This is a genomic window from Clostridium sp. Marseille-P3244, assembly GCF_900120155.1.
Classification (GTDB): Bacteria; Bacillota; Clostridia; order Lachnospirales; family Lachnospiraceae; genus Mediterraneibacter.
The window spans coordinates 115,344-230,686 of record NZ_LT635548.1 but is presented as its reverse complement, the minus strand read 5'-3'; the positions used below and the strand labels follow the sequence as shown (position 1 = coordinate 230,686).

Sequence of the window (115,343 nt, the reverse complement as noted above, 5' to 3'; positions counted from 1 at the left end):
TGAATATCCCGGTGGCGGACTATGTCAGGACAGCGATCCCGGCAATACCGCTGGCCCATGCATTTGGAAGGATCGGCTGTGCTTTTGTGGGGTGCTGCTACGGGATTCCTTATGACGGGCCGGGGGCAGTGGTATATACGGAGTCTCCGTTCGCTCCTCTGGATACACCTCTTTTTCCGGTACAGGCCGTGGAAGCGGCGGCCGAAATGATCATTGCTGTCGGGCTGACGATCTGGATCTGCAGGAAGAAAAGCCGGAAGGTAAAAAGTATTGAAGTTTACCTGTTCCTCTATGCTGCCGTCCGTTTTATTCTTGAGTTTTTCCGGTATGACGACAGTGAGCGGGGGATCCTGCTGGGACTGTACACTTCCCAGTGGATCAGTATTGCCATCATGATCGGGACAGCAATCTATCTTGTCGGGAGTTCCCGGAAGAAACGTCCAGAGCCGGTCTGAGTTTTATGCAAGCATAACTCATCCCGACTCTGGGAAGAGGGAAACAGGGTACAGTTCCCCGCGCCATTCGCAAAGACGCACCTGCGTGCTTACTGCGGCTGCGCCGCGGCTTTGCTCATGCCCAGGCGCTCCCTTCGTCCGGTCAGAGCCGGTCTGAGTCTTATGCAAGCATAACTCATCCCGACTCTGACGGACGAGGGAACTGTACCCCAAAATATACAAAAAAACCGACTACGCTCTATGGACTTTTGCGATTTTTGGCGATATAATGAAACTACATGTGGATTGGGTGCCTGGCAGTGTTCTGACAGAGCATCTGATTCTTTGCGGCATCTGCCGGATACGTGTGCGCGGTGTCTGGCCCTTTGCCCGCACACATTATTTTTTCAATGTAAAATTTCAAGGAGGAACAACAAATGGCAAGAAAAATGAAGACCATGGACGGTAATCAGGCCGCTGCTCACGTCTCCTATGCATACACAGAAGTAGCAGCAATCTATCCGATCACACCGTCATCTGTTATGCCGGAGCATGTTGACGAATGGGCAACAGAAGGAAGAGAGAATATCTTCGGGCAGACGGTACATGTAGTGGAGATGCAGTCCGAGGCCGGCGCTGCGGGTGCTGTACACGGCTCTCTGTCAGCAGGAGCTCTGACAACTACATTTACGGCTTCCCAGGGACTTCTTCTCATGATCCCGAACTTATATAAAGTGGCAGGAGAGCAGCTGCCGGGCGTATTCAACGTATCCGCGCGTGCACTTGCAAGCCACGCTCTTTCTATCTTTGGTGATCACTCTGATGTTTATGCCTGCCGTCAGACTGGTGCTGCTATGCTCTGTGAGTCCAGCGTCCAGGAAGTCATGGACCTGACACCGGTCGCACATTGCGCCGCACTGGAAGGAAAACTTCCTTTCATCAATTTCTTTGACGGATTCCGTACATCCCACGAGATCCAGAAGATCGAGACATGGGATTACGATGATTTAAAAGATCTTGTAAATATGGATGCAATCGACGCGTTCCGCGCTCATGCTCTGAACCCGAACCATCCGTGCCAGAGAGGTTCTGCTCAGAATCCGGATATCTTCTTCCAGGCAAGAGAGGCATGTAATCCGTATTATGATGCTCTTCCGGGTATTGTTCAGAATTATATGGACAAGGTAAATGCCAAGATCGGTACAGATTACAAGCTGTTTAACTACTATGGAGCTGAGGATGCAGAGCATGTGATCGTTGCCATGGGATCTGTCTGTGACACGATTGAAGAGACGATTGACCATATGCTCAAGGCAGGCGAGAAAGTCGGCGTTGTGAAAGTACGTCTGTACAGACCGTTCTGCGCGCAGGCTCTGATCGATGCCATCCCGGATACAGTGAAGAGGATCTCTGTCCTTGACAGGACGAAAGAGCCGGGAGCTCTTGGCGAGCCGCTGTATCTTGATGTTGTGGCAGCTCTCAAGGGAACAAAATTCGATGCGGTTCCGGTCTACACAGGACGTTACGGACTTGGGTCCAAGGATACGACACCTGCGCAGATCGTTGCTGTATTCCACAATGATGAGAAACAGAAATTTACGATCGGTATCGTAGACGACGTTACAAATCTGTCCCTGAAAGCGGACGAGCCGCTGATCACCACTCCGGAAGGAACGATCAACTGTAAGTTCTGGGGTCTGGGGGCCGACGGTACAGTCGGAGCCAACAAGAACTCCATCAAGATCATCGGCGACAATACAGATATGTACGCTCAGGCATACTTTGATTATGATTCCAAGAAGTCAGGCGGTGTCACAATGTCCCATCTGCGCTTTGGTAAATCACCGATTAAATCAACATATCTGATCCATCAGGCGAATTTCGTGGCATGCCACAATCCGTCCTACATTGACAAATACAATATGGTACAGGAACTTGTGGACGGCGGAACATTCCTTCTGAACTGTCCATGGGACATGGAAGGTCTTGAGAAGCACCTGCCGGGACAGGTGAAAGCATATATCGCCAACCACAACATCAAGTTCTACACCATTGACGGTATCAAGATCGGTAAGGAGATCGGACTTGGCGGACGTATCAATACCGTACTCCAGTCTGCATTCTTCAAACTTGCTGCCATCATTCCGGAGAACGAGGCGATCGATCTGATGAAGGCTGCTGCGAAGGCTACTTACGGAAGAAAGGGCGACAAGATCGTTCAGATGAACTATGACGCTATCGACGCAGGCGCGAAACAGGTTGTGGAAGTAACGGTTCCGGAAAGCTGGAAGAGCGCTGCAGACGAAGGACTTACAACTCCTCATGTAGACGAGAACGGAAGAAAAGACGTTGTCGATTTCGTTAAGAATATCCAGGCCAAGGTAAATGCTCAGGAAGGAAATACACTTCCGGTATCTGCGTTCAATGATTATGTAGACGGCTCTACACCGTCCGGTTCCTCTGCATATGAGAAGCGCGGCATCGCGGTAGATATCCCGGTATGGAAACCGGAGAACTGTATCCAGTGTAACCGCTGCGCGTATGTATGTCCGCATGCGGTTATCCGTCCGGTAGCTCTGACAGAGGAAGAGCTTGCGAAAGCACCGGAAGGAATGGAAGCAATCGATATGATCGGTATGCCGGGAATGAAATTCTCCATCACGGTATCTGCTTACGATTGTACAGGCTGTGGTTCATGTGCGAATGTCTGCCCGGGCAAGAAGGGCGAGAAGGCTCTCGTTATGGAGAATATGGAAGCAAATGCCGGCAAGCAGGACTTCTTCAATTATGGAAGAGAGATTCCGGTAAAACCGGAAGTTGTCACAAAATTCAAAGAGACGACTGTAAAGGGAAGCCAGTTCAAACAGCCGCTGCTTGAGTTCTCAGGCGCATGTGCGGGCTGTGGTGAGACACCATACGCAAAACTGATCACTCAGCTGTTTGGTGACAGGATGTATATTGCCAACGCAACAGGATGTTCCTCTATCTGGGGTAACTCTTCACCGTCTACACCTTACACAGTAACACCGGAAGGCAAAGGACCGGCATGGAGCAATTCCCTGTTCGAAGATAACGCAGAGTTTGGTTACGGTATGCTGCTGGCGCAGAATACGATCCGTGAGAGAATGAAAGGCTATGTTGAGAAACTGGCTGAGGATGCACAGGACGTTGATGTAAAGGCTGCCGCTCAGGAGTACCTTGATACATTCGCGTGCGGCGCTACAAACGGAACAGCGACAGACAAGCTGGTGGCCGCTCTTGAGAAGTGCGGATGCGACCGTATGGAGAAGACAGAACTTCTGAAACACAAAGACTTCCTTTCCAAGAAATCCCAGTGGGTATTCGGTGGAGACGGATGGGCTTACGACATTGGATACGGCGGTGTTGACCACGTTCTCGCAAGCGGCAAGGACATCAACATTATGGTATTCGATACAGAAGTCTACTCCAATACAGGCGGACAGTCCTCAAAGGCTACAAAGACAGGTGCTACCGCACAGTTTGCGGCAGGCGGTAAAGAGACGAAGAAGAAGGACCTGGCGGGAATGGCTATGACATACGGATATGTATATGTGGCACAGATCGCTATGGGCGCTGACTTTAACCAGACAGTCAAAGCGATCACAGAGGCTGAGGCTTATCCGGGACCGTCACTGATCATCGCTTACGCTCCGTGTATCAACCATGGTATCAAGAAAGGTATGAGCAAGGCTCAGACCGAGGAGCAGCTGGCAGTAGAGTGCGGATATTGGAACAACTTCCGTTATAATCCGGCTGCAGAGGGCAACAAGTTCTTCCTTGACAGCAAGGCTCCGAAGGAAGAGGATTATCAGGCATTCCTTGACGGTGAGGTACGTTACAATGCCCTGAAGAGATCCAATCCGGAAAAGGCAGCGAAGCTGTTTGCTCAGAATGAGAAGGAAGCTATGGAAAGATACGATTACCTGAAAAAGATGGTAGACGTATATGCTGAAGATAAGGCAGAGTAAGAAATCTGACCGGATATCTGAAATTCAAAGCATAAAGATTACAGTTTAAAACAGGAGTCCCCTGGAGGACTCCTGTTTTTGAGTTTTATAATTTGTATATATTTTTGTGGCCAAGCGGAGATAATTTTGTTATAATAAACAAAAAAGATCTGGGGGATTTGATCATGCCAAAAAGAAAGAGGATATGTCAGTTTTTGAGCTTTTTGATGCTGTTCTGCCTGTGCGCGGTTCAGCAGCCTTTGCCCGCAAAGGCTGCTGAAGGAGATACCGTGGCGCTTATCGATGTAAGTCAGGGCACAGTGAGGATATACCCGGACGGCTACACGATAGGCAGTCAGAATAAAATCCCACATACGGGCAGCTACATCCTGACAGGAAGCGGAAGCGATGAAGTCTATTTTGAAGGCGCGGCAGAAGGGGAGGTCACTTATGATGTGATCCTGAAAGATCTGACAATGGATTCCGGCCTGTATCAGAGCGCTCTGGATGTAGGAACTGCGGTCACGCTGAATCTGACGGCGGAGGGCGTGAACAGTGTTACCGGTTACAATCATCCGGGAATACAGGCAAACGGAGATTCAGGGGCAGTCAATATCAGCCTGTCACCTGCCAGCAGCCTGGAATTGAGCAGCCATGAAGGACCGATAAGATCGATCGCGGAAGCAATATCGGCACAGATCATAAACGACAGTGACGATGTTGTAGGAGGAGATACACTGGAAGACAGAACTCAGCCCCTCCGTCTTTCACGGGGGACAGCCAGTGCTCATACCTGGACGTGGGAATCGCTGGATGACACTGCGCACCAGATATCGTGCGATGTCTGCGGTGGAAGCAGAGGTGTTTTTGCGCATGTTATGACGGATTTTTCTTATACAGCGGAAGGGCATACCCAAAGCTGCGCTTACTGTGATTATATGTCTGATGAGATAACGCCTCATACGATGTCGGAATGGGAGTCACGGGACAGGCAGTACCATGAAAGATATTGCGTCGGTAACTGCGGGTATACGGAGCAGGAGGAGCATCAGTGGGATGAAGGAACATTGCTGCCTGATGTGCCGGAAGAAGGTATGGAGACGTACAGATATACGTGTCAGGTATGCGGGGAGGTAAAAGATGAGGCGCAGGCTGCCATAACCATAGAGATGGAAGAGGATTTCGGAGACAGCTGGAACGGCGCCGGGATCCAGGTCTACCGCGACGGGGAGCTGTGGCAGACGATTGGGATTAACGAGGAGGATGTCCATTCTCAGACAATATGGCTTACGTATGACAGTGACATATTTTATGAATTTGCATGGCAGAAAGGCGAGTATGATGAGGAGTGCGCGTTCACAGTATATCTGCCGGGGCAGAGCGAGCCTGTTTTTACACAGACTGATTTGAGTTATGTCAGGACAGGAGAATTCCTCTTTTCCATTAACGGGGCGGATTACAGCGGATTAAACGAGGTCATCGAAAGAGTACCCTCTGATCTGCAGAACTATACAAAAGAGAGTGTGCAGCGGCTTCTGGAGCAGATCCGGGCGACAAACTGGCGTCTGCCTAAGAACGGGCAGCCGGAAGTGGACGCTCAGACCGCAGCCATCGAGGAAGCGTTAGCAGGACTTGTGCCGCAGGAAGCACAGCCCGGGGCACTGAATGTGGCAGACGGCGATATCTATATTACGGAGACCGGATACCGTCGGAGCGCAGATGGGGAAGAAATCCCATATACCGGAGATTACTGGCTCACAGGCACGACAGAAGATTACAATGTGATCGTGGAAAGCGGAGATCATGTATTGGAACTGTGCGCAGTGTCGATTACTTCATATGAAGAAGAGGAGGATGAATCAGGCTGGTATTGGAACGATGTTCCTCCAATGGATATCTGGTCAGGCGCTTCTGTTTCTCTGCGTCTGGAAGCAGACAATGAGTTTATTTATCACGGATATAGTGTTGCCGGGCTCCGGGTAAGTGAAGGCGCTTCTTTACATATCCTGGAAAGCGCAGGAAGCCTTACGGTGCAGGGTGGCTACGACGCTGCCGGCATCGGCGGCGATATAGGAGAAACGGCGGGGACAATCCTGATCGACGGCGGCGATATTACTGCTTTGAGCACTTCCGACGGAGCCGGGATCGGCGGTGGTTATGAGGGCGGTGCAGGTACGATCATTGTCAATGGCGGCACTGTGACCGGACTGTGTCTTCAGGAAGATGGAGCCGGGATCGGATGCGGCGATGACGGCGTGGGCGGTACTGTAGAGATCAATGGCGGCATTGTGACGGGCCGGTGTATGGAGGACGACGGCTCAGGGATCGGAGGCGCCGATAATGGAGCCATTGATTCAGTTGTCATCAATGGAGGAACGATCACGGCCAGCAGTATTGACGGGGCGGCGATCGGCGGCGGAGACGACAGCGCTGGCGGCCGGATCACGATCAACGACGGCCTGATCATTATCGATTCCTCGCATCTCGGGTATCATATTATCGGTAATGGAGACGACGATGAGAGCGGAGAAAGCGATACGAATTATGTACAGATCAACGGCGGAAATATTATTTCTGACGCGCCGGACAGTATTGTTCCCGCCCCGCGCAATGCGGCCGGACAGCTTTTGAAACCGGTGGAATTAACTGTGGGAGAGGAACTGGCGGACGAGCTGGTGCTGATCACGCTGCCGGATGACAGCCGGATGCTGGTTACCGCATACGGAACCCGGATCATCGTCTATGTGCCGGAGGAAGTCAATGAAGAAGAACTTGTCATTGCAAGCGGATATGCCGATTACAGCGCTGTAAATGCGGCCCTGGAGAAGATACCGGCGGATCTGAGCCTGTATACTGCGGAGAGCGTGGCGAAACTGCAGGCCGCCCGTGACGCGGTAGTGGAAGGGTTGGACTATACCCACCAGGAAGAGGTGGATCAGATGGCCAGAGATATTGAACAGGCCATCAGTGAACTGGAATTACTGGACGAGACGGAGCCGACAGATCCCCCCACAGAGGATAAGACAGACGGGACAGGCAATACTGCGGATGACGGATCCAGGGCAGTTGATACAGGGGATCACGGTCAGGATATATACATGATCCTCTTGATTCTGGGAATGAGCGGGGCAGTGATACTGGCTTTTGGAAATGCTCTAAAGAAGAAAAACAGGTAAGAATAACGGTTTTTTAAAAATAAATTATCAGGATGGGACTCAGGACGATCTTATTGTCAGAGATTGTCCTGAGTTCGTTTTTCCTGAAAAGTTAGAGTGTCAATAACTTTTGAAAATGTCACTTTTTTATATTAAGTTTCACTTGAGATAATGTCACTTTCGTAAAAGGGCATTTGCCCTTTTACGAAGCAGACTGTTGTTTCTCAAAAAACAGTTCGTATAAAAATTTTAGGGACAGATTATAGTCCTCCATCCACCAAATGGCTTTCCATTCCTTGCTGCTATGACGCAGCTGCAGATGTGGTTCCACAATGGTCTTTACTTTTTTAGGGACTTTCATGTTTGCATTCTTGTTTTGGGGCTTAAGATAACGGATCGTATCATAAACCTGCCCGTTGTATTTTACACGTATTCCAAAACGCGGACTGATCAGTACGGTGATCTCACGCCGTGCATTGATGATAGGAAAGCCATTGTCCAGGATCTGGAAGCACCTGTTCTTAAAAGNAGAATGTACCGGCTGCATCTGTTTTCCTTGTGTGTTTTACACAAAGGATGGAGTCGATATCTGTCTGCGCTGGAAGAGGGACAAAGATCGAAGCTGCTTCGGGCTCTACTGCAAACTTCTGGTTAAAGAGGGTACGGTATTCTTTTTCTAAAAAAAGATTTGCCTCTGTCAGAGTGCGGATCCCCCGTTTTGCAAGTTCAACGGGAAGACGGCTTTGAAGGGTGTTCCACAGGCGCTCAATGCGTCCTTTTGCCTGGGGTGTTTTGGCAAAGATCATATCGACCCCCAATTCATGCATCGAGCGCCCGAATTGGGTCAAGTGTACGGTTTTTCCGGCAATCAGTTCATCCGTCGTCATCTTCCCGGTCTTAGGGGAGCGGAAGATGGTATGGTTGTCTGAATAAACAGTCTGAGGAATTCCAAAATCGGTACAGCATTGCCGCAGGGTTTCCAGGTAGCCATAAAGGCATTCGTTTTGTGTGAGGAACAGGCCGACAACCTGTCCGGAAGCATCATCGATAGCCCCGTGGAGGGTGTATTTCACAGGACCTCCGAACCATTCATACGGGGAGGCGTCAATCTGGACCAGCTGTCCGGGATGAGGCTTCCGTTTCCGGCGGTGGGTGCGATGCCGGATTTTTTTCTTTTTGGGGCTTTCAAAACCTGCATTTTTTAGTATACTGGAAAGAGCAGAATAGGAAATGGAGATTCCGAAATCTGCTAAGAGTATATCTTTGAAATGGAGGAAGTTGACCCCAGACAATTCCGGGCGGGAATAAATTTGAAGGACAGCTTCCTTCGTTTCATCAGGAACAGCGTGAGCAGGTTTTCTACCAGTATTTTTATGGATAAGGGAATGAGCACCAGAAGAGAGGACTCCTTTCTTTAAACGTGTAATCTGGCGAGTAGAAAGACCTAAGAGCTCAGCAGCCTGTTGTCTTGTAATGGACTTGTCGATGAAGCTGTTGATAATCATAAATGTTTTTAGTTGCTTTTGAGACAATGTGATTTTACCTTCTTTCATAGTTTTATAGTTTATCAAAAAGTGACATTATCTCAAGAGAATCCTAGGGAGACATTATCATAAGTGAATAACATCCTGAAAAGTTAGAGTTGCCAGAATTTTATTTATTGTTTATAATTATGTTTATGCTGTACAGAAAACTTGTATACAGACGGGGGTTCCATTGATATATTATCAGGGGAATACCGCAGCCGGAAGAAAAGGCATCCGGGAACAGCAGAATACGGAAAAGGAAGGAAAAAGAGATGGGAGATACATTACAGATACTGACTGCCATGATCATCTATATGGCAGCGGTTATCATACTTGGAGTGACATTCGCGAAGCGTGCCAATCAGAGCTCTGACGCATATTTTCTCGGAGGCAGGAGCCTTGGCCCCTGGGTGACGGCCATGAGCGCGGAAGCTTCGGATATGTCCGGCTGGCTGCTTATGGGACTGCCGGGGGTAGCTTACTGGTGCGGTATCGCGGACGCGGCCTGGACGGCGATCGGGCTTGCAGTGGGGACTTACATAAACTGGCTGATCGTATCCAAGCGACTGCGCCGTTACAGCGAGAAGGCAGGCAACGCGATCACTCTGCCGGAATATTTTTCAAACCGGTTTCATGAAAAGCGGAAAGTGATCATGACCATATCCGCTTTGTTCATCCTGATCTTTTTTACAGTATATGCGGCAAGCTGCCTTGTAACATGCGGCAAACTGTTTTCCACACTTTTTGATCTGCCCTATATACCGATGATGATCGTGGGAGCAGTGTTCGTCTTAATCTATATGATCATTGGGGGATTCCTGGCTGAGAGCGCTTCAGATTTTATGCAGGCTGTCGTAATGATCATTGCTCTGGGAGTGATCGTGATCGTCGGCACAGAGGCGGCAGGCGGTCTGAGTTCTGTCATTGAAAACGCAAAGTCTATTCCGGGGTTCCTGGAATTTTTCGGTATGGCAACTCCCCAGACTGCGGCAGATGGAGTCCAGCAGGTTGCAGCCGGCCAGCCGGTATTCGGCGCGGCGGCGCCATACGGGATTCTTTCCGTTGTATCTATGCTGGCGTGGGGACTGGGCTACTTCGGGATGCCTCAGGTCCTGCTGAGATTTATGGCTATACGGAGAGAGAGTGAACTTACACGTTCACGGCGCATCGCTACGGTATGGGTGCTGATTTCCCTGACGATCGCGGTTTTCATCGGTGTAGTGGGACGATCTCTGTACCCGACAGCGCTGCTGACATCTTCGGAGGCAGAGAATGTATTTATTCTTCTGTCCACGAACCTTCTTCCGCCACTCATTGCAGGATTTGTAATGGCGGGAATTCTGGCGGCAACGATCAGTTCATCGGACTCTTATCTGCTGATCGCGGCGTCCGCGTTTGCGAAAAACATTTACCAGGGACTTTTTCGCAAAAAAGCGTCAGATAAGGAAGTGTTGAATATTTCCCGTGTAACTCTGCTTCTGATCGCCGTGATCGCTATCGTGATCGCTTTGGATGAGAACAGCGTAATCTTTACGATCGTGAGTTTTGCGTGGGCAGGATTCGGCGCCACTTTTGGACCGCTGATGCTTTTCAGCCTGTTCTGGAAACGCACCACAAGGGCCGGGGCTATCGCAGGCATGATCGGAGGAGGCGTTATGGTTTTTGTCTGGAACCTTCTTGTGCGTCCTCTGGGAGGTGTTTGGGATATTTATGAGCTGCTGCCGGCATTCGTCTTCTCTTCTATCTGTATTGTCACAGTGTCTCTTCTTACTCCGAAGCCGTCAGAAGAGATCCAAAGAGAATTTGATGAGGTGAAAACGCGCAGAGCAGAAGCTGCCCGGTAGACAGGGGAGACCATCAGACAAAAACAGGAAAAGTCGGCGCGAAGCCTTGCAAATAGCCCATAACTATGATAGAATAGGCATGTTCTTGATTCGGAGGTAAGAAAATGGATATTTTGAAGATCGTTTTGACTATTATTTTTGTTATAGATTGTATTGCGTTAGCCGCGATTGTTCTTTTACAGGAGGGAAAATCAGCGGGACTTGGTACTATCAGTGGGGCTGCGGACACATACTGGGGACACAACAAGGGACGTTCTATGGAAGGAGCTCTTGTGAAGGCAACCCGGGTAGTGGCAGTATTATTTATCGTGCTGGCTGTTGTGCTCAATCTCGGAGTTTTGAACTGATCAGTATCAAAAGCACTGTATCAGAAGATAATAGTTACGGAAGCGCTCTATGAGGATATAGGGTGCTTCTTTTTTCACAGGCCTAAAAATTATTAATATGTTTTTGTTAAGAGGATATCTGTTTCGAAAGGACAATGGATATGGATGAGACATTTGAGAGGCGGAAGAAGGTCATTCTGGATTTTATCAGCGACGACCTCTATGTGCCCATGAAGATAAAAGAGATTTCTGCTGTTCTTCAGATCCCACGGGATCAGAGAGATGAGCTGAAGGAAGTTTTGGATGCCCTTGTTGAGGAAGGAAAGATCGCTCTCTCCAAAAGAGGGAAATACAGCAGGGGACACGCAGTGCGGCTGAAAGGCACATTTCAGTCCAATTCCCGGGGATTTGGTTTTGTGATACCTGAGGATGGCGGAGAGGATGTATATATTTCAGAGGAAAATCTTTCAGGGGCTTTCCATGGGGATGAAGTAGAGTTTGTTATATTGTCGGCTCCGTCCGGGCGACGAAGGGAAGGAAAGATCGTCGGGATCCTTTCCCACGGCATCGTCCGTGTTGTGGGACTTTATGAAAAGTGCGGCGAGTTCGGATTTGTCCGGCCGGATGATCAGAGATATCTGAAGGATATCTATATTCCCGCAGGAAAGGACCAGGGAGCCATGACGGGCCATAAAGTGGCAGTGGAGCTGACTTCTTACGGATCAGAGAACATGAAGCCGGAGGGGAAGATCGTGGAGATCATCGGTCATGTCAATGATCCGGGAACGGATGTACTTTCTATTGTTATGGATCTGGGGATCCGGACGGAATTTCCGGAGAAGGTATTAAACCAGGCTGTCCGTGTCGGAAAGCCTGTCAGCGAGGCGGACTGTGTGGGACGTTTAGACCTCCGGGACTGGAGGATGGTGACGATAGACGGGGAGGACGCGAAAGATCTGGATGACGCGGTATCTCTGGACCGGGAGGGGGAAAACTACCGGCTGGGCGTACACATCGCGGATGTGGCAAATTACGTGCAGGAGAGGAGTGCTCTGGATCGGGAGGCGCTGGAACGGGGAACCAGCGTATATCTTGCGGACCGGGTCATCCCCATGCTGCCTCATAAGCTGTCCAACGGGATTTGTTCCCTGAATGCGGGGGAGGACCGGCTGGCTCTTTCCTGTATTATGACGATCAGCCCGGAAGGAGAGATTCTGGAACACCAGATTGCTGAGACAGTGATCCGGGTGGACCGCAGGATGAGCTATAACAAAGTGGAGTCTGTGTTGAACGGTGAGGAACAGGCGCTGACGGAGTACGCGGAATTTGTTCCCATGATCGCGCAGATGAAAGAACTGTCTGATCTTATCCGGAAACGCAGAGGCAGGAGAGGATCCATTGATTTTGATTTCCCGGAGACAAAGATTGAGCTGGACGAACAGGGCAGGCCGGTGGATGTTCACCCTTATGAGCGCAATGCGGCAACAAAGATCATTGAAGATTTTATGCTGATGGCCAATGAGACGGTGGCAGAGGAATATTTCTGGAGGGAGATTCCGTTTTTATACCGGACCCATGAAACACCGGATGAGGAAAAGATCCGGCAGCTGTCTGCCTTTGTCAATAATTTCGGGTATCATATTCATACCCGCAATGAAGTGCGGCCCAAAGAGATCCAAAAGCTGTTGGACAAAGCAGAGGGAACGCCGGAGGAAGGCCTGATCAGCAGACTGGCGCTGCGTTCTATGAAGCGGGCCAGATATACGACAGAAAATACCGGGCATTTCGGGCTGGCGGCGAAGTATTATACACATTTTACTTCTCCCATACGGAGATATCCGGATCTGCAGATCCACCGGATCATCAAGGAGACTCTCCGGGGCAGGATGAACGAGGATCGGGAGGATCACTATGGAGAGATCCTGCCAAAGGTAGCGGCACAGTGCAGCGAGCGGGAACGAAGAGCAGAGGAGGCAGAGCGCGAGGTCGAGAAGATGAAGAAGGCCGAGTATATGAAGGGGCACATCGGCGAGGAATACCGGGGAGTTATCTCCGGCGTCACAAAGTGGGGTGTCTACGTGGAGCTGCCGAATACGATAGAAGGACTTGCGCATGTAGCTGATATGTGGGATGATCACTATGAGTTTTCGGAACAGGATTATGCGCTGGTCGGAGAACATACCGGGAAAACCTATAAACTGGGACAGACTGTGACCGTTCGTGTCACAGAGGCGGACAAGGTGCTCAAGACCGTCCATTTTGAAATCATAGAGTAAGAAGGTGCCCGTCAGGGGACCGCATAAGAAGGTGCCCGCCAGGGGACCGCATAAGAAGGTGCCCGTCAGGGCGCGCAGTGAGGAGAGCATTATGGCTAAGGCAGAGGGAAAACTGATCGCCAACAATAAAAAAGCATATCATGATTATTTTATTCTGGAGAAATATGAGGCGGGGATCGTCCTCCACGGCACGGAGGTGAAGTCTCTGCGCATGGGGAAATGCAGTATCAAAGAGGCATTCATCCGGGTAGAGTCCGGCGAGATGTTTCTGTATGGGATGCATATTTCCCCGTACGAAAAAGGAAATATTTTTAATAAGGACCCGCTCCGGGTCAGAAAGCTGCTCCTTCATAAAAAGGAGATCAACAGGATTTTCGGGAAGATGAAGGAACAGGGGAATACGGTCATCCCCTTAAGAGTCTATTTCAGCGGAAGCCTGGTCAAGGTGGAGATCGGGCTGGCAAAGGGAAAGAAGCTCTACGACAAGCGGGATGACATTGCGAAAAAGGACCAGAGGCGGGAGGCACAGAGAGAATTTAAGGAGAGATGGAGATGATCCAGGATATACAGCCGCATCATTTGTTTAATCAGTACAGACCGGTTCCGCCGGATGGAGAAAGTTTCGCGCTGTACTATGAAGAACATGCGGTGCTGGTGAAAAGAACCGAAAACGGGATCGAGTTTCCCAGGTTCCGGGAACTGGAACGGCTCAATGAGGATCTGTACGAAGATTACATATATCTGTTTTCCGTAGACGATATGCGGTACTATCTTGTTCGGGAGATCAACAGAGAACCGGTTTCTGAGTATACGATGGAGAATACGCAGATCTTCCGGACAGCGGATCCGCAGTATCATGCGTTTGCAGGCATCACGGGATATCAGCTCTATAACTGGTATAAAAACAGAAAGTACTGCGGAAGATGTGGAAGCCGCATGAAGCCGGATGAGAAGGAGCGTATGCTCCGCTGTCCGAAATGCGGGAATATGGAGTTCCCGAAAATCTGTCCCGCGGTTATTATCGGAGTGACAGACGGGAACCGGATCCTGATGTCCAAATATGCGGGCCGGGCATATAAAAAATACGCGCTTCTTGCCGGTTTCACCGAGATCGGTGAGACTGTGGAGGAGACGGTAGCCCGGGAAGTCATGGAAGAAGTAGGACTGAAGGTGAAAAACATCCGGTATTATAAAAGCCAGCCGTGGGCATTCAGCGATACACTCCTGATGGGATTTTACTGTGATCTGGACGGAGAAGATACGATTACTCTTGACAGAGAGGAACTGTCTCTGGCAGAATGGTTTGAAAGGGAAGAGATACCGGTAGAACCTTCCAGGGACAGCCTGACCAATGAGATGATCATAAAGTTCAAAAGAGGAGAGGTCTGAACCGGAGAGATGCCCGCAGTAAAGTGGTTTAAGGACGTGCTGCCCGGAGTGCGGCGGTCATAAACATATGGCTGCAAAGTGACGCGGCCAGAGACAGTCTATCAACAACAGATTTATTCAAGGAGGTAAGATACGATGAGAGCAGAATTTGATGAGAGCCTTGTAACGGGTAATGAGATGATCGACTCACAGCATAAGGAGTTGATCGACAAGATCAATAAGCTTCTGGACAGCTGTGAGACAAGCAAGGATAAACTGGTGGCGGTAAAGACGCTGGATTATCTTGCGGATTACACAGAGTTTCACTTTGGAGAGGAGGAGAAACTCCAACAGTCTATCAATTATCCGGGGATTGCGGAACACAAGAAAGAGCATGACAAACTGAGAGCAGTGGTCCAGGATCTCTATACAATGCTGGAGGAAGAGGAAGGACCTTCCGACGCTTTCGTTGAGCAGGTGAACCGGAATGTGATCGAGTGGCTCTACAGACATATCAAGGGGTTTGATCGCTCGGTGGCGGAATATAAATTTATGAATGAGAGCAGTGAAAGATTATAGACAGAAATGGAGAGAATCTGTTATTTACGTGAAGAACGGAACCCTGAAGCGGATTCCGTTCTTTTTTCTGCCGTCAGCTGATGGATTTTCCAAGATTAAAGGCCTGCTGAAGTTCCGGTTTCCCGTGGATATCCCCGATGTCCCCGTTTCCTCCGGCCAGGATATGGCCAAGGTTTTTCCAGCGCAGATGCTCCAGAAGATGACCATAGTAGAGGAGCACATCATCGAAAGCATGTCCCTCTGCGGCCATCAGCAGCGCGCCGGAGCGGCCATGGCCTCTGAGCAGATTGCCATCTCCCTCTTCCAGAGCAAACAGCCGGTCCACAGCCGTGCGGATCTGTCCGCTCATATTCCAGTAATACAGCGGAGTGGCAAATACAATCACATCGCATGCTTTCACCGCCGGATAAATTTTGTCCATATCATCTTTCTGGACACAGGGACATTCCCGGCTGCTGTGGCCCCCGAAGCAGCCTTTACAGCCATGGATATCCATATCGTCCAGGAAGAATTCAATTACCGTATTTCCCGCACTTCTGGCTCCCTCCGAGAATGATTTTACAAGCAGGGAAGTGTTTCCATTTCTGCGGGGACTTCCGTTCAGAATTACAATTTTCTTACTCATATCATAAGAGCCTCCTTATCTTTGTACTTGATTTTGATTCATATAGATACTATAATCATAGCAAGAATATAACATAAAACAAGTACGCACATTTAAGTAATGTACTTACAATAGAGTTTAATACTTACTAAAAGGAAAGTATAAGATGAGCAGAAAATGTATATCCGACGAGTGTCTGAGCAATACTGGTTTCAGCTATACCCTGTCCCTGATCAACGGGAAATATAAAATGACGATCCTCTACACGCTTATGGAATTCGGAGTTGTACGGTTCAATGAGATGAAAAGATATATCGGTGAGATTTCCTATAAAACTCTCAGTTCCACACTGAAAGAATTAGAGGCGGACCGGCTGATCAACCGGAAGGAATACCCGCAGATACCGCCGAAGGTAGAATACAGTCTGACCGAAAGAGGAAAATCACTGATCCCGATCCTGGACGGGATGTGCGAGTGGGGAGACCGGAACCGGTTATAATAATCTTTATTATATTATGGAAAAACAGGCCGAAACATAAATATGGTTTCGACCTGTTTTTTGACTGTTTTTATATTCAGAAACGGAAATCCCGGCGATTGTCCTGTTCAATTAAGCGCAGATTTTCGATCACTACTGCCCGGGCTTTTTCATTGGGGACATTCAGTACTTCTTTGTCGATCAGTCTGTCGCCGATGGCTTTTGTCTCCGGTGATGCATAATCCATCAGGTATTCTTTTAAGGTCATCAGCGCGTTGGGATGGCAGCAGTTCTGGATCTGCCCGCTCTTGCACAGCGACATGAACCGGTCTCCGGTGCGCCCTTCCCGATAGCAGGCAGTACAGAAGCTGGGGATATAGCCCATCTCCATGAGCCAGCGGACGACTTCGTCAAGGGTCCGGGTGTCGCTGACGTCAAACTGTTCGGATTTCGCGTCGTCCGGTTCCGGTTCACAGTATCCGCCTACGCTGGTCCTGGAGCCTCCGCTGATCTGGGAAATGCCCAGGTGAAGCACCCGTTCCCTAGTCTTCTGATTTTCTCTTGTAGAAATGATCATTCCTGTGTAGGGTACAGCGATACGGATGCAGGCCACGATCTTGGCAAAGGTGTCGTCGTCGATCCCGTTGTCAAACTGATCTGGATCGATATCATCGGCGTGTTTTAACCTGGGTACACTGATCGTGTGGGGACCGACGCCGAATGCGGCTTCCAGATGTTCCGCGTGCATGAGAAGGCCGGCGAACTCATAACGGTATTTGTCCAGGCCGAACAGAACGCCCAGTCCTACATCGTCGATGCCGCCTTCCATTGCCCGGTCCATTGCCTCGGTGTGGTAGTTGTAGTCGTGTTTCGGGCCGGTGGGGTGGAGCTGGAGATAGCTTTCCTTGTGGTAGGTCTCCTGGAAAAGGATGTAGGTTCCGATCCCGGCTTCCTTCAGGAGACGGTAGTTGTCCACCGTTGTGGCAGCGATGTTGATATTGACCCGGCGGATCGCTCCGTTTTTATGTTTGATGCTGTAGATCGTCTCAATGGACTTCAGATAATAGTCCATGGTATTGCGGACCGGGTCCTCTCCGGCCTCAAGAGCGAGACGCTTGTGTCCCATGTCCTGAAGCGCGATCACCTCCCGGCGGATGTCCTCCTGGGAGAGCTGCTTGCGGGGAATGTGTTTGTTCTTTGCATGATAGGGACAGTAGGTGCAGCCATTGATACAATAGTTGGAAAGGTACAGCGGCGCGAACATGACGATACGGTTGCCGTAGAAATCTTTCTTGATCTGTTCTGCCAGTTTATAAATCTCCTGATTTTTCTCCTCTATAGGACAGGCAAGCAGGACGGATGCCTCTCTGTGGGACAGGCCTTTTCTTTTTTTCGCCTTCTCGATGATCGAATCGATGAGCTCGATGTTTTCTTTGTTTTCATCGGCGTAGGCCAATGTTTCAAGGATTTCTTCGTGGTTGATAAAATCATCCGCGCATTTTGAATTTACGTCGTACATAAAAATTTCCTCCTTTTTTATATATTTTTCGTTTTAGGTGTATGGTCTGTGGCTAAAAATTCAGAGAGTCACCCCTGTCCACTTTAATGTGATAACCGATGGACCTCATGCGGGAGTCCAGATTTTTCAGGCTTTCGGCGGCTTCATCTCCGGTGCAGATCTTGTTGTCATACAGCAGATATTTCTCACGGACTGCCGGCGGGGAAAGGTTGGGCATGACCACATTTGCTCCTGCCAGGATTCCTTTTTCCCGGCCCTCCGGGGAGATGGTGCCCAGAGCTGTCGTGGAGGGCAGCAGGACCTTCGGAAGGAGCAGACGGATGAGGCCAAGCATAAAGAGCGTCAGTTCCATGGTTCCGGCCGGCTGGTCTGCGAAAGGAGTGTCATGATGTGGGATAAAGGGACCGATTCCTACCATCTGCGGATCCAGTTCCTTCAGAAAAAGCATGTCATCTGCCAGATTTTCAGGAGTCTGAAAAGGAGACCCCACCATGAATCCGGTTCCCACCTGATAGCCGATCTCTTTCAGGTCCCAAAGGCATTTCTGCCGGTGGCGGGCGGTCAGTTCCGGAGGATGCAGACTGCTGTAATGCCTGGAGTCGAAGGTCTCATGCCGCAGCAGGTACCGATCAGCCCCTGCCTCAAAGAGCAGCTGATAGCTTTCCCGGGAACGCTCCCCCAAGGAAAGTGTGATGGCACAGTCCGGCCAAGATGTATGGATGGAAGATACGATGTCCGCCATCCGTTCGTCGGTATACCAGCTGTCTTCACCGCCCTGCAGAACAAAGGTCCGGAATCCCAGCTGATAGCCATGCTCGCAGCAGGACATGATATCTTCCTTTGTCAGTCGGTAGCGCTGGGCATTTGCATTGCTCCTGCGGATGCCGCAGTACAGACAGTCATTTCTGCAGTAGCTGGTAATTTCGATCAGGCCGCGGATATAGACAGCGTGTCCATAATGGCGGATCCGGATCTTCCGGGCCTTCTCAAACAGATATTCCGCGAGAGCCGGGCTGCGCTCCCGGATGAGTTCTGTCCATTCGTCTCTGGTGAGGGAACGGGTCAGCTCCAGCTTGTCGACCAGTTCTCTGGTCCTTTCGGGGATTTCAGCGGGAGTGATATTTTCAGGTTTGTTCTGTTTTAAGAGATTCATATATTTTTTCCATAAATGGTCTTTGTGCTGATCCCGGGCAGCATCCCCAGTTTGCCCGAGAGAGCGCTGATCACATTATTTGGCGCGTCCATGGCGACACTGATCACATGGATTCCTTTTTCCCGATAAGGGATTCCCATCCTTCCGATTACATATTCGCCATATTGGGTCAGAAGATGATTTAACTCATCCACAGATTCCCTGGATTCCAGGATGATACCGATGAGGGCGATCCTTGTCTCCATTTTTTCATCCTCCTTACATACATGTACGGATATACTCGTTTTATCCGGCAGACGTTGTCAGTCTGACGTTTTTACGGACGGTCCTGACAGAGTGGAAAAGGAATCAAAGATACAGAAAACTGTGAGATGAATAAAATGAATATACATAGAAGAATAAATGAATACAATAAAAATGCGCCATATGGCGCACACATATCCAAAAGAAGGGCTCATACCCGGGAAATCTTTTCAATATCTGCGCCTTTTCACTCAGGAAAGACAGAAAAAGTCTTCCTTTGCGGTCAGAACGAATGTCTTTGTCTAGTATAACATGGCGCGGACAAAGATACAATAAGACTTTCATTGATTTTATCCTCTGTTCGGGATAAAATAAGTTCATAGGCCAGAGAGGCATTTTGCATTGCAGGTCTTAATTATGGAGGCAGATCATGTCGGAAGTAAGAAAACATATCGTGTTTTATGGACGGGTCCAGGGAGTGGGGTTCCGCTATACTGCAAAATATATGGCTCAGTCGCTGGAACTGACAGGATGGGTCCGCAATGAACCGGACGGGACAGTGACAATGGAAGTCCAGGGGCGGGAAGCACTTATCAATAAACTGCTGTCAGGGTTAAATAACAATCAGTTTATTTCCATTGAATGGATAGACACAGAAGAAATCCCTCCGGAAGAAGAAAGAGGATTTCGAGTCACGTAGAATTGTGAACAAATTATTAAGAGGGCCGTGTACTTTTTAAAAGGGGCCTGACCCCTTTTCTCAAAGTATTCAGAATATTATGAAAACAGGAGGCAGGAAAGATGAAATTGGGATTTATTGGAACAGGTAATATGGCAGGCGCGATCATAGGGGGAATTATTAAAAACAGAATTTTTCGACCGGAGGAGATCATTGGCGCTGATGTTTCAGAAGCCGGGCTTCAGCGTGTGAAGGATACATATGGTATTGAAGTGACAGATAACAACAGGAAAGTCGCTGCGGAAGCGGAAGTTCTGGTGCTTTCTGTGAAACCCCAGTATTATGAAGAGGTTATCCATAGTATTAGAGACTGTCTGCGCAGGGAGCAGATTATTATAACGATCGCTCCAGGCAAGACTCTTGCATGGCTGGAAGAGCAGTTTGATAAATCAGTGAAGATCGTTCGTACGATGCCAAATACACCGGCTCTTGTAGGGGAGGGAATGACAGCTGCCTGCGCGAATGAAAATGTAACAGAAGAAGAGAAGGAATACGTTTTGAAAATTCTCAGTTCATTCGGAAAGGTAGAGATGATACCGGAGCATCTGATGGATGCGGTAGTTGCAGTGAGCGGAAGTTCCCCGGCTTATGTGTTCCTGTTTATAGAAGCTATGGCGGATGCGGCAGTATCAGAGGGAATGGCAAGACAGCAGGCTTATCTTTTTGCGGCTCAGGCTGTTTTGGGAAGTGCGAAAATGGTATTAGAGACCGGAAAGCATCCGGGAGAACTCAAAGACATGGTATGCTCTCCGGCGGGAACTACCATAGAGGCTGTGCGGGTGCTGGAAGAGAAGGGGATGCGCAGCGCAATTATTGAAGCAATGAAAGCCTGTGCAGAAGTTTCCAGAAATTTATAATAAATGTCTGATAACTTTGAAAAAAGGGGACAGGCACCTTTTAAAAAGTACCTGTCCCCTTTTGAAAGAATCGTCAGAAAAATCTGAATAAGGAGAAGCTATATGGATATTCAGGGACTGCAGAAACTGACTTTATTAGATTATCCGGGAAAAGTAGCCTGTACAGTATTCCTGGCGGGATGCAATTTCCGGTGTCCGTTCTGCCACAATGCGTCTCTTGTGACACATGTGGATCCGGCAGATCATATTCCGGAGGAGGAGATACTGGCATTTTTAAAAAAGCGTTCTGGTGTGTTGGACGGAGTGTGTATTACAGGTGGGGAACCTCTGCTTACACGAGGGCTGGAAGAGTTTATCCCTAAGATCAAAGAAATGGGATATCTGATCAAGCTGGACACAAACGGCAGTAATCCGGAGATGCTGAAACATCTGGTAAGGAAAGGAACAGTTGACTATGTGGCAATGGATGTGAAAAATGTTCCGGAAAAGTATGGAATGACTGTCGGGATTGACGGTTATAATCCTGAAAACATCCGGAACAGTGTGGATTTTCTTCTGACTGGAGAGGTTCCTTACGAGTTTCGGACCACGGTGGTACGGGAATTCCATAAGAGGGAAGACTTTGAGGGCTTGGGGAAATGGCTGACCGGCGCGCGGAGATACTATCTTCAGGGTTTTGTGGACTCGGGAGACTTGATTTGTCCAGGGCTGCGGGCATATACGGCAGATATTATGAAGCAGGCTCTTGAGATCGTGAGAAAATATATTCCCGGCGCGGAACTTAGAGGGGTTGAATGAAAAACAAGAAAAACACCAATATCTAGTATTTATATCTTAAAATAAAAACTAGATATTGGTGTTTTTGTATTGACATAGCTTCCGGGGAAGTGATAGAATAGATTCAGACTCACCCGGAGATGCAGAACCTGCTATCAGAAGGGAATTTACGTACGGCTGAAAACAAACATACACAATAAGTCTGAAAGACAGGAAAAGGCTTAAGCGGACAGTAAAATGAACAGATGAAACAAATGAAAAGGAAGGGGACAGTAGTTATGTATCAGGTCAAGAAACGAGACGGCAAGATCACAGAATTCAATCTGGCGAAGATCGGTGAAGCGATCCGCAAGGCTTTTGAGGCTCAGGAGAAGAATTATAATCAGGATATCATTGATATGCTGGCACTGAAGGTTACAGCAGCTTTTGAGCCGAAGATCAAGGAAGGCCTGATCGCGGTGGAAGACATACAGGACAGTGTGGAATCTGTCCTTATTCAGGCAGGATATGACGATGTGGCAAAAGGATATATCCTGTACAGGAAGCAGCGGGAGAAGATCCGTAATCTGAACTCTACACTTTTGGATTATAAAGAGATCGTCGACGGATATGTAAAAGTTACAGACTGGCGTGTAAAGGAGAACTCCACAGTCACCTATTCGGTGGGCGGGCTGATTCTGAGTAATTCCGGAGCCATTACAGCCAATTACTGGCTGTCGGAGATCTATGACGAAGAGATCGGAAAAGCGCATAAAAATGCGGATATCCATATCCATGACCTGTCCATGCTCACCGGCTACTGTGCAGGCTGGTCTCTGAAACAGCTGATCCAGGAAGGACTGGGAGGTATTCCCGGAAGGATCACATCTGCTCCGGCAAAGCATCTGAGCGTGCTCTGCAATCAGATGGTGAACTTCCTGGGCATCATGCAGAACGAATGGGCAGGCGCGCAGGCATTTTCTTCATTTGATACCTATCTGGCGCCTTTTGTGAGAACAGACAACTTAAGTTATCCGGAAGTGAAAAAATGCATCGAGTCCTTTGTTTATGGAGTAAACATTCCGTCCAGGTGGGGCACACAGGCTCCGTTTACCAACATTACTCTGGACTGGACCGTGCCCAATGACCTGAAGAATCTGCCGGCGATCGTAGGTGGAAAAGAGATGGATTTCACCTATGGAGACTGCAAGAAAGAGATGGATATGATCAATCGGGCATTCATTGAGACGATGATCGAGGGAGACGCGCAGGGACGTGGATTCCAGTATCCTATCCCCACCTATTCCATTACCAGGGATTTTGACTGGTCTGAGACAGAGAACAATAAACTTCTCTTTGAAATGACCGCGAAATACGGCACCCCGTATTTTTCCAATTATATCAACAGTGATATGGAACCGACGGACGTGCGCAGTATGTGCTGCCGTCTGCGTCTGGATCTCAGAGAACTCCGTAAGAAATCCGGCGGGTTCTTCGGAAGCGGCGAGAGTACAGGGTCGGTCGGCGTGGTCACGATCAATATGCCGAGGATCGCATATTTATCGGAGAACGCGGAAGAATTTTATAAGAGACTTGACCGGATGATGGATATTTCGGCTAGGTCTCTCCATACGAAGAGAACGGTGATCACAAAACTCCTCAATGAAGGGCTGTATCCTTATACCAAGAGATATCTGGGGACATTTGAAAATCATTTCTCGACGATCGGGCTGATCGGCATGAACGAGGCGTGCCTGAACGCGAAGTGGATCCGTCAGGATCTGACGCATGCAGAGGCACAGGAATTTACAAAAGAAGTGTTAAACCACATGAGAGAGAGACTGTCGGATTATCAGGAAGAGTACGGCGATCTGTATAATCTGGAGGCAACTCCGGCTGAATCCACTACGTATCGGCTGGCGAAACATGATGTGGAACAGTTCCCGGATATTATCACAGCGGCAGAGAAAAATGGAACGCCGTATTATACCAACAGTTCTCATCTTCCGGTGGGATATACGGCAGACGTCTTTGAAGCGCTGGACATTCAGGATGAGCTCCAGACGCTGTATACATCAGGGACTGTATTTCATACATTCCTGGGAGAGAAGCTTCCGGACTGGAAGTCTGCGGCATCCCTCGTACGGAAGATCGCGGAGAATTACAGACTTCCCTATTATACAATGTCACCCACTTATTCTATCTGTAAGAATCATGGATATCTGACGGGAGAGCAGTTTAAGTGTCCGATCTGCGGTGAGGAGGCTGAAGTTTACAGCAGGATCACAGGATATTACCGGCCGGTGAAAAACTGGAACGATGGGAAGACGCAGGAATTTAAAGAACGTAAAGTTTACGATATCAGTAATTCGCATATGCGCCCGAGGACGAAGGCGGCAGCCGCAGAGGCAGAAAAGGCACAAGTGGAGGACAGCGAGACAAAGACGCTCCTCTTTACTACTAAGACCTGCCCCAACTGCCGGGTAGCTACCAATTCTCTGGAAAAAGCACATATTTCATATGAAATAGTGGACGCAGAGGAAAACAGGGATCTGGTTGAAAAATACGGAGTTATGCAGGCGCCTACTCTGATCGTTGTAAAAGACGGAAAGGTCACGAAGCTGGCGAATGCGTCCAATATAAAAGATTATGCGGAAAAGGAAGGCTGACAGACTATGTATGATATAGGGATCATCGGAGGCGGGACCGCGGGAATGACTGCCGCCATCTACGGCCAGAGAGCCGGGAAGAAAACGGTCATTATCGAGAGCGGAGCGTTTGGGGGACAGATCACATCGTCTCCCAATGTGGAGAATTATCCGGGCATTGCCAGTGTCAGTGGCAGTGAATTTTCTATGAATCTTCTGGACCAGGCGGTGAAGCTGGGCGCTGAGACAGAGATGGCGCAGGTGACCGGGATCCGTGATGAGGGCGCGGTGAAGGTGATCCGGACTTCGGAAAAGGAATATCCCTGCAGGAGCGTTATTCTGGCGACCGGAGTGACCCACAGACATCTGGGGGTGCCGGGGGAAGACCGTCTCTCCGGGTCAGGCGTATCCTACTGTGCTACGTGTGACGGCATGTTTTTTCGCGGAAAAGATGTAGCGGTAGTAGGCGGTGGAAGCACGGCCCTTCAGGATGCGGAGTTCCTTTCAAATTACTGCAGCAAAGTGTATCTGATCCATCGCAGAGATGAATTTCGGGGCGAGGAGAATATCGCAAAGCGTCTCAGGGAAAAAACCAATGTAGAGTTTGTATTGAGCTCTGTGGTTAAGGAGATCATGGGAGAACAAATGGTGGAGAGGCTTCTCCTGAACGATAAAAAGACGGGAGAAGACTTTGAATTGCCGGTATCGGGAGTCTTCATTGCAGTAGGACAGATCCCGAAAAACGAACCGTTTTCCGATGTGGTAAAGCTGGACGGCGGTGGATTTATACTGGCTGCTGAGGACTGCGTTACTTCCTGCCCCGGGATCTTCGCTGCGGGGGACTGCCGGACGAAAGAAGTCAGACAGCTGACGACAGCGGCAGCCGACGGGGCCGTGGCAGCGCTGGCCGCATGTAAATATATTGCTGAATAGAGCTGTGGATTAAGGAAACTCTAAAAGGGACTGCTGTGTTAATTTGAACCGCTCCCCGTCAAGTAGACAGTGAAAAAATAGGGAGTATCCCAAAGTTTGTGTAAACCTTCAAACTGATGTAAGATAGACTTACCAGTTTGGAGGTTTATTTTATAGCAAGAAAAAAGGATACCCCACAAAAAGCAGCCCTTCGAGAAATGATGGGTAACTACATGAAAGAAAACAATGTTAAAGTCAAAGATGGGACAGATGTTAACTCCATCATGCGGGATATGATGTCCATCATTCTGGAAGGTGCTCTGGACCAGGAGATGGACGAGGAATTAGGCTATTCTAAGTATGATTATCGTAACAAGGAAACGGATAATTCCAGAAATGGACATTCTCAGAAGACAATGCATACCAGCTATGGAGACATGGAAATCGACATCCCCAGGGACAGGAAAGGCGAGTTTGAACCGCAGATTGTCAAGAAATACCAGAATACCGTCACTCAGGACATGGAGGAAAAGATCATCTCCATGTATGCCAAAGGAATGACCACAAATGATATTGAAAGCCATATGCGTGAACTGTACGACATCGAAATCTCTGACAGCACTATTAGCCGGATCACTGATAAGATTCTTCCCATTGTGAAAGAATGGCAGGAAAGACCATTGGAAGAAATTTATGCTGTGGTTTTCATGGATGCCATCCATTATCATGTGCGCAATGAAGGACGGATTGTAAAACGTGCAGTTTATATCGCCATTGGGATTGACATGGAAGGACATAAAGACGTGCTTGGCATGTATGTTGGACAAAATGAAAGCGCGAAATTCTGGCTTTCTATTTTGAACGGGCTAAGGAACCGCGGAGTAGAAGATATCCTGATTGCATGTGTGGATGGGCTGACAGGATTTCCTCAGGCAATTGAGGCGGTATTTCCCCAGACAGAAATCCAGCAATGTATCATTCATCAGATTCGGAATACCACGAAGTTCGTTTCCTATAAGGAGATCAAGCCCCTGATGGCTGATCTGAAACGTGTATATGCAGCTCCAACAGAAGAAATCGCATTAGCAGAGCTGGACAGCTTTGATGACAAATGGAGCGGAAAATACCCGAAAATAGCGAAAACCTGGAAAGATAACTGGGCGAATCTTTCGACTTATTTTAAGTACCCGGAAGCGGTCCGCCGTCTGATCTATACCACCAATGCAATCGAGGGATTTAACCGCCAGCTCCGAAAGGTCACAAAATCTAAGACAGTGTTTCCTTCTGATGAGAGTCTCTTAAAAATGCTGTATTTAGCCATGATGGATATCACGAAAAAATGGACAGGCCACCGGCAGGATTGGGGGCAGATCCATTCGCAGCTGGAGATTTTCTTTGAAGAAAGACTATCCGGATTATAAGCAGCTTTCCGTCTGAGAGGGCTGGATTAGCCAGCCCTGCTTGACATGTCTGGAAACTGCATTATAATACAAGCAAGGGCAGAACCTCAAAAAATTGGCTCTGCCCAAAGTAACTAATGACATATCTTATATCAGTTTTTTAGTCTACACAAATCAAAAGGTTTTCTCTTCCCTCTGCGATCTTTCAGGGCATCCACACCGCCGGATTCATATTTTATGGTATAATTTCTGGCTTGCTGGTAAGATGTTCCGTATTTTTGGGATGTTTCTGCATAATTACGATCATGTGTGATGCAGTATCAGACGATCTCAACCCTTTCTTCAAAGGTAGTCTTTCTTCCTTTTGTCATGATGGTACAGCCTCCTGTTCCAGAAGATTTCAGTTCCTCATGACCATTATACTTCATGATCCAGTTCTGAAGCTGGGTTTCTGATCGGATTTTATATTTTTTCAGTACTTCCGGACCAGTAAGGCGTTTTGAAAGATAATCCTCTACTGCTGCTTGTTTGATTTCAGAAGAATAATGCCTTGCCTTACTGCCAGTTACCAGGCCTTCCCACCCAAAAGCATTGTATAAACGAATCCAGCCTTTTAAGGCTCCCTCGCTCATTCCATAGATACGACATAGTTCCCTGAAACCATGGGTGCCATTGAGGTATTCCACAAGAATATGCTCTTTCTCTTCATAGGAATATTTGTGCTTAAATGCCATAATAAAATGCTCCCTACTAAGTGACAAGTTTTTATTATTTCACTTGTCTACCTAGAAGGGAGCATATCAAATTTAGTATACGGCAGTCCCTTTTTCTGTGTGTTTTTTCTTTGTAAAGCAACGACTGAGAAATGATTTTAAGAAGATGCGGAGACAAGGCAGCCTTTCATTTTATATTTGTCCGCCCGGATAATGGAAATACAGTATTCCATCGGAGTTTTTGCAGTATCGATCGTAATCTGTTTAAGGAAAAACGCAGCGGCATTTTCCTGTGTGTTCAGCAAATGGGCTTCCTGGGAAGAAAGATGCGTTATGGAAATGGTATGCTCCTGCTGGCACAGCTTTATATGATAAAAATTCTCCAATATCTTATACAGAGAGCATTTGCTAAAATCAAAGTTTTCGAGTCCCGGACAACTTCCGGCAGGCAGGTGCGCTGTTTCCAGTAAGAGAGGGATATCGTTCAGATATCTGACACGCCTGAGGAGATATACCGGACTCCCGATGCGGATGTCCAGCGCAAAAGCAACCTTTTTAGGGGCCTCTATGATCTTCAGATCGATAACTTTGCTCCGCACCTGATGTCCGTCGGCCTCCCAGCCAGCTGTGTAGGAGATAAAACTTTTGGCATCTTCTACATATTTAGGCGGCGCGATGAAATTCCCTTTTCCGTGAACAGAATATAAAACCCCTTCATTTTTCATTTCTTTCAAAGCCTCGCGAAGCGTAACACGGTTCGCAGAGAACATTTCACAGAGCGCGCGCTCAGAAGGAAGTGCGTCGTGCGCAGATAAATGGTGTGTCTCTATGTATTCTTCCAGATGTTCCCGCAGATTGTCTCTTGCAAATTGAGTTAATCTTCCCATGATCTGTTGCTCCTTCTCATTTCATAATGGCGGAGAATATAAATTTTTTTCCGCTTGAATATGATTTTGTATATTCGATTACTCGGTTGTGCCGGTCAGTTATAGTTTCCGTCAACATAAAAACAGATTCTTCTTCAGAGACTTCTAGGAGGATTGACTGAGGAGAAGAAACCTGTACGATCTCCAGAGTCTGGATATCATGATAAGGTATGATCCCTAACTGGTCATAGATCGCGGACAGAGAGTAGACTTTAAAATCATACTGTTCAATATCCGGGATCAGATCATAGGGAATACTTATATATTCCAGTGTATAGGGATCCCCATCCCCGAGACATACGCGGAAGATCTGAAAAATTTCTTCCTCCGGCCGAATGTGAAAGATACGAGAATACTTCCAGCCGGCGGCTCGTTTTCCAGAATAGATCAGCCTGTAGGAAGGTGTGAGCCCCATGTCAATGAGAAAAGGGGTAGTTCCCTGGATCGTGTCAAAAGCAGAGTTTATTTTGGGTCGGTTCACATAAGTTCCTTTTCCGGGTTTGGGAAGAAGAAGTCCGGTCTCGATCAAAAGACTCAGGGCTTTGCGGATTGTCATGCGATTGACTCCGTATTTCTGTGACAGCTCCCGCTCAGAGGGGATAAACTGTCCAAAGCGATACTCTCCTTTCTCTATTTTTTCCCTTATCAGTTCTGCAATCTGCTTATATAGCGGTTGTTGTCTGTTCATAAGGCCTCCTCTTTAAAACAAAACTGGTATATATAAATAGCTACTGTCCTGAAAAGTAAACCGAAAGAAATTGGTATAGTTGTTTCTATAATTGGTATAAATGATAAAGTTGATATATCTGTTTGTTTTTGCAAATTGGTATAGTGAAAAAAATTAAAGGTATACTTGCTGTTTTTGTAGTTTTATTATACCACACGAGATTATGAAAGTAAAGTGGTATATTTATTTATACTCATACAAAAAGGAAGAAAAACAAAATATTATATTAAAAATACACAAAAAATATATAAAAATATGGTTATAAATATATATAATATATAGTATTGACTGCTAAAAATATAAGTGGTATGTTTAAAACAGTAAATATATATTTAATATACCAATGCGCGCGGTATAAACACAGAAAAGGAGGTGTTAAAAGGATATGATCCATTTTGATGAAGAAAAGTATCTGGCGATTAATCACAACACGTTAAAGCTGAAGAGCCAGATTGAAAAAGTAGTAAAAGAAGTAAGTCAAAGAGGTTACAAAAACGTGTTTCTTATCGGATCCGGCGGATCTTACGCCATGTTCCTGCCATTTGAATATTATTTGAGGACAAGATCTACGATCCCGGCGTACGCAGTTATTGCGGCGGAACTGATCGCGGGAGGACATAATCAGTTGGGAGAAGGGTCTGTCTGTATCTTTACATCTACATCAGGAACAACAGAAGAGACCGTTGAGGCTGCAGAATACTGTAGGACAAAAGGCGCTGATACGATTTGCATTTCCGGGCGAGGAGATGTTCCTTACGCCAGAGATGCAGACTATGCCATTGTTAATGAAATGGATGACTTTTCAGCGGCGGATGGAGATTACCTTCTCCTCTATATGCTGATCTTTTCTTTGATTTATGAGCGCGGTGAATTTGAGGCGTATGAAGAGTTCTGCGAAAATCTAAAAAAAATGCCGGAGGCCCTCGTGGCAGTGAAATACGCGTGCGAATCAAAGATGGAAGCTTTTGCAGAAAAATATAAAGATGTGGATTATCATTTGCTGACTGGAGCTGGGAGCGTATGGGGAGAAACCTATTCTTACGGGATGTGTGTTATGGAGGAAATGCAGTGGATACGGACGAAGACTGTAAAGGCAGCAGAATTTTTCCATGGTACCCTGGAGATTCTTGATGAAAATGTGAGCCTGATGGTGATCATGGGTGAAGATGAGCTCAGATCTCAGTGTGAAAGAGTAGTCAATTTTGCGAAAAAGCTTGGATTTACGGAAAATCTAAATGTCTTCGATACGGCAGATTATGAGCTTCCCGGAATCGACGCAAAATTCAGGCCCCTTCTTTCTCCTGTGATCATAACAGCCATACTTGACCGGCTCAGCTATCAGTTGGAGGAAAAAAGAGGGCATTCACTGGATATTCGGAGATATTACAGAAAAATGGAATACTAGAATGCGGGGTGAAACCGAATGGACGAAAAAGCGGACATGATCCTGCGGTGTGACAGGATTTTTACAGGAAATGCACAGGAAGAGCTGAAAGACGGTTTCGTGGCGGTCAGTGGAAGTTGGATCCTTGCGGTGGACGAGTGGACTAATCACGCGGAGTATCTGGATAATGAAACAAAGATATACGACCTGAGAGGGAAAACTATCACCCCGGGATATGTGGATAACCATGTATTTTTTATGGGATATATGTGGCAGAGAGCGGGAGCTGATACTTCCGGAGCAGAAGATGCAGTAACGCTGAAGGATATCCTTATGGCATATAAAGATCAACTCTCCCCTGAAGCTCCTTTGCTTGGCCATGGTCTGGATGATGGGATAGAGCTGGATAGAGATATCTTTGAGACATGGTTCCCTGAAAGAGCAGCCGTTGTCTTCCGTGAGAGCCGGGAGACATGCCTGATGAATCAGAAAGCCCGTGAGAGATATGATTTTGATGAAGACAGCTGTTACGCAGAGGCGTGCTGGAGAGTGTTCCAGGAATTGGTCGGGAACAAAGCGCAGGCAAAACAACAGTATCTTGAGTTCCAGGATATGCTTGCAAGCCGGGGTGTCACAGGAATCAAAGAGATCGGTTTTGACGACTACTATGGATTCACGGATGTTCTGAAAGAAATGGAGGATTCCGGAGAGCTCAAGCACAGAGTATACCTTGTCAGCCAGCCGGTGAGCAGAGATGTGGACATCCCTTATGGGAAACGGATGAGGGACACATTCCAAAAGGACCGTGTGAAATTTATGGGGTATAACATCATGGTAGATGGAGATATTGAGTCTGGTGAAGGAGACATTCTGGACAGATATCCGAAGGGAGAAAAACTTCCAGAATATACGCCGCCGGATTACAGAGCGATCGAAGAGTCTGTAAAAGAAGCAGACAAAAATGATTTCCGGTGTGCGCTTCATGCAGAGGGAGACCGGGCGGTGAGAAAAGCCATAGATATTCTGGAAGAGTGCCGGAAGGAGAACGGTGAAAGAGATGCCCGTCATGCAGTGATCGATATGGAACTGATCGATCCTGCTGATATCAGGCGAATGAAAGAGAATGATGTCACAGCAATCAATTATGTGCAGATCATGAGCTGTTATCCGAAATATAAAGAATATTATGGCCTTCGGTATTTTTCCAAAGAGCGTCAGAAAAATATCTGGCCATACCGTTCTCTGAGAGACGCGGGGGTCAATCTCTGCTGGGGAACAGATTTGCCGCTGGATGTGCCTGATATTCCACTATCCGTCTGCTATGCCGCAGAAAGAAAATTTCCAGATTCTATGCCAGAGCAGGGGTATAACAGACAGGAGGCCATAACTCCGGCGGAAGTGCTGGAAGGGTGGACAAAAAATGGTCAGAAGGCGAATTTTGCGGAAGACATTCTTGGAACACTGGAACCTGGCAAACTGGCCGACATCGCGGTGATAGACGGAGACATCCTGGGAACCGAAGGGGAAGCCAGAAAACGGCTGCGAGTGTGCATGACAGTTTTTGACGGAAAAGTCGTATACGACGGACGGGAGTAAAAAATGAAGGTGATCGGATATGGAGACAATGTGGCAGATCGGTACGTCAATCAGAACATGATGTATCCGGGAGGTAACTGTGTCAATTTTGCGGTATACGCGAAAAAATCAGGAGTGGAGTCGGCGTATCTTGGCTGCTGGGGTGCGGACAAAGAGGCAAAAATGATCCAGAGGGCTCTGAATGATATCGGCGTGGATATTTCCCGCTGCCGGACGGAGACCGGAACGGTCACAGAGAGGTGCGATGTGAATCTGATCCATGGAGAACGTATATTCCTGCAGGATGATGACAGGGAAAATCTGCATGGAGCGATGATCCTGACTGAAGAAGAAGTGGAGTATCTGAGAGGATTTGATCTGATCCACTGCAGCTGCTACGCGGAGGAGGAAAGTCAGCTCAGAAAACTGGAAGATACCGAAGCACTGATTACGTTTGATTTTTCAGAAGAGGACGAATACAGGAAAGACGAGTATTTGACGCAGGTGTGCCCGCATATTGATTTTGCTCTGTTCTCATGTGAGCATATGGATAACGATGAAATCCGAATTTTTTTGAAACGTATTTTTGAAAAAGGGGTTCCTTATGTACTTGCGACGATGGGGACTAGAGGACAGATCCTGTATAACGGGAGAAAATATTATGAAGGAATGGTTCGTTTAACAGAGGCAGTGGATACGATGGGAGCGGGGGACAGCTTTTTTACTTCCTTTTTGATGAGCCTGCTCAAAAGCGGGTGGCGAAAAAATATGCCCATGGAAGAAAAAGCGATCCGGGAAGCATTTGAATACGCGGCGGAATTTTCCGCAAAAAACTGTCTTATAAGCGGAGCATTTGGGTATGGACAGAAGATTAAATGAAAGGAGACCGGAGATGAAGTTATTTTTCAGTGATAAAAAGAGAGTAGCGGCGTATGCAATGATGATCGCGGTATTTATCATTGTGGCTCTTTTTGCGCCGAGCGAAAAGGTCGGATACAGTGAGTATCAGGAGATTGCGGAAACGGTAGATTTTGACGCGGGAGAGACTATGCCGGCAGACATGATCGTGGATTTTGGGGCATGGACGCTTCTGATCCCCGTGGTAATGTTTGTTTTTGTATTGCTGACAAAAGGATTCCTGGAAGCGTTCATATGGGCGTCTTTTTTGACCGTATTTATGCGGTTCCGGGGGGATATCTTAGTGGCGTTTACAGAGGAGCAGATTGGCGCACTCCTGAATTATGACAATGCCCGCATGATCCTTCTGTACTTCGCGATGGGAAGCGTTCTGGCGGCAATCGGAAAAGGCGGCGGCGCGAAGGCATTTGCCAACTGGGCGAAAAAGAAAGCAAAGAAGGGAAAGACTTCACTTGTAATCATGTGGCTGATGGATGCAGTGCTCTCTGTAGACGATGAGTTGAGTGCCTTTACTACAGGAGCTGCGATGACGCCTCTGGCGGACAGCTATGGCATCCCTCGCGAGAAATCTGCCTTTATGATACGTGCGAGCGCTGTGGCGCCAGCAACTCTGTGGCCTCTGGGAGCCTGGGTTGTCTTCGTGGCAGTGCTGCTGGAGACCTCGGGATTTGCGGCTTCAGGACAGGGCGTGGCGGAATATATGAAGATGGTGCCGTTTATGTTCTTCCCGATCATCATACTGATCATCGGCCTTCTGGTGGCTCTAGGAGTGATACCAGATATTGGCAAGATGAAAAAGGCGACGGAGCGTGTAAAAAATGGCGGGCCGGTCGCGCCGGCAGCAAGCGGAAAAGAGATGGGAGACAATGCGGAAGTGAGTTCTGGAGATATCAACGAGGGTATCCCGCACCGTATGATCAACTTCTTCCTGCCGGTCATCGCCCTTGTAGGGGGAGCAGCTCTGGCGGGCTTAGACATCATGGTAGGCATCATCGCGGCTCTGGTAGTATCTTTCTTCTTGTTTGTATTTCAGGGGCTCTGTACGCCGAAGCAGTTTATCAACGATATTCTTCTGGAAGGATTTAAGGACATGACGATGTTGACAGTTCTGTTTGGCGTATCTCTCGTGCTGGTCAACCAGCTGGACGCCATGGGATTCGCACCTTATATCGTCAGTATCACAGAACATGTTTTGTCACCGAATCTGCTTCCATTTATAGTGTTTGTCGTATTTGCCTGCACAGAGTTCCTTGTGAGTTTCAACTGGTCTCTGTACATGATGGCTCTACCGATTATTATCCCGCTGGCCTCTGCGACAGGAGCGAATCCGTATCTTACGATCGCTGCTCTGATCTGCGCCGGAATCTGGGGAAGCCAGGGATGCTTGTATTCGGACGGCGCGCTCGTCGCGGCTGCGGCTACAGATACCGATGTCTATGAGTCATCGACCACATCGGTGCCGTATATGATCATCGCGGCGGTATTGTCGGCAATCCTGTTCCTTGTAGCGGGATTTATCTTCTGATAGCGGGGGTGAGAAACATGAAAGTGGCAGCGATAGGGGACAATTGTATCGATCTGTATCCGAAACTGGGACAGTATTACTGTACAGGAAACGCCGTTGACTTTGCGGTACATATAAAAAGGCTTGGAGCGGAGACGGCGGTCATTAGTACAACAGGCAATGACAGATATGGAAGAGAGATGATCCGGACACTGAAAAAGGAAGGGATCGATATCAGCCATCTGAGAACAGGGGACGGATCAACGGCAGTATCCTATATGGATCTGTTAGATAAGGAGCGGATCTACGGGGATTATCTGGAAGGTGTCATGGAGAACGTGGAATTTTCGGAGGAAGACATAGACTATGCCGCCCGCCATGATCTGATCCATCTGGCTTTCTGGGGAAATGCACATATGCATCTCCCCAGACTGAAAAAATACGGCGCAAAGATATGTTTTGATTATGCGACAGAAGTAGAGGACCCTATGGTGGATGAGACTATCCGGTATGTGGACTATGCGTTTTTTTCCTTTGAGGAGACAGATCTTTCCGTGCGGGAATTCCTCAAAATGAGAGTATCCCAGGGAGCGAAGACAGCGGTTGTGACCCTTGGAGAAAAAGGAAGCATAGCTTATGACGGACAGAAGTTTTATGAATATGGGATTTTTCCAGCCACTGTGGTTAATACCGTAGGGGCAGGCGATTCCTTTATGGCCGGCTTTATGTATGGGATCATGACAGGGCTTGAAATCCCCGAATGCCAAGAGCTGGGCGCAAAGATCGCAGCAGAGGTCATTGAGACGTTCGGACCTTGGAAAACATGAGATATTTTATAGAAAGAAAGAGGTGGGAAAATGGTTATTGACATGCATGTACATCCGATGTTCCTTGAAGAAGCGGAACCTACCGAGGAACAGTTGGAGCGCAGCCGCCGGGAGATGGGACTGTATAAGACAGACGCGTTCGGGATCAGCCAGTGGGAGAGAGACTGCAGGTGTTCAGGGATTGACAGGCTTTGTCTGCTTCCCCTTGACGTGGGCGGAGCGCCGCTGTTGGAAAATGAGAAAGTCGCACATCTTGTGGCTCGGTATCCTAAACATCTGATCGGATTTGCCAGTGTGGATCCAAACAGGGAGAGCGCGGCAGAAGACCTGGATTACGCCTTCGGAGAGCTAGGGCTGAAAGGGTTGAAGCTCCATCCCTCCAAACAGCAGGTATTTCCCACGGATGAAAGAATGTGGAAACTTTATGACATCTGCAGGAAGTACCGCCGTCCGGTTATCTTCCACAGCGGGGTATCTATGGCACCGGGTACACTGACAAAATATGCTCATCCGCTGGAGTTTGAGGAAGTGGCATACCGGTATTCGGATGTGAAGATCTGTCTGGCTCATTTTGGATGGCCCTGGGTGCGGGAGGTCTGTATGCTCATGCTAAAGTACAGGAATGTGTACACGGATACAGCGCTTCTGTATTTTGATGATGCCCGGCAGTTCTATCACCAGTCGCTGGAAATGGACATTGGAAAGCACTGGATCGATCGGAGCCTGCGTCATCAGGTTATGTTTGGATCCGATGATCCACGGCTGGAACAGCGCCGCATGATCCTGGCGATTCGGGAGATGGATATGCGTGAATCTACGAAAGAACTGATCCTCGGCGAAAACGCTGTTGAATTTCTGGGAGGGGATATTTAGATGATCTGTTACAGAGAATTGGAATATGAAACAGAAAATTATAATGAACTGCGTGCGATCGGATCGGATATCAGGAAAGTCGTGGAGGAATCCGGAATTCGTGACGGAGTGGTATATGTGATTACCTTGCATACGACCACAGGGATCATGGTCAATGAACGGCTGGAATGTCTGGAAGCAGATATCCTGGAGAAACTGTCTGGGCTGTTTCCAGAGGACGGGGATTATTATCATGCCAGATTCCTCAGGGAATATGGCGCCATGGCCGGGAATCCTACAGGCCATCTCAAATCTATGGTGGCGGGAAACCATACCGTCATGCCAGTTTCGAATGGACGTCTGATATGCGGCAGTGCTCAGGAAATTTATCTGGCGGAGTTTGATGGACCGCAGGACAGGAGGATTTCCGTTATGGTTATAGGAGAAGAATAGAGGTGTATAAGAATGGGATTAAGAGAACAGCTCTGTATCAATAACATGACATACAGAAGATATAGTTTTCCTTATTTCCTTAAATCTGTAAAGCGTCTCGGACTTGACTGGATCGAGTTGTCGGGATGTCATCCGCACTACAGTGTGTATGAGGCAAAGACATTTCCGGTCAGACGGGTGGCGGAGCGGATCCGGGAAGCAGGAATCCAGGTGGCGGTGATAGAGCCGGAGCAAAATTTTCTGCCTGTCAATATCGCGTCGAATCAGTCTTATCTCAGAAATAGGAGCATAGTACAGTTACAGTTCTATATTGAAAATGCAGCTGCATTTGACTGTGATAAAGTTATCATATATCCGGGAAAGGGAACGATGGACCGGCCGCCAGAGGAGGCTCTCAAGTACTGTTGTGAGTCTCTGGATCTGCTGTGCAGAACAGCGGAGCAGTGCGGAGTGACCCTGCTCCTTCAGAACGTATCCCCGTGTATTTCAGGGCTTACAAAGGACAGCGGGGACGTAGAGTATATTCTGGAACAGACGGGACATGATAGTCTGGCGCTCAGTGTCAATACATGTGCCGTATGTGCGGGAGGAGAGACGCTGGAGGATTATTTCCGAAAATTCGGGGATCGGATCCGCAATGTACAGATTTCCGACAGCGACGAAGAGGACGAACAGCTGGTCCTGGGAGATGGGAGCCAGGATCTTCAGGCTCATGTAGATACCTTGAAGAGATACGGGTATAAAGGACCGGTGGCATTGGAGATCACAATGGAAGAATACGCCTATGAAGCGGAAAAGTATTACGCAAGATCACTGGAGGTCTTTGAGGGACTTCTGAAGGGAGGCGGGCAGGATGCATAAACTTTCTTTTGATCAGTTCGGGGTAATGAGCGTGGGATATCAGCAGTACAGTTTGGAATACACGCTGGATTCAATCGCCGAAAGTGGGCTGAAATACGTAGATTTCTGGGGAGGGGCGCCCCATTATTGTGCGTTTGATACGCCGCCGGGAAAGCGGCAGAAAAAGGTTCTGTCGATTCGTAAGATGCTGGATGAGAGAGGGCTTGCGATGTCTGTCTTTACGGCAGAGCAGATCTGCCTGTACCCGATCAATGTGGCCTCAGCCAACCCTTATGTTCGGAAGAACAGTATCCATATCGTGAAAGAATATATTGAGGACACAAAAGCGTTTGGTGCAAAATATTTTTTCCCTCAGATGGGGTACTGTATGTTTGACGAAGACCGGGACGCAGCCTATCAGAGATCGATCGAGGCGCTCAGAGAGCTTGCGGAGTATGCAGAAAAACTGGGAGTAGAGATGGTAATGGAACAGCTGCAAATGTACGAGTCTAATCTGTGCTATGACAGACAGACGCTGAAATATCTGATCGACGCGGTTGGATCCCCCAGCCTCACAGCCTGTGTAGACTGCGTGGCTGCCGCATCGGCAGGGGAGAGCGTGGAGGATTACTATGAGACTTTCGGCGTGATTAATCATGTGCATCTGGCGGATGGGAGTCCGGCAGGGCACATGGTGCCGGGTGACGGGAGTAATCCGCTGGAGAGTTATCTTGAGACACTCATTAATCATAATTTCGACGGTTCTGTGACACTGGAGATCAATAATCAGATTTATTTTGACGATCCGGACACCGCAACAAAGCGGGCAGTGGCATGGCTGAAGGCCTGCCCGCTCATTGAAAGCAGGGAGGCATAGTATATGGCAGTGTATTTTATGGGCATCGATGTGGGAACGAACGAGAGTAAGGGGGTAATTATCAATGAACAGGCAGAAGTGATCTGCACTGCGTCCGCGTCACATGGCGTAGAAAATCCCGCGCCCCACTTTTTTGAACATGACGCGGAAAAAATATGGTGGGGAGATGTGTGCAGGATTTCCCGGGAGCTGCTTGAAAAGTCCGGTATCCCCAACAAGGATGTGAAGGCGTTTGGCGTCAGTACGCTGGCCGCGGATGTACTTCCGGTAGATGAACACTGCAATCCACTCCGAAAAGGGATCCTGTACGGGATCGACTCCAGGGCTTCAGAGGAGATCGCCTGGCTGGAAGAGTACTATGGGGATCGGATAGACGAGCTGTGGCACGGGGAGGAGCTGTGTTCTTCAGACTGTATGCCAAAAGTGCTGTGGATCAAAAATCATGAACCGGATGTATATGAAAAAACCTATAAATTTCTGACTGCATCCTCCTATATTACTGCGAAGATGACGGGAAATTATGTGATCGACCGGTATCTGGCTCTCTCATCGTTCATGCCATGCTATCGGCAGGACCTGACCATTGACGACAGGCTGGCTAGGGAATGTTACTGCCGGGGGGATCAGCTGGCGGAAGGACGCGAGACGGTGGATGTGGCCGGCACGGTGACAAAAGAAGCGGCGGCGGCTACAGGGCTGATGGAAGGAACTCTGGTGATTACGGGAACGGATGATTCTGGCGCAGAGTCCATCAGCGCGGGTGTCCTGCAGCCGGGAGATCTGATGGTGCAGCTGGGGTCTACATGCTATCTTATTTACTGTTCAGACCGGTTGCCCCATGATGACAGGATATGGGAGGGCGACGCTCTGATACCGGGGCTGTACTGTATCGATGGAGGCACAAACGCGGCCGGAGCGCTGACAAAGTGGATGCGTGATACGTTGTTCCCAGATCTGGTGGAAGAGGAGAAAAACGGAGGTAAAAATGCCTTCAGTGTGCTGGCAGAGCGGGCGGCGCAGGTTCCAGCAGGAGCTAACGGGCTGATCATGTTGCCCTATTTTGCCGGTGAGCGCACTCCTATCAACGATGAAAATGCGAAAGGCCTGCTTCTGGGACTGCAGCTCCACCATACAAGGGATGATATCTACAGGGCGGGATTGGAAGGAGTGGCGTGCTCTGTCGCCCAGCATATCGCAATTCTGGAAAAACACGGGCTTCCCATCCGAAACTTTATGTGTGCCGGCGGAGGAACAAAGAATGAGGTCTGGCTACAGATGATCGCAGATATGACGGGATATGAAGTGAAGATCCCGAAGGAGACCATCGGGGCGAGCTATGGAGATGCACTGATGGCTGGGATTGGGGCTGGCTATTTCAAGGGATTTACAGACCTGGCCCAGTATATCAAGGTCGGCAAGACATACCGGCCAGATCCAGAGAAACGAGAGATCTATGAAAAGGTGAAACATCTGTACGGAGAGCTTTATCTGGCAAACAGGGATTTAATGCACAGGCTCTGAGCAGATGAAGACGACTGTGGGTAAGAAGATCCGAAAATTTCGATTCAGGAGGAGACATAAACGATGAATTGGTGCAAGGAAATATTTGGACAGGAGAAACCAGTAATAGGGCTGTTGCATTTGAATGCATTTCCCGGAGAACCATTATACAAGAATGGAGATTCTATGGAAAAGACAGTGGAAGATGCAAGGACAGACCTGAAGGCACTCCAGGAGGGCGGGGTGGACGGAGTACTTTTTTCGAACGAGTTCAGTCTTCCCTATCAGAATCCGGTGGATTATGTGACGGCCTGCGGCATGGCCCGGGTGATTGGAGAACTGATGACGGAGATCCGGATTCCTTATGGGATCGATTTGGAAAGTGATCCTATGGCAGCTATGGATCTTGCAGCGGCAGTGGACGCACAATTCGTGAGAGGAACATTTACAGGAGCATATTCGGGAGTAGAGGGAATCAGTGAATATGATCCGGCAAAGATCTTAAGGAGAAAAAAGGCACTGGGGCTAGAAACGTGCAGGATGTTCTATTTCCTGAACAATGAATCTGATGAAAATCTGGTTCCGGTGCATTATCCGGATCTTGCGGAGGCGGTCATCTTCGACTGCAGGCCGGACGCTTTCTGTGTGACGGGGGCTCATGCGGGACTTGAAGCGAATAATACCATGATCGAAGAGGTGAGAGAAGCGATAAAGAGGCATAATGTGCCGGTGTTTGCGGCCACTGGCTGCAGGAAAGAAAACGTAAGGCACAAGCTGGATATCTCCGATGGAATACTGGTAGGAACAACTCTTAAATATGACGGAAAGTTTGAAAATCATATTGATCCGGAGCGGGTAAAGGCATTTATGAATGAGGTGCAGGCATACCGGAAAGAAAAGAGACAGATCTGATACAGGCTGCAGGAAGAAAAAATGATAGAAGCTGTGATTTTTGATATGGACGGAGTGCTGATCGACAGCGAAGGCATTTACATAGAATGGCTGTCAGATTATGCCAGAAAAATGGGATATTCTATGACGGAGGAGATGCTCGTGAAAACAGTCGGACTCTCCTCTGACATGTCAGCAGACTATTTTGATTCTGTATTAGGAAAGGGACTTGGAAGACATTTTTGGTACGGATATCTGGAGCTGTGCGATACCTGTCCCTTTGATTACAGTCAGGTACTTAATCCAGGGGTCAGAGATCTGCTGGAACAATTGAAGAATAGTCATTTGAAAATAGGTCTGGCATCGGCGTCGGATCGGAAGGATATCGAGGATATGCTGGAGGCAAACGATATCGGCAGATATTTTGATGTGGTCTTAAGCGGAGCAGAATTTCAGGAGAGCAAGCCCAATCCGGAAATCTATCTGAAAGCGATAAATGAACTGGATGTCCTTCCGGAAAGATGCGTTGTGATCGAAGATTCAGATTACGGGATCCGAGCGGCGAAAAGTGCAGGGACGCGAGTAATAGCAAAGGAAGAAAAACGATTTGGTTTTTCCCAGGAGGAAGCAGATATAGTCGTGAAAAATATGGAAGAGGCGTGGGCGTGGATATTTCCCCGAATATTTTTGAATGATACGATTGAAAATGAAATGTGATCCAGATAGGATCACATTTCATTTTCAATGTTCCAGTTCCTGAGATTCTGCTAATGTCTGGAAGATGAGCTGCGGGCGCATGAAGGGAAGAAGGCTGGAGATACTAGATGTCAAATCAGTATCAGGAAGGTGAAGAAAATGGACAGACATATGCTGATCCGGGACATATTTGCGAGAGAGATCCTTGATTCCAGAGGAAATCCCACGATTGAAGCAGAAGTGCTGGCCGGGGAGAATATAGTCGGAAACGCGGCGGTCCCGTCGGGGGCATCTACGGGAAAATATGAAGCAGTGGAACTGAGGGACGGGTCAAAACGTTATGGTGGAAAAGGAGTAGAGCAGGCGGTGGAAAACGTGAACAGCCACCTTGCCCATACAGTGATCGGAATGAATGTGTTTGATCAGGAAGAGATCGACCGGGCCATGATACAGGCCGACGGGACCAAGAATAAGAGCAATCTTGGAGCCAACGCCATACTGGGAGTGTCCATAGCCGCGGCAAGAGCCGCCGCCGGTGCCCTTGAGATACCGCTGTATCGGTATCTGGGAGGAGTTCAGGCCAAGAAAATGCCGATTCCTGTGATGAATATTTTAAACGGCGGAGCACATGCGGACAATACACTGGACATCCAGGAGTTTATGATCGTGCCGGTAAAGGAAGAGTCTTTCCGAGAGAGACTTCGTATCTGTACGGAAATTTATCATACATTAAAACAGATTTTAAAGGAAAGAGGTTTCCGGACAGCAGTGGGAGATGAAGGCGGATTTGCCCCAGACCTGAAGGATACAAAAGAGGCGCTTCGTCTGATCAGAGACGCGGTCGAACAAGCAGGATACAGGATGGGAAGAGATATTATGCTGGCTTTGGACGCGGCCGCGTCTGAATTATATGACGAAGAGCGGAAAGTGTATCTGTTTCCGGGGGAAGAAAAAGTGCAGGGGAGAGAAGTGACCAGAGATACTGCGGAGATGATCCGCTATTTTACAGATTTAATCGAAGAATTCCCAGTCTGTTCTATCGAAGATCCTCTGGATGAAGATGACTGGGAAGGATGGCGGCAGATCACAGATCAACTGGGCAGCAGGGTTCAGCTGGTAGGAGATGATCTTTTTGCGACTAATATACAACGTCTGAAAAAGGGGATCCAAACGGGCGCGGCAAATGCGATCCTTGTAAAGGTTAATCAGATCGGAACTTTGACTGAGGCTTTTGAGACAATTAAAGCCGCGCAGGACGCAGGGTATCGCGTAATTATCTCACATCGTTCGGGCGAGACAGAAGATACAGCGATCGCGGACATTGCAGTGGCATTTAACACAGGACAGATTAAAACAGGAGCGCCCTGCAGATCAGAGCGGGTGGCAAAATATAACCGGCTTCTGAGGATTGAGGAGGAGCTTGGGGAAGACAGACCGCTGGATAAAGCGCTGCGATGAGCCGGCAGCCTGCTTTTTTCGCAGGCTGCTCTTCCTGGCGGCCCTTCCTTCCGGTCAACGGCTTGCATATCATTCTTCGGACTGTTATACTGATACGCAGAAGTGACAGGTAATGCTGTAGAATTTCTTCAAAGAAAGCGAACAGAATCTTCCACATTTTATATGATACTGTGGCAGACAGCAGGAGGAGATGGATGAAGAGTAAAATAGAAAAAGCGGAGTACAGCAAACTTTCAAAACGGGCGCTGTACTGTATGTATACAGCGGATATCATTACCGGAGCAGTAATCCTGGCTGCAGTGGCGGTGCTGGACTATTTCTGGATCTTCCCGGAGAAAATTACATTGGGGAAATGGATCTCACTGGGACTTGCGGTGCTGATCCTGGCAGATGTGCTTATCAGCCCCTATTTCCGTTATCACAGATATCGGTACAGCATCAATGAGGAGTGCATTGACATCATCGAGGGGTATCTGTTCGTAAAACGGAATATCGTGCCTATTGAGCGGTTACATAAGCTTCAGACAAAAAGAGGACCTGTTGACCAGATGTTCGGAGTGGAAAAGGTCGTGGTGACGACAGGCGGCGGAGATGTGACGATTTCTTTCCTGGAAGTGGAGAAAGCCGAACAGATCGCTGAAAGTCTGCGACAGAGGATCAATGAGATCGCGGCAGAGCAGAGGACAGAAAATTCAGCCGGATATATAAAAGATGCGGAGGAAAAAGTCCGGCATATGAATGAAAGCATGAGTCAGGGGGCAGAAAAAGACAGAAATGAAAACTGAGCAGAAAGAAAAACAGGATGCAGGCCCAAGGATGAGATTCCGCAGTCATATCTCATCCATTGTGGAGCGTACCGGCGGTGTGATCGCGGCGCTTTTTATCATTATAGCCACGCAGGTTTTGCAGAATATCGGGGACATACGCTCCGAAGATGTTTCGTTTGTAATAGACAAAGGCTTTTTTATTCTTTTAGGAACGATCCTGATTCTTGGGATCTGCATCGCAAGTCAGATATTTGTATGGGCAAAGACCTGGATCTCTATTGAGGACCATGCGGTCGTCATTGAAAAAAATACTCTGAACAAAAAGAAAAATACAATCGGTATACGGAACATTTCGAATATTAATATTGAACAGAATCTGTTTGAAATGCTGATCGGAACATGTAAAGTTAAAATGGATACAAACAGCAGGTCTACAGCGGACAGTACAGATGTCAAGATCGTGCTGAAGAAAGCAGATGCCCTCCGATTCAAGAATGAGATCACCCGGAGGATGCGGATGGCGGCCGGAGGAGCAACGGCTGATACAGATCTGGATTCAGCATTGCCCCGGATGGATACTGCTCTTGATGTGGCAGAAGAAGGAAGAACACCGGGCCCGGCTTTAGAAGAAACGGAAGATTATGATATCCGGGCAGATCTGGGAGACATTATGAAACATGGATTCTTTTCCGTCAATCTTTTCTCCGTTCTTATTTTTCTGTTATGTATTTTAGGCACGGTTATGGGGGTGGCAGAGGCTCTTGGACGGAAGAACCTGATGGAGTCCTTTGCAGGAGCGGCAGCAGGGATTGTCCTTGCGGCTGTCCTGATCGTGTCCGCACTGTGGGATACGATAAAAGATTTTGTGAAATATTATGATTTCCGGGCAAAACGAAGAGGAGACAGGATTTATATCCGGTATGGATTTCTGAAAAAGGTGGAATATACAGTCCCGGTAGATAAGATCCAGGCCCTCAGGGTGAAACAGTCTTTTGTGGCACGCCTTGGAAAACGGTATATGGCAGAGATCATCAATGTGGGCATGGGTGATGACGCGGAGGAGAAACATTCATTCCTTGTACTGTACAGTACGGAAAAACAGCTGAAGGAAAGGCTGGCTTTGCTTCTGCCGGAATTTCTGCCGGCTGCGGATCTGAAGGTGGAACCTCTCCCGAAGGCGGTATGGGTTGTGTGGATTTTTCCCGCTGCGGTCTATCTTCTGTGTGTTGCCGCGGGAGCAGTCCTGTGTGCCGTTGTACTGGAAAGTTATCAGTCTGCGGTATGGTGGAGCGCCGCGGTACTGGTCTTTTCACTTCTGTGCGGAATGGTGTTAAAATACAGAACAGACGGTATGAGCGCGGACGGAACATTTCTGAAACTGTGCCGGGGATATTTCGGGAGACAGTATCTGGCAGTCAGATACAGGAACATACAGTATGCAGAATTTTCGCAGAGTTTCCTGGCGGCTGCGTGTCATGTGAAGAAGGGGATGATCCATCTTCTGGCTTCTTCAGCTGATACATCCCACAGCATTCCGTATTTCAGAGGTGATACGGACGATGTGATAAAAAACGGTATGACAGGATCATGGTAAAATCGACAAGGAGGTTGCAGCATGAGTCTATATGATCTGACAGAATATGAAGTGATGCAGGAGAAAGAGCTGTCCGGTGTGAAATCTCACGGGGTGCTCCTGAGACATAAAAAGAGCGGGGCCCGGGTTCTGCTTATGGAGAATGATGATGAGAACAAGGTGTTTGCCATCGGTTTCCGCACTCCTCCTTCCGACAGCACCGGAGTGCCTCACATTATGGAACATTCGGTTCTGTGCGGCTCAAGGGATTTCCCGGTGAAAGATCCTTTTGTGGAGCTGGTAAAGGGGTCGCTGAATACGTTTCTGAACGCGATGACCTATCCGGACAAGACAGTATATCCGGTGGCCAGCTGCAATGACAAGGACTTCCAGAATCTGATGCATGTCTATATGGATGCGGTTTTTTACCCGAACATCTATCAGCATGATGAGATTTTCCGGCAGGAGGGATGGAGCTACAAGCTGGACGATGTGGACGCAGACCTGACGGTCAGCGGGGTGGTCTACAATGAGATGAAAGGAGCATTTTCCTCCCCGGAGGGAGTGTTGGACCGCGTGATCCTGAATTCTCTGTTCCCGGATACTTCTTATGCAAATGAGTCGGGCGGGGATCCGGAAGTCATCCCGGAGCTGACCTACGGCCAGTTCCTTGATTTTCACAGGAAATATTACCATCCGTCCAACAGCTATATCTACCTCTATGGAAATATGGATATGGAGGAAAAGCTGAGATGGCTGGATGAGAATTATCTTTCAGATTTTGACAGGATCGAAGTAGACTCCGAGATCAGATATCAGGAGCCGTTTTCTGAAATGCGGGAGATCGTCCGGGAATATTCCATAGCCAGTGATGAAAGTGAAGCGGACAACACGTATCTTTCCTATAATAAGGTAATTGGGACTTCCCTGGATGAGAAGCTGTATCTTGCCTTCCAGATTCTGGACTACGCGCTTTTGTCGGCGCCGGGCGCTCCCCTGAAGAAGGCGCTGCTGGACGCGGGAATCGGAAAAGACATCATGGGTTCCTATGACAACGGGATCTTCCAGCCGATCTTTTCCGTAATCTCCAAAAACGCCAATATGGAACAGAAGGAAGACTTTATCCGTGTGATCGAAGATACTCTTAAAAATATCGTGAAAAACGGAGTGGATGAAAAGGCGCTGCGGGCAGGCATCAATTATTATGAATTCCGTTTCCGGGAAGCAGATTTCGGCAGTTATCCGCGGGGACTGATGTACGGGCTGCAGCTGTTTGACAGCTGGCTTTATGATGAAGAAAAGCCGTTCATCCACATGGAGGCCATCCCCACTTTCGATTTCCTGAAAAGTCAGGTGGGGACAGGATATTTTGAACAGCTGATCCGGGATTATCTGCTGGACAATCCCCATGGCGCGGTGGTGATCATCCGTCCGGAGCAGGGGCGTACCGCCAGGATGGACAGGGAGCTGGCAGATAAGCTGAAGGCCTATAAAAAGAGTCTTTCGGCAAAAGAACTTGAGGCACTTGTTCAGGCCACAAAAGAGCTGGAAGCGTATCAGGAGGAAGAGTCTGCTCCGGAAGACCTGGAAAAGATCCCGGTGCTGAAAAGGGAAGACATTTCCCGTGAAATTGCGCCGGTTTACAATACAGAGATGGAGATTGACGGGATCAAGACGGTGCATCACAATGTCGAGACGAACGGCATCGGATATGTCACGCTTATGTTCGATCTGTCCGGCATCCGGGAGGAGCTGCTTCCTTATGTGGGAATCCTGCAGAGTGTGCTGGGCATTATCGATACAGCGAATTATGAGTATGGCGAGCTGTTCAATGAGATCAATGTCCATACGGGAGGAATCGGCACTTCCCTGGAGCTGTATCCGGATGTAAGGCGGGTAAAGGAAAAAGACTTCCGTGCCACCTTCGAGATCAAGGGGAAAGCGCTTTATCCGGAGATGAATGTACTTTTCTCCATGATGCGGGAGATTCTCATGGAGTCAAAGCTGGACGATGAGAAACGGCTCAAAGAGATTCTGGCCATGCTGAAATCCAGGCTTCAGATGTCCTTCCTCTCCTCCGGGCATACAACGGCGGCCCTCCGGGCGCTGTCGTACGCGTCACCGATTGCCAAGTTCAAAGACGATACAGACGGCATCGGCTTCTACGAAACCGTGAAAGCCATCGAGGAAAATTTTGATGGATGCAGGGAAGAACTGATCCGGAATCTGAAAGAGCTCTCCGGAAAGATCTTCCGTGCGGACAACATGATGGTCAGCTATACGTCCGCCGAAGAAGGATTGACTGCTGTGAAGGAGTCATTCGGCGCGGTGCGGAACCGGCTCAATGACAGCCTGGCGGAGGATATGCCGGAAGAAGGGGAAGCAAAGGCCAGGGAAGAAGCCTGTATCATCCACTGCCGGAAGAGAAACGAAGGGTTCAAAACCTCTTCCAAAGTGCAGTATGTGGCCAGGGCCGGCAATTTTATCGACGGAGGCGCAGAGTACACAGGGGCGCTGCAGATCCTGAAAGTGATTTTAAGCTATGACTATCTGTGGCAGAATATCCGGGTCAAGGGCGGCGCTTACGGCTGCATGAGCAATTTCAACCGGATCGGGGAAGGGTATCTGATTTCCTACCGGGATCCGAATCTGGAGAAGACTATAAAAGTCTATGAAGGAGTCGTGGACTATCTTAAAAACTTTGCGGTAGATGACAGGGATATGAATAAATTTATCATCGGCACCATCAGCAATATCGACCGTCCCATGAACCCGGCGGCAAAAGGGAACCGGTCCATGAACCTGTATATGAACCACGTCACAGAAGAAATGATCCGGAAAGAGCGGGAGCAGATCCTGACGGCCGATCAGGGAGATATCCGGGCTCTGGCCGATGTAGTCCAGGCGGTTCTGGACGCAGACCTGCTCTGCATTATCGGAAGCGAAGAAAAGATCGAAGAAAGCCGGGAGATATTCGGAGAAGTAAGAACATTGAGCTGAGATAAAGCGATAAAGGGGCCGTGTACCTTTTAAAAGGTACACGGCCCCGTTCACATAATTTTCACAAATGAAGTTCAGCAGGGTGCGGTCTGTACAGACTGTGCCTTTTTTCGACCCTGTTTTTATAAAGAAGGCAGAATTTTGTGCAGAAATGGCATGATCAGTCAATTATAATGAGTGTCAATAACTTTTGAAAATGTCACTTTTTTATATTAAGTTTCACTTGAGATAATGTCACTTTCGTAAAAGGGCAAATGCCCTTTTACGAAGCAGACTGTTGTTTCTCAAAAAACAGTTCGTATAAAAATTTTAGGGACAGATTATAGTCCTCCATCCACCAAATGGCTTTCCATTCCTTGCTGCTATGACGCAGCTGCAGATGTGGTTCCACAATGGTCTTTACTTTTTTAGGGACTTTCATGTTTGCATTCTTGTTTTGGGGCTTAAGATAACGGATCGTATCATAAACCTGCCCGTTGTATTTTACACGTATTCCAAAACGCGGACTGATCAGTACGGTGATCTCACGCCGTGCATTGATGATAGGAAAGCCATTGTCCAGGATCTGGAAGCACCTGTTCTTAAAAGAGAATGTACCGGCTGCATCTGTTTTCCTTGTGTGTTTTACACAAAGGATGGAGTCGATATCTGTCTGCGCTGAAAGAGGGACAAAGATCGAAGCTGCTTCGGGCTCTACTGCAAACTTCTGGTTAAAGAGGGTACGGTATTCTTTTTCTAAAAAAAGATTTGCCTCTGTCAGAGTGCGGATCCCCCGTTTTGCAAGTTCAACGGGAAGACGGCTTTGAAGGGTGTTCCACAGGCGCTCAATGCGTCCTTTTGCCTGGGGTGTTTTGGCAAAGATCATATCGACCCCCAATTCATGCATCGAGCGCCCGAATTGGGTCAAGTGTACGGTTTTTCCGGCAATCAGTTCATCCGTCGTCATCTTCCCGGTCTTAGGGGAGCGGAAGATGGTATGGTTGTCTGAATAAACAGTCTGAGGAATTCCAAAATCGGTACAGCATTGCCGCAGGGTTTCCAGGTAGCCATAAAGGCATTCGTTTTGTGTGAGGAACAGGCCGACAACCTGTCCGGAAGCATCATCGATAGCCCCGTGGAGGGTGTATTTCACAGGACCTCCGAACCATTCATACGGGGAGGCGTCAATCTGGACCAGCTGTCCGGGATGAGGCTTCCGTTTCCGGCGGTGGGTGCGATGCCGGATTTTTTTCTTTTTGGGGCTTTCAAAACCTGCATTTTTTAGTATACTGGAAAGAGCAGAATAGGAAATGGAGATTCCGAAATCTGCTAAGAGTATATCTTTGAAATGGAGGAAGTTGACCCCAGACAATTCCGGGCGGGAATAAATTTGAAGGACAGCTTCCTTCGTTTCATCAGGAACAGCGTGAGCAGGTTTTCTACCAGTATTTTTATGGATAAGGGAATGAGCACCAGAAGAGAGGACTCCTTTCTTTAAACGTGTAATCTGGCGAGTAGAAAGACCTAAGAGCTCAGCAGCCTGTTGTCTTGTAATGGACTTGTCGATGAAGCTGTTGATAATCATAAATGTTTTTAGTTGCTTTTGAGACAATGTGATTTTACCTTCTTTCATAGTTTTATAGTTTATCAAAAAGTGACATTATCTCAAGAGAATCCTAGGGAGACATTATCATAAGTGAATAACAACTGGTGTTTTTGCCTGGTTGACTCGAAAAAACAAATCCGATACAATAATACATGGCAGTTTTGCGGTGTTACCAGTGAGGCCCGATGCCGGCATAAACGGGCGCGGCATGAAGAATCACTGAAGGGAAATAGAAAGGGAGACGGCATGAGAGAAAATTACAAGTCGGGGTTTGTCACTCTGATCGGCAGGCCGAATGTAGGCAAGTCCACTTTGATGAATCATCTGATCGGACAGAAGATCGCCATCACGTCAAACAAGCCCCAGACAACAAGAAACCGGATTCAGACAGTCCTGACTACGGAGGAAGGGCAGATTATTTTCGTGGATACGCCGGGAATCCACAAGGCGAAGAACAAACTGGGAGAATACATGGTCCATATCGCGGAACGTTCGCTCAATGAAGTGGATGTAGTGCTGTGGCTTGTGGAGCCGTCCACCTTTATCGGGGCAGGCGAGCGCCATATTATAGACCAGCTTAAAAAGGTGAAAACACCGGTTATTCTGGTGATCAACAAGATTGACATGGTGAAAAAAGAAGAGATTTTTCCGGCCATTGACCTGTACCGGAAGGAATATGATTTCGCGGAAATCGTTCCGGTGTCGGCGAGGAGCGGGGATAATACGGATGAGCTGGTGAAGGTCATCCTGAAATACCTGCCTTACGGCCCTCAGTTTTATGATGAAGATACGGTAACGGACCAGCCGGAGCGGCAGATCGTGGCAGAGCTGATCCGGGAGAAAGCCCTGCACTGTCTGAATGAAGAGATCCCGCACGGGATCGCCGTGGCCATTGACCGGATGAAGATGGAACGAAAAGTCATGCATATCGATGCCACGATCATCTGTGAGAGAGACTCCCACAAAGGGATCATCATCGGGAAGCAGGGAAGCATGCTCAAGAAAATCGGAAGCACGGCCCGTTACGAGATTGAGCGGCTGCTGGACTGCAGAGTAAATCTGAAGCTGTGGGTGAAGGTGCAGAAGAACTGGCGGGACAGCGATTATCTGATGAAAAATTTCGGATATCGGGAAGATGAAAATTAGAAAAAAAGAGGCCCGGACAACTGGTGTGCTACCCGTCAAGTAGACAATGAAAAAAATATAAAATTTTTGTGTTGCCCGGCTTGTGCCGGGCAATCTTTTTATGCGGCTAATAACCGTTCATGAAATTCAAACGGTGTTAATACATCAAGGCCCCTTTGCGGGCGGTCATTTATGTAATAGTCTATATATGCCGTTATCGCTTGTACAAGTTCCTCTCTGGTATGATACTTCTTCCCATAATACATTTCGCGTTTTAGTATCCCCCAGAATCCTTCCATAGGTCCATTATCCGTACAGTGTGCTACTCGGGACATGCTCTGTGTCATTCCCGCGTCTATTAGCTTTTGGTGAAACGCGCGGGAGGTATATTGGAAGCCCCGGTCACTATGAAAGATTGGATGAGCTCCCGGATTGTTCTTTACTGCCTGATCGAAAGTATCAAATACCAATTGATTGTTATTGTGATCACTTAACACATATGCAACTGGACGATGATCACATAAGTCCAGAATCACACTCAGGTATAGCTTATGGATATGATCAAATGAAGTGCCATACTTAAACTCTGTTACATCAGTTACCCATTTCTTGTTCAGACCATCTGCATGAAAGTCTCTGTTTAAAACATTTTCTGCTATAAAAGCCGGATTTTTTGATGGCCGGGTACAGCCGTCATAACGATATCTCAAGTTTGATCTTATCTGCTGTTTTCTGCATATGCGCAGGATTCTTTTGTCATTTACTTTGATGCCGTTATCGTGACGGAGCTTGTCATTTAATCTCCGATATCCCATGTCAGGATGTTCTTGATGGATTGCTTCCAACCGGTCAGAAATCTGTTTGTTCAGCCGGTCATTTGCTGTTTCTATACGGTTCAGCCATTTGTAGTAAGCCGCTCTTGTAATGCCGCCAAGTTTACATAAGGATCGGATCGAGTAATGGTGTTCTTCATGTTCCTCTTTGATCACCTGATAAATGTGTTTGTTTCTTTGCCGGCTCAGCCCCGCCTCCTTTCGATTTCTGCAAGTTTTTTTAGGAAGTCCGCCTCCATTTGCGCGTGTTCTTTTTCTGCCCGCAAAATCCGGTTTTCTGCCCGCAGCTTTTCGAGTTCTGACATTTCCGCTTCTGGTTTTCGTTTTCCACGTCTGTCACGAAGAGCCTCCACTCCCTGCTTCTCGTATTTTATAGTATAATTACGTGCCTGTTGGTAAGAAATCTTAAACTGTTCTGATGTCTTGGCATAATTATGATCATGGGCAATGCAGTATTGCACGATTTCGACCCGTTCATCGAAAGTGGTTTTTCTTCCTTTGGTCATGATAGCATTTCCTCCTGTTCCGGAAGCTTTCAGCTTCTCATGTCCATTATACCTCAAAACCCACTTCCTGATTGTATCTTCGGAAGGAATGTTATAGGTGACTGCCAGTTCCCTGTAAGATCCTTCTCCGTTTAGATACGCTTCAACAACATCTTTTTTAAAGGAGGCTGAATAGGATTGATTGTGCCCTGTTCTGAGGAAAGCGGATTCTCCAAATGCTTTATACTTGTTAACCCATCTTCTAAAAACGGTTTCATTCACTCCAAGTTCGCTGGCGTGTGATAGATAGGATCCGTTTCCTGAAATGTAATCTTTTACAGCCTGCAGCTTCACTTCTGGTAATATTCCTCTAGGCATAATAAAACTCCCCTCCAGATAAACAGTTTTATTATTTCAACTGTCTACCTAAAGGGGAGCATATCAAACTGCTGGATAAGCAGCTGCCCGGGTCGTTTTATTCATTTCCAGGAAAGATCTTCTTTACTGTATCCAGTGTGCTCCAGGGATCTGACTTGGGCATATATTCCAACCCCCAGCACCCGTTATAGCCAAGGCGTGAAATCTGATCGATGATGTACGGATAATCCAGTTCACCATTATAAGGCTCGATCCTTCCGGGAACGGCCGCGATATGGAAGTGGCCGATCTGATCCAGGTGTTTTTCAATCGTTGCCAGGATGTTCCCTTCCGTGATCTGCTGATGATAGATATCGAAGAGGAGCTTGACATGACTGCTCCCAACCTCGTCCAGGATGGAAAAAGCATGCTCACTTGTGCTCAGATGATATCCGGGATGGTCCACTTTGATATTAAGAGGTTCCAGAATAAGAGTGATATCATTTTTCTCCAGCGTGGGAACGGCGTCTTTGAGCACTGTTCTGAGAGCCCGGTCATGTACATCAGCCGGCACTCCTTCCGCGCTCCAGCCGGCCTGCGCGATCAGAGTACGGCAGTTGAGCCTGCGGGCTGCCCGGATTGAAGCGTCAAGTCCCTCCAGATATTTGTCGTGATCTTCCGGAATCCCCGGATTTGTGCGGAAATCTACGCAGAATGTGGAAATCTGAATCTGATGTTCTGCACATAAATGTTCTATCCGCTCCAGATCCTTGTCCCACCAGGTCCAGAATTCGATTGTGTCATACCCGTGGTCCCTCAGGACCGGGATGATGTCTTCTACAGGCGTGTCGGGAAACAGCGCGTCAGTGCATACAGAATATTTCATAAAAAATCCTCCTTCTATAAATAAAAATTCAAATAGCAAGTTCCGTGTTCTGTTTGGAAGGAACGGAAGAGTCACGTATGATTAGTTCCGTTTTCAGCAGCACCTTCTGCATGTAAGCAGTTGGGGAGCTGATGTGTTCGTGAATGATCTCTCCGGAAGTATAGCCCAGCTGAAACTGCGGCTGGTTTACGGTGGTGATTGCCGGATCACAGATGGAAGAAATATTGATGTTATCAAATCCGACGATGACCAGATCTTCGGGGACATTGATATCATGCAGCTTGGCAGCCTTCAGTGCGGCAGCAGCGACCAGATCGGAATAAGTAAAAATGGCGTCCGGCCGTGAGGCGGAGGTGAGCAGCTGACAGACGCAGGCGAATGCAGTGTCATAGTTTACTTCCGGCAGGTTGATGGTCCAGTTTGCCGAGCGGACCAGTTCGTTCTGCTCAAGAAAAGCTTCGTATCCGCGCTGGCGTTCCCGGGCGTATTTATATTTCAGAGGTCCGTTGATGAAGATGATCTTCCGGCATCCCTGAGAATAGATGTGGCTCATCACGCTGTACGCCGCCTGAAAATCGTCAATGCTGACATAGGAATATTCTTCAGAATTGTATTCACAGCACTGTACGATCGGGATCAGGGAACCGATCCGTTCGTAATACTTTTTCTCCAGGGGGGAGAGGAGGATCGTCCCGCAGGCTTTCACTGCCTTCAGAAGATTGATGAAGTTGTCCACGGACTGACCGTCCTTCAGGGCATCCTGGTGGATCAGCGTATAATAGTCATGGCTTTCCGCAGAAGATACGATGCCACGGATGATCTCACTGTAAAAGGGGTTTGTTATTTCAGGTATATTGATCACGATCAACTTCCGCGTGGGCTTCTTTTTTGTAAACCTGGGTTTATAATTCAGTTGTTCCATTGCCCGGTTGATCCGTTCGGCCGTTTCGGCCTTTACCAGCTCCGGATGATTGAGCGCCCGGGAGACAGTGGTGATGGATGTCCCGGCCTGTTTTGCGATTTCTGAAATTGATAACTTTCCTGTTGACATTTTCATAAACTCCTGAAAACATTTTTTGATATTTCTAGAAATAATGCCGTAGATGTCTCTGTTTATTATATGAAAAATACCGTAATATGGCAATAAATAAATGAAAAAAATATTGCATAAAAATTATTTTCATGAAAATTATTGAAAGTGTAGTGCGCAATGAACAAAAAATATTTATATATATTAAGCAAATAGACGATAATATTGTGACATTTGAAAAAATAATTGACAGATTAAGCAAGAAAATATATGATTTGTCATGAAAACAGCACCAAGTAATTTTCATGAAAATTATGGAAGAAAAAGGAGGCAAATGAAAAAGATGAAAAAAAGAATATTTGCGGCAGTTCTTGCTCTGACGATGATGATGTCCATGGCGGCATGCAGCAACGGGGATTCAGAAGAGAACACGACAGAAAACGAGAGCGGCGCAGAAGAAGGCGGCGACAATACCCTTAATATAGGAATGGCATGGGCGATCCTGGATGACGGACAGACAAATCTGACCAATGCCATAACGGAGAGTCTTGAAAATGACTTCCCGGACTATGAGATCGAGACGACACTGACAAACGCGGACGGAGACATCACAAAACTGATCGACGATGTGGAAAGTCTGATCGCTACAGATCCGGACATGATCTATATCATGAACTCCGTGGGAGACAGCGGAGTTATCCCGGCGATTAATGCGTGCAACGACGCGGGCATCCCGGTCGGAATCGGCGTGGCTGTTGAGGGAGATGTAGAGTACACCTACTTATATGAAGGATTCAGCAATTATGCATGCGGACAGATGCAGGCAGAATATATGGAAAGCATCTACGATGAAAATGAAGAATATAAAGTGGCGTGTATCACAGGTGATGCCGGCAACACTTCGGGAGTAGAAAGAACGGCAGGATTTGTTGAGAATTTCGTTGACAAGCATGACAATGTTGAACTTGTGATCCAGGGCGAAGGAAACTTCCTTACAGATGATTCCCAGGCGCTGGCTGAAGACTGGCTCATCTCTCATCCAGAGATCAATGTGATCGCATGTGTGAATGACGACGAGGCACAGGGCGTTATCAATGCCTGCAAGGCGGCGGGAAGAGATGATGTGATCATCCTTGGCATCGATGCCAGCGATGTCGGAACATCGAACGTAGAGTCCGGCGACCAGGCGGCTACAGTGGGTATCGATTTCGGCGGCGTTGCTTATGACTGTGCACAGGCTATGGTACAGTGCGCGACCGGACAGCTGGATACAAACGAAGTAAAATATACTACAGAAAATCTTTACCTGGTCACAAGTGAGAACGAGTAAGATCAGGCAAGAGAACGGAGAGCTGCGGAGAGATCCGCACGCTCCCCGCTTCCAGATTATTTAGGAGGAAAGCGATGGATCAAGAGACTGTATTGGAAGTGAAAGGACTATCCAAAAGCTTTTTGGGGGTGAAGGCGCTGGACGAGGTCAGCCTGGAGGTAAGGCGCGGAGAGGTCCATGCCGTGATCGGCGAGAACGGGGCCGGGAAATCTACTATGATGAATATCATCCTGGGCGACCTGCCAAAAGATGAGGGAACGATTATTCTGAAGGGAAAAGAAGTGAATTTCAAATCTCCCGCAGAAGCAATCCGTTCAGGCATTTCCATGATCCACCAGGAGATCAGCCTGATCCCGACGCTGACTGTTTCAGAAAATATATGGCTGTACAGGGAAGAAAGGTTCATGAAAGGATGCCTGATCAGCAAAAAAGACAGAACACGCGAGACAGAAAAACTTCTCAGAGAGCGTCTGAAGCTGGATATCCCGACGGAAGCGCTGGTGTCAGAGCTGACAGTGGCTCAGTGTCAGCTGGTGGAACTGGCCAGAGCGGTTTCCTGTGATTCTGACGTGATCATTATGGATGAGCCGACTTCGTCGCTGTCAGATAAAGAAGTGAAGATCCTTTTTGAAGTAATCCGCAAACTGAAGGAAAACGGGACAGCGATCATTTTTATTACTCATAAGATAGAAGAACTGCTCGGCATCAGCGACAGAGTTTCGGTATACAGAGACGGCCATTATATCGGGACAAGAGAGTGCAGTGAAACGTCCAAAGATGAACTGGTCACAATGATCATCGGACGGACGATGACAGAACAGTATCCGGAAATCAATTCCAAGAAAGAGGAAGTGATCCTGGAAGTCCGGAATCTGACCGGAGAAAAGTTCAAAGATATTTCGTTTTCAGTGAAAGAAGGGGAGATCATAGGCTTTTCAGGCCTGGTGGGCGCCGGGAGAAGCGAGACCATGAGAGGAATTTTCGGGATCGACAAAATTTCGTCCGGCGAGATTTATATCGATGGAAAGAAAGTGGCGATCCATTCGCCGAAAGATGCCGTAAAATACGGCATGGCGATGGTGACAGAGGACAGAAGGGACTACGGGATTATCAAGACGGCTTCTGTGAAAGACAACATGTCCCTGGCGGCTCTGCGCCAGTATTGTAATAGAGCGGGAATCATCAATAAAAAAGAAGAGCGGACGAAAGTCGGCGCAATGATGAAAGAAATGACAGTCAAGGCAGCCAGCATGGATATGCTGATCACGTCTCTGTCCGGAGGAAATCAGCAGAAAGCCATCATCGGCCGATGGCTCATGACAGCTCCCAGGATCCTGATCCTGGATGAACCTACAAGGGGAATCGACGTGGGAGCAAAGAGCGAGATTTATTCCATTATAGGGAAACTGGCAGAAGAGGGAATGGCGATCATCCTTGTGTCTTCGGAAATGCCGGAGATTTTGGGTATGTCGGACCGTATTTTTGTCATGCGGGACGGAAGGATCGTACTGGAATGTTCAAAAGAAGAAGCGACCCAGGAGACGCTGGGAAAGAGCGCTTTAGGATGATGAAGAAAGGAACTGGAGGAAATGAATAAAAAGAGAAGTATGGACAGTGAAAAAGTCCTGCAATTATTAATGGATAACAAGGCCATCGTGATACTGGTCATTTTCGTAGCTATCGTTTCGTTTTTAACGGATGATTTCTTCTCCAGCCGGAATCTGACCAATATTCTAAGACAGATCTGTACGTCATGTACACTTTCGCTCGGATTTACTCTCGTTCTGGCATCCGGAATGATCGATCTGTCTGTAGGTTATATGCTGGGAATGATCGGAATCGCGACGGCGATGATGTCAGTAGCGGGCGTGAGCGCCCCGGTGGTGATTATTTCGGCCCTTGCGATCGGAGGATTTTGTGGATTTTTGAATGCTTTTATCACATCTGCGTTCAATCTGGCTCCATTTATCGTAACACTGGCCACTGGAATGATCTATCAGGGTGTGAACCTGCTTCTGTGTAACTCCAGAAGTGTGGCGGGACTGCCGGACTGGTACCTGTTCTTCGGAACCGGTGAGATCGCGGGGATCCCGTTCCCGGTCATCGTCATGGTTGTACTGGTCATTATCATGGCCATTGTAGTGCAGCGGACCAAATTCGGCAGATACGCCCTGGCGTGCGGAGGCAACAGCAAAGCGGCCAGAGTCTGCGGCATCCCCACGAAAAAGATCATGTATTCCGTGTATATTATTACAGGCGTGTGCGTCGGAATGGCAGCGCTCCTTCTGACAGGAAGAACTGCAAGTGCTCAGACAGGTGCCGGAGCGGGAATGGAACTGGATGCCGTTGCTGCGGTGGTTATCGGAGGAACTCCGATGGAAGGCGGGAAAGCCAACGTATTCGGTACGCTGATCGGGTGTCTGCTGATCCAGGTTATCTCCAACTCCCTGAACCTTCTGGGCGTTGATTCCAACTGGCAGAAGATCGCGAAAGGTCTGGTCATTATTGTGGCGATCATCCTTGACAGACAGGGGACGAAACTTCTTGATATGATCAGGGTAAAGAAAGTACAGGAAGCGTAACCACAGGTAACAGAAATTGCAGGAGGCAGGAAGAAAATGAGCGTTATCAAAAATTTATTTCATATTTCGATTCAGGCAGATGATTATGAGAAGGCTCTGGAGTTTTACTGTGAAAAACTTGGATTTGAGCAGATGTTTGAACTGAATGTCGGACAGTTCAGAGAAATGCTGGATATGAGCGACGGAAAAGAGGATAAGACACAGTGGCTGACTTATCTGCGGATTGCCCCGGAGGAGTATCTGGAGATGTTTAACGGAGCGATCAATCCGCCGGAGTTTCAAAAAGAAAAGATCGTGCGACACAAGGACTCCCCGCTGGAATCTTTTGCTCTGGGATGTGACAGCCTGGAAGAGACAATACAGAAACTCAAAGAACGCGGGGTTGAGGTGACAGACGGATATATCACAGACCCGAACGGGGCCAGGATCCGGCTCGTAGAGAGGAAAGGGCATGAGGCGAAAGCGGACAGACTGTTTAACTCTCTTGCGGGAGTTTCCCTCTATGTGAACAGTCTGGAAAAGATGGAGAAGCATTTCCGGGGTATGGGCCTGGCGGCTATTGAGAAAACTAACGGCTCTGTAAAGATGGAGATCGGAGAGTTCGGTCAGTATGTGGAACTTCTGAAAGCTCCGGAGACTGTGGCGACATACGATGATGATCTTCTGGGACACATTGCCGTCCAGATATGCAGCGTGACCGATACGGTCAAAGCATGGGGGAAAAACGGACTTCACTGCTGCCCGCAGCCGTTCATGCGTGATGTGAAGGTTCCTGCTGATGATACGGCAAAAGGGAATATCGGGCTGGACAGGTGTGAGATCATCTGGATTATCTGTCCGGAAGGGAATAAAGTTGAGGTTATGGTCCAGCCGGGAAATACGATGCAGCAGGAATGGGAGCGGGAGAATCCGTTCTAGGAACAGAAATTTTTTCAGGAGGGATCAATCATGAAACAATATAGAGCAGCGGTGATAGGAGCAGGGTTTATCGGTTCGGTACACACGGAGATGCTGCGGCGTCTGGGAAACGTGGAAGTGTGCGCGCTGTGTGACGCTGTGGACGTGGAGAAAAAGGCGGTAGCCATGAATATTCCGCATGCGTACAGCGACTACCGCGCGCTGATCGATGAGGAAAAACCGGACGTGATCCACATCTGCACTCCGAACAATACCCATTACGATATCGCGAAATACGCGATAGAAAAGGGCGTTCATATCGTCTGTGAGAAACCCTTTACGACAACGGTGGAAGAGGCACAGGAGCTGGTGAATCTGGCAAAAGAGAAGGGGATAAAAGGCGTGGTCAATTTTCACAACCGCCTCTATCCCATGGTCAATGAGATGCACAGGGCCGTAGCGGACGGCGAAGTGGGGGATGTGTTCTCCGTGCACGGCGAATATGTCCAGGACTGGCTTCTGTACGATACAGATTACAGCTGGAGACTGGAGAAGGATCAGGCCGGAAAGACAAGAGCTGTGGCGGATATCGGCTCCCACTGGGTCGATCTGGCGGAGTTTGTCACCGGACAGAAGATCGTGCGGATCAACGCGGATTTTAAAACGGTTTACCCGGTACGGAAGAAACCTCTGAAAAAGGTGGAGACGTTCCAGAAGGCCGAGGCTGCAGAGTATGAGGATCTTCCCATTGACACGGAAGATATCGCCGTGATCATGTTTGAGACGGAAGGCGGGGCAGTAGGGACAGCCATTTTCTCTATGGTCACTGCAGGAAGAAAGAATACGACTACCCTGCATATCGCGGGAAGCAGGAAGTCTCTTTCCTGGACTTCAGAGGATCTGAACGATCTCTGGATCGGCTACAGAGACAAGCCCAATGAGATCCTGACAAAGGATGCGTCACTGATGCACGCAGGACCGGCGAAACTGGCATCCTATCCGTCAGGGCATATCGAGGGGTTCCCGGACGCGTTCAAAAATGTCTTCCGCCAATTCTACACGAGCCTGGAAGTTCCGGGAGATTATGATTATGCAGGCCTGGAAGACGGACTGAGAGATATGGTGCTGTGCGATAAGATTTTTGAGAGCGCGCAGAAAAAATGCTGGGTAGAGACCCGGTAAAAAGGATAAGAGGTGAAAGCAATGAAATTGGGATTTGTGACAGCAATTCTTGAAGACGAGAATTTTGAGCAGGTTGTTGATTTTGCAGCAGAGCAGAAATTCCGGTGCCTGGAAACGGCGTGCTGGCCGGTTGGAAAGGCGGAAAGACGGTATGCAGGAGTGACGCACATCGATGTTGACACACTGGATCCGAAACGCGCCGGGGAGATTCTGGCGTACTGCGGGGAGAAAGGCATTGAGATAGCAACCCTGGCATATTATCCGAATGTACTTGAAGCGGATCCGGTCAGAAGAGAGGAGATCATCAGTCATCTGAAAAAGGTTATCCTGGCCGCGGACCGGCTTGGCGTCGGGATGGTCACTACGTTTATCGGACGGGTGCAGAATGCTACGGTAGAGGAAAACCTGAAAGTGGTGGCTCAGGTATGGCCGGAGATCCTGAAGGCGGCAGAAGCCAGCAACGTCAGGATCGCGATAGAAAACTGTCCGATGCTGTTCGGAGCGGACCAGTGGCCGGGCGGACAGAATCTCTTTACAAGCCCTGCCAACTGGGACAGGATTTTTGAGATTCTCCCCAGTGAATATCTGGGAATCACTTATGATCCCTCCCATTTCGTGTGGCAGATGATGGATTATATCGAACCTATCTACAAATATAAAGACAAAATCTTCCATGTACATATCAAGGACATCAAGCTTTATCCGGAAAAACTGAAACGCACCGGCACATTGGCGTATCCGCTGGAATATATGTCTCCGAAGCTTCCCGGGCTTGGTGATGTGGACTGGGGGAAATATATGAGCGCTCTGACGGATATCGGATATGACGGTTATATCTGCCTGGAGATCGAGGACAAGGCATTTGAGAAAACAAAGAAAGATGTTTACAATTCGCTGATACTTTCAAAACGGTATATCGAAAATTTTCTGATTGATTAGGAGGTATGGTTATGTTTATGTCGCAGTTTGCGCAGTGGGACGTCTATATGGTGTGTGATGCTCCGATCCGCAATGTAAGTGTGGAGGGAATCGACTACGCATATGAGTTCTGCATCCATTATCCCACATACAGGGGGACATATTTAAGCTGCATAGAAGAACTGTATTTTGAGGTTGACGGAGAACGCGTTCCAGATGAAAGCGTGGAGTTCCATCTGAATGGAAAACAGTTCCTGCTGTCGGAGCTGAGCGAACTGTTCGCGGAGTACTGGCATATCCGGGAGGACGCAGTGATCCGTGTAGTAAATTACAAGGGACTGGAAAAAGGAAGTACGCATACGGTAAAGGCGCATATGCAGCACAGGATTCCTTACACGGGATACGAAGGCGAGTACGGAGTCGAGATTTCCGACTGTACAAAAGAATTGACGGTAGAATAATGGAAGGCGGTGGAAAATATGAGCAAAGATATTAAGATCGGGTGTTCCATTTACAGTTTTACATACTTTTATGATCTGAGACTGATGGATCTGGAAGACCTGCTTAAGACGGCCCATGAGATGGGTTATGAGGGAATAGAGATTGTCGTGGCGCAGATGGCGCCGGAATATCCGAACATTACAGACGAGTGGATCAAGAATTTCAGAGAACTTTTGGACAAGTACCAGCTTCATCTTGTATCGTGGAGCGCGTACATTGATATGGGGCTCCGCGCGGACCGTGACCTGACGGATGAGGAGATACGGGAACATACCCGCAGAGATCTCATCCTGGCGAAGAAGGCGGGGGCAGATCTTGTCCGCACCCAGCATGCAATAAAACCGGAAAATTTCCGGGCTATGCTGCCTCTGTGCAAACAGTTGGACATGAAACTGTGTATCGAGATGCACGCACCGCATCATCCGGATGTCCCGGTGTGGCAGGAATATCTGAAGATCATGGCGGAACCGGAGAGCGAGGGATATCTGGGTGTTGTGCCTGATTTTTCCATCTTCCAGTATGCTCCTCACAAGCAGATGATCGAGAATTATTTAAGAGACGGATTCCGCCAGGATAAGCTGGATAAGGTGATCGAGCTGAATAAAAAAGAGATGAGCGCAGACGAGATCATTGCAGCGGATGAGTTCACAGATTATGAGAAGACGGTGATTCGGGATATCGTGGATCATTATCAGTCCCCGGCGAAACTGGAAGATCTGAAGAAGCTGATCCCGTACGCACCATATATCCATGGGAAATTCCACTATCTGGATGAAAATTGCCACAATCCATGCATCCCTTATGAGAGGATTATTCCGATGGTAAAAGAACTGGGATTCCATGGCTATATTGCCAGCGAATACGAAGGATGGGATGCGGACGCGATGGAACAGCTGAAAAGATATGTGACACTGCTGAACCGCCTGCTTGAGGACTGAGGAGGAAGATAAAAAAGATGAATGAAGCGAAAGAGTGGAGACAGCTTTGGAGAAAGCCCCGTCCGATTACAGATCCGGAAGGGAATTATAATGGATTTCAACCTTCTGTGACAGTTCTGAAAAAGGGATATCGCCATGAGAAAGGGAATGTAGCGCTGACCTGTGATGTAATATGGGAGCGTGACGTGAAAGTCCTTTTGAGGGACGGTACGGCAATCTATACAGACATTTACAGACCGGTAACCGAAGACAAGGTACCGACAGTTATATCCTGGAGCCCTTATGGAAAATCGAATATTGATGTCCCCTGGGCCTACAATGAAAACGATCTGTCCCATCTTCAGAAAGAAGAAGGGGTTGATCCGGCAGTGTGGTGTGCCCACGGATACGCAGTGGCGCATCCGGATGCCAGGGGCGCGTATATGTCGGAAGGAAATATCTTCCACTGGGGTGAGCCGGAAGGAAAAGACATCTATGATTATGTGGAATGGCTGGCGCAGCAGGGCTGGTGCAGCGGAAATATAGGGATGGCCGGAAACTCATATCTGACCATTGCTCAGTGGTTTGCGGCGGCTCAGAATCCGCCCCATCTGAAGGCAATCGCCCCCTGGGAGGGCCAGACGGACGCGTACCGTGAGACGATCCTCCAGGGCGGGATCGCGGATCCTGCTTTCCCCAGACAGGCGGTCAGCGTAATGCACGGAAACAACTATGTGGACGACATGCCTTCGATGGCAGAAAAATATCCGTTTATGAATTCCTACTGGAGAGATAAGAGGGCACAGCTGGAAAAGATAGAGATCCCGGCTTATATCGTGGCAAGCTACACGAATCCAATCCATACCCACGGGACATTCCGGGGGTACCGGGAGATACGGTCGGAGAAAAAATGGCTCAGGATCCACAACACTCATGAGTGGGTAGATTTCTACAGACCGGAAAACCAGCAGGATCTTATGAAATTCTTTGACAGATACCTGAAAGGGATCGACAATGGATGGGAGCAGACACCGCCTGTCAGATATTCGGTGCTGGATCCGGGCGGAACAGATGAGACCAGTATCGAATCTCCGGTATTTCCGCCTGAGAATACAGAGTATGTAAAATACTATCTGAAAGGCGAAGACAGCAGTCTCGCGGTTGTTCCGTGTAGCGAGGAAAAACTGGCCTACGACGGAGCTGATCAAGACGCTGCTCTTGAATTCCGTATTACATTTGATAAAGACACGACTATCATCGGATATCCGAAAGCGAAACTTTATATGGAAGCCGAAGGCTGCCATGACATGGATGTGTTTGTGGAAGTGTCGAAAGAAAACGCTGACGGGAATCTGGTGCCATGGGATTGTACCCCTCACAACCGGTACCAGGAAGAGGTTCTGGGATTTGAAGGAAGGCTGAGAGCATCCATGCGTGCTTTGGACAGAGAGCTTTCTACGGACATCATCCCGGTGCACAGTTTTGAAAAGCCGGATTATCTCAATGACAATGAACTGGCAGAGCTGGATATCCCCATCCGTCCTTTCGGGATCAGATGGAGAGCCGGGGAGACACTGGTATTCCGTATTGGAAACGAATACAGAGCTTCTCTGAAAAATAGAAGATCTTTGGGAAAAGCAAATGAAGGGGGAAGGCACATCGTATGGTGCGGAGGGTCAAAAGCATCCTATATCCAGCTGCCGGTAATGAAAAACTAGCTGATTTTTTCAGAAGAAAGAGAAGAATGAAAACTGAATGTAACATATGTGCCATGAAAAAAGACTGCAGGCAAGCAAGCGCCGGCAGTCTTTTTATAAATATAAATCACCACACTATAAGTAAGTCTATTTGAAAAAGGCTGATGTATTTGTATGAGCTCTGTTCGAGTATAGTAGAGGACGGGGAGGATTTACTGTGAAAGAAAGATTGACGGGCTGGCTACTTTGTAATACAATATAGAAAACTATGTTGCAATACAAGGCAGGTGAAAGCATGATCCCGTCGCAAATGCTCAAAGGAACGTTGGAAGGGTGTGTGCTGGCGATTCTCAGCAGAGAGGAGACATACGGATATGAAATATCCCGCCGGCTGGAACAATATGGATTTGGCACGATTGCTGAGGGGACAATCTATCCACTCCTTCTGCGTCTTGAGAAAAATGAGGCAGTGACTGCGGTATTCCGGGAATCAGATCTGGGACCGAAACGAAAATATTATATGTTGACAGAGAAGGGAAGAGCAGAATTAAGAGATTTTTTAGAGAGCTACCGGGAACTGACCGGAGCAGTAGAAAGACTTGCTCTTGATATGGAGGGAATGTTAGATGAGCAGACGGAGAAATCAGCTGCTGGCAGAGAATAACCAGATGGAAAAAGAACTGAGCAGGGAATCTCAGGACGTGCTTACAGATATTATAGTATATCTCAGAGGAGCTGATATCAGCTATTATGAACAGGAAAGAGTGCGTCATGATATCATTCAGATGGTGATTGACGGAGAACGGCGGGGCGATGATGCCAGGACGATGATCGGAGAAGATTGCCAAGCGTTTTGTGACAATGTAATCCACGAAATACCAAAATTGAAGATCCATGAGAAAATAATGGCACAGGCACGGGACATCCTGCCGGCACTGAGCATTCTGACAGTGATCTGGTCAGATTTATTACGCGGAGTGCGTTTCAGGATCTCGGAGGATTTCGTGTAAAGTGGATGGTGTTGTTCATCGCCATTATCCTTGTATGCGTAGCAGTGGATATTTTCTTTAAAAACACGCTGTTTTTCATTCATCTTGGTCTGGCGGCAGTGATCGCGGCAGGGGTCTATGGAGTCTATAAGCTTCTGGACATCTGTACTGACTGAGCAGTATATGAACAGAGAAAGATATAGTCGGGGAAAAATTGTATGTCAAGGCGTTTTCGGTTAAAATAATATGGTATTTTTTATGCAGTATAGTGCCTGTCCAAATCGGGGAACCTAAATGATATCTCCCATAACAGCACAAAGCCGAATATGACGGAACTGGAAAATGTAGATCTGTTACTGGCAGTGCCGGGCTTCAGGGAAATAAAACACGTAAGAAGAGGTGCGCCGATGAAAGAGACATACTGGGAGCAGTTTATGATGACAGGTAAGATCGATGACTATCTGAATTATAAAAACAGCAGTTTGAACGAGCATCAGAGCGATACAGTTGCCGGAAATAACGGATCAGGGAATGAAAGGCCGTCCGGCAGGCCGCTCAATGACAGTAATTACATCAGCGCAGACCGCAAAGATATTAGAACGGAAAAGCTGTGGTCTGGCAGAAAGGAATCATGTGAATCAGATCGTACTGACCGGCATGGTACTCTCGACCATGCCGGTAGGAGAATATGACCGACGTGTGGTCATCCTTACAAAAGAACAGGGAAAGATCTCAGCGTTTGCCAGAGGAGCAAGGCGGCCGAACAGCCCCCTCGTGGGCGCTGTCAACCCTTTCTCGTTCGGCGAATTTACCATGTATGCGGGGCGGACGTCCTATACAATCCAGTCCGCCAGCATTACCAACTATTTTGCAGAACTGAGGGAGGATATGATCGGAGCTTACTATGGATTCTATTTTCTGGAGTTTGCAGATTATTATACCAAGGAGGCCAATGATGAGCGGGAGATGCTCCGGCTTCTGTACCAGACACTCCGTGCTCTTACAAATCCACACATACCAGATCAGCTGATCCGCTACATATTTGAACTGAAAGCTCTGACTGTTAATGGGCAGGCGCCCCAGGTCTTTCAGTGTGTTATCTGCGGGAATCGGGACAAGCCTGCGGTGTTTAGTCCGGCTAGGGGAGGGCTGGTGTGCGGGGAATGCGGCCAAGGTGTCATTGACGGAATGATCCTTGATAATTCGACTTTATATAGCATGCAATATATAGAATCCAGCAGTATAGAGAAGTTGTATACATTTACAGTGACAGACAAAGTGCTTGGAGAATTAGGCAAGGTAATGAGCAGACTTATGGAGGTAAATGTAGGGAGGAGATTCAAGTCTCTTGAGATACTGGAGACATTGCTGTAGCCCTTGAAAATTCTGGGTATACCCGTTATAATAGGAACCGACTGAAAAAAGAATGTGAGGAACACAGATATGGTTGAAAAGACAATGGATAAGATCGTAGCGCTGGCCAAGTCAAGGGGGTTCGTATATCCGGGCTCCGAAATCTACGGCGGCCTTGCGAATACGTGGGATTACGGCAATCTTGGCGTAGAGCTGAAGAATAATGTGAAGAAAGCATGGTGGAAAAAATTCGTGCAGGAAAATCCCTACAATGTAGGCGTGGACTGTGCGATTCTGATGAATCCCCAGACCTGGGTGGCATCGGGACATCTTGGAGGCTTCAGCGATCCTCTGATGGACTGCAAAGAATGCCATGAGCGTTTCCGTGCGGATAAGCTGATCGAAGATTACTGCGAGGAAAAAGAGATTCATCTGGATGGTTCTGTAGACGGCTGGTCACAGGAACAGATGACCGCATTTATCGAGGAACATCAGATACCCTGCCCCACCTGCGGCAAACACAATTTCACGGACATCCGTCAGTTCAACCTGATGTTCAAGACATTCCAGGGTGTGACAGAAGACGCCAAGAATGTTGTATATTTAAGGCCTGAAACAGCGCAGGGCATTTTTGTAAATTTTAAGAATGTACAGCGTACATCCAGAAAAAAACTGCCCTTCGGCATTGCGCAGATCGGCAAATCTTTCCGCAATGAGATCACGCCGGGCAACTTTACATTCCGGACAAGGGAGTTTGAGCAGATGGAACTGGAATTCTTCTGTAAGCCGGATACAGATCTTGAGTGGTTCGATTATTGGAAGAGTTTCTGCCTGAACTGGCTTTCCTCCCTGGGACTGAAAGAGGACGAAGTCCGTTACCGCGATCATGATAAAGAAGAACTGTCATTCTACAGCAAAGCTACGACCGATGTGGAATTCCTGTTCCCGTTCGGATGGGGTGAGCTGTGGGGCATCGCGGACCGCACAGACTATGACCTGACTCAGCATCAGAATGTGTCAGGACAGGATCTGACGTATTTCGATGATGAAGCAAAAGAAAAATATATTCCGTACGTGATTGAACCGTCGCTGGGTGCGGACCGAATGGTGCTGGCATTTTTATGCAGCGCCTATGACGAGGAGAATATCGGGACAGAAGAGAAGCCGGATATGCGTACCGTGCTTCATTTCCATCCTACTCTGGCACCGGTCAAGATCGGAGTTCTGCCTTTGTCCAAAAAGCTGAATGAAGGAGCGGAAAAGATCTATATGGAGCTGAGCAAATATTACAACTGTGAATTCGATGACCGCGGCAATATCGGAAAACGCTACCGCCGTCAGGACGAGATCGGAACTCCATACTGCGTGACCTACGATTTTGACTCGGAAGAAGACGGGGCTGTTACGGTGCGTGACCGTGACACAATGGAACAGGAGAGGATTCAGATAGAAGATCTGAAGGCCTATTTCGAAAAAAAATTCGAATGGTAATATTCGGGGACGTAGTAAAATTCAGTTTTACTACGTCCCAAATCAAAAATGACTACGTCCCAAATTGAATTTTACCCTGTCCCAAATTATGAAAGGGGTGAAAGGATGCCGCGGACTGCGCGCAAGAGGAGCAGCACAGATGTATATCATGTGATAGCACGAGGGATTAACAGGGAGCCTATTTTTAAACAAAAAAGAGAAAAGAACAATTTTATCAGAATTCTTTTGAAGCATCTTAAAGATCATGATATTGAAATATATGCGTATGTTATTATGTCGACGCATTTTCATATTCTGATTCGTGTTGATCTAAAACTCTTATCTCACTATTTAGCCATTGTCTTGGCAGAATTTGCAGAATATTACAATTTTAAACACAATCGAAACGGGCATGTTTTTCAGGACAGATTTAAAAGTGAATGTGTGGAGACTGAACAATATTTTTGGAATTGTATCAGATATATCCATATGAATCCTGTGAATGCAAATATTGCGAAAACCCCGCTGAATTACAATTTTTCTAGTCTTAAAGAATACGAAGCGGGGAAATGTCGGATAATATCACCAAAAGCGTTGAAAATTTACAGGTCAGAATTTACATGTTTTGAAGAATTTCTTGAATCCCATACAAAAACACAAAGGCAGATTTTTATTGATATACCAGAAGAAGTGGACGGACAGCTTGTCAAGGTGGCTTTGAGTATTCTGGAGCGGGAAGCCCGTTTAAATGGTTTTGAAGAGCCACGGGAAGTGATTGAAAATTTTGAGATGAGATGTCGATATAAAGAAAAACTTCAGAAAGAGCTGAATATATCAAAGGCGAGATCTGAGCGATTGTATCGGTGTATAAAAAGTTGTATAATTGAAAAATAGATAAAAAGGGACAGGGTAAAATTCAATTTGGGACGTAGTTATTTTCAATCGGGGACGTAGTCAAATTCAATTTTACTACGTCCCCGATTAGAAAGGTGGACATGCAATGGAGAGAAAGAATATTTGGAACACATACAATAAAGAGCAGCTGATGGAACTGGACAGGATTAATGAGAAATACAAAGCATGCCTGGATGCGGGTAAGACGGAACGGGAATGTGTGGAACTGGGTATCCGTATGGCGGAGGAAGCCGGATATCAAAGCCTGGAGGAGATACTCTCGTCTGAGAAGAAGCTGAAAGCGGGCGACAGAGTCTATGCTGTGAATATGGACAAAATGCTGGCTTTATTCCGGATCGGGGAAGAACCGATCTCGGCTGGAATGAATATTCTGGGAGCTCATATTGATTCGCCCCGTGTTGATGTGAAGCAGAATCCGCTTTATGAGAATGAAGGCTTTTCTTATCTGGATACTCATTATTATGGAGGGATCAAGAAATACCAGTGGGTGGCACAGCCGCTTTCTTTGCATGGAGTTATCGTGAAGAAGGATGGAACGGTGGTAAAAGTAAATATCGGTGAGGATGCAGGTGATCCGGTATTTGTGATCACAGATCTTCTGGTCCATCTGGCCCAGGAGCAGCTGGAGAAAAAGGCATCGAAAGTCATCGATGGAGAAAAACTGGATCTTCTGATCGGTAATCGTCCCATAGACGCAGTGCTGGATGAGATAAATACGGAGGGGAAAGACAGTGATTCACCGGCGGATGACGGAGACGCTGTGCGCGGGGAACAGAAAGACGCAGTCAAGGCGAATGTTCTGCGGCTTTTGAAAGAAAAATATGGTATGGAAGAGGAGGATTTTACCTCTGCGGAACTGGAGATTGTTCCTGCCGGGAAAGCCCGAGACTGTGGACTTGACCGGAGCATGATTCTTTCCTACGGACAAGACGACAGAGTGTGCGCGTTTACGTCGCTTTTTGCTATGCTGGACGTGACGGAGGCGAAAAGGACAGGGTGCTGTCTTCTGGTCGACAAGGAAGAGATCGGCAGTGTGGGAGCGACCGGCATGCATTCTCGCTTTTTTGAAAATATTGTGGCAGAGCTGGTGGCCGCGACAGAAGGGGAATCGGAGCTGAAGGTCAGGAGAGCGCTCATGAATTCCAGGATGCTCTCATCAGATGTAAGCGCGGCCTTTGATCCGATGTTCGCGGAAGCGTTTGAAAAACGAAGTTCTGCATTTCTGGCAGGCGGGATCACATTTAATAAATTTACAGGAAGCAGGGGGAAATCCGGATCAAATGACGCGAATGCGGAATACATCGCTGCTCTGCGTAAGGCCATGGATGACGCGCAGGTTGCCTATCAGTTCGCAGAACTGGGCCGTGTGGACCTGGGCGGCGGCGGAACCATCGCCTATATTATGGCAAATTACGGTATGGAAGTGATCGACAGCGGAGTTGCCGTTCTGAATATGCATGCTCCCTACGAGGTATCCAGCAAGGCGGATGTTTATGAAGCGGTAAAGGGCTACCGGGCATTTCTCAAGATGTGAGAATTTTGAATGAGCAGGCAGTTTATAAAGGATATTGTAGATATCGCTGAAAATTTTCGGCAGGGATGGAAAACATTGCTCCGCCGCAAGAAAGCGTGATATGATACCCATAACAGTTGTGTCAAAAACAAAGAAAGGGAGAAAAGCTTATGAAAAAACTGTTATGTGCACTTTTAACGGGTGCTGCCGCGCTGGGAATGACAGCTTGCGGCGGAGAAAAAGAGGTTCAAGGGGCCGCTGTGGCCACAATGGAACAGAATGGAGTGACCGTGACCATGACTTTTGACGCAAAGGGTGACACGGTAACAAGGATCACCCAGGAGTCAACGATCGATCTGGAAGGATTTACTGAGGAACAGATCGAGGCAGTCACGACCACGGTGGAATCTGCCGAAGATATCTACAACGATCTGGAGGGTGTGGAATACAGCTGCGAGGAACAGGACGGGCAGCTTGTAGAGCAAATCGTTATCCCCACAGAAGGAGATACTTTGAAAGCGGTGATCGAGCAGGGGCTGCTTCCGGTGGACAATGAAAACCTTACCCAGCTCTCTCTGAAAGCGACCACAGAAAATCTGGAAAGCGCGGGCTGGACGATCGAGTGATATTCCGCATCTTTCCCTATAAAACGCTTGACGGAGCCCCCCAAAACCATTAGAATATTATATGCGAATTATTGCAGAAATATTTGCAAATTATTTGAGGAGGTCATTGGAACATGGCAACAAAATGGGTTTATATGTTCACAGAAGGTAACGCTACAATGAGGAACCTTCTTGGCGGAAAAGGCGCCAACCTTGCAGAGATGACAGGCCTGGGACTCCCGGTTCCGCAGGGATTCACTGTTACGACAGAGGCTTGTACTCAGTACTATGAGGATGGCAGACAGATCAATGACGAGATCATGAGCCAGATCATGGACGCTATGGCAAAACTGGAAGAGATCACGGGGAAGAAATTTGGAGACAAGGAGAATCCGCTTCTCGTTTCTGTACGTTCCGGCGCGAGAGCTTCCATGCCTGGTATGATGGACACGATCCTGAACCTTGGTCTGAACGAGGAAGTTGTGGAGGCTCTGGCAGCTGCGTCAGGAAATCCGCGCTGGGCCTGGGACTGCTACAGAAGATTCATCCAGATGTATTCAGATGTAGTTATGGAAGTAGGAAAGAAATACTTCGAAGAGCTCATCGATAAGATGAAAGCAGAGAAAGGCGTAACTCAGGATGTTGAGCTGACAGCAGAGGACCTGAAGACTCTGGCAGGACAGTTCAAGGCTGAGTATAAAGAGAAGATTGGAACAGACTTCCCGGCAGACGCGAAAGAGCAGCTGGTAGGCGCTGTCAAGGCTGTGTTCCGTTCCTGGGACAACCCCAGAGCAAATGTATACCGCCGCGACAACGATATCCCGTATTCATGGGGAACAGCTGTCAACGTGCAGATGATGGCATTCGGAAACATGGGAGACGACTGCGGTACAGGTGTTGCGTTTACACGTGACCCGGCTACAGGCGCAAAGGGACTGTTCGGCGAGTTCCTGACAAACGCTCAGGGCGAAGACGTTGTTGCAGGTGTACGTACACCGATGCATATCTCCGAGATGGAAGAGAAATTCCCGGAGGCATTCAAACAGTTCAAAGAAGTTTGCCAGACTCTGGAGACACACTACAGAGACATGCAGGATATGGAGTTTACCGTTGAGCACGGAAAACTGTACATGCTTCAGACACGTAACGGTAAGAGGACAGCTCAGGCTGCTCTGAAGATCGCCTGCGATCTTGTTGATGAGGGTATGAGATCTGAGGAAGAAGCAGTAGCTATGATCGATCCGCGTAACCTTGACACCCTGCTTCACCCGCAGTTCGACGCTGCCGCACTGAAGGCTGCGACACCGATGGGCAAAGGCCTTGGCGCTTCACCGGGAGCTGCATGCGGTAAAATTGTCTTCACTGCTGATGATGCGGTAGAGTGGGCCGAGAGAGGAGAAAAAGTGATCCTTGTCCGTCTTGAGACATCACCGGAAGACATTACCGGTATGAAGAGCGCACAGGGTATTCTTACAGTCCGCGGCGGTATGACATCTCACGCGGCCGTTGTCGCGCGTGGTATGGGCGAGTGCTGTGTATCCGGATGCGGTGATATCGCTATGGATGAGGCAAACAAGAAATTTACACTGGGCGGAAAAGAGTTCCATGAGGGAGACCCGATCTCCATCGATGGTACAACAGGTAATATCTACGACGGAATCATCCCGACAGTAGACGCCACCATCGCAGGTGAGTTCGGCCGTATCATGGATTGGGCTGACAAATACAGGACAATGAATGTCCGCACGAATGCGGATACTCCGGCTGACGCCAAGAAAGCAGTTGAGCTGGGCGCGGAAGGTATCGGTCTGTGCCGTACAGAGCATATGTTCTTTGGCGAGGGCAGAATCGACGCGTTCCGTGAGATGATCTGTGCGGAGACAGAGGAAGAGAGAGAGACAGCTCTTGAGAAAGTCCTTCCGTATCAGCAGGGAGACTTCGAGGCTCTGTATGAAGCTCTCGAGGGCAACCCAGTTACCATCCGTTTCCTTGACCCGCCGCTTCACGAGTTCGTTCCGACGGAGGAAGAGGACATCAAGAAACTGGCTGACGCTCAGGGCAAGACAGTAGAGCAGATCAAGACGATCATTGACAGCCTCCATGAATTCAATCCGATGATGGGACACCGTGGATGCCGTCTGGCAGTCACATATCCGGAAATCGCGAAGATGCAGACAAAGGCTGTTATCCGCGCGGCGATCAATGTGAAGAAAGCACATCCGGACTGGAACATTGTTCCCGAGATCATGATCCCGCTGGTAGGCGATGTGAAAGAGCTCAAGTACGTGAAGAAATTCGTCGTTGAGACAGCTGACGCTGAGATCGCGGCAGCAGGAAGCGACCTGAAATACGAAGTTGGTACGATGATCGAGATCCCGAGAGCTGCCCTTACAGCTGATGAGATCGCGAAAGAGGCTGATTTCTTCTGCTTCGGTACGAACGACCTTACACAGATGACATACGGATTCTCCCGTGATGACGCCGGCAAGTTCCTGAACGCTTACTATGACGCGAAGATCTTCGAGAATGATCCGTTCGCAAAACTGGATCAGTCAGGTGTCGGCAAGCTGATGAAGATGGCCATCGATCTTGGAAAAGCTGCAAATTCCAATCTCCATATGGGTATCTGCGGCGAGCACGGCGGAGATCCGAGCTCTGTAGAGTTCTGCAATGATATCGGACTTGACTATGTATCCTGCTCACCGTTCCGTGTACCGGTTGCAAGACTGGCAGCGGCTCAGGCAGCAATCGCGAAAAAGAACGCATAATCAGACAGCAGATATCGCCTGACTGATTTGCCGGATTAAACTGACAGGATAGAGAATAACAGTTAAATAAGATAAGCGTACTGTTAGGGATAATGGTACGCTTATCTTTTTCAGCAGAAAGGAATCGTAGTACAAAGATGAAAGAGTTTTTTGATACTGTACTCAAAGTGTTGAGACAGGATGAACGTTATTTTTCCCAGGAGGGCGAACTGCTGCGCAATGCTGTCTATGAAGACGCGATGAAAATGGATCCGGCGCTTCTTTCCCTGCTTTATAAGAACAGTGTAACCAGGGAAAGGTTTTTCACGGAAGTCGACGGGATTTCTGTGTTTGATAAGATCGGATTCGGCTGGGTCGTCAACAACCGGGAATTTCAGCCGGATTCCTATACCCGCTATAAGAATAAGATCGGACTTGCAGACAACAAAGGGGAGCTTTTGTCCGCATCCAATGATGTGGAGCTGGTGTTCCCATATAAAGACTGTGTACTTGAGGGCGGACAGACAAAAGAGGATCAGAAACGTACGGAGATTTTCTACAACGAGACCCTGGCGCCTGATGAAGTGGACCGGCTTCTGTATCCCAAAGTCATGACAGGGGCGAAACGTTATTCAGCGGAGGGAGAAGAAGAGATCTCCTCTGTCCTTCCGGAGGATAATCTGATTTTGAACGGGAACAATCTTCTTTCTGCCGCTTCACTGCTCCGCAGGTATGAAGGACAGGTAAAACTGATTTATATGGATCCGCCATACAATACACAGACAGATTCTTTTTCTTATAATGACCGGTTCAGCAGGAGCAGCTGGCTGACATTTATGAAGAACCGTCTGGAGATCGCCCGGAGGCTTTTGGCCCCCGACGGCGCCATCTATGTCCAGCTTGATTACCATGAAGTCCATTATGCAAAGGTGCTGATGGATGGGATTTTCGGGGAGGAAAATTTCCAGAGGGAGATCATCTGGCGCATCGGCTGGTTGTCGGGATATAAGACGGCAGACAACAACTGGATCCGGAATCATGACACAATCCTGTTTTACGCAAAGGACAGCAAAAGACTGAAATTTATTAAGAATTATATTCCCAGAGCAGAATTTAAGGACATCGCAAATACGGAGGCAGAGCGGTATCCCATTGAAGATGTGTGGAATGCCAGTGAATACGATGATCTTAACAGTATCGCCATCGTGTCATTCTCCGGGGAGACCGTGTCAAAAATGCTGGAGCCGGATGACGAAGTGAAGGGGCAGAAATCAGAAAAACTTCTGGAACGTATTATAAAAGCACATACAGAAGAAGGAGACCTGGTACTGGATCTTTTCGGAGGGACGGGAACCACAGCCGCGGCAGCCCACAAGCTGAAACGCCGCTACATCGTGTGCGAGCAGCTGGACAGACATGTGGATATCATGGTCAGGAGACTAAAGAAGGTGATCGAAGGAGATCAGAGCGGCATCTCCAAAAAGAATGGATGGAAAGGCGGGGGCTCATTTGTATACTGCGGGCTTGCCAGACTGAACCAGAACTATGTGGACGCGATCGAAACGGCAGAAACTGAGGAAGAGTTGTCTGGGATCTATGAGGAGATTATAGCTACAGGTTTTATAAGCTACCTGGTGGATCCGGCTGAGATCGCTCTGGATTCTGAAGACTTTCAGGTGCTGACCCTTGGGGAGAAAAAGCGTTTTCTGATGGAACTGCTGGATAAAAATCAGCTCTATGTCAATTATTGTGATATTGATGATGTAAACTTTAATATTTCTGAAAATGATAAAAAGTTTACAAAGAGCTTCTATGGGGAGGTATCATAATGTCATTCCTGTATGAGGATATGGAGGTTCTGCGTCGATTCGGACAGTTTGGGAAAATGCCGGAATTTATTCCGGAGAATCTGAATCCAGACTTTGAGCTGCGTCCGTATCAGATTGCCGCATTCGAAAACTATATAACCTGGTTTGAGAGCGATAACAGGCCGCATCCGGTCCAGAATCTGTTCCATATGGCTACGGGAAGCGGGAAAACCCTGATCATGGCAGGGTTGATCCTGTATCTGTACGAGAAGGGGTACCGGAATTTCCTGTTTTTTGTAAATCTTTCCAACATCGTCCAGAAGACGAAAGAGAATTTCCTGAACAGCCTTTCTTCCAAGTATCTTTTCGCGAAGGAGATCCGGATCGGCGGGGAGAGAGTGCCGGTAAAGGAAGTGCCCAATTTTCAGTGCAGTGATGACTCTGCCATCAATCTCTGTTTTACGACAACACAAGGACTCCATATGGATCTTCTGAACGCGAAAGAGAACGGCGTTTCGTTTGAAGATTTTGCGGAACAGAAGGTGGTGTTTATATCAGATGAGGCCCATCATCTGAACGCGGATACAAAAATGCGGGAAAAGAACAAAGACGAGGAACTCAGCTACCACAGCTGGGAATCTACAGTCCGCAGGATCTTCGGAGCCCGGAAGGACAATGTCCTGCTGGAATTTACAGCGACCTGTGAGCTGAGCAACCCTTCTATCCGGGATGAATATGAGGACAAGATTATTTTTGACTATTCTCTGGCAAAGTTCCGGGCGGATGGCTACTCTAAGGAGATCAAGACACTGCGCTGTGATATCGACCGGATGGAGCGGGCGCTCCAGGCAGCTGTCCTCAGCCAGTTCCGCCTGAAGATTTTTCAGGATCACCGTCTGTCCGTGAAACCGGTAGTGCTTTTTAAAGCGCTGACGATCGTCGACAGCAGGAAGTTCATGGGGCAGTTCCAGGACAGGATCAGCAGGCTGACCGGAGCAGAGCTGGAGCGTATTTCCCGACTGACTGACAATGCCACAATGGCCAGAGTGTACCGGTATTTTGCGGAAAACGGGATTTCATTCGAACAGCTGGCCCAGGAGCTTAAGGAGGATTTCAGTCCGGAGCACTGCATCTCGGTGAATGATGATAAAGAGGCCGAGGAGAGACAGATCGCGCTGAATTCTCTGGAAGATGCGGACAATCCATACCGGGCGGTCTTTGAAGTGAAAAAACTGGATGAAGGCTGGGATGTGCTCAATCTGTTTGACATCGTGCGCCTGTATGAGACCCGTCAGTCAGGCGGAAAGAAAATCTCTCCCACGACGATCTCAGAGGCCCAGCTGATCGGGCGGGGCGCCAGATACTGTCCGTTCCGGCTCAATGAGGATCAGGAAAAGTACCGGCGTAAATATGACAGAGATCTGGAGCATCCCCTGCGGATCTGCGAGGAGCTGTACTATCACTGTCAGAATGAGAGCCGTTATATTAATGAGTTAAGGGACGCGCTGCGGGAGATCGGACTTGGAGAAGATCATACGGTTACCTGTACCTATGTGCTGAAAGAAGCGTTTAAGAAAGATCCCCTGTACAGGGAGGGAATGATCTTTGTGAACAGCCGGGAGGCGGAGCCCAGGGGACATGTTTTCGGGCTGCCCTTATCTGTGAGAGAGAAGGTATACAGAGTCAGATTTGCCGCCGGAAGTTCAGGGGAAGATACAATCCTTGAGGACAGTGACGGAACAGAGTCCATGGCAGAATATGAACGGTATCCGGCCACATTTTCAGAAATAGCCAGGATGAACTACGCAGTAGTTCAGAAGGCGTTGTGCAAATATAGAGTATATCGGTTCCATAGGTTGAAAAAGTACTTCCCGAATCTTACCTCTACCCGGGAATTTATCACGAGCGGGAATTATCTGGGAGAGATCCAGATGGAGATCTTCTCAAAATACCAGACACCCTCTCCCTCCCTGCTGTATGAAGCATGCGCGCGGGTACTTGGCGTAATCAGCAGCAATATTGCTTCAATTGATGAGACTTACAGAGGATCGTATGTGTTTACTCCGCAGTATATAAGAGAGGTCTTTACTGACAGGCACTGTACCTATAAAAATCCGGCAGACGCCAGTGTAGGCACTTCTCAGAATGCCGGGTCCGTGCCGGAAGAGTGGAGGATGGATCTGTCGAAAGAAGACTGGTTCGCCTATGAGGATAATTTCGGCACGACTGAGGAAAAAGCATTTGTGGCATATTTTTCCACTTATGTGAAAAAACTGAAGGAAAAATATGATAAAGTCTGGCTGGTAAGAAATGAACGCCAGTTCCATCTCTACTCTTTTGATGAAGGAAAGGGATTTGAACCCGACTATGTGCTGTTCCTTCATTCTCCGAAGGCAGGGGCGGATGGACAGAAACAGAGTGGTTACGAACAGCTTCAGGTGTTTATCGAACCCAAAGGAAGCCATCTGTTAAAGACAGACAGCTGGAAAGAGGAGTTTTTGCTGCAGATGGAAAAACAGGCTGTTCCGAAAGTGATCCTTGCGGATGACAATGATTATAGAATATGGGGATTCCACTTTTACAATGAAGAAGAAAGACTTCCGGAATTTATGGCGGATTTAAAAAAGCTGCTGTAGTGACCGGACAAAAACTGCCATTCCAGGGGCCAAAAGAGTCGGCCTTGGAACGGCAGTTTTACTTTCTGCGCAGGACCGGATAAACAGATGAAAAAAGACAACTGTTAAAATCCTACTGTCCGGTCATCCTGCTTCCCATCGATCAGATCTTCGTAGGAGACGCCAAACACTTCACAGAAAGCTTTCAGTTCTATATCCGTGACATATCGCCTGTTCGTCTCTATCCTTGTGATCACATTTTTATCCATATCGTATCCGGCAAGCTGAAGTTTGTAAGCCAGCAGCCTCTGGGAGTATCTGTGCCTTCTCCTGAGCTCCACCAGATTGTGTGCGATCAGGTTTTTCTGACCGGTCCCGGCCTTTGGTTTTGGCATAAATTGTCCTCACCTTTCTGTTAGATATTTGTATCATTTTTTGAACTGTTGTTATTGATTTTAAATGGAATGATATATATAATCGGTTGTAAAAGTGATACAAATTGAAGCAAGAGGAAACAAAGTGAGGCATAAATGCGTTTGAAGAAAAAGAAACGGATGATAACCAAGCTGACACTGGTCCTTGTGATACTGGTGATTTTGGGTTTTCCCCGGGGGAATGCTTATTATGAAGATTGGAGGAGGAGTTATTCCGGTATACCTGATGTAGTAAGCAGCCGCACAAAAGAAGAAGAGTGTCATCTGACTATAGTGGCGAACGGCTGCAGTACAGCTGACAGGGAGGCATTCGCCAGGAGGATAACAGATATGTATGAGGAGAATTCGTTCGATTCTGTCCGGTTTTCCAGGGATATCGGAAAATATCCGGATAAAGTATATATGTCCGTATATTTGGAAAAAAAGGATGTTGGAAGGACAGCTCCTGAGTTTGAGGTTATCTATAGCCCAAAGAGCGGAGAAATAGATGTGAAATCATAAGGTTACGTCTGGACGTACTGTCCGGATAGAGGTAAAATCAAAGTGAAAAAACCGGTCCGGTCCCGGAAGGAGGCCGTCAGAGGAAAGGAAGGTACAATATTCATGGAAAAATTCAGTGACAATATTAAAAAGATCATACTTGCGGGAATTGGAGCTGTAGCCGTGACAGCAGAGAAATCAAAAGATCTTCTTGATGAAATGGTGGCAAAGGGAGAACTTACCGTAGAACAGGGAAAAGTCCTAAATGAGGAACTGAAGCACAATATTAAAAAAACAATGAAAGACCAGACGGAACCGGCGAAAGCGTCTTCCGGGGAGGAGATCCTGGATCTTCTTGACAGAATGACTCCGGAAGAGATTGAAGCGCTTAAGGAGCAGATCCGGAAGAAAGAGGCAGGTGACAGAGAATCTTCCGATGCAGAACAGGCGCGGTAAACGGAAGCGGGTGTGACGGTAATGAATACAAGAGAACCGATCGAATATAATTCCAGGCTTCGGGAGATCATTGCTATCCTGCGAAGACATAATATCACCAGAGGAGTGACTCCAAAGAAACTCCGGGAGATCCTGGAGGACCTGGGGCCTACCTTCATAAAGATCGGACAGATCATGTCCATGCACTCGGATATCCTTCCGAAACGGTACTGTGATGAACTGCTCCTGCTGCGTTCGGAAGTAAATCCCATGCCTTATGAAGAAGTGATCGAAGTGATCGAAGAGTCCTACGGCCGCTCCTGGAAGAGAGTATTTTCTTCCATAGAAGAAAAGCCGCAGGGCTCCGCTTCGATCGCCCAGGTGCACAGAGCAGTCCTTCGCAGCGGCGAGGATGTGGTAGTGAAGGTACAGCGCCGTGGTATCTACGAAAAGATGGCCAGGGATATCGATCTGCTCCACAAGGCTGTCAGACTTATGCCGCCGGTAAGTATCAAAGGGATGGCAGACCTTGATCTTGTTCTGGACGAGATGTGGTCCGTCACAAGAGATGAGATGAACTTTCTTACAGAAGCGGCAAATATGGAAGAGTTTGCCCGGCGGAACCGGGATGTTAATTTCGTGGGGACTCCGGTGCTGTATCAGCAGTACACGACAGTACATGTGCTGGTCATGGAATATATCGACGGCATCGGCATTGACGAGAAAGAGAAGCTGACCGAAGCCGGATATGACCTGAAGGAGATCGGCAGCAAACTGGTGGACAACTATATCAAGCAGGTCATGGACGACGGGTTTTTCCATGCGGATCCCCACTCCGGCAACGTAAAGATCCGGGACGGGAAAATCATCTGGATCGATATGGGCATGATGGGGCGCCTCACGGAACATGACAGGAAGATGATCGGAAAAGCGGTGCAGGGAGTGGCCCTTGGTGATGTGGGACTGATCCAGCAGGCGGTGCTGGGGATCGGGGAATTTAAAGAACGGCCTGACCAGAGAAAGCTTTACGAAGATATCGACGGACTGCTTATAAAGTATGGGAATGTGGAGATGGGACAGATCAATGTGGCGGAAGTCATGGCGGATCTTATGGAAGTGATGAAGAACAATAAGATCAAAATGCCCCATGGACTGACGATGCTGGCGCGGGGACTGACCCACATGGAGGGACTGTTGGCGGATATCGCTCCGGAGATCAATATGGTTGAGATTGCTACAGCCCATATGTCAGGAGAATTTTTCCGGAATCTGGATCTGAAAAAAGAGTTAAAAAGCGGTGGAAGGAGTATTGTGAGGTCACTGCGCAAGGCATTGGATATTCCGTCCATGTTCTCAGATATGATGAACGGATACCTGAAAGGGCAGGCCAAGGTGAATCTGGATCTGCAGGTAACAGATGACCTGGCCCGGCTTCTGCGCCGACTTGTGAGAAATATAGTGATGGGACTCTGGGTCATGGCGCTTCTGATCAGCTCCAGTATCATATGTACGACAGATATGACGCCGAAGATACTGGGCATCCCTGCTCTCGGGGCCCTGGGCTACATGATGGCGGTCATTATCATGCTGTATGTGTTTATCAGGCATCTGCTGTCCAGAAAATGACCTGTGCCATGAACAGGGAAAGGAACAGGAAAAGAGGAGAGAGATGATGAAGAGAAACGAATCATCAGAACAGGAGAAAAAGAGGGCTCTGTACCACAGTTTCGGATACGCTTTTGAGGGAATATGGACAGGTATCGTAAGAGAACGGAATATGAAGATCCACTGTCTGGCGATCATTTTTGTGACGCTGGCCGGTACTCTGTTTGAAATCACTCCCGTGGAGTGGTGCATCTGTCTTCTCCTGTTCGGGCTTGTGGCCGGACTGGAGCTGGTAAACACGGCGGTGGAAGCAGTGGTCGATCTGGTGACGGAAGAGAAAAAGCCCCTGGCCAAGCTGGCAAAGGATACGGCAGCGGGGGCAGTGCTGTTCGCTGCGGTCATATCAGTCATCATCGGATGTATTATTTTCCTGCCATATGTGTTGGAACTGACGGGGAAGATATGATACAATAGCAGACAGAAATCGAAAGGAAAGACATATAAGATGAAAAATGATAATACAACAGTGACAAAAAAGGAGACGCTGGCAGCACTGAGAAGGCCGGGAGAATTATATGCGGTCATGTCTCAGGCTACGAAGCTTCCCTTTGTCGTCTGCGATGAAGAAACGTTTGATGATGAGGTTTTTCTGTACTACAGGCTGGAAGACGCGAAAGAGAAAGCCCGGCAGCTGACCGACCGGAAGTATCCGACGGCGGTTGGAAAGCTGGAGGAAAAACAGCTTCTGGCATTCTATACAAGCCTCTATGCAATGGGCGTGAACTGTCTTGTCGTTAACAGCGGAACAGATACTCAGATCAGTGTCCAGCTTACAGACCTTGTCACCCGGAAGAAACCGGAGGATCTCCCGGAAGGAAGCATCCAGATCGAGAATCCCGAGCTCCATCTTACAGCTATATATCTGATGCAGGAGATGCGCCGGCAGAATCCCTCCCGGATAACAGAAGAGTTAAAGAATATGCAGGAAGAAATGATGGCCCATTACAGGAAAGGGACCTTTCTGGTGGTGCTGGAGGAAAACGGGCAGGTCCCTATACTGAAACAGAAGGACGGCACAATATTCCAGCCCATCTTTACTGATGTGATGGAGCTTCAGAAATTTGTCAAAGGGAAGAAAGTAAAGACAGCGGCTGTCCCGGCAGCAAAAATACCGTCTGTGCTTCCGGGAGAAGCCAGAGGAGTGGTGATCAATCCCTTCGGAGTGAATGTGCAGCTTCAGATATCGAGGAAACAACCATGTCAATAGCAGTATATATAAGAAAAGAATATTTTCGGGCGGTGGATCTTACAGATAAGAGTATGCATATCCTGGAATTCCGGTACCGTCCCGAGACTGTGGACGTGTATGAAAAAGGCTATCCTGTCTTCCATATGCAGTATTATCTTGAGAGTAAGACAAAAGCAGAGATCATAGAATTTTATCTGGAGGATTTTGCCCTGAGGGGAAAGGGTTACGGTACAGTCTGCATGAATGAGATCACGGATCAGCTGAAGAAAAAAGGGGTCACACTGATCACGGCCCCTGTGGGATATCAGCTGGCGCCGCTGGGATATACGGGGCCGGAACAGTACCAGGAGCTGATGAAGGGGTTCTATGAGAAGACCGGGTTTTCCACCAGCGGTGACGGAGATCTGGTGATGAAAATACTTGACTGAACCCGCCCGAAAAGGAGTGTTTATGTACAAGATACTTATCATCGAGGACGATCTGCCGATGGCGCAGGCGATACAGAAAGAGATGTCCATGTGGGGGAATACCGCGGAGTATGTCCGGGATTTTCAGAATGTACTCACGGTGTTTACCGAGTATGATCCGCATCTGGTCCTGATGGACATTACACTGCCGTTTTACAACGGTTACCACTGGTGCAGCGAGATCCGGAAGATATCCAATGTTCCGGTTATATTTATTTCTTCGGCAGCAGACAACATGAACATCATTATGGCTGTGAATATGGGCGGGGACGATTTTATCGCAAAGCCTTTTGATCTGAGTGTACTCACGGCAAAAGTGCAGGCCGTCCTGCGCAGGACCTATGACCTGGCGGGAAAGATCCCCGTGCTGGAACACCGGGGAGCGATCCTGAATCTGTATGACACGACACTGACCTATGAGGGAAAGAAGATCAGCCTGACGAAGAATGAATTCCGGATTCTGCAGACTCTCATGGAGAACAAAGGCAGGCTTGTGAGCAGGGACACTCTGATGACCAGGCTGTGGGAGACAGATAACTATATCGAAGAGAATACTCTGACGGTAAATATCGCAAGGCTCAGGAAGAAACTGGAACGGGCCGGGCTGACAGATTTTATCACGACAAAAGTAGGAGAAGGCTACATTATATCTGGAAACGCCTGATCAGAGTACCATTTGGCACAGGAGGATAGACATTCGGTGAAACGTTTATTCAGATATCTGTATGACTGCCGGTATGTATGGGCCTGGGGAGTGCTGTGCGCACTGTCATTCGGGGTTGTGTTTGCCCTGTACGGTATCCGTATGGAAGCGGTGTGGTATCCGCTTCTTTTATCCGGAGCCTTCGGGGCTGTATTTTTTGTTGCCGGTTTTCTGAAACATAAAAGCAAACATGAAGAGCTGCGTAATATCGATTTTACGGAAGGCGTGTTTCCGGATATCCTGGACGCGCTCCCTAAGGCGGACAGTCTGATGGAGGCGGATTATCAGGAGATGCTCGTCCAGATGGAGAAAGCGATCCGGGAAGAACGCAAGAAAAGGGAAGATGCCCGCAGGGACCTGGAAGACTACTACGCAGTCTGGGTGCATCAGATCAAAGCACCTATCGCGGTCATGAAAGTCATGCTCCAGCAGGAAGATACTCAGGAGAACCGGGAACTGGCCTCCGAACTGTTCCGGGTGGAACAGTATGCCGAAATGGCGCTGTCTTACATACGTCTGGGAGAAGGAGCGTCGGATCTGGTCATCCAGGAATATGATCTGGATGAGATCATAAGAAAAGCGGTACGAAAATACGCCGGGCAGTTCATCCGAAGGAAGCTGCGTCTTGTGTATGAAGGGACTTCCGAAAAGGTGCTGACGGATGAAAAATGGCTTTCGTTTATTATCGAACAGCTGCTGTCCAACGCGGTCAAATATACTTCCGAGGGTACCGTCACGATCACAGTAGAGAAGGGAAAACAGCTTGTGATCGCGGATACCGGGATCGGGATCGCACCAGAGGATCTTCCACGTATTTTTGAGAAGGGGTATACCGGTTATAACGGCAGGATGGATAGAAAATCTACCGGGATCGGACTGTATCTGTGCAGGAAAGCGGCTGATATGCTGGGGCATAGACTGATGGTCCGGTCAGAGCCCGGCAGGGGAAGCAGGTTTATTGTTGATCTGGAATCGTACGATCTACAGACAGAGTAGTGAAGACTTCATCTTTTGAGCATCTTACAAAAGTGTCACAAAGGACAGCTGGAATGTCACAGGATTCGATGTCGGCATTCCCGCTGTTTTTGTTATACTGAGCACAGTTCGCAAGGGATGTTCATTCTCGGCGGACGCGGACAAATACGCGTAAAGGAGGTCATATCGATGGCTGTTTTAGAGGTGAAAAATCTGAAAAAGATATACAGGACCCGGTTTGGAGGAAATCAGGTCCAGGCGCTCTCCTGTGTGAATTTTTCTGTGGAAGAGGGGGAGTATGTGGCGATCATGGGAGAAAGCGGATCTGGTAAGACAACGCTTTTGAATATCATGGCGGCACTGGATAAACCTACGGAGGGAGAAGTATATCTGGACGGAGAGCCGCTGTCTGTGATAAAGGATAAGGATATATCCGAGTTTAGGAGAGATAATCTGGGATTCGTGTTTCAGGAATTTAATCTGCTGGACACATTCAATGTCAGGGACAATATCCTGCTGCCTCTTGTGCTGAAGGGAATGGCATACCGGGAGATGGAAAGAAAACTTATGCCTGTCGCCGGAGAACTTGGGATCGCGGCCCTTCTCGACAAATATCCGTATGAGATATCCGGAGGACAAAAGCAGAGAACGGCGGTAGCAAGGGCGATCATTACGGATCCGCGGCTGATCCTGGCAGATGAGCCTACAGGAGCTCTGGATTCCCGCTCTACGGATGAACTGCTCTCCCTGTTCGCGAAAATCAATCAGAAAGGGCAGACGATCCTTATGGTGACCCATTCGGTCAAGGCAGCCAGCCGGGCGGGCAGGGTCCTGTTTATCCGGGACGGCGAGGTGTTCCACCAGGTGTACAGAGGAGCAATGACGGACGAACAGCTTTATCAGAAAATATCCGATACGCTGACAATGCTGGCGACAGGTGGTGACAGGCGATGAAGGGAGGATTTTATATACGGCTTGCCAAAGAAGGCATCCTGAAGAACCGGAAGTTTTATTTTCCTTATATCCTTACTTGCATCTGTATGATCATGATGTTCTATATCGTGGCATACCTGTCTGTCAGCGCAGATTTCCAGAATGTGCGGGGAGGGGAATCCCTGCAGGCTCTCCTTGGAGTAGGAGTGTTTGTGATCGCAGTGTTTTCGCTGATCTTTCTTTACTATACCAATTCCTTCCTGATCCGCAGACGTCAGAAAGAGTTCGGACTGTATAATATCCTGGGGATGGGGAAGCGGAACCTGGTAAAGATCCTGGTCTGGGAAAACCTGATCACGGCTGCGGTCTCACTGGCACTTGGCCTGGTGTTTGGCTTTCTGTTCGCAAAACTGGCGGAGCTGGCAGCCATGAAGCTGCTTGGAGGAGCGACGGGATTCGGCATCCACATCGCGCTGGAACCGATCATGTACACGGCGGGACTGTTCCTGGCGATCTTCTTTCTGATCATGCTGCGGGTACTCATCTCCATCTATCGGCTGCGCCCGGTGGAACTATTAAAGAGTGAGAGCGTAGGAGAGAAGCCGCCGAAAGGGAACTGGGTGCTGGCTCTGATCGGGCTGGCACTCCTTGCCGGGGCATATTATCTGGCAGTGGCAGTGATGGAGCCGCTGTCCGCGATGATGATGTTCTTTAACGCGGTGGTCATGGTCATCGTGGCTACTTACATCCTCTTTATCACGGGGTCTGTTGTACTGTGCCGGCTGCTGCAGAAGAACAGAAAGTACTATTATAAGACAAAGCATTTTGTATCGATTTCTTCCATGGCGTACCGGATGAAGCGGAACGGAGCGGGACTGGCGTCGATCTGCATCCTGTCCACCATGGTGCTGGTGACCGTGTCCTCGACGGTATGTCTGTATGCCCAGACAGGAGAAGCCGTGGAAAAAAGGTATCCTCACGATTACACGATCAGCATGGGGAATTCCATGGAAGGGCCTACCATCCAGAGGAGCGAGACAGAACCTTATATCCAGGCCATAAATGAGGTGCTCTCAGATCATGGGCAGACCGCCCAGAATGTGGAAGACTATCTGCTGTACCGGAATTATGCCATAAAGTCCGGGAATCAGCTTACCCTGAACACTTACGAGGCAGAGGCCAACGGAACGCTGGATTACTCCAAGCTGGTGGATTTCTATATGATCTGCCTGGAAGACTATAATCAGCTTTCCGGGGAAAACCGTCAGCTGAATGACAATGAAGTTCTTCTGTACACTGTCAAAATGGATTATACGGAGGATACCCTCGAAATGGAAGGGTTTGACCCGTGGAAGGTAGAAACACTGTCAGAACCCCCCTTCCAGGTGGGAATGGCAGAAGCGAATATGAACGGGAGCCTCTTTCTTGTGGTAAAGGATCTTTCCGTTATGGAACAGGCCGCTGATCATCAGCTGGCACTGGTAAAAGAGTACGGCGGCTTTATGGCCGCTATCTCGGAGGAATACTCGTTTGACATGGACTGCGACGAAGAGGAGCAGCTGGAGATCAATGACGAAATTTATGCCAGGCTGTGGCAGCTGGGGGAAGAGGGCGGCGCGGATCTGCCCAATTATTCCACAGATTCAAAGGCGCAGGGCAGGACAGATCTGGTCAGTATCAACGGCGGACTGTTTTTCCTGGGACTCCTGCTGGGAGCTGTGTTCCTGTTCGGGACTGTGCTGATCATGTACTACAAGCAGATCACGGAAGGATACGAGGATCAGGGCCGGTTCGATATCCTGATGAAAGTGGGCATGAGCCAGAAAGAGGTTAAAAAAAGCATCAACTCTCAGGTACTGACAGTGTTTTTCCTGCCTCTCATCACGGCGGGCATACACCTGGCGTTTGCGTTCCCTCTGATCTCTAAAATCCTGATGCTGCTCTCCTCCGCAGCAGAGGAGAAGACATTCCTCATCACGACGTCATGCTGCTATCTTGTGTTCGCGCTTTTTTACATGATCGTATACTGGATGACTTCCAAGAGCTATTATACGATCATAAGCACAAAGAATAAAAAGTAGAAAATAAAGGGTTTATCGGGTACACTGCAAAACAGAGTGTACTCGATTTTTTTGTTGATATAGAGATGCTTTCTGTGGTATAATTAGCTAATATCGAAACAGATAAGATAAAACAGAATGGAAGGGAATGAATATGAGCTTTATATCGTATTTGATTAACGGATTAAGCCTGGGGAGTGTGTATGCGATCATCGCTCTGGGCTATACCATGGTTTACGGTATTGCGAAGATGCTGAATTTTGCTCATGGGGATGTCATCATGGTAGGCGCCTATGCCGCTCTTCTGGCCATGACGCAGGGGGGAATGTCTCCGGTGGTGGCGGTGCTGATCGCGGTCTGTGTGTGTACTCTGCTGGGGATCGTGATCGAGCGGATCGCCTATAAACCGCTCCGCAACGCCTCTTCTTCTCTGGCAGTACTGATCACGGCTATCGGTGTCAGCTATCTGCTGCAGAACCTGGCACTGTTGTTTTTCGGACCGAGCGCGCAGACATTTCCGTCAGTGATCAAGTGGAAAGGGCTGTCTTTCGCAAATGGGACACTGACGATCTCCGGAGAAACGATCGTGACGATCATCGTCTGCCTGATCATCGTGGCGGTCCTGGTTACATTTGTGCAGAAGACGAAGCCGGGACAGGCTATGCGCGCGGTTTCAGAAGATAAAGGCGCGGCACAGCTGATGGGGATCAATGTAAACGGGACAATAGCTCTTACTTTTGCTATCGGATCCGCGCTGGCCGCGGTAGCCGGAGTGCTGCTATGTTCCGCGTACCCGAGCCTGACCCCGTATACGGGCGCTCTGCCCGGTATCAAAGCCTTTGTCGCGGCAGTATTCGGAGGGATCGGCTCTATACCGGGAGCCTTTATCGGAGGGCTGCTGCTGGGTGTGATCGAAATCTTCGGAAGGGCATATATTTCATCCCAGATGGCGGATGCTATTGTGTTCGCGGTTCTGATCATTGTACTTCTGGTAAAGCCTACAGGACTTTTAGGAAAGAAGATTCAGGAGAAAGTGTAGGTGGACGAGATGGGGAAGAAAATAAGTAAGATAAATAAAAATACAAGAAATAATCTGATCACGTACGGTATGGTGATCGCGGCGTTTGTTATAATGCAGACGCTGATCGCCACGGACAGTATCTCCAGCCTGCTGGAAGGTCTCATGGTCCCGCTGTGCGTCTACGTGATCCTGGCGGTATCTCTGAACCTTGTGGTGGGCATCCTTGGAGAGCTGAGCCTGGGACACGCCGGATTTATGTGTGTGGGTGCGTTCGCCAGCGCGTTTTTCTCGAAATGTACGCGCGACGTGATCACCATCGCCCCGCTGCGGTTTTTCCTGGCGCTTCTTATCGGGATCGCTGTGGCGGCCGTGTTCGGTATCCTGATCGGGATTCCGGTGCTGCGCCTGAAAGGAGACTATCTTGCCATCGTCACACTGGCTTTCGGTGAGATCATCAAGAATCTGGTCAATGTGCTGTTCGTGGGAAAGGACTCCAATGGATTCCATTTCTCCACAAAGGACGCGCTGTCACTGAATATGCAGCCAGACGGACAGGTGATCGTGAACGGCCCCCAGGGAATCACAGGGACGCCTCAGGATTCTACATTCCTGATCGGTTTTATCCTTGTCCTGATCACGTTGTTTATTATTATAAATCTGATCAATTCCCGGGACGGAAGAGCGATCATGGCCATCCGGGACAACCGGATCGCCGCCGAGTCCATCGGGATCAACGTGACCAAATACAAACTGATGGCATTTACGGTCTCTGCGGCTCTGGCCGGAGCTGCCGGAGTGCTGTACGCCCATAACCTGTCGACCCTGACTGCGAACACGAACAATTTCGGATACAACCAGTCGATCATGATCCTTGTATTCGTGGTGCTGGGCGGTATCGGAAATATCAGGGGATCCATCATCGCGGCAGTTATCCTGACACTGCTTCCGGAACTGCTCAGAGGCCTGTCGGACTACCGTATGCTGATATACGCTATCGTACTGATCGTTATGATGCTCTTTAACTGGGCGCCCAAAGCGATTGAGTTCAGAGAAAAATATCTCACCTTCGGGAGAAAGAAAAAGGAGGCTGTGAAATAATGGCATTACTGGATGTAAAAAATCTTGGCATTTCGTTTGGCGGTCTCCGCGCAGTGAATGCGTTTGACATATCCATCGAGAAAGAAGAACTGTACGGTCTGATCGGGCCCAACGGCGCGGGAAAGACCACGGTATTTAATCTTCTGACAGGAGTGTACCGGCCGGATTCCGGAAAAGCCGTGCTGGACGGGGTGGATATCACGGGGAAGAAGACCATCGATATCTGCAAGGCAGGAGTTGCCAGGACATTTCAGAATATCCGTCTGTTTAAGAAGCTGAGTGTGCTGGACAATGTAAAGGCCGGACTCCACAATAAACATCACTACTCCGCACTGTCAGGAATCTTCCGCCTGCCTGCCTACCGGAGAGTCGAGCGGGAAATGGACGAGCGGGCCATGGAGCTTTTGAAGGTCTTCGGGCTGGAAGAAGCGGCTCACGTGGAAGCGGACAATCTTCCCTACGGACAGCAGAGACGGCTGGAGATCGCAAGAGCGCTGGCGACAGAGCCCAAGCTTCTCCTGCTGGATGAGCCGGCTGCCGGGATGAATCCCAATGAGACAGGAGAACTTATGGAGATGATCCAGTTTGTTAGGGAGAATTTCCACATGACGATCCTTCTTATTGAACATGATATGAAGCTGGTGAGCGGCATCTGTGAAAAGCTGACTGTGCTGAATTTCGGAGAAGTGCTGGCCCAGGGAAAGACATCGGATGTCCTGAATGATCCTCAGGTCATCACAGCGTATCTCGGAGAATAGGAGGAATCTGGAAATGGCAATGCTTGAAGTGAAAGATTTGGAAGTATATTATGGCGTTATCCAGGCGATCAAGGGGATTTCTTTCGAGGTAAACCAAGGTGAAGTTATTGCCCTGATCGGAGCCAACGGCGCGGGAAAGACGACTACGCTGCACACAGTTACAGGCCTGATCTCGCCGAAGAAAGGGCAGGTCATCTTTGAGGGAAAGGATATTACGAAACTTCCCGCCCATAAGATCGTATCCATGGGGATGGCCCATGTACCGGAAGGACGGCGCGTGTTTGCGGAACTGAGTGTATATGAGAATCTGAAAATGGGAGCATATACAAGAAAGGATAAGACGGAGATCGAAGAAAGTCTTCAGAATGTCTATAAAAGATTCCCCCGTCTGGAGGAGAGGAAAAATCAGATGGCCGGGACGTTAAGTGGTGGAGAGCAGCAGATGCTGGCTATGGGGAGAGCGCTCATGTCAAAGCCCAAATTGATCCTTATGGATGAACCTTCCATGGGGCTTTCTCCGATCCTTGTAAATGAGATCTTTGATATTATCCGTTCTGTCAGTGAAAGCGGGACGACAGTGCTTCTTGTGGAACAGAACGCAAAAAAAGCTCTTGCTATCGCGGACCGGGCATATGTCCTGGAAACAGGAAATATCGTTCTTGAGGGAAGGGCAAAAGACCTTCTGGAGGATGACTCCATCAAAAAGGCTTATCTGGGAGAGTAAAGGAGGTGCATCTTTATGAAGAATATCGTGATCACCATCTCAAGGCAGTATGGAAGCGGCGGAAAGACCATCGGAGCGATGCTGGCGAAAGACCTGGGCATCAACTGTTACAGCCGGGAGATCCTTCGTATGGCATCAGATGACAGTGGGATCAATGAAGAACTTTTCGGCATGTCCGACGAGAAAATCCGGCGCGCGGGATGGTTCAGGGTCCTCAGCCGGCCTTATGACGGCGAATTGCTTCCGCCGGAGGACAAAGGATTTACGTCTGACGACAATCTTTTTAATTACCAGGCGAAGACGATCAAGGATCTGGCGTCCAAAGAGTCCTGCATCATCATCGGCAGATGCGCAGATTATATACTTAGAGACTATCCCAATGTAGTCAGTGTATTTATCCATGCGGACAGGAGGTTCTGTCTTGACCGGGCCATGGAGCGTCACAGTATGTCAGAAAAAGAGATGCAGAAATATATCGAGCGAACCGATGCGTACAGAGGAGATTTCTATCGGTACCATACAGGGCATGAGTGGGCCGACGCGAGAAATTATGATCTGTGCCTGAACAGTGGCAAGCTGGGATTTGAAAAATGCGCAGAGGAGATCAAAGCATATATTAAGGTGCGGTTTGATCAGTAGCGGGGAACGGAAAAAGGCTGTTCCCGCAGGGAAAAGACCGGGAGTGCATATTTTATGGATAGAACCCGTGACACGATGAAATACCGTCTTGCGGAAGCAATGAAGCACTGTATGAAAACTTCTCCACTTGAGAAGATCACAGTGGGCGCTGTCGTGAAACAGTGCGGAACGACCCGACAGACATTTTACCGGAATTTCAGAGATAAGTATGATCTGGTGAACTGGTATTTTGACAAGATCCTCCTGGAATCTTTTGAACATATGGGAGAGGGCAGGACCATCCGGGAAGGACTTGTAAATAAATTTTACTATATCCAAAAGGAGCAGTTGTTCTTTAAGACAGCTTTCGCCAACGATGACCAGAACAATCTGAGGGAACATGACTTTCACCTGATCCTGGAGTTCTATACTGAGCGGATCCAGGGGAAGACAGGACGAAAGATATCGGATCATCTGAAATTTCTGCTGGAGATGTACTGCCAGGGTTCTATTTATATGACAGTGCAGTGGGTGTCAGGGAAGATCAAAGGATCCCCGGAACAGATGGCGGATGCCCTGGTGGACGCCATGCCGGCAGAGCTGTCGGAAGTATTCAGAAAACTGGAACTTCTTTAAAAACACAGAGACGGTAAAAAACAGAAGCCGAAGGCATAAATATAAGAAATGAAATTAGGACTGATCTGCGGGAAATGTGACAGATCAGTCTTTTTGTAACTTTTCATTTTGTACGGCAGTGTTAAAATAGAATCAGAAAGCGGAATCCTGTTTCCGGTCTGAGGATGAATGGCCGGGCAGAACCGCCGGATTCGGTAATATCAACACTAGATCCAGTAAGAAAAGGAGACGGAAAAAATGGCAAACAGAATCATGCTCAATGAAACATCCTACCACGGGGCGGGAGCAATCCGGGAGATCGCCACAGAGGCGAAGGCAAGGGCTTACAAGAAAGCGTTCGTATGCTCAGATCCCGATCTGATCAAATTCGGTGTGACCGGAAAGGTGACTGATGTGCTGGACAAGGCGGGGCTGGCCTATGAGATTTATTCGGATATCAAGGCAAACCCGACGATCGAAAATGTGCAGCATGGCGTGGCCGCGTTCAAGGCAGCCAAGGCAGACTATATCGTAGCTATCGGAGGAGGATCTTCCATGGATACGGCGAAGGCCATCGGCATCATCATCGCCAATCCCGAGTTTGAGGATGTCAGGAGTCTGGAAGGAACTGCTCCCACGAAGAATCCTTGTGTTCCGATCATCGCAGTGCCGACCACGGCAGGCACTGCGGCGGAGGTGACCATTAATTATGTGATCACGGATGTAGAGAGAAAGAGAAAATTTGTATGCGTGGATCCGCACGACATGCCGGTGATCGCTGTTGTCGACCCGGACATGATGTCTTCCATGCCGAAGAGCCTGACGGCATCCACCGGAATGGACGCTCTGACCCATGCTATCGAGGGATATACCACAAAAGCGGCCTGGGAGATGACAGATATGTTCCATCTCAAAGCCATTGAGATTATCTCAAAATCACTGAGAGGAGCAGTCGCCAACGAGAAGGAAGGGCGCGACGGAATGGCTCTGGGGCAGTATATTGCCGGAATGGGATTTTCCAATGTGGGACTGGGAATCGCACATTCTATGGCGCATACACTGGGGGCAGTCTATGACACTCCCCACGGGGTGGCCTGTGCCATGATGCTTCCCATTGTTATGGAGTACAATGCGGACTGTACAGGGGAGAAATACCGGGAGATCGCCAGAGCAATGGGGGTAAAAGGTGTGGATGAGATGTCTGTGGATGAGTACAGGAAAGCTGCCGTGGATGCGGTGCGTCAGCTCTCTGTGGATGTAGGGATCCCGACGAAACTGGAGGCGGTAAAAGAAGAAGACCTGCAGTTCCTGGCCGAGTCTGCCCATGCGGATGCATGCGCGCCCGGCAACCCGAAAGATGCCAGCGTGGAAGATCTCAAGGATCTGTTCCGCAGGATCATGTAGGACAGAGCGGACAGCAGAGAAGCCTTTACTTTTTAAGATACAGTCAGGACAGGACCAGAATATAGCAGTACAAGAGTGATTGACGCTGCCGCAATGAGATACAGCTACTCAGAGCGGCAGCGTTTTATTTTTCCGCGGGATCACGACAGACAGAAAAAGAATATAGGGGATTGAGCAGCGACAACGGAAAAGATATGATGACGGGAGAAAAGATCGGCAGGATCTAACACAAGAAAATGTATCCTATTGATTTTTAAATACAAAATATGGTATAAATTGTATAAAATCATGTACAATACAGAATTTGAGAACAATTATCAAAATAAAGGTTGTCATTCTTTTAACATGATGGTATACTAGCGCATGGACAAGGAGGGAAGAATCTGCTTTAACCTTGTCCCGGTTGGAGTAATTCACAGATTTCATGGAGGAGGTAGTTAAAATATGGCAAAAGCAGTATTTGATCAGTGGACCGGTTTCAAGGGACATCTCTGGCAGGAAGAAGTCAACGTACGGGATTTCATCCAGCATAACTATACGCAGTATGAAGGAGATGAATCCTTTCTCGCAGGTCCCACTGAGGCAACAAATAAACTTTGGGGAGAGCTTTCCAGACTTCAGAAAGAAGAACGCGCGAAAGGCGGCGTCCTGGATATGGAGACAGAGGTGGTCTCAGGGCTGACTGCCTATGGACCCGGATATATTAATGAAGAAATGAAGGATCTGGAGCAGGTCGTAGGGCTTCAGACAGACAAACCGCTCAAGAGGGCTTTCATGCCCTATGGCGGGATCAAGATGGCAGAACAGGCCTGCACTACGTACGGATATACGCCCAGCAAAAAACTGCATGAAATCTTTACAAAATATCATAAGACCCACAATCAGGCCGTGTTTGACGTATACACTCCCGAGATGAAGAAGGCACGTCACAACAAGATCATTACGGGGCTTCCGGATACATACGGAAGGGGCCGTATCGTTGGAGACTACCGTCGTGTGGCTCTGTACGGGATTGATTTTCTGATTGAGAAGAAAGAGTCTGATTTTATTGAATATGAGAGACACGGAATGAAGGGAACGGACTTCCGTCTCCGGGAAGAGATCGCGGATCAGATCAGAGCTCTGAAAGAGATGAAAGAAATGGCGGCTGTCTACGGGTTTGATATTTCAAAACCCGCCATAAACGCAAAAGAAGCGGTGCAGTGGCTGTATTTCGGATACCTTGCGGCGATCAAGACGCAGAACGGCGCTGCCATGAGTGTCGGGCGTATCTCCACATTCCTTGATATCTATATCCAGAGAGATATGGAGAAAGGAATTCTGACAGAGGAACAGGCCCAGGAACTGATCGACCATATGGTGATGAAGTTCCGCATGGTGAAATTTGCAAGGATTCCATCTTACAATGAGCTGTTTTCCGGTGACCCGGTATGGGCAACTCTGGAGATGGCAGGGATCGGAATGGACGGACGTCACATGGTAACAAAGAATGACTACCGTTTTCTCCATACGCTGGAGAATATGGGGCCGTCACCGGAGCCGAACCTGACCGTGCTGTACTCTTCTCATCTTCCGGAGAATTTCAAAAAATACGCGGCTTACATTTCCGTTAAGACAAGTTCCATTCAGTATGAGAACGATGATGTTATGCGACCGGTATGGGGAGATGACTATTCCATCTGCTGCTGCGTGTCTGCCACACAGACCGGCAAGGAGATCCAGTTCTTTGGAGCAAGGGCAAATCTTGCGAAATGCCTTCTATACGCGATCAACGGCGGTGTTGACGAGAAGACAAAACAGCAGGTGTCGCCGCTTTACAGGCCGATCACATCGGAGTACCTTGACTATGACGAAGTGATGGAAAAATACGACCAGATGATGGAGTGGCTTTCCAAACTGTATGTGGATACGCTGAATATGATCCACTATATGCATGACAAATATTATTACGAGGCGGCAGAGATGGCTCTGATCGATACAAATGTAAGACGCACATTTGCAACAGGTATCGCAGGTTTCTCACACGTAGTTGACTCCTTAAGCGCCATCAAATACGCAAAGGTAAAAGCGATCCGTGATGAAGACGGCCTTGCCGTTGATTTTGAGACGGAGGGAGAGTTCCCCAGATATGGAAATGATGATGACCGGGCAGATGAGATCGCGGTATGGCTGCTGCGGACCTTTATGAGCAAGCTGAAAAAATGCCACACCTACAGGAATTCAGAACCCACAACATCGATCCTTACGATCACATCGAATGTGGTATACGGCAAGGCGACAGGCTCCCTTCCGGACGGAAGAAAAGCCGGTGAGCCCTTGGCGCCGGGGGCAAATCCATCTTATGGCGCAGAGAAGAACGGCCTGCTGGCATCGCTCAACTCCGTGGCGAAGCTTCCGTATGAACAGGCACTGGATGGAATCTCCAATACACAGACAATCAGCCCGGGAGCACTGGGACATGACGATGAAGAACGCACAAACAATCTGGTTCATGTGATGGACGGATACTTTGATCAGGGTGCGCACCATCTGAATGTAAATGTGTTCGGCACCGAGAAGCTGATCGATGCTATGGAACATCCGGAGAAAGAAGAGTACGCAAACTTTACGATCCGCGTATCTGGATATGCCGTGAAGTTCATCGATCTGACGAGAGAACAGCAGCTGGACGTAATCGCAAGAACATGCCACGATAGAATGTAATTGTTTCGGGGACGTAGTCAAATTGAAGTTTACTACGTCCCCTTTTAACGATAGCCCTGTCCCTTTTTTGAAGATAATACCTATTTCCCTCAAATTTGCACAAAACAGGCGGGGATTTATGCCATTCTGAATACTATATTTAGTTATTTTGACAGGGAGGGACAGGGTGAATTTTAATTTGGGACGTAGTCAAATTGAAGTTTACTACGTCCCCGAAAGGAGATTTATGCAAGGTTTTATTCATTCTACGGAAAGTTTTGGTTCTGTGGACGGACCGGGTGTTCGATTTGTTATATTTGTGGCCGGATGTCCTATGCGCTGCCAGTTCTGTCATAATCCTGATACATGGAATATGCAGGTGGGAGAAGAGAGGAGCGCCGATGAGCTTCTGGCGCAGGCGCTGCGGTATCAGTCTTACTGGAAGGATGGCGGGGGGATTACAGTGAGCGGCGGAGAACCTCTCCTGCAGATGGATTTCATGATCGAATTATTCCGGAAGGCCAAAGAGAAAGGGATTCATACGACGATCGATACGAGCGGAGCGCCATTTACAAGAGAAGAACCATTTTTCGGAAAATTTCATGAACTGATGCAGTATACGGATCTTCTGCTGGTGGACATCAAGCATATCGATGATGAACAGCACAGGATCCTGACCGGACATACAAACGAGAATATTCTGGACATGGCGAGATATTTGTCCCAGATCGGGAAACCGGTCTGGATCCGGCATGTGCTTGTACCGGCGAGAAATGATAAAGACGAGTATCTGGAGAGACTTTATGACTTTATAAAGTCACTGGATAATGTGGAGAAGGTGGAAGTCCTGCCGTATCATACATTCGGAGAATATAAATGGAAAGAGCTGGGGTATGAGTATCCTCTGGCAGGGATAGAGCCTCCGGACAGGGAACGGATCCGAAACGCGAACAGGATCCTGCATACAGGGCAGGAGTAAAAAAGAGGGCAGCTGGAGACGAAACCGGGAATTATCAGATGCCCGGCCGACAGATTACATATATAAATGAGGTATCAGGACAATGAACAAAAAAGAAATTTTGGAAATAAGAAAACAGTTTACTCCGGCAAACTGTGCCATTACGAGAATATGCGGATGCTATGTAGATCACGAGAAGACAAAGAAGATGGAGTCAAAGGACGCGTTCCTGTCGCTTCCGGAGGAGGAAGCTTTCAAATATTTTGATATTTTTAAGAAAACGCTTTCCGGGACCGTGGGGAAAAATCTTCTGAACCTGGAATTCCCGCTGGAGGCGGAGCTGCCCGGCGGAACTCAGGAATTCCTGCTGAAACTGAGGGACAGCAGGCTGGAGGATGATATGCTTCTGGAAGAGTTTTATGACAAAGTGATCGCTACATATGAATATGCAGAAAACTATTATATCATCCTGATCCACGCCCTGTATGACATTCCAGGCAGGACCTCTGACGGCATGGAAATGTTTGACGCTTCTGATGAAGTGTACGAGTATCTGCTCATGAGCATCTGTCCTGTGACGTTGTCAAAGGCCGGCCTGAGTTATAATGCGGAGGACAACCGGATCCAGGACCGGATCCGGGACTGGATCGTGGACATGCCGGATAAAGGATTTCTTTTTCCTGCTTTTAATGACCGGAGGACGGATCTGCACGGCCTTTTGTATTACACGAAGAAGTCCGAAGAGTTGCAGCCGGAAATGATCGGGCAGCTTCTGGGTGCGAAGATGCCCATGTCTGCGGACACCCAGAAGGAGACGTTCCAGATGATCATAGAAGACACGCTTGGTGTGGACGCAGATTATGAGACTGTGCGGAATATCCACGAGACACTCAATGACCTGATCGAGGAGAATAAAGAGGAGCCTGAGCCGCTCACACTGGATGCCATAGATGTGAAAAAGATTTTTGAGCAGAGCGGAGTTGACGCGGACAAGATGGAAGGATTCGAGCGCAGGTTTGAAGAGAATGCAGGAGAAAAAGCTTCCCTGATGGCGGCAAACATTGCGGAGACGAGGAAATTTAATATCGAGACTCCGGATGTGGTCATCAAAGTAAACCCGGAACGGGCCGATCTGGTGGAGACAAGGATCATCGACGGGCGGCAGTGCCTTGTGATCCCTGTAGATGATCATATTGAAGTAAATGGCATCAATGTAAAAACGATCCGGAGCCGGATGAAAACAGAAGAATGAAAAGAACCGGGTTACGATCTATTTTTTAACCGCTAGTTTCCGTATGTAAGAGATCAGAGGCAGTCTTTTATTCCACATGTTGACAAAACGTCCTACGATCAGTGCGGAAATGATCGTTCCGGGACCAAGTCCCTGGATGCGGTGAAAAAAGAGCAGGGACAACGCGCAGGCTGCAGCCATCAGAGTCACGTCGAAAATAACCTTTATTGAGCCGAATTTCCGCTTGAATGCGATGGACATGGCATTTACGATCCCTTCACCGGGAACCATCAGAACATCAGGGGCGACTTCGATGCTGATACCCAGGGATAGGACCGCGCATCCGGCAAGCAGGGAGAACAGTTGTATCGCAAAATTTGCCGGATGAAACCAGGAAAGAAGGAACATCCCCAGGTCGATGCAGGAACTGAAGATAAGATTGACTCCAATCTGAAGAAGCTGGATCGGACGGAAATTTTTCTGAGGAGCAGAGCCTGTCCAAGGATAAAGAGCAGGTTAATGAGGAACGTGATCTGACCGAAACTTAGAGGAAAGCGGAAGCTGAGCACATAGGGGACACTGGAGATAGGGGTCGTCCCCATTGCCGCCTTTGTTGTAAGCGCGATGCCAAGTGAACTCAGCAGGACACCGAAAATAAACCAGGAATATCTGACAAAGTAGTTTTTCATAATGAGCCCTCCCATTGCTGCAGATTATTTATGATTTTTTTAAATGTTTCGATAAATTTCTTTTTTTCCTTTTCCGTGATCTCTTTCCAGCCGATCCGGTCTGTTTCAGAGCCAATGCGGCATACTTTTTCTGCTGTGGCCATGCCTTTTTCAGTAAGAAAAATGCAGATACTGCGACGGTCTGTCTGATCGGTCTGTTTTTTGACGAGTCCGTGAGACTCCATTCTGGAGAGAAGGCTGGTGACTGTAGATTTGTCCAGCAGACAACCCTTTCCAATCTCTTTCTGTGTACATCCGTTATGTTCATAAAGAAACTCCAGGATTTTTGGCTGTCCCGGCATAAGATCCAGGATGCGGGTCCTTTGGGTCATGATCCTGTTGGAGTAATACTGCCCGGTCAGGAGCAGATAATGCAGGTCCTGATCATTCATAATAGTCTCCTTTTGCTTCCGGTTTCCGGAAAATAGCGGTCAAATAGTTTTAATTCAAACTATTATATTATAAAGTTAAAAATCTTCTTTTGTCAAGGAATTGATATTTTTCTGTATTTTTCGGCACATTTTTCTGATTTTCTTATGCATTTGTTATCAGTATATTTACCGTTATATATAAAATAGGATATAAAATAAATTTATGCAAAAAGTATGAAAAAAAGGTGAAATCAGGATTTCTATATTGACTTTATTGTATATTACTACTAATATATCATTTAGTTTTCTAACTAATTAATATTGCGGGAGGAAGAGGATGTTGCGTTGTGATATGAAGGAAATACCAATCCTGGGTCTTATCGGGATTGTGGCGCACCGGGCTATGAACAGTGCAAAGGGAATGTATCAGGAGTTAGATATGAATCGGAGCCAGGCGAGTGTTTTGTTTACACTGTTTCAGTGTGAGTCCATGTCCCAGAAAGAACTGGCGTCACAGCTGAATGTGACAGCTCCTTCCATTACATCTTCCATTCAGAAAATGGAGAAGGCAGGGTATATTACCCGGCGGCCGGACCTTCAGGATCAGAGGGTGATGCGGCTGACACTGACCGAGAAAGGCAGATCCTGCATCCAGTCGGTCAAAGAGGTTGCCGACCGGATGGAGCAGATATTGTTTGAAGGGATGAATCTGGAGGAAAAGCTGTTGTTCAGGAGGCTGATGCTTCAGATCAATGAAAATCTGGAAAATTATGAAAGGAAAGAAAAGGCATGAAGAATTTATTCAAATACGCGGCAGAACACTGGAAATCTCTGCTGGTGATCATTGTCGTTCTGTTTGTGCAGGCGTACTGTGACCTGTCGCTTCCTGCGTACACATCAGATATTGTCAATGTGGGAATCCAGCAGGGCGGGATTGAGGATCAGGTGCCGGAAGCGGTCTCTGCGGAAGATATGGAGAACCTGCTGCTGTTCGTCCCGGCGGATGAACAGGACACGGTCCTCAGCGCCTACGATGCAGACAACAGTACTTATGATACCGAGGCATATGTGCTGAAAAATTCTGTTTCATCGGATGAAAAAGAGCTGGAAGAGCTGGGAGACATCCTCGCATCTCCTATGATGCTGACAGCAGGGTTTGAGTCGGGCAGTGATATGACAAAACAGATAGAGGATCAGTTAAGATCCGTCCTCCCTGCACAGGCAGTGACAGAAGATATGACCGTGTTCGATATCATAAAACTGTTTCCGGAAGAGCAGAGAGATGCCCTCATACAGACAATGGAGGAGCAGATGGAGGATGTGCCGGAGACGATTCTTGAGCAGGCGGCGGTCAGTTATGTCAGGACCGCCTATGAAGATCTGGGAATGGATATGGACGCTATCCAGATCCACTATCTCCTTTCCACCGGCGGTAAGATGGTAGCTCTCGCGTTTCTGGGGATGGCGGCCAGCGTACTGGTAGGATTTATGGCTTCCCGTGTAGGAGCCGCTACAGGAAGGAATTTGAGAGGAAGGGTATTCCACAAAGTAGTGGGATTTTCCAATAATGAGTTTGATCATTTTTCTACAGCATCCCTGATCACAAGGAGTACAAATGATATCCAGCAGATTCAGCTGATTATCGTCATGCTCCTGCGGATCGTACTTTATGCGCCGATCCTTGCGATCGGAGGGATCATACAGGTGTTCCAGACCAATGTATCCATGTCCTGGATCATCGCCCTGGCGGTGATACTGATCGGTCTTGTGATCCTTGTTTTGTTCCTTGTGGCAATGCCCAAATTTAAAGTGCTGCAGACTCTGGTAGATAAGGTGAATCTGGTCATGAGGGAGATTCTTACAGGACTGCCTGTCATCCGGGCATTCAGTACAGAAAAACACGAGGAAGAGCGCTTTGATGACGCAAACCGCATGCTGACGCAAACCAATCTGTTTGTCAACCGGGCGATGACCTTTATGATGCCTGTCATGATGCTGGTTATGAACGGGATCTCTGTTCTGATCGTATGGACGGGGGCTCACGGCATCGACGAGGGGCAGATGCAGGTGGGAGATATGATGGCGTTTATCCAGTATACGATGCAGATCATCATGGGATTTCTGATGTTGTGCATGCTCTCCATCATGCTGCCGAGAGCAGCTGTAGCCGCGGACCGGGTGGAGGAAGTGCTGTCAAGCAAAACCGTTATCCACGACCCCGGGCAGCCGGAATCTTTTTCCAAAACGAAAAAAGGGCTGCTTACATTTGACCATGTTTCTTTCCGATATCCCGGAGCAGATGAGAATGTCCTGCATGACATTACATTTACAGCCAGGCCGGGGGAGACTACGGCGATCATTGGAAGTACCGGAAGCGGAAAATCCACTCTGGTGAATCTGATCCCCAGATTTTACGACGTATCCGAAGGAAGCATTACACTGGACGGAGTGGATATCCGGAATGTTACACAGCATGAACTCCGTGAGAAGCTGGGATACGTGCCTCAGAAAGGCCTCCTTTTCTCCGGAGACATCGCGTCCAATATTATGTTTGGAAATCCGGACGGAAGTGAAGAGGAAATGATCGAAGCCGCGCAGATCGCCCAGGCTACAGAATTTATTGACGCAAAGCCGGATGGATATGAAAGCCCCATTTCTCAGGGCGGTTCCAATGTGTCCGGAGGGCAGAAGCAGAGGCTTTCTATCGCAAGGGCCATTGCAAAGCACCCGGAGGTATATATTTTCGATGACAGTTTTTCTGCGCTTGACTTTAAGACGGATGTGGCTTTGAGAAGAGCGCTGAAAAAGAGGACAAAAGACAGTACAGTGCTGATCGTGGCACAGAGGATCAGTACGATCCTGAGCGCGGAACAGATCATCGTGCTGGATGACGGCCGGATTGCCGGGATCGGGACTCACAGAGAACTGCTGAAAAACTGTGAGGTATATCAGCAGATCGCTGCTTCGCAGCTGTCTGAATCCGAACTGAAGGCCGGAATGGAAGACAGCCTGTATTCAGGAAAGGAGGTGCCGGATCATGCCTAATGGTATGGGAAGACGCGGAAACGCGGCAGGAGAAAAGGCAAAGGACTTTAAGGGGACGATCAGGAAACTGATCAGATATATGAGTACTTTTAAGGTGCATATGCTGTTTGTCGCCATATTTGCGATCTGTGGAACTATATTTAATATTGTGGGACCCAAGATTCTGGGAAAAGCGACAACAGAGATCTTTAATGGTCTTGTCAGCAGAGTTTCCGGGGGAAGCGGCATGGATTTTGGAAAGATCGGAAGGATCCTTCTCATCACACTGGGACTGTATCTGATCAGCGCGCTGTGTACCTTTATACAGGGAATCATCATGACAGGTGTTTCTCAGAAGACGACTTACCGTCTGAGAAAGGAGATCTCCGAGAAGATTAACCGGATGCCGATGAACTATTTTGACACAAAACCGGTGGGTGAGGTGCTCTCTCGTGTGACCAATGATGTGGACACACTGGGACAGAGCCTGAACCAGAGCGCGACACAGATGATCACATCGGTGACGACGCTTATCGGCGTGCTGGTCATGATGCTCTCCATCAGCCCTCTGATGACGCTGGTAGCGCTGCTGATCCTGCCCATCTCGGTATTCCTTATCTCGTTTGTGATGAAACATTCACAGAAATATTTCCGGGGACAGCAGAAATATCTTGGAAATGTAAATGGACAGGTGGAAGAGATTTACAGCGGACACAATATCATCAAAGCATTCAACAAGGAAGAGGATGTGATCCGGGAATTCAATAAAACAAATGACAAACTCTACGATTCTGCCTGGAAATCTCAGTTCTTTTCCGGGATGATGATGCCGGTGATGCAGTTCATCGGGAATCTGGGATATGTAGGAGTTGCGATCCTGGGCGGTTTTCTGGCGATCCGTCAGGCCATCGAGGTGGGAGACATCCAGTCCTTTATCCAGTACGTAAGGAATTTCACCCAGCCCATCCAGCAGGTTGCCCAGGTGACCAATATGCTTCAGCTTACTGCGGCGGCATCAGAGAGGGTATTTGAGTTCCTGGATGAAGAGGAAGAAGAACAGACGGTACCGGATCCGGTTTCTACGGAAGGACTTCGGGGAGATGTGGAATTCGATCATGTCCACTTTGGTTACAATCCGGATAAGATAATTATCAATGATTTTTCTGCAAAAGTGAAAGAAGGTCAGAAGATCGCTATTGTAGGTCCCACCGGAGCCGGGAAAACGACCATGATCAAACTCCTTATGCGGTTTTACGATGTGAACAGCGGAGCCATCCGGATCGACGGACACGATATCAGAGACTTTAACCGGAGCGAACTCCGCCAGATGTTCGGCATGGTGCTCCAGGATACCTGGCTGTTCCACGGATCCATCATGGAGAATATCCGGTACGGAAGGCTGGATGCGACAGATGAAGAAGTTATTCAGGCCGCGAAGGCCGCCCATGTCCACCGTTTCGTCCAGACCCTGCCGGGCGGCTACAAAATGGAGCTGAATGAAGAAGCCAGCAATGTGTCCCAGGGACAGAAACAGCTCCTTACCATAGCCAGAGCCATCCTGGCAGATCCAAAGATCCTGATCCTGGATGAGGCCACCAGTTCCGTTGACACAAGGACTGAAGTGCTGATTCAGAAGGCCATGGATAACCTGATGAAAGGAAGGACCAGCTTCATCATAGCCCATCGTCTTTCCACGATACGCGACGCTGATCTGATCCTTGTCATGAAAGACGGCGATATCGTCGAACAGGGAACCCATGAAGAACTCCTCAAAAAAGACGGCTTCTACGCAGAGTTGTATAATTCACAATTTGAATCAACAGATCTGACGTGCGCATAAGAGAAAGCGCGGTCCTGTAAGCTTGCTTACAAAGGGCCGCGCTTTCTCTTATGCATAGGGCGGAGCCCGACAGCGAGCCGTGAGAGCGGAAGCGAAACGGCGAGCAGGAGTCAGATGTGGGAGAGTGGAGCCGTGAGAGCGGAAGCGAAACGGCGAGCAGGAGTCAGATGTGGGAGAGTGGAGCCGTGAGAGCGGAAGCGAAACGGCGAGCAGGAGTCAGATCGTCAGCTGCGGGCACATTGACAAATCTACGTTTTTTCATTACAATATAGTAAATAAATTGACCGTATATCAATGGACTAAGGCGGTGAAGTATGACAAAACAGGATAAAAAGAACGCATATCTGTACTGTAAATTTCGAGACGAGCAGTTTGCTCTCTACGACGAATATGCCAAACGCAACGGTATGATGATGAAAACGCTGCTGGTGGTAAATGTCCTCTTTTACGCAGTGGATGGAATGACACAAAAGGAAATCAGCCGGCGGACATTTCAATCCAAACAGACGGTCAATCTGATCATCAAAAACCTTCTGGCAGAAAATTATGTAACAGTTACTGAGGTGCCGGACAATAAGCGGAACAAAATCGTCCGGATGACAGACGCCGGGCGGGCATATTGCGAAAAGGCTGTCCGGCATATCACCTGGGCGGAGGATACGGCAATGTCTCTGTTTACACCGGAAGAACAGAAGCAGCTCATTGAGCTGTCCAGGACATTTACTGAAAATCTCACCAGACTGGTCAATCAGGAAACGGAGGAAATCAAAAAGCCTGCAAAGAAGGGAAGGTGAACGCAGTGCCTGAACTGCCGGAAGTTGAAACGATCAAAAGAATTGTCGAACCACAGATAAAGGGACAGGGTGTCCTCTGGACAGACGTCCGAAATGCGCAGATTGTGGCTTATCCTTCTGCGGATGAATTGCAGAGCCTGATGCTCGGGAATACAATTACCGGCATGAGCAGACGGGGGAAGTTCCTGTGCTTTTGCTTTGAGAACAAAGACCGGCTGTTTTTACATCTGCGCATGACGGGGCAGCTCCTGGTAACGCCTGCTGATTACCCGGAAGTGAAGCACACGCATTTGGTGATAAAGCTGTCCGGCGGCAGCGAAATCCGATATATTGATGTGCGGAGGTTTGGCCGGTTCTGGTACATCAGGCACGGAGAATCAGATGCTGTGACGGGGATCCAAAAACTGGGGCCGGAACCGACGGATAAAGCTCTGACCGGCGCTTATCTGAAATCGGCACTTGGGAAAAGGCAAAAGCCTGTCAAATCGATGCTTCATGAACAGAAGGTTATTGCCGGAATTGGAAATATCTACTCCGATGAAATTCTCTATTTGGCAGGTATCTATCCCGGAGAAAAATGCAGCAGTTTAACAGAAGATGACTGGCAGATATTATCGGAGAAAATACATACCGTCATTCAATGGGGAATTGATGTGAATCAGACGACGCCGGAAGAATACTTAAAAGGTCAGGGAAAAGAATATCGGAATGCTCCTTATTTGAAAGCCTATGGCCACGCAGGACAGTCGTGTGAAAAATGCGGCGCAGTGTTTGAGAGGATTATGATTGACGGCAGGAGCAGTACCTATTGCCCTAACTGTCAGAAGAAACGCCTGTGAAGACTGCATAAAAGAGCAGGCGCAATATTGTCTTTCTTTTGCGCGGCTGTTATAATGAACTGGCAGCAGTCTCCCGGATAAACAGCGGGTGCTGACTCCAGACAGAAAAGACGGTACAGAGAACTATATGCAGGAAAATACAAAGAAGAACAGCACAATAACGCGAAAGATACGAAACGTTTTCTTTCTCATCGCAGCACTTGCGGCCGGCGGAGCCGGGGGCTACGCTCTGGCTGTATATACAGATATCAGTTCCGGAGGAAAAGCCACTGTCTGGATCGTACTTTTTCGGATTATATTTATTGTTTTCTGCGTGTATATGGCTTTTTACCTGCAGGCCGCCTTCCATGAAGCAGGGCACATGATCTGCGCACTGCTGAGCGGCTACCGGTTTCTGTCATTTCGGGTAGGAAGTTTCATGTGGATAAGACAGGATGGGAGGATCCGCCTGAGACGTTTCTCTTTGGCCGGAACAGGCGGTCAGTGTCTGATGGATCCGCCGGATCTGAAGAATGGACAGGTGCCGTATATTCTTTATAATCTGGGCGGCGCCCTTGCCAATCTGATCACCAGCCTTATTTTAATCGGAGGATATCTGCTCTTCCGGGGAAACTGGTATCTGTCTGCATTTCTGCTTACCATGGCGGGTGTGGGCCTCTGGCTTGCAGCCATAAACGGGATCCCGCTGAAATTGGGCATGATGAACAACGACGGCAGAAATATTATAGATATCGGGAAAAATAAAGAAGAAATCTATGGATTCTGGGTACAGATGAAGATCGCTGTCCGGCAGACAGAAGGGGTCCGGCTGAAGGATATGCCGTGTGAGTGGTTTCAGATCCCGCCCGCAGAAGAGATCCGGTATCCCATGACGGCGGCCAGGGCCGTCTTTGCCGCTAACCGTCTAGTGGATGAACATGCCTTCACAGAGGCAGCAAAACTGATCGACCGGATCCTGCGCGCGGATGCAGATCTGATCGGCCTGTACCGGCTGCTCCTGATACCGGACCGGGTTTATTGCGAGCTGATCGGGGAGAGAAGCACAGAGATCCTGGATCGCTGGAATGACAGTCAGATGCAGAAGTTCATAAGGCAGATGAGGAATTATCCTCAGATGATACGGACAGAATATGCTTATACTCTGTTGAAGGAGCAGGACCGGGAAAAGGCAGAGAGGATCAGGCAAAAATTTGAACAAACGGCAAAATCTTATCCCTATTCTTCAGACCTTGAAAGTGAGAGGGAGCTGATAGAGATCGCGGAGACTTTATAGAAAAACAGAATGATACAGGAGGTATTGGTATGGCAAACATTTTGATCAGCCCGTCCAAATATGTACAGGGAGCGGGAGAACTTGGAAAGCTTGGGGATTATGCTTCAAAATACGGAAAAAAAGCGCTGATCCTAATTACAGAGTCAGGCTATAAAAGATGTGGCAGTACGGTAGAAAAAGGATTTCAGGGAAAAGACGTGGAAATCTTTTTTGAATATTTTAACGGAGAATGCAGCAAACATGAGATCAGTCGTCTGAGGCAAGCGGCTGAAAAAGAAGGCTGTGATATGATTATCGGTATTGGTGGAGGAAAGATTCTGGATACCGCGAAGGCAGTGGCATATTATAGATCGGTCCCGGTGCTTGTATGTCCAACAATCGCATCCACAGACGCGCCCTGCAGCGCGCTTTCCGTTATCTATTCCGATGAAGGAGTATTCGAGGAGTATCTGTTCCTTCCGGCGAATCCGAATATGGTGCTGATGGATACAGAGGTAATCTCAAAATCCCCGGTACGTCTGACGATTTCCGGAATGGGTGACGCGCTGGCAACTTATTTTGAGGCCAGAGCATGCCAGGCCAGCGGGGCGGCGGCCTGCGCCGGCGGAAATGTGACTTCCGCGGCGATGGCGCTGGCGAAACTCTGTTTTGACACACTGATGGAAGAAGGAGTAAAAGCAAAACTGGCTTTGGAAGCGGGAGCCTGCACCCCGGCTGTGGAGAAGATCATCGAGGCGAACACTCTGCTCAGCGGGATCGGATTTGAGAGCGGCGGGCTGGCGGGAGCCCACGCCATTCACAATGGTCTGACTGTGCTGGAAGACTGTCATCATATGTATCACGGAGAAAAGGTGGCATTTGGAACGATTACACAGCTGGTTCTTGAAAATATTCCGGCAGAAGAACTGGAAGATATTATTGACTGGTGTATTGAACTGGGACTTCCGGTTACGCTGAAGGAACTTGGCATCACAGAAGTGACAGAAGAGAAACTGATGGCAGTAGCACAGACAGCCTGTGCCAAGAGCGACACTCTCCACAACATGCCTTTTGAAGTGACTCCGGAAACGGTCTGCGCGGCTCTCAAGGCTGCCGACGCATACGGAAGATATTTTTTGGGAGAATGATCTGAAATACTGCGTATTTTAGTTGAGAATTTTCATAGAAGCCAAGTGAGGAATGATGAAATGGGATTTACGCATTTTGATGACAGAGGACGGGCAGTGATGGTAGATGTCACTGAAAAAAGCAGCACTGTCCGGGAAGCGACTGCCGCAGGAAAGATTGTCGTGAATGAAGAAGTGTTCCGGGCGGTCAAAAACGGGACGGCAGAGAAAGGGGATGTGCTCTCAGTAGCGGCAACAGCCGGAATTATGGGAGCGAAGCGGACGTCGGACCTGATCCCCATGTGCCATATCCTTCCCATCACAAACTGCAGGATCGATTTCGATATGGATGAAGAGGAGCTTGCGATCTGCTGTTCCTGTACTGTGAAAGTGACAGGCAGGACCGGTGTGGAGATGGAAGCGCTGACCGGTGTGAGCGTAGCTCTCCTTACTGTCTATGATATGTGCAAGGCCATGGATAAGACAATGGAGATCGGGGAGATCTTCCTGGTAAAGAAAACAGGCGGGAAGAGCGGTAATATCTGCAATGGCCCACATTCCGGAAGAGACCGTGACAGAAAAAGTGGAGAAAGCGCGCGCAGAGAGCTGGATATACTCTGACAGAGAGAAAGGCGGACAGATGGAACAGTACAGATGGAAGGCGGCAGTGATGACTCTAAGTGACAAGGGGTACGCAGGTGAAAGAGAAGACAAAAGCGGGCCCCTTGTGTGCGAGATGCTGAGAGAAGAGGGATTTGAGGTGGAGAAAATCCTTCTTCTTCCGGATGACAAAGAGGAAATAAAAAAGAATCTTTGTAAATTATGTGATGAAAATAGATTTGATATTATTTTCACCACGGGAGGCACGGGACTTGGGCCGCGGGACTGTACTCCGGAAGCTACCGCAGAAGTGGCGGACAGGAATGTACCCGGTATTGCGGAGGCAATGCGCCTGGCGTCTCTTAAGATAACTCCGAGAGCTATGCTCAGCAGAGGGGTTTCTGTTATCCGTGGAAGAACTTTGATCATTAATCTTCCGGGAAGCCCGAAAGCGGTGAGGGAAAACCTGGAAGCGGTGCTTCCGTCACTGGGGCATGGCCTGGCCATACTGACCGGAAGAACAGGAGAATGTGGACAATGAAGGATCAGTTCGGAAGAACCATCGATTACATGAGAGTGTCAGTGACGGACCGATGTAATCTGCGCTGTATTTACTGCATGCCTGCCCAGGGAGTTCCGGCTGTTTCTCATCAGGACATTCTTACATATGATGAGATTACCCGACTATGCCGGATCGGAGCAGAATTGGGTATCCGAAAACTGAAACTGACCGGAGGAGAACCTCTTGTAAGGCGGGGGCTTCCGGAACTTGTACGGATGTTAAAGGAGATACCGGGGATTGAGCAGGTGACTCTGACAACCAATGGTACGCTTTTAAAACAGCAGATCAGGGATCTGGTCATTAGCGGACTGGACGCAGTGAATATCAGTATTGACACGTTGGATCCGGAAAAGTACCGGAAGGTGACAAGGCTGGGAGATGTAAGAGAGGCGGTGGAAGGACTTAAGGCTGCCTGTGAAATTCCCGGGCTGAAAGTGAAAGTGAATTGTGTCCCTCTGGAAGGAGCAGAGGAAGAGGATTATATCCGCATTGCCCGGCTGGCAAAGGACGGCAGATCAGACGTACGGTTTATCGAGCTGATGCCGATGGGACCGGGAAAGGCGTTTACCGGGAAAAGCGGGACAAAAGTGCTGTCTCTGCTAAAAGAAACGTTTGGGGAGCCCAAAAGCTGTGAAGAAAATCCCGGTAATGGACCTGCGGTTTATGTAACTTTCCCGGGATTCCGGGGGAAAATCGGCTTTATCAGCGCCATTACCCATCCGTTCTGTTGCAGGTGCAACCGGATCCGTCTGACGTCTGAAGGATTTTTAAAGCCATGTCTTCAGTATGGAGAGGGCACCGACTTAAGACTTCTGCTTCGGAGCGGAGCCAATGATGCCCTGATCCAAAAAGCGATGAAGAATGCTGTATACGGGAAGCCGGCGTGCCACCAATTCACCAAGAGCTCTCAGGAAGAACAGGAAAATCTGGAGACCAAAGAAATGTCACGGATCGGAGGCTAGGAACAGATGACAGGAAAAGTTACGGCAGTTTGTACCAGCCCTGAAAAGGGGACGCCGAAAAAGAATATCGGAAGAGGAGTCTTTCTGGAAGATTACGGGATACAGGGGGATGCCCACGCGGGAAAGTGGCATCGCCAGGTCAGCCTTCTGTCCCTTGATAAGATCCGTGAATTCCGGGAGAAGGGCGCGGAAGTGGAGGATGGAGCTTTCGGGGAAAATCTGGTAGTAGAAGGGCTTGATTTCCGGAGCTTTCCGGTGGGGACACGGCTGTATTGCAAAAATGTGATCCTGGAAATAACACAGATCGGAAAAGAGTGTCATCACGGATGCAGGATCTTTCAGAAGATGGGGGACTGCATCATGCCGCGGGAAGGTGTATTTGCGAGAGTGATCCGGGGCGGAGAGATCCGGATGGGAGACGAAATCCGGACAGATGTTGAGACAGAAAAGGTGGTTGCAGGAGAGCAGGAACGGGAGTAAGAGGATGAGAGGAGATTGTAAAAAAATTTGCCTGATCATGTGGATAATCCTTTCTCTTACAGCCTGTACGGGACCGGCGGAAGAGACGGGGGCCCGGATCGGGGAGGACAGTGCCGGAGGATCTTTATTTGAAGAAAATACGGCGGCAGAAGAGAATAAAGGCGGCATTCACAAGACGAAAGACGGAGAATTTTATACATTTCAGGACGTGGAAGGCAGAAGTTACGAGGCTTTGTTGCTGGAGGATGTCCCGCAATGCAGTTATGATTTTTCCTGTCTGAAGACAGATCAGGCGACGGGATATAAAAGTTACAATGATGAAAGAGAAGGCGTGACGGCCCGCAGGGGCATAGATGTATCAGAATTCCAGGGAGAAGAGATCGACTGGGAACAGGTCAGGGAAAGCGGAGTGGAATTCGCGATCATCCGGCTAGGATACCGTGCCTATGGAGAGAGCGGGGATCTGGTCATGGACGCGATGTTCGAGAAGAATATAAAGGGCGCTCTGGAGGCGGGGCTGGATGTAGGGGTCTACTTTTTCTCTCAGGCGGTCAGCGAGGCGGAAGCACTGGAAGAGGCTGAGTTTGTGTTAAAGCATTTAAAGCCCTATGAGATAGACGGCCCGGTTGTCTACGACACTGAGGAGATCAAGTGGGACACTGCCCGCACAGACCAGAATACAAGACAGGAATTTACCGATTACTGCAGGGTATTCTGCGATGCTGTGGAGCATGCCGGATATGACAGTATGATTTATTCCAATATGAAGTGGATGGCGTTTACTCTTGATATGGAGCAGCTGTCGGAGTATGATTTCTGGTATGCGGATTATGCCCAGATCCCTCAGTGCCCCTATGATTATAAGATCTGGCAGTACAGTGAGTCCGGAGAGGTGCCGGGGATCAGCGGGAATGTGGACCTGAATTTATGGTTTGAAAAAGAAAACGGGAACCGGCAGGAGGGAGAAGAAAAATGAAATGGAATAAATACCGTTTAAAAACTACCGCAAAAGCAGAGGATATTGTCAGCAGTATGCTGATGGATCTGGGGATACAGGGGGTGGAGATCGAAGATAAGGTCCCCCTGACTCAGTCTGAAAAAGAGCAGATGTTTGTGGATATTCTTCCTGAGATGGAAGCGGATGACGGAGTGGCGTATTTAAGCTTTTATCTGGAACCGGAGGAGGACAGGGAGGCCATACTGGCAGATGTCAGGCGTGAACTGAAAGAACTGTCCGAATATATGGATGTGGGAGAGTGTGTGATCGAAGAGTCTGAGACCGAGGACGTAGACTGGGTAAACAATTGGAAACAGTATTTCCATCAGTTTTATGTGGATGACATCCTGATCATCCCGTCCTGGGAGCAGGTAAAGCCTGAAGACGAGGGAAAACTGGTGATCCATATCGATCCGGGAACTGCCTTCGGTACGGGAATGCATGAAACCACACAGCTGTGTATCCGACAGCTGCGTAAATATGTGGAAAATGGGATGCGAGTTCTGGATGTAGGATGCGGCAGCGGGATCCTCGGTATGCTGGCGCTGAAATTCGGGGCATCCTACAGCGTGGGGACGGATCTGGATCCCTGTGCCATTGAGGCGACACGGGAGAACATGGGAGTGAACGGGATCCGCGCGGATCAGTATGAAGTGATGATCGGGAATCTGATCGATGATAAAGCAATACAGGACCGCGCAGGATATGAGTGTTATGACATCGTTGCCGCCAACATCCTTGCCGATGTTCTGGTAGAACTGACTCCGGTCATCGTACATCAGCTGAAGAAGGGCGGCATCTATATAACCAGCGGCATTATCGATGACAAAGAACAGACAGTGACCGATGCGGTGAAAAAGGCAGGACTTGAGATCCTGGACGTGACGTACCAGGGAGAGTGGGTCTGCGTGACAGCAAGAAAGCCTTAAAGGACAGGGGGTAAACAGGATGCGTCAGTTTTTTGTCCGGCCCTCGTGGATACACGACAACAGGATTTATATGGAGGGCCCGGATGTCAACCATATGAAAAATGTACTCCGGATGAAACCCGGAGAGGATGTGCGGATCAGTGACGGAGCGGGAAAAACATGGTTGTGCTGCGTGAACCGCTATGAACAGGGAGGGGTGATCCTTGACATTTTCAGGGAGCTTGTCGCCGGGGCGGAACTAAGTTCCAGACTGTATTTGTTCCAGGGGCTGCCCAAGGGAGATAAGATGGAGTGGATCGTGCAGAAAGCAGTAGAACTGGGAGTGTACACGGTGATTCCTTTTGCGGCCAGACGTTCTGTTGTAAGGCTTGATGAGAAGAAAGCACAGAAAAAGCAGGAGAGATGGCAGACGATTGCCAGGAGCGCAGCGGAACAGTCCGGCCGGGATATTATCCCGGAAGTTCGTCCGGTCATGACTTTTGAACAGGCACTTAAGGCTGCGTCAGATCTGGATGTTGTGCTGATCCCCTACGAGCTGGAACAAGGGATGCAAGAGACTGCAAAGACGATAGACAGGATAAAGCCGGGTCAGTCTGTGGGAATATTTATCGGGCCGGAAGGCGGATTTGAAGAGAGTGAGATCGCCCTTGCGCGGGAGGCAAAGGCAGTTCCGGTGACACTGGGAAAGCGGATCTTACGTACCGAGACGGCCGGTCTTGCGGCTCTTTCCATTCTCATGTATCATCTTGAGTGTCAAAGCCTGTGACATTCGGGAATACTGTGGCACTGCTGTTGCGAAAAAACATGATTGTACATAACCTAATAGTAAGAAAAAGTAAAGGAAAAGGAAATGGAAGTTTATCTGGATAATTCCGCCACGACCATGTGCTATCCGGAAGTGGGGGAAATGGTTTATAAAGTGATGTGCCAGGACTATGGAAACCCGTCTTCCATGCACCATAAGGGGATAGTGGCAGAGCATTATATCCGGGACGCCAAAGAGGCGATCTCCAGGATCATGAAAGTAAATGCCAAAGAAATCTTTTTTACTTCCGGAGGAACGGAGAGTGACAACCTGGCGCTGATGGGATGCGCAAGGGCAAACCGCCGCGGAGGCAATCATCTGATTACTTCTTCAATTGAACATCCGGCTGTTTTAAACACCATGCGGCATCTGGAAGAAGAGGGTTTTCGTGTGACATATCTTCCGGTGGACGCAAAAGGAAAGATCAAGCTGGACGCGCTCAGAGAAGCACTCTGTCCGGAGACGATACTGGTGTCTGTCATGTATGTGAACAACGAAGTAGGAACTGTTCAGCCGGTCCGGGAAGCGGCAGAGATCGTCAAACAGTATAAACCGTCGATTGTGTTTCACACGGATGCCGTGCAGGGGTTCGGCAAGTACAGGATCTATCCCAAACGGATGGGAGTTGATCTGCTCTCAGCCAGCGGACATAAGATCCATGGCCCAAAGGGGATCGGATTTTTATATATTGACAGCAAAGTAAAGATCCAGCCCATCGTGTTTGGGGGAGAGCAGCAGAAGAACATCCGGTCCGGAACAGAAAATGTACCAGGCATTGCGGGAATGGGGCTTGCTTCTGAAATGATCTATCATGATCTGGATATAAAGACAGCGCTTATGAGAGAGCTGAAAGACTATTTTCTTGAAGGGATCGCCGGGATAGAAGACACGACGGTGCATGGCTATACGGACGAGGGGAGCGCTCCCCATATCATCAGTGTCGGGGTTGCGGGGATCCGCAGTGAAGTACTCCTTCA

108 protein-coding genes (2 of these 108 cut by a window edge) are annotated in these 115,343 nt (G+C 48.4%); 91 read left to right on the top strand and 17 right to left on the bottom strand.

Annotated features, from left to right (window positions below; translation table 11 throughout):
• The 3 genes from BQ7367_RS01040 to BQ7367_RS01030 form a co-directional block, all read left to right on the top strand.
• On the top strand, nucleotides 1-455 hold the 3' portion of the coding sequence (locus BQ7367_RS01040; protein ID WP_072523772.1) for a prolipoprotein diacylglyceryl transferase. Its footprint begins 322 nt before the window's first position; the window shows 455 of its 777 coding nt (coding positions 323-777); its start codon lies beyond the left edge, outside the window; it ends in the stop codon at nucleotides 453-455.
• Between the two features lie 416 nt (nucleotides 456-871).
• A complete protein-coding gene (gene nifJ / locus BQ7367_RS01035; RefSeq protein WP_072523771.1) occupies nucleotides 872-4,423 on the top strand; it encodes a pyruvate:ferredoxin (flavodoxin) oxidoreductase in 3,552 nt (1,183 codons plus the stop codon).
• A gap of 164 nt (nucleotides 4,424-4,587) precedes the next feature.
• The gene (locus BQ7367_RS01030) at nucleotides 4,588-7,578 is read left to right on the top strand and encodes a hypothetical protein (protein ID WP_143142930.1); all 2,991 of its coding nucleotides are present in this window, start codon (nucleotides 4,588-4,590) and stop codon (nucleotides 7,576-7,578) included.
• Nucleotides 7,579-8,078: 500 nt separating this feature from the next.
• Here BQ7367_RS01030 and BQ7367_RS01025 read toward each other — a convergent pair whose 3' ends face one another.
• Complete coding sequence (locus BQ7367_RS01025; protein WP_442855327.1) at nucleotides 8,079-9,062, bottom strand: ISNCY family transposase; 984 nt, start codon at nucleotides 9,060-9,062, stop codon at nucleotides 8,079-8,081.
• A gap of 293 nt (nucleotides 9,063-9,355) precedes the next feature.
• On the opposite strand from BQ7367_RS01025, the gene putP reads away from it, so the two are divergent.
• The 6 genes from putP to BQ7367_RS00995 all read left to right on the top strand — a co-directional run bounded on the left by putP (nucleotide 9,356) and on the right by BQ7367_RS00995 (nucleotide 15,476).
• Nucleotides 9,356-10,927: a sodium/proline symporter PutP gene (putP, locus tag BQ7367_RS01020; RefSeq protein ID WP_072523769.1), complete on the top strand. Its 1,572-nt coding sequence runs from the start codon at nucleotides 9,356-9,358 to the stop codon at nucleotides 10,925-10,927.
• 104 nt (nucleotides 10,928-11,031) lie between these two features.
• Nucleotides 11,032-11,274 (top strand): preprotein translocase subunit SecG, encoded by a 243-nt coding sequence (gene secG, locus BQ7367_RS01015; RefSeq protein WP_072523768.1) that lies wholly within the window; start codon nucleotides 11,032-11,034, stop codon nucleotides 11,272-11,274.
• 140 nt (nucleotides 11,275-11,414) lie between these two features.
• Nucleotides 11,415-13,529 carry a ribonuclease R gene (gene rnr / locus BQ7367_RS01010; protein ID WP_072523898.1) on the top strand — a complete coding sequence of 705 codons (2,115 nt, stop codon included), beginning with the start codon at nucleotides 11,415-11,417 and terminating at the stop codon, nucleotides 13,527-13,529.
• 91 nt (nucleotides 13,530-13,620) lie between these two features.
• Entirely contained in the window at nucleotides 13,621-14,085 is a 465-nt protein-coding gene (gene smpB, locus BQ7367_RS01005) for an SsrA-binding protein SmpB (RefSeq protein ID WP_072523767.1), read from the top strand.
• Nucleotides 14,082-14,918, top strand: a complete 837-nt coding sequence (nudC, locus tag BQ7367_RS01000; protein WP_072523766.1) for an NAD(+) diphosphatase — start codon at nucleotides 14,082-14,084, stop codon at nucleotides 14,916-14,918. The genes smpB and nudC overlap by 4 nt, the downstream gene beginning before the upstream one ends.
• A gap of 135 nt (nucleotides 14,919-15,053) precedes the next feature.
• A complete protein-coding gene (locus tag BQ7367_RS00995) occupies nucleotides 15,054-15,476 on the top strand; it encodes a bacteriohemerythrin (protein WP_072523765.1) in 423 nt (140 codons plus the stop codon).
• 73 nt (nucleotides 15,477-15,549) lie between these two features.
• Here the strand turns inward: BQ7367_RS00995 and BQ7367_RS00990 are convergent, their stop codons facing one another.
• The gene (locus BQ7367_RS00990; RefSeq protein ID WP_072523764.1) at nucleotides 15,550-16,101 is read right to left on the bottom strand and encodes a flavodoxin family protein; all 552 of its coding nucleotides are present in this window, start codon (nucleotides 16,099-16,101) and stop codon (nucleotides 15,550-15,552) included.
• Nucleotides 16,102-16,246: 145 nt separating this feature from the next.
• Here BQ7367_RS00990 and BQ7367_RS00985 point away from each other — a divergent pair, with 145 nt between their 5' ends.
• A complete protein-coding gene (locus tag BQ7367_RS00985; protein ID WP_072523763.1) occupies nucleotides 16,247-16,579 on the top strand; it encodes a winged helix-turn-helix transcriptional regulator in 333 nt (110 codons plus the stop codon).
• A gap of 76 nt (nucleotides 16,580-16,655) precedes the next feature.
• On the opposite strand, the gene hydG is transcribed toward BQ7367_RS00985, so the two are convergent.
• From hydG to BQ7367_RS00970, 3 genes are read right to left on the bottom strand one after another with little or no spacing between them, the layout of a single operon-like run.
• Nucleotides 16,656-18,077, bottom strand: coding sequence for a [FeFe] hydrogenase H-cluster radical SAM maturase HydG (hydG, locus tag BQ7367_RS00980; RefSeq protein ID WP_072523762.1), 1,422 nt, complete (start codon nucleotides 18,075-18,077; stop codon nucleotides 16,656-16,658).
• 52 nt (nucleotides 18,078-18,129) lie between these two features.
• Nucleotides 18,130-19,230: a [FeFe] hydrogenase H-cluster radical SAM maturase HydE gene (gene hydE / locus BQ7367_RS00975; protein WP_083588839.1), complete on the bottom strand. Its 1,101-nt coding sequence runs from the start codon at nucleotides 19,228-19,230 to the stop codon at nucleotides 18,130-18,132.
• Complete coding sequence (locus BQ7367_RS00970; protein ID WP_072523761.1) at nucleotides 19,227-19,475, bottom strand: TM1266 family iron-only hydrogenase system putative regulator; 249 nt, start codon at nucleotides 19,473-19,475, stop codon at nucleotides 19,227-19,229. The genes hydE and BQ7367_RS00970 overlap by 4 nt, the downstream gene beginning before the upstream one ends.
• 428 nt (nucleotides 19,476-19,903) lie before the next feature.
• Between BQ7367_RS00970 and BQ7367_RS00965 the strand changes: the two genes are divergently transcribed.
• The 6 genes from BQ7367_RS00965 to BQ7367_RS00940 all read left to right on the top strand — a co-directional run bounded on the left by BQ7367_RS00965 (nucleotide 19,904) and on the right by BQ7367_RS00940 (nucleotide 26,806).
• The gene (locus BQ7367_RS00965) at nucleotides 19,904-20,173 is read left to right on the top strand and encodes an acylphosphatase (RefSeq protein WP_072523760.1); all 270 of its coding nucleotides are present in this window, start codon (nucleotides 19,904-19,906) and stop codon (nucleotides 20,171-20,173) included.
• Between the two features lie 101 nt (nucleotides 20,174-20,274).
• Complete coding sequence (proC, locus tag BQ7367_RS00960) at nucleotides 20,275-21,069, top strand: pyrroline-5-carboxylate reductase (RefSeq protein ID WP_072523759.1); 795 nt, start codon at nucleotides 20,275-20,277, stop codon at nucleotides 21,067-21,069.
• A gap of 102 nt (nucleotides 21,070-21,171) precedes the next feature.
• Nucleotides 21,172-21,867 (top strand): anaerobic ribonucleoside-triphosphate reductase activating protein, encoded by a 696-nt coding sequence (locus tag BQ7367_RS00955; protein WP_072523758.1) that lies wholly within the window; start codon nucleotides 21,172-21,174, stop codon nucleotides 21,865-21,867.
• Between the two features lie 257 nt (nucleotides 21,868-22,124).
• On the top strand, nucleotides 22,125-24,494 hold the full coding sequence (locus BQ7367_RS00950) for a ribonucleoside triphosphate reductase (protein ID WP_072523757.1): 2,370 nt from the start codon (nucleotides 22,125-22,127) through the stop codon (nucleotides 24,492-24,494).
• A 6-nt stretch (nucleotides 24,495-24,500) separates the two neighbouring features.
• The gene (gene trxB, locus BQ7367_RS00945) at nucleotides 24,501-25,406 is read left to right on the top strand and encodes a thioredoxin-disulfide reductase (RefSeq protein WP_072523756.1); all 906 of its coding nucleotides are present in this window, start codon (nucleotides 24,501-24,503) and stop codon (nucleotides 25,404-25,406) included.
• A gap of 197 nt (nucleotides 25,407-25,603) precedes the next feature.
• Entirely contained in the window at nucleotides 25,604-26,806 is a 1,203-nt protein-coding gene (locus BQ7367_RS00940) for an IS256 family transposase (protein ID WP_200786675.1), read from the top strand.
• Nucleotides 26,807-26,937: 131 nt separating this feature from the next.
• Here BQ7367_RS00940 and BQ7367_RS14960 read toward each other — a convergent pair whose 3' ends face one another.
• The 4 genes from BQ7367_RS14960 to BQ7367_RS00925 form a co-directional block, all read right to left on the bottom strand.
• Nucleotides 26,938-27,099, bottom strand: a complete 162-nt coding sequence (locus BQ7367_RS14960) for a helix-turn-helix domain-containing protein (protein WP_143142936.1) — start codon at nucleotides 27,097-27,099, stop codon at nucleotides 26,938-26,940.
• Between the two features lie 6 nt (nucleotides 27,100-27,105).
• Entirely contained in the window at nucleotides 27,106-27,519 is a 414-nt protein-coding gene (locus tag BQ7367_RS00935; RefSeq protein WP_143142929.1) for a helix-turn-helix domain-containing protein, read from the bottom strand.
• 137 nt (nucleotides 27,520-27,656) lie between these two features.
• Nucleotides 27,657-28,385 (bottom strand): GntR family transcriptional regulator, encoded by a 729-nt coding sequence (locus BQ7367_RS00930; protein WP_072523755.1) that lies wholly within the window; start codon nucleotides 28,383-28,385, stop codon nucleotides 27,657-27,659.
• Between the two features lie 16 nt (nucleotides 28,386-28,401).
• Nucleotides 28,402-29,112 carry a GntR family transcriptional regulator gene (locus tag BQ7367_RS00925; RefSeq protein ID WP_072523754.1) on the bottom strand — a complete coding sequence of 237 codons (711 nt, stop codon included), beginning with the start codon at nucleotides 29,110-29,112 and terminating at the stop codon, nucleotides 28,402-28,404.
• Between the two features lie 424 nt (nucleotides 29,113-29,536).
• Between BQ7367_RS00925 and BQ7367_RS00920 the strand changes: the two genes are divergently transcribed.
• From BQ7367_RS00920 to BQ7367_RS00845, 16 genes are all read left to right on the top strand, one after another.
• Nucleotides 29,537-30,556 carry an SIS domain-containing protein gene (locus BQ7367_RS00920; RefSeq protein WP_072523753.1) on the top strand — a complete coding sequence of 340 codons (1,020 nt, stop codon included), beginning with the start codon at nucleotides 29,537-29,539 and terminating at the stop codon, nucleotides 30,554-30,556.
• A gap of 18 nt (nucleotides 30,557-30,574) precedes the next feature.
• Nucleotides 30,575-32,131: an amidohydrolase gene (locus tag BQ7367_RS00915; RefSeq protein WP_072523752.1), complete on the top strand. Its 1,557-nt coding sequence runs from the start codon at nucleotides 30,575-30,577 to the stop codon at nucleotides 32,129-32,131.
• A gap of 3 nt (nucleotides 32,132-32,134) precedes the next feature.
• A complete protein-coding gene (locus tag BQ7367_RS00910) occupies nucleotides 32,135-32,989 on the top strand; it encodes a PfkB family carbohydrate kinase (RefSeq protein WP_072523751.1) in 855 nt (284 codons plus the stop codon).
• Nucleotides 32,970-34,553 carry a Na+/H+ antiporter NhaC family protein gene (locus tag BQ7367_RS00905; protein ID WP_083588838.1) on the top strand — a complete coding sequence of 528 codons (1,584 nt, stop codon included), beginning with the start codon at nucleotides 32,970-32,972 and terminating at the stop codon, nucleotides 34,551-34,553. The genes BQ7367_RS00910 and BQ7367_RS00905 overlap by 20 nt, the downstream gene beginning before the upstream one ends.
• A 17-nt stretch (nucleotides 34,554-34,570) precedes the next feature.
• Nucleotides 34,571-35,359: a fructoselysine 6-kinase gene (gene frlD / locus BQ7367_RS00900; RefSeq protein ID WP_072523749.1), complete on the top strand. Its 789-nt coding sequence runs from the start codon at nucleotides 34,571-34,573 to the stop codon at nucleotides 35,357-35,359.
• 30 nt (nucleotides 35,360-35,389) lie between these two features.
• Entirely contained in the window at nucleotides 35,390-36,232 is an 843-nt protein-coding gene (locus BQ7367_RS00895) for an amidohydrolase family protein (protein WP_200786672.1), read from the top strand.
• Nucleotides 36,233-36,664 carry a secondary thiamine-phosphate synthase enzyme YjbQ gene (locus tag BQ7367_RS00890; protein WP_072523748.1) on the top strand — a complete coding sequence of 144 codons (432 nt, stop codon included), beginning with the start codon at nucleotides 36,233-36,235 and terminating at the stop codon, nucleotides 36,662-36,664.
• A gap of 12 nt (nucleotides 36,665-36,676) precedes the next feature.
• Nucleotides 36,677-37,525 (top strand): sugar phosphate isomerase/epimerase family protein, encoded by an 849-nt coding sequence (locus BQ7367_RS00885; RefSeq protein ID WP_072523747.1) that lies wholly within the window; start codon nucleotides 36,677-36,679, stop codon nucleotides 37,523-37,525.
• Nucleotides 37,518-38,381, top strand: a complete 864-nt coding sequence (locus tag BQ7367_RS00880) for a sugar phosphate isomerase/epimerase family protein (RefSeq protein WP_072523746.1) — start codon at nucleotides 37,518-37,520, stop codon at nucleotides 38,379-38,381. Before BQ7367_RS00885 ends, BQ7367_RS00880 begins: the two co-directional genes overlap by 8 nt.
• Before the next feature lie 3 nt (nucleotides 38,382-38,384).
• The gene (locus BQ7367_RS00875) at nucleotides 38,385-39,902 is read left to right on the top strand and encodes an FGGY-family carbohydrate kinase (RefSeq protein WP_072523745.1); all 1,518 of its coding nucleotides are present in this window, start codon (nucleotides 38,385-38,387) and stop codon (nucleotides 39,900-39,902) included.
• Nucleotides 39,903-39,965: 63 nt separating this feature from the next.
• Complete coding sequence (locus BQ7367_RS00870; RefSeq protein WP_072523744.1) at nucleotides 39,966-40,793, top strand: BtpA family protein; 828 nt, start codon at nucleotides 39,966-39,968, stop codon at nucleotides 40,791-40,793.
• A gap of 21 nt (nucleotides 40,794-40,814) precedes the next feature.
• Nucleotides 40,815-41,489 (top strand): HAD family hydrolase, encoded by a 675-nt coding sequence (locus BQ7367_RS00865; protein WP_083588837.1) that lies wholly within the window; start codon nucleotides 40,815-40,817, stop codon nucleotides 41,487-41,489.
• A gap of 138 nt (nucleotides 41,490-41,627) precedes the next feature.
• Nucleotides 41,628-42,926 (top strand): phosphopyruvate hydratase, encoded by a 1,299-nt coding sequence (gene eno, locus BQ7367_RS00860; RefSeq protein ID WP_072523743.1) that lies wholly within the window; start codon nucleotides 41,628-41,630, stop codon nucleotides 42,924-42,926.
• A 194-nt stretch (nucleotides 42,927-43,120) separates the two neighbouring features.
• Nucleotides 43,121-43,711: a PH domain-containing protein gene (locus BQ7367_RS00855; protein ID WP_072523742.1), complete on the top strand. Its 591-nt coding sequence runs from the start codon at nucleotides 43,121-43,123 to the stop codon at nucleotides 43,709-43,711.
• Entirely contained in the window at nucleotides 43,701-45,287 is a 1,587-nt protein-coding gene (locus tag BQ7367_RS00850) for a PH domain-containing protein (RefSeq protein ID WP_072523741.1), read from the top strand. Before BQ7367_RS00855 ends, BQ7367_RS00850 begins: the two co-directional genes overlap by 11 nt.
• 21 nt (nucleotides 45,288-45,308) lie before the next feature.
• Nucleotides 45,309-48,266, top strand: a complete 2,958-nt coding sequence (locus BQ7367_RS00845; protein WP_072523740.1) for an insulinase family protein — start codon at nucleotides 45,309-45,311, stop codon at nucleotides 48,264-48,266.
• A 262-nt stretch (nucleotides 48,267-48,528) separates the two neighbouring features.
• On the opposite strand, the gene BQ7367_RS00840 is transcribed toward BQ7367_RS00845, so the two are convergent.
• Entirely contained in the window at nucleotides 48,529-49,878 is a 1,350-nt protein-coding gene (locus BQ7367_RS00840; RefSeq protein WP_072523739.1) for an ISNCY family transposase, read from the bottom strand.
• 219 nt (nucleotides 49,879-50,097) lie between these two features.
• On the opposite strand from BQ7367_RS00840, the gene era reads away from it, so the two are divergent.
• Nucleotides 50,098-50,997: a GTPase Era gene (gene era, locus BQ7367_RS00835; protein ID WP_072523738.1), complete on the top strand. Its 900-nt coding sequence runs from the start codon at nucleotides 50,098-50,100 to the stop codon at nucleotides 50,995-50,997.
• 98 nt (nucleotides 50,998-51,095) lie between these two features.
• On the opposite strand, the gene BQ7367_RS00830 is transcribed toward era, so the two are convergent.
• From BQ7367_RS00830 to BQ7367_RS00815, 4 genes are all read right to left on the bottom strand, one after another.
• A complete protein-coding gene (locus BQ7367_RS00830; RefSeq protein ID WP_235837510.1) occupies nucleotides 51,096-51,965 on the bottom strand; it encodes an IS3 family transposase in 870 nt (289 codons plus the stop codon).
• A gap of 29 nt (nucleotides 51,966-51,994) precedes the next feature.
• Nucleotides 51,995-52,672, bottom strand: a complete 678-nt coding sequence (locus BQ7367_RS00825) for a helix-turn-helix domain-containing protein (protein ID WP_072523737.1) — start codon at nucleotides 52,670-52,672, stop codon at nucleotides 51,995-51,997.
• Nucleotides 52,673-52,769: 97 nt separating this feature from the next.
• Nucleotides 52,770-53,537 (bottom strand): hydroxypyruvate isomerase family protein, encoded by a 768-nt coding sequence (locus BQ7367_RS00820; RefSeq protein ID WP_072523736.1) that lies wholly within the window; start codon nucleotides 53,535-53,537, stop codon nucleotides 52,770-52,772.
• 28 nt (nucleotides 53,538-53,565) lie between these two features.
• On the bottom strand, nucleotides 53,566-54,588 hold the full coding sequence (locus BQ7367_RS00815) for a LacI family DNA-binding transcriptional regulator (RefSeq protein ID WP_159431604.1): 1,023 nt from the start codon (nucleotides 54,586-54,588) through the stop codon (nucleotides 53,566-53,568).
• A gap of 322 nt (nucleotides 54,589-54,910) precedes the next feature.
• Between BQ7367_RS00815 and BQ7367_RS00810 the strand changes: the two genes are divergently transcribed.
• From BQ7367_RS00810 to BQ7367_RS00715, 21 genes are all read left to right on the top strand, one after another.
• Nucleotides 54,911-55,897: a sugar ABC transporter substrate-binding protein gene (locus BQ7367_RS00810; RefSeq protein WP_159431603.1), complete on the top strand. Its 987-nt coding sequence runs from the start codon at nucleotides 54,911-54,913 to the stop codon at nucleotides 55,895-55,897.
• A 74-nt stretch (nucleotides 55,898-55,971) separates the two neighbouring features.
• Nucleotides 55,972-57,465: a sugar ABC transporter ATP-binding protein gene (locus BQ7367_RS00805; RefSeq protein WP_072523733.1), complete on the top strand. Its 1,494-nt coding sequence runs from the start codon at nucleotides 55,972-55,974 to the stop codon at nucleotides 57,463-57,465.
• Nucleotides 57,466-57,486: 21 nt separating this feature from the next.
• Complete coding sequence (locus BQ7367_RS00800) at nucleotides 57,487-58,479, top strand: ABC transporter permease (protein WP_083588835.1); 993 nt, start codon at nucleotides 57,487-57,489, stop codon at nucleotides 58,477-58,479.
• Nucleotides 58,480-58,515: 36 nt separating this feature from the next.
• Complete coding sequence (locus tag BQ7367_RS00795; protein WP_072523732.1) at nucleotides 58,516-59,397, top strand: VOC family protein; 882 nt, start codon at nucleotides 58,516-58,518, stop codon at nucleotides 59,395-59,397.
• 30 nt (nucleotides 59,398-59,427) lie between these two features.
• The gene (locus BQ7367_RS00790; RefSeq protein WP_072523731.1) at nucleotides 59,428-60,558 is read left to right on the top strand and encodes a Gfo/Idh/MocA family protein; all 1,131 of its coding nucleotides are present in this window, start codon (nucleotides 59,428-59,430) and stop codon (nucleotides 60,556-60,558) included.
• A gap of 21 nt (nucleotides 60,559-60,579) precedes the next feature.
• Entirely contained in the window at nucleotides 60,580-61,497 is a 918-nt protein-coding gene (locus tag BQ7367_RS00785) for a sugar phosphate isomerase/epimerase family protein (protein ID WP_072523730.1), read from the top strand.
• 11 nt (nucleotides 61,498-61,508) lie between these two features.
• Complete coding sequence (locus BQ7367_RS00780) at nucleotides 61,509-61,937, top strand: C-glycoside deglycosidase beta subunit domain-containing protein (protein ID WP_072523729.1); 429 nt, start codon at nucleotides 61,509-61,511, stop codon at nucleotides 61,935-61,937.
• A gap of 18 nt (nucleotides 61,938-61,955) precedes the next feature.
• Nucleotides 61,956-62,915, top strand: a complete 960-nt coding sequence (locus BQ7367_RS00775) for a sugar phosphate isomerase/epimerase family protein (RefSeq protein ID WP_072523728.1) — start codon at nucleotides 61,956-61,958, stop codon at nucleotides 62,913-62,915.
• 17 nt (nucleotides 62,916-62,932) lie between these two features.
• The gene (locus tag BQ7367_RS00770) at nucleotides 62,933-64,612 is read left to right on the top strand and encodes a CocE/NonD family hydrolase (RefSeq protein WP_072523727.1); all 1,680 of its coding nucleotides are present in this window, start codon (nucleotides 62,933-62,935) and stop codon (nucleotides 64,610-64,612) included.
• Nucleotides 64,613-64,886: 274 nt separating this feature from the next.
• Complete coding sequence (locus tag BQ7367_RS00765; protein ID WP_072523726.1) at nucleotides 64,887-65,255, top strand: PadR family transcriptional regulator; 369 nt, start codon at nucleotides 64,887-64,889, stop codon at nucleotides 65,253-65,255.
• Nucleotides 65,218-65,601 (top strand): hypothetical protein, encoded by a 384-nt coding sequence (locus tag BQ7367_RS00760; protein WP_072523725.1) that lies wholly within the window; start codon nucleotides 65,218-65,220, stop codon nucleotides 65,599-65,601. Before BQ7367_RS00765 ends, BQ7367_RS00760 begins: the two co-directional genes overlap by 38 nt.
• A 5-nt stretch (nucleotides 65,602-65,606) precedes the next feature.
• Nucleotides 65,607-65,756, top strand: coding sequence for a hypothetical protein (locus BQ7367_RS14395; protein ID WP_159431602.1), 150 nt, complete (start codon nucleotides 65,607-65,609; stop codon nucleotides 65,754-65,756).
• A gap of 231 nt (nucleotides 65,757-65,987) precedes the next feature.
• A complete protein-coding gene (locus BQ7367_RS14525) occupies nucleotides 65,988-66,272 on the top strand; it encodes a hypothetical protein (RefSeq protein ID WP_200786669.1) in 285 nt (94 codons plus the stop codon).
• On the top strand, nucleotides 66,214-66,954 hold the full coding sequence (gene recO, locus BQ7367_RS00750) for a DNA repair protein RecO (RefSeq protein ID WP_235837509.1): 741 nt from the start codon (nucleotides 66,214-66,216) through the stop codon (nucleotides 66,952-66,954). The genes BQ7367_RS14525 and recO overlap by 59 nt, the downstream gene beginning before the upstream one ends.
• A gap of 69 nt (nucleotides 66,955-67,023) precedes the next feature.
• Complete coding sequence (locus BQ7367_RS00745; RefSeq protein WP_072523722.1) at nucleotides 67,024-68,424, top strand: glycine--tRNA ligase; 1,401 nt, start codon at nucleotides 67,024-67,026, stop codon at nucleotides 68,422-68,424.
• Nucleotides 68,425-68,574: 150 nt separating this feature from the next.
• Nucleotides 68,575-69,297, top strand: a complete 723-nt coding sequence (locus BQ7367_RS00740; RefSeq protein ID WP_159431601.1) for a transposase — start codon at nucleotides 68,575-68,577, stop codon at nucleotides 69,295-69,297.
• Nucleotides 69,298-69,403: 106 nt separating this feature from the next.
• Complete coding sequence (locus tag BQ7367_RS00735; RefSeq protein WP_072523720.1) at nucleotides 69,404-70,852, top strand: aminopeptidase; 1,449 nt, start codon at nucleotides 69,404-69,406, stop codon at nucleotides 70,850-70,852.
• A gap of 149 nt (nucleotides 70,853-71,001) precedes the next feature.
• Nucleotides 71,002-71,457: a DUF1307 domain-containing protein gene (locus BQ7367_RS00730; protein WP_072523719.1), complete on the top strand. Its 456-nt coding sequence runs from the start codon at nucleotides 71,002-71,004 to the stop codon at nucleotides 71,455-71,457.
• A gap of 113 nt (nucleotides 71,458-71,570) precedes the next feature.
• Complete coding sequence (ppdK, locus tag BQ7367_RS00725; RefSeq protein WP_072523718.1) at nucleotides 71,571-74,204, top strand: pyruvate, phosphate dikinase; 2,634 nt, start codon at nucleotides 71,571-71,573, stop codon at nucleotides 74,202-74,204.
• A gap of 137 nt (nucleotides 74,205-74,341) precedes the next feature.
• Nucleotides 74,342-76,012, top strand: coding sequence for a DNA methyltransferase (locus BQ7367_RS00720; protein WP_072523717.1), 1,671 nt, complete (start codon nucleotides 74,342-74,344; stop codon nucleotides 76,010-76,012).
• Entirely contained in the window at nucleotides 76,012-78,627 is a 2,616-nt protein-coding gene (locus tag BQ7367_RS00715; RefSeq protein ID WP_072523716.1) for a DEAD/DEAH box helicase family protein, read from the top strand. Before BQ7367_RS00720 ends, BQ7367_RS00715 begins: the two co-directional genes overlap by 1 nt.
• 104 nt (nucleotides 78,628-78,731) lie before the next feature.
• Here BQ7367_RS00715 and BQ7367_RS00710 read toward each other — a convergent pair whose 3' ends face one another.
• Nucleotides 78,732-79,001, bottom strand: a complete 270-nt coding sequence (locus BQ7367_RS00710) for a helix-turn-helix domain-containing protein (RefSeq protein ID WP_072523715.1) — start codon at nucleotides 78,999-79,001, stop codon at nucleotides 78,732-78,734.
• Between the two features lie 135 nt (nucleotides 79,002-79,136).
• Between BQ7367_RS00710 and BQ7367_RS00705 the strand changes: the two genes are divergently transcribed.
• The 20 genes from BQ7367_RS00705 (at nucleotide 79,137) to BQ7367_RS00610 (ending at nucleotide 99,077) form a co-directional block, all read left to right on the top strand.
• The gene (locus BQ7367_RS00705; protein ID WP_083588833.1) at nucleotides 79,137-79,541 is read left to right on the top strand and encodes a hypothetical protein; all 405 of its coding nucleotides are present in this window, start codon (nucleotides 79,137-79,139) and stop codon (nucleotides 79,539-79,541) included.
• A 102-nt stretch (nucleotides 79,542-79,643) separates the two neighbouring features.
• Nucleotides 79,644-79,976, top strand: a complete 333-nt coding sequence (locus BQ7367_RS00700) for a phasin family protein (protein WP_072523890.1) — start codon at nucleotides 79,644-79,646, stop codon at nucleotides 79,974-79,976.
• 21 nt (nucleotides 79,977-79,997) lie between these two features.
• Entirely contained in the window at nucleotides 79,998-81,581 is a 1,584-nt protein-coding gene (locus tag BQ7367_RS00695; RefSeq protein ID WP_072523714.1) for an ABC1 kinase family protein, read from the top strand.
• Between the two features lie 46 nt (nucleotides 81,582-81,627).
• Entirely contained in the window at nucleotides 81,628-82,026 is a 399-nt protein-coding gene (locus BQ7367_RS00690) for a diacylglycerol kinase family protein (RefSeq protein WP_072523889.1), read from the top strand.
• A gap of 39 nt (nucleotides 82,027-82,065) precedes the next feature.
• Entirely contained in the window at nucleotides 82,066-82,827 is a 762-nt protein-coding gene (locus BQ7367_RS00685; RefSeq protein WP_072523713.1) for an SseB family protein, read from the top strand.
• Nucleotides 82,818-83,237, top strand: coding sequence for a GNAT family protein (locus tag BQ7367_RS00680; protein WP_072523712.1), 420 nt, complete (start codon nucleotides 82,818-82,820; stop codon nucleotides 83,235-83,237). The genes BQ7367_RS00685 and BQ7367_RS00680 overlap by 10 nt, the downstream gene beginning before the upstream one ends.
• Nucleotides 83,238-83,259: 22 nt before the next feature.
• Nucleotides 83,260-83,940: a response regulator transcription factor gene (locus BQ7367_RS00675; protein WP_072523711.1), complete on the top strand. Its 681-nt coding sequence runs from the start codon at nucleotides 83,260-83,262 to the stop codon at nucleotides 83,938-83,940.
• A 36-nt stretch (nucleotides 83,941-83,976) separates the two neighbouring features.
• Nucleotides 83,977-84,975, top strand: a complete 999-nt coding sequence (locus BQ7367_RS00670; protein WP_072523710.1) for a sensor histidine kinase — start codon at nucleotides 83,977-83,979, stop codon at nucleotides 84,973-84,975.
• A gap of 168 nt (nucleotides 84,976-85,143) precedes the next feature.
• Nucleotides 85,144-85,908, top strand: coding sequence for an ABC transporter ATP-binding protein (locus tag BQ7367_RS00665; RefSeq protein WP_072523709.1), 765 nt, complete (start codon nucleotides 85,144-85,146; stop codon nucleotides 85,906-85,908).
• On the top strand, nucleotides 85,905-87,968 hold the full coding sequence (locus BQ7367_RS00660) for an ABC transporter permease (RefSeq protein ID WP_072523708.1): 2,064 nt from the start codon (nucleotides 85,905-85,907) through the stop codon (nucleotides 87,966-87,968). The genes BQ7367_RS00665 and BQ7367_RS00660 overlap by 4 nt, the downstream gene beginning before the upstream one ends.
• Nucleotides 87,969-88,101: 133 nt before the next feature.
• Nucleotides 88,102-88,986, top strand: coding sequence for a branched-chain amino acid ABC transporter permease (locus tag BQ7367_RS00655; RefSeq protein WP_072523707.1), 885 nt, complete (start codon nucleotides 88,102-88,104; stop codon nucleotides 88,984-88,986).
• Nucleotides 88,987-88,995: 9 nt separating this feature from the next.
• Complete coding sequence (locus BQ7367_RS00650; protein WP_072523888.1) at nucleotides 88,996-90,066, top strand: branched-chain amino acid ABC transporter permease; 1,071 nt, start codon at nucleotides 88,996-88,998, stop codon at nucleotides 90,064-90,066.
• Nucleotides 90,066-90,824 carry an ABC transporter ATP-binding protein gene (locus BQ7367_RS00645; protein WP_072523706.1) on the top strand — a complete coding sequence of 253 codons (759 nt, stop codon included), beginning with the start codon at nucleotides 90,066-90,068 and terminating at the stop codon, nucleotides 90,822-90,824. The genes BQ7367_RS00650 and BQ7367_RS00645 overlap by 1 nt, the downstream gene beginning before the upstream one ends.
• Before the next feature lie 13 nt (nucleotides 90,825-90,837).
• Complete coding sequence (locus tag BQ7367_RS00640; RefSeq protein WP_072523705.1) at nucleotides 90,838-91,548, top strand: ABC transporter ATP-binding protein; 711 nt, start codon at nucleotides 90,838-90,840, stop codon at nucleotides 91,546-91,548.
• A gap of 15 nt (nucleotides 91,549-91,563) precedes the next feature.
• Complete coding sequence (locus BQ7367_RS00635; RefSeq protein ID WP_072523704.1) at nucleotides 91,564-92,187, top strand: cytidylate kinase-like family protein; 624 nt, start codon at nucleotides 91,564-91,566, stop codon at nucleotides 92,185-92,187.
• 54 nt (nucleotides 92,188-92,241) lie between these two features.
• Nucleotides 92,242-92,802 (top strand): TetR/AcrR family transcriptional regulator C-terminal domain-containing protein, encoded by a 561-nt coding sequence (locus BQ7367_RS00630; protein WP_072523703.1) that lies wholly within the window; start codon nucleotides 92,242-92,244, stop codon nucleotides 92,800-92,802.
• Nucleotides 92,803-93,039: 237 nt separating this feature from the next.
• Nucleotides 93,040-94,185 carry a lactaldehyde reductase gene (gene fucO, locus BQ7367_RS00625; protein ID WP_072523702.1) on the top strand — a complete coding sequence of 382 codons (1,146 nt, stop codon included), beginning with the start codon at nucleotides 93,040-93,042 and terminating at the stop codon, nucleotides 94,183-94,185.
• A 444-nt stretch (nucleotides 94,186-94,629) separates the two neighbouring features.
• Nucleotides 94,630-96,888 (top strand): formate C-acetyltransferase, encoded by a 2,259-nt coding sequence (pflB, locus tag BQ7367_RS00620; protein WP_072523701.1) that lies wholly within the window; start codon nucleotides 94,630-94,632, stop codon nucleotides 96,886-96,888.
• Between the two features lie 226 nt (nucleotides 96,889-97,114).
• Nucleotides 97,115-97,846, top strand: coding sequence for a pyruvate formate-lyase-activating protein (pflA, locus tag BQ7367_RS00615; protein ID WP_072523700.1), 732 nt, complete (start codon nucleotides 97,115-97,117; stop codon nucleotides 97,844-97,846).
• Between the two features lie 82 nt (nucleotides 97,847-97,928).
• The gene (locus BQ7367_RS00610; protein ID WP_072523699.1) at nucleotides 97,929-99,077 is read left to right on the top strand and encodes a DUF4317 domain-containing protein; all 1,149 of its coding nucleotides are present in this window, start codon (nucleotides 97,929-97,931) and stop codon (nucleotides 99,075-99,077) included.
• Nucleotides 99,078-99,095: 18 nt separating this feature from the next.
• On the opposite strand, the gene BQ7367_RS14685 is transcribed toward BQ7367_RS00610, so the two are convergent.
• A complete protein-coding gene (locus tag BQ7367_RS14685; RefSeq protein ID WP_235837517.1) occupies nucleotides 99,096-99,491 on the bottom strand; it encodes a DUF6198 family protein in 396 nt (131 codons plus the stop codon).
• Here BQ7367_RS14685 and BQ7367_RS14680 point away from each other — a divergent pair.
• Nucleotides 99,441-99,593, top strand: a complete 153-nt coding sequence (locus tag BQ7367_RS14680; RefSeq protein ID WP_235837508.1) for a hypothetical protein — start codon at nucleotides 99,441-99,443, stop codon at nucleotides 99,591-99,593. The genes BQ7367_RS14685 and BQ7367_RS14680 overlap by 51 nt on opposite strands.
• Before the next feature lie 148 nt (nucleotides 99,594-99,741).
• On the opposite strand, the gene BQ7367_RS00600 is transcribed toward BQ7367_RS14680, so the two are convergent.
• Complete coding sequence (locus BQ7367_RS00600) at nucleotides 99,742-100,176, bottom strand: MarR family winged helix-turn-helix transcriptional regulator (protein WP_072523698.1); 435 nt, start codon at nucleotides 100,174-100,176, stop codon at nucleotides 99,742-99,744.
• Between the two features lie 331 nt (nucleotides 100,177-100,507).
• Here BQ7367_RS00600 and BQ7367_RS00595 point away from each other — a divergent pair, with 331 nt between their 5' ends.
• The 16 genes from BQ7367_RS00595 to BQ7367_RS00530 form a co-directional block, all read left to right on the top strand.
• The gene (locus BQ7367_RS00595) at nucleotides 100,508-100,948 is read left to right on the top strand and encodes a MarR family winged helix-turn-helix transcriptional regulator (protein WP_235837507.1); all 441 of its coding nucleotides are present in this window, start codon (nucleotides 100,508-100,510) and stop codon (nucleotides 100,946-100,948) included.
• On the top strand, nucleotides 100,945-103,200 hold the full coding sequence (locus BQ7367_RS00590) for an ABC transporter ATP-binding protein (protein WP_072523696.1): 2,256 nt from the start codon (nucleotides 100,945-100,947) through the stop codon (nucleotides 103,198-103,200). The genes BQ7367_RS00595 and BQ7367_RS00590 overlap by 4 nt, the downstream gene beginning before the upstream one ends.
• Nucleotides 103,193-105,019 carry an ABC transporter ATP-binding protein gene (locus BQ7367_RS00585; protein WP_072523695.1) on the top strand — a complete coding sequence of 609 codons (1,827 nt, stop codon included), beginning with the start codon at nucleotides 103,193-103,195 and terminating at the stop codon, nucleotides 105,017-105,019. The genes BQ7367_RS00590 and BQ7367_RS00585 overlap by 8 nt, the downstream gene beginning before the upstream one ends.
• Nucleotides 105,020-105,188: 169 nt before the next feature.
• Nucleotides 105,189-105,350 carry a hypothetical protein gene (locus BQ7367_RS14390; RefSeq protein WP_159431600.1) on the top strand — a complete coding sequence of 54 codons (162 nt, stop codon included), beginning with the start codon at nucleotides 105,189-105,191 and terminating at the stop codon, nucleotides 105,348-105,350.
• Nucleotides 105,334-105,813: a MarR family winged helix-turn-helix transcriptional regulator gene (locus BQ7367_RS00580; RefSeq protein ID WP_072523694.1), complete on the top strand. Its 480-nt coding sequence runs from the start codon at nucleotides 105,334-105,336 to the stop codon at nucleotides 105,811-105,813. The genes BQ7367_RS14390 and BQ7367_RS00580 overlap by 17 nt, the downstream gene beginning before the upstream one ends.
• The gene (gene mutM, locus BQ7367_RS00575) at nucleotides 105,810-106,652 is read left to right on the top strand and encodes a bifunctional DNA-formamidopyrimidine glycosylase/DNA-(apurinic or apyrimidinic site) lyase (protein ID WP_235837506.1); all 843 of its coding nucleotides are present in this window, start codon (nucleotides 105,810-105,812) and stop codon (nucleotides 106,650-106,652) included. The genes BQ7367_RS00580 and mutM overlap by 4 nt, the downstream gene beginning before the upstream one ends.
• Nucleotides 106,653-106,740: 88 nt before the next feature.
• Nucleotides 106,741-107,925 carry a M50 family metallopeptidase gene (locus tag BQ7367_RS00570; RefSeq protein WP_072523693.1) on the top strand — a complete coding sequence of 395 codons (1,185 nt, stop codon included), beginning with the start codon at nucleotides 106,741-106,743 and terminating at the stop codon, nucleotides 107,923-107,925.
• 29 nt (nucleotides 107,926-107,954) lie between these two features.
• A complete protein-coding gene (locus tag BQ7367_RS00565; protein ID WP_072523692.1) occupies nucleotides 107,955-109,052 on the top strand; it encodes a glycerol dehydrogenase in 1,098 nt (365 codons plus the stop codon).
• Nucleotides 109,053-109,112: 60 nt separating this feature from the next.
• Entirely contained in the window at nucleotides 109,113-109,652 is a 540-nt protein-coding gene (gene moaC / locus BQ7367_RS00560; protein ID WP_072523691.1) for a cyclic pyranopterin monophosphate synthase MoaC, read from the top strand.
• Nucleotides 109,579-110,172 (top strand): MogA/MoaB family molybdenum cofactor biosynthesis protein, encoded by a 594-nt coding sequence (locus tag BQ7367_RS00555; RefSeq protein ID WP_442855319.1) that lies wholly within the window; start codon nucleotides 109,579-109,581, stop codon nucleotides 110,170-110,172. Before moaC ends, BQ7367_RS00555 begins: the two co-directional genes overlap by 74 nt.
• The gene (moaA, locus tag BQ7367_RS00550) at nucleotides 110,169-111,155 is read left to right on the top strand and encodes a GTP 3',8-cyclase MoaA (RefSeq protein ID WP_143142927.1); all 987 of its coding nucleotides are present in this window, start codon (nucleotides 110,169-110,171) and stop codon (nucleotides 111,153-111,155) included. The genes BQ7367_RS00555 and moaA overlap by 4 nt, the downstream gene beginning before the upstream one ends.
• A 6-nt stretch (nucleotides 111,156-111,161) precedes the next feature.
• Nucleotides 111,162-111,635, top strand: a complete 474-nt coding sequence (locus BQ7367_RS14265) for an MOSC domain-containing protein (protein ID WP_143142926.1) — start codon at nucleotides 111,162-111,164, stop codon at nucleotides 111,633-111,635.
• A 37-nt stretch (nucleotides 111,636-111,672) separates the two neighbouring features.
• Nucleotides 111,673-112,611, top strand: a complete 939-nt coding sequence (locus tag BQ7367_RS00545) for a glycoside hydrolase family 25 protein (RefSeq protein WP_200786666.1) — start codon at nucleotides 111,673-111,675, stop codon at nucleotides 112,609-112,611.
• Nucleotides 112,608-113,561, top strand: a complete 954-nt coding sequence (gene prmA, locus BQ7367_RS00540; protein ID WP_072523689.1) for a 50S ribosomal protein L11 methyltransferase — start codon at nucleotides 112,608-112,610, stop codon at nucleotides 113,559-113,561. Before BQ7367_RS00545 ends, prmA begins: the two co-directional genes overlap by 4 nt.
• Before the next feature lie 19 nt (nucleotides 113,562-113,580).
• The gene (locus tag BQ7367_RS00535; protein WP_072523688.1) at nucleotides 113,581-114,327 is read left to right on the top strand and encodes a 16S rRNA (uracil(1498)-N(3))-methyltransferase; all 747 of its coding nucleotides are present in this window, start codon (nucleotides 113,581-113,583) and stop codon (nucleotides 114,325-114,327) included.
• A gap of 84 nt (nucleotides 114,328-114,411) precedes the next feature.
• Nucleotides 114,412-115,343, top strand: partial view of a cysteine desulfurase family protein gene (locus BQ7367_RS00530; RefSeq protein WP_072523687.1) — the 5' portion only. Its footprint extends 223 nt past the window's final position; only the first 932 of its 1,155 coding nucleotides appear in the window; its start codon is at nucleotides 114,412-114,414; the stop codon falls past the right edge of the window.

Coding starts and splice junctions, on each gene's coding strand:
- eno (WP_072523743.1), top strand. CDS start 41,628: ATGGACAGACATATGCTGATCCGGGACATATTTGCGAGAGAGATCCTT.
- BQ7367_RS00735 (WP_072523720.1), top strand. CDS start 69,404: ATGGAGAGAAAGAATATTTGGAACACATACAATAAAGAGCAGCTGATG.
- BQ7367_RS00920 (WP_072523753.1), top strand. CDS start 29,537: ATGATCCATTTTGATGAAGAAAAGTATCTGGCGATTAATCACAACACG.
- rnr (WP_072523898.1), top strand. CDS start 11,415: ATGGATGAGACATTTGAGAGGCGGAAGAAGGTCATTCTGGATTTTATC.
- BQ7367_RS00645 (WP_072523706.1), top strand. CDS start 90,066: ATGGCATTACTGGATGTAAAAAATCTTGGCATTTCGTTTGGCGGTCTC.
- BQ7367_RS00855 (WP_072523742.1), top strand. CDS start 43,121: ATGAAGAGTAAAATAGAAAAAGCGGAGTACAGCAAACTTTCAAAACGG.
- BQ7367_RS14680 (WP_235837508.1), top strand. CDS start 99,441: ATGAAACCAGGAAAGAAGGAACATCCCCAGGTCGATGCAGGAACTGAA.
- BQ7367_RS00930 (WP_072523755.1), bottom strand. CDS start 28,385: ATGGGAAGATTAACTCAATTTGCAAGAGACAATCTGCGGGAACATCTG.
- BQ7367_RS00890 (WP_072523748.1), top strand. CDS start 36,233: ATGATCTGTTACAGAGAATTGGAATATGAAACAGAAAATTATAATGAA.
- BQ7367_RS00705 (WP_083588833.1), top strand. CDS start 79,137: ATGCGTTTGAAGAAAAAGAAACGGATGATAACCAAGCTGACACTGGTC.
- BQ7367_RS00870 (WP_072523744.1), top strand. CDS start 39,966: ATGAATTGGTGCAAGGAAATATTTGGACAGGAGAAACCAGTAATAGGG.
- BQ7367_RS00555 (WP_442855319.1), top strand. CDS start 109,579: ATGGCCCACATTCCGGAAGAGACCGTGACAGAAAAAGTGGAGAAAGCG.
- BQ7367_RS00800 (WP_083588835.1), top strand. CDS start 57,487: ATGAATAAAAAGAGAAGTATGGACAGTGAAAAAGTCCTGCAATTATTA.
- BQ7367_RS00895 (WP_200786672.1), top strand. CDS start 35,390: ATGGTTATTGACATGCATGTACATCCGATGTTCCTTGAAGAAGCGGAA.
- BQ7367_RS00780 (WP_072523729.1), top strand. CDS start 61,509: ATGTTTATGTCGCAGTTTGCGCAGTGGGACGTCTATATGGTGTGTGAT.
- BQ7367_RS00865 (WP_083588837.1), top strand. CDS start 40,815: ATGATAGAAGCTGTGATTTTTGATATGGACGGAGTGCTGATCGACAGC.
- BQ7367_RS00940 (WP_200786675.1), top strand. CDS start 25,604: ATGATGGGTAACTACATGAAAGAAAACAATGTTAAAGTCAAAGATGGG.
- BQ7367_RS00680 (WP_072523712.1), top strand. CDS start 82,818: ATGTCAATAGCAGTATATATAAGAAAAGAATATTTTCGGGCGGTGGAT.
- BQ7367_RS14265 (WP_143142926.1), top strand. CDS start 111,162: ATGACAGGAAAAGTTACGGCAGTTTGTACCAGCCCTGAAAAGGGGACG.
- BQ7367_RS00595 (WP_235837507.1), top strand. CDS start 100,508: ATGAAGGAAATACCAATCCTGGGTCTTATCGGGATTGTGGCGCACCGG.
- nudC (WP_072523766.1), top strand. CDS start 14,082: ATGATCCAGGATATACAGCCGCATCATTTGTTTAATCAGTACAGACCG.
- nifJ (WP_072523771.1), top strand. CDS start 872: ATGGCAAGAAAAATGAAGACCATGGACGGTAATCAGGCCGCTGCTCAC.
- BQ7367_RS00815 (WP_159431604.1), bottom strand. CDS start 54,588: ATGTCAACAGGAAAGTTATCAATTTCAGAAATCGCAAAACAGGCCGGG.
- ppdK (WP_072523718.1), top strand. CDS start 71,571: ATGGCAACAAAATGGGTTTATATGTTCACAGAAGGTAACGCTACAATG.
- BQ7367_RS00765 (WP_072523726.1), top strand. CDS start 64,887: ATGATCCCGTCGCAAATGCTCAAAGGAACGTTGGAAGGGTGTGTGCTG.
- proC (WP_072523759.1), top strand. CDS start 20,275: ATGAAATTGGGATTTATTGGAACAGGTAATATGGCAGGCGCGATCATA.
- secG (WP_072523768.1), top strand. CDS start 11,032: ATGGATATTTTGAAGATCGTTTTGACTATTATTTTTGTTATAGATTGT.
- BQ7367_RS00885 (WP_072523747.1), top strand. CDS start 36,677: ATGGGATTAAGAGAACAGCTCTGTATCAATAACATGACATACAGAAGA.
- BQ7367_RS00535 (WP_072523688.1), top strand. CDS start 113,581: ATGCGTCAGTTTTTTGTCCGGCCCTCGTGGATACACGACAACAGGATT.
- BQ7367_RS00905 (WP_083588838.1), top strand. CDS start 32,970: ATGGACAGAAGATTAAATGAAAGGAGACCGGAGATGAAGTTATTTTTC.
- BQ7367_RS00590 (WP_072523696.1), top strand. CDS start 100,945: ATGAAGAATTTATTCAAATACGCGGCAGAACACTGGAAATCTCTGCTG.
- pflA (WP_072523700.1), top strand. CDS start 97,115: ATGCAAGGTTTTATTCATTCTACGGAAAGTTTTGGTTCTGTGGACGGA.
- BQ7367_RS00745 (WP_072523722.1), top strand. CDS start 67,024: ATGGTTGAAAAGACAATGGATAAGATCGTAGCGCTGGCCAAGTCAAGG.
- BQ7367_RS00710 (WP_072523715.1), bottom strand. CDS start 79,001: ATGCCAAAACCAAAGGCCGGGACCGGTCAGAAAAACCTGATCGCACAC.
- pflB (WP_072523701.1), top strand. CDS start 94,630: ATGGCAAAAGCAGTATTTGATCAGTGGACCGGTTTCAAGGGACATCTC.
- trxB (WP_072523756.1), top strand. CDS start 24,501: ATGTATGATATAGGGATCATCGGAGGCGGGACCGCGGGAATGACTGCC.
- BQ7367_RS00970 (WP_072523761.1), bottom strand. CDS start 19,475: ATGGAGACAAGGATCGCCCTCATCGGTATCATCCTGGAATCCAGGGAA.
- BQ7367_RS00695 (WP_072523714.1), top strand. CDS start 79,998: ATGAATACAAGAGAACCGATCGAATATAATTCCAGGCTTCGGGAGATC.
- BQ7367_RS00810 (WP_159431603.1), top strand. CDS start 54,911: ATGAAAAAAAGAATATTTGCGGCAGTTCTTGCTCTGACGATGATGATG.
- hydG (WP_072523762.1), bottom strand. CDS start 18,077: ATGTACGACGTAAATTCAAAATGCGCGGATGATTTTATCAACCACGAA.
- BQ7367_RS00785 (WP_072523730.1), top strand. CDS start 60,580: ATGAAATTGGGATTTGTGACAGCAATTCTTGAAGACGAGAATTTTGAG.
- BQ7367_RS00730 (WP_072523719.1), top strand. CDS start 71,002: ATGAAAAAACTGTTATGTGCACTTTTAACGGGTGCTGCCGCGCTGGGA.
- BQ7367_RS00875 (WP_072523745.1), top strand. CDS start 38,385: ATGGCAGTGTATTTTATGGGCATCGATGTGGGAACGAACGAGAGTAAG.
- BQ7367_RS00985 (WP_072523763.1), top strand. CDS start 16,247: ATGAGCAGAAAATGTATATCCGACGAGTGTCTGAGCAATACTGGTTTC.
- era (WP_072523738.1), top strand. CDS start 50,098: ATGAGAGAAAATTACAAGTCGGGGTTTGTCACTCTGATCGGCAGGCCG.
- BQ7367_RS00950 (WP_072523757.1), top strand. CDS start 22,125: ATGTATCAGGTCAAGAAACGAGACGGCAAGATCACAGAATTCAATCTG.
- moaA (WP_143142927.1), top strand. CDS start 110,169: ATGAAGGATCAGTTCGGAAGAACCATCGATTACATGAGAGTGTCAGTG.
- putP (WP_072523769.1), top strand. CDS start 9,356: ATGGGAGATACATTACAGATACTGACTGCCATGATCATCTATATGGCA.
- BQ7367_RS00635 (WP_072523704.1), top strand. CDS start 91,564: ATGAAGAATATCGTGATCACCATCTCAAGGCAGTATGGAAGCGGCGGA.
- BQ7367_RS00655 (WP_072523707.1), top strand. CDS start 88,102: ATGAGCTTTATATCGTATTTGATTAACGGATTAAGCCTGGGGAGTGTG.
- BQ7367_RS00925 (WP_072523754.1), bottom strand. CDS start 29,112: ATGAACAGACAACAACCGCTATATAAGCAGATTGCAGAACTGATAAGG.
- BQ7367_RS00825 (WP_072523737.1), bottom strand. CDS start 52,672: ATGCCTAGAGGAATATTACCAGAAGTGAAGCTGCAGGCTGTAAAAGAT.
- BQ7367_RS00650 (WP_072523888.1), top strand. CDS start 88,996: ATGGGGAAGAAAATAAGTAAGATAAATAAAAATACAAGAAATAATCTG.
- BQ7367_RS00775 (WP_072523728.1), top strand. CDS start 61,956: ATGAGCAAAGATATTAAGATCGGGTGTTCCATTTACAGTTTTACATAC.
- BQ7367_RS00990 (WP_072523764.1), bottom strand. CDS start 16,101: ATGAGTAAGAAAATTGTAATTCTGAACGGAAGTCCCCGCAGAAATGGA.
- BQ7367_RS00935 (WP_143142929.1), bottom strand. CDS start 27,519: ATGGCATTTAAGCACAAATATTCCTATGAAGAGAAAGAGCATATTCTT.
- BQ7367_RS00995 (WP_072523765.1), top strand. CDS start 15,054: ATGAGAGCAGAATTTGATGAGAGCCTTGTAACGGGTAATGAGATGATC.
- BQ7367_RS00675 (WP_072523711.1), top strand. CDS start 83,260: ATGTACAAGATACTTATCATCGAGGACGATCTGCCGATGGCGCAGGCG.
- frlD (WP_072523749.1), top strand. CDS start 34,571: ATGAAAGTGGCAGCGATAGGGGACAATTGTATCGATCTGTATCCGAAA.
- BQ7367_RS00720 (WP_072523717.1), top strand. CDS start 74,342: ATGAAAGAGTTTTTTGATACTGTACTCAAAGTGTTGAGACAGGATGAA.
- BQ7367_RS00610 (WP_072523699.1), top strand. CDS start 97,929: ATGAACAAAAAAGAAATTTTGGAAATAAGAAAACAGTTTACTCCGGCA.
- hydE (WP_083588839.1), bottom strand. CDS start 19,230: ATGAATCTCTTAAAACAGAACAAACCTGAAAATATCACTCCCGCTGAA.
- smpB (WP_072523767.1), top strand. CDS start 13,621: ATGGCTAAGGCAGAGGGAAAACTGATCGCCAACAATAAAAAAGCATAT.
- BQ7367_RS00840 (WP_072523739.1), bottom strand. CDS start 49,878: ATGAAAGAAGGTAAAATCACATTGTCTCAAAAGCAACTAAAAACATTT.
- BQ7367_RS00630 (WP_072523703.1), top strand. CDS start 92,242: ATGGATAGAACCCGTGACACGATGAAATACCGTCTTGCGGAAGCAATG.
- BQ7367_RS00565 (WP_072523692.1), top strand. CDS start 107,955: ATGGCAAACATTTTGATCAGCCCGTCCAAATATGTACAGGGAGCGGGA.
- BQ7367_RS00760 (WP_072523725.1), top strand. CDS start 65,218: ATGAGCAGACGGAGAAATCAGCTGCTGGCAGAGAATAACCAGATGGAA.
- BQ7367_RS00915 (WP_072523752.1), top strand. CDS start 30,575: ATGGACGAAAAAGCGGACATGATCCTGCGGTGTGACAGGATTTTTACA.
- BQ7367_RS00685 (WP_072523713.1), top strand. CDS start 82,066: ATGAAAAATGATAATACAACAGTGACAAAAAAGGAGACGCTGGCAGCA.
- moaC (WP_072523691.1), top strand. CDS start 109,113: ATGGGATTTACGCATTTTGATGACAGAGGACGGGCAGTGATGGTAGAT.
- BQ7367_RS00790 (WP_072523731.1), top strand. CDS start 59,428: ATGAAACAATATAGAGCAGCGGTGATAGGAGCAGGGTTTATCGGTTCG.
- BQ7367_RS00640 (WP_072523705.1), top strand. CDS start 90,838: ATGGCAATGCTTGAAGTGAAAGATTTGGAAGTATATTATGGCGTTATC.
- BQ7367_RS00690 (WP_072523889.1), top strand. CDS start 81,628: ATGAAGAGAAACGAATCATCAGAACAGGAGAAAAAGAGGGCTCTGTAC.
- fucO (WP_072523702.1), top strand. CDS start 93,040: ATGGCAAACAGAATCATGCTCAATGAAACATCCTACCACGGGGCGGGA.
- BQ7367_RS14395 (WP_159431602.1), top strand. CDS start 65,607: ATGGTGTTGTTCATCGCCATTATCCTTGTATGCGTAGCAGTGGATATT.
- BQ7367_RS00585 (WP_072523695.1), top strand. CDS start 103,193: ATGCCTAATGGTATGGGAAGACGCGGAAACGCGGCAGGAGAAAAGGCA.
- BQ7367_RS00600 (WP_072523698.1), bottom strand. CDS start 100,176: ATGAATGATCAGGACCTGCATTATCTGCTCCTGACCGGGCAGTATTAC.
- BQ7367_RS01030 (WP_143142930.1), top strand. CDS start 4,588: ATGCCAAAAAGAAAGAGGATATGTCAGTTTTTGAGCTTTTTGATGCTG.
- BQ7367_RS00910 (WP_072523751.1), top strand. CDS start 32,135: ATGAAGGTGATCGGATATGGAGACAATGTGGCAGATCGGTACGTCAAT.
- BQ7367_RS14525 (WP_200786669.1), top strand. CDS start 65,988: ATGAAAGAGACATACTGGGAGCAGTTTATGATGACAGGTAAGATCGAT.
- BQ7367_RS00955 (WP_072523758.1), top strand. CDS start 21,172: ATGGATATTCAGGGACTGCAGAAACTGACTTTATTAGATTATCCGGGA.
- BQ7367_RS00700 (WP_072523890.1), top strand. CDS start 79,644: ATGGAAAAATTCAGTGACAATATTAAAAAGATCATACTTGCGGGAATT.
- BQ7367_RS00965 (WP_072523760.1), top strand. CDS start 19,904: ATGTCGGAAGTAAGAAAACATATCGTGTTTTATGGACGGGTCCAGGGA.
- BQ7367_RS00545 (WP_200786666.1), top strand. CDS start 111,673: ATGTGGATAATCCTTTCTCTTACAGCCTGTACGGGACCGGCGGAAGAG.
- BQ7367_RS00660 (WP_072523708.1), top strand. CDS start 85,905: ATGAAGGGAGGATTTTATATACGGCTTGCCAAAGAAGGCATCCTGAAG.
- BQ7367_RS00805 (WP_072523733.1), top strand. CDS start 55,972: ATGGATCAAGAGACTGTATTGGAAGTGAAAGGACTATCCAAAAGCTTT.
- BQ7367_RS00795 (WP_072523732.1), top strand. CDS start 58,516: ATGAGCGTTATCAAAAATTTATTTCATATTTCGATTCAGGCAGATGAT.
- BQ7367_RS00880 (WP_072523746.1), top strand. CDS start 37,518: ATGCATAAACTTTCTTTTGATCAGTTCGGGGTAATGAGCGTGGGATAT.
- BQ7367_RS00845 (WP_072523740.1), top strand. CDS start 45,309: ATGAGTCTATATGATCTGACAGAATATGAAGTGATGCAGGAGAAAGAG.
- BQ7367_RS00715 (WP_072523716.1), top strand. CDS start 76,012: ATGTCATTCCTGTATGAGGATATGGAGGTTCTGCGTCGATTCGGACAG.
- prmA (WP_072523689.1), top strand. CDS start 112,608: ATGAAATGGAATAAATACCGTTTAAAAACTACCGCAAAAGCAGAGGAT.
- BQ7367_RS00580 (WP_072523694.1), top strand. CDS start 105,334: ATGACAAAACAGGATAAAAAGAACGCATATCTGTACTGTAAATTTCGA.
- BQ7367_RS00850 (WP_072523741.1), top strand. CDS start 43,701: ATGAAAACTGAGCAGAAAGAAAAACAGGATGCAGGCCCAAGGATGAGA.
- BQ7367_RS00820 (WP_072523736.1), bottom strand. CDS start 53,537: ATGAAATATTCTGTATGCACTGACGCGCTGTTTCCCGACACGCCTGTA.
- BQ7367_RS00665 (WP_072523709.1), top strand. CDS start 85,144: ATGGCTGTTTTAGAGGTGAAAAATCTGAAAAAGATATACAGGACCCGG.
- BQ7367_RS00770 (WP_072523727.1), top strand. CDS start 62,933: ATGAATGAAGCGAAAGAGTGGAGACAGCTTTGGAGAAAGCCCCGTCCG.